This is a genomic window from Neorhizobium sp. 2083 (assembly GCF_031455615.1).
Classification (GTDB): Bacteria; Pseudomonadota; Alphaproteobacteria; order Rhizobiales; family Rhizobiaceae; genus Neorhizobium.
In genome coordinates, this window is sequence record NZ_JAVDTC010000005.1 from 169416 (window position 1) to 281214 (window position 111799).

The following is a 111799-nucleotide window of genomic DNA, read 5'->3' on the forward strand; positions in this document are numbered from 1 at the left end:
TCCTGCCGTTTGCGCGGCGCTTTACCGGAAACTTGGCAACAGCGCGGAGATCATCGGCAGCACGTCCGCGGCGCGCAGCTACGCCCAGCAGCTCGGCGAATACAATGCCGATATCCGCGAACTCAGGATCGACATGCGCCGGGCCGGCTGCGGCAACGGCAGCGTCGTCGTCCTCGGCGGCCCCAATGCCGACGTCTGCCGCCAGATGCGGGAGGCGCTGGACGGAATGGAGCAGAGCCGCGATGCGCTGACCGCCGAACGCAACAGTTCGCGGCAGATGATCCTGCCCTCGGAGGAGCGGACCACCATTCTCGCCGCCATCCGCGAACAGCGCTGCATCCCCTCCTTCGAGCCGCTGCCGCCTGTCGTGGACGACCGTCGAAAAGTGCCGGGGATCGAACTTCCGAAGGAAGAGCAGCCCTATTCCGGGATCACCAACCTGCGCACCCGCCCGCCGCAAAAGCCGCAGGCGGCCGCCGTCCAGCCGCCGGTGCTCACCCCGCCACCGGAGCGGCCATACGACCCGAACAACAAGGTGCGCACCGTCGGGCCGACCTTCCTGCCCAACGAGAGTATCGATCTCGCCCATCCGAAATCGGCCGGACCGCAGCCGCAGCAATAGTCAGCGGCTGTCCCACCGGTCCTGAAAGATCAGCTCGTCCAGGGCCAGGCGCTGGCGCCAGCCCTTGAGGGCCAGCTCCGGCTCGCTGTAAAGCTGGTCGACATAACCGAGGCAGAGCCAGGCGACGATCTCGATGCGATCCGGAATGCCGAGCAGCGCCCGCACGTCCTCGTCATGAAAAATGCTGACCCAGCCGACACCGACGCCTTCGGCCCGTGCCGCGAGCCAGAGGTTCTGCACGGCGCAGACCGTCGAATAGGCGTCCATGCGCGGATTGTGGGTGCGGCCGAGCACGACCGGTCCCGCACGATCCGGATCGCAGGTGACGCAGACCGACAGCGGCGCCTTGACGATGCCCTCGAGTTTCAGGCTGCGGTAGAGGTCGCCGCGCTCCCCGCCGAACATTTCCGCGGCCTCTTCATTGGCGCTCGAAAAGGCGGCCCGTGCCGCCGCCCGCACCGCCGGATCGCGGACAAGGATGAAATTCCACGGCTGCATGAAGCCGACCGAGGGCGCGGAATGCGCGGCGCCGAGCAGGCGCATCACCAGGTCGTCCGGCAGCGGATCGGGCAGGAACTGGTCGCGCACGTCGCGGCGCGTCTCGATCGCCCTGTAGACGGCCGCGCGTTCGACTTTCGAAAACTCACCGGCAGGCAGCAAGGCATGCGCAAAAGGGTCAGGCTGCATCGTTTATCCCCAACAATGCCGTCGCTTCCCTTCCTTCCTAGGCTGAGCCTTTCAGAAGCAAGGAGAGGTCCGAAACCTTCCGCCGTCCGCGCGGGTCGGTCTATCGTGTCAGGCCGGTCTTCTGACTTGGCTTCATCCGCTTCCTGCCGCCGCCTTCCCGGTTTCCCAGTGGCTAAAACTCCTGCGGCCGAGCGTCCACCTCACAGCGCTGGGCACGTTCCGGATCTGCCCCGGATTCCCGATTCTCCGGCTTGCCGCCGGCACCTGACAGGATCGGTTTTATGCCGGTGCGCCGGCATCGGCAAGGTCATCATGCGACAGGGAAATAGCGCACATAGGAGAATTTGTCGCCTTGCGGAGACCAGTTGGGCGAATTCATCGTGCCCTGTCCGCCGAAGAGGTCGAACAGCGTCTCGACATTGCCGCCGTCCATGTCCATCAGCCGGACGCGAACATTCAGATCGCGCGGATGGTCGAAGACATCGGCGTCGTAGGAGACGAAAACGATCTTGTCACCCTTCGGTGACGGATGCGGAAACCAGTCGCCGTAACCGCTGTCGGTGATCCGCTCGGCCGGGCCGCCTGATGCCGGAACGCGCCAGATCTGCATCACACCCGTGCGGCTGGAGTTGAAATAGATCCACTGGCCGTCCGGCGAATAATCCGGCCCGTCATTGCGGCCTTCGCCAAAAGTCAGCCGGGTTTCCTCGCCGCCTTCGATACCGATCGTATAGACGTCGAACTCGTCGCCGCGGATGCCGCAATAGGCGAAGCTTTTTCCGTCCGGCGACCAGCCGTGCCAGTAGGATGGCAGGTTCCGCGTCACCAGCCTCGGCGTAGCTCCACCTGCGGGAAGAACATAGATCGCCGACTTGCCGAACTCCGCTTTGTCGGAAATCGCGATCAGCGATCCGTCCGGCGAAATACCGTGGTCGTTGTTGCATTGCTGGGCAAAGCCCGTATCGACAAGCTGTGGACCGCCGTCACCATCCGGCGACAGCCGATAGATCAGGCCGTCGCTGTTCAGCATCAGGTATCGGCCGTCCGGCGACCAGTTCGGCGCCTCGAACAGCGCCTCCGTCTGCCAGACCACCCGGTTGTGCCGGGTGCGGATGTTGAAGATCTCGACCGAGCTGCGCAGGGCCATGATCCCCTCCTACCGGTCGCGGAAACGGTTGGTGATCGGGTAACGCCGGTCGCGGCCGAAATTCTTCTTGGTGATCTTGACGCCGGGCGCCGACTGCCGCCGCTTGTATTCGGCAAGATAAAGCAGGTGCTCGATCCGGTGCACGGTGGCGATGTCGTGGCCGCGTGCGACGATCTCTTCCGTACCCATTTCCAGCTCGACGAGGCATTCGAGAATGTCGTCGAGGACCGGATAGGGCGGCAGCGAATCCTGGTCGGTCTGGTTGGGCCTGAGTTCCGCGGAGGGCGCCTTGGAGATGATGTTCTTCGGGATCACCTCGCCGCTCGGGCCGAGAGCAGTCGGCGGCAGATGTTCGTTGCGCCAGGCGGCCAGCGCATAGACCTGCATCTTGTAGAGGTCCTTGATCGGATTGAAGCCGCCGTTCATGTCGCCGTAGAGGGTGGCGTAACCGACCGACATTTCGGACTTGTTGCCGGTCGTCACCACCATCGAGCCGAACTTGTTGGAGATCGCCATCAGGATCGTGCCGCGGGCGCGGCTCTGGAGGTTCTCCTCGGTGATGCCCTCGTCGGTGCCCTCGAACAGTTCGGCCAGCGCCGACGAGAAACCGTCCACCGGCTCGGCGATCTGCACGATGTCGTAACGGCAGCCGAGTGCTTTCGCGCAATCGGCGGCGTCCTTCAGCGAGTCTTCGGACGTATAGCGATAGGGCAGCATCACGGTGCGCACCCTCTCCTCGCCGAGCGCATCGACGGCGATCGCCGCGCAGATGGCGCTGTCGATGCCGCCGGAGAGGCCGAGCACGACCGACTTGAAGCCGTTCTTGTTGACGTAGTCGCGGAAGCCGAGCAGGCAGGCGCGATAGTCAGCCTCCTCCTTTTCCGGGATGCGCGCCATCGGCCCGCGGGCGCAGTGCCAGGTCTCGCCGATCCGTCGCCACTCGGTGACGGCGACCGCCGGCTCGAACTGGCTCATCTGGAAGGCGAGCGACTTGTCGGTGTTGAAGGCAAAGCTGGCGCCGTCGAAGACCAGTTCGTCCTGGCCGCCGAGCTGGGCCGCGTAGATCATCGGCAGGCCGGTCTCGATTACCTGTTTCAGGACGACCTGATGGCGGATATCCACCTTGCCGCGATAATAGGGCGAGCCGTTCGGCACCAGCAGGATTTCCGCGCCGCTTTCCGACAGCGTCTCGCAGACGCCGAGATCACCCCAGATGTCCTCGCAGATCGGGATGCCGAGCCGGACGCCCCGGAAATTCACCGGGCCCGGCATCTCGCCGGCGATGAAGACGCGCTTCTCGTCGAACTCGCCATAGTTCGGCAGGTCGATCTTGTCGCGCACGGCGATCACCTTGCCGCCGTCGAGCACGGCGATCGAATTGTGGCGGCCTTCCTTGCCCTGGCGGGGGAAGCCGATGATGACGCCCGGGCCGCCTTCGGCCGTATCCGCCGCGAGCTCCTCTACGGCCTTCAGGCAGGCCTTCAGGAAAGCCGGCTTCAGGACGAGGTCTTCCGGCGGATAACCGGAGAGGAAAAGCTCGGTGAAAAGAACGATATCCGCCTCTTCTCGGGCAGCATCTCTTCGGGCTTCTCGGGCCAGCGCCAGATTGCCGGCGATATCGCCGACGGTCGGGTTGAGCTGGGCGACGGCGATACGGAAAGTCTGGCTTATGTCCTGGGTCATGGTACCGATTTAGCGTCAGCCGCAGGTGGCGGCAACGTCGTTGCGAGAGTTTTTTGTCGTTCAGGAAGATGCGGGACGGTCGCCCGGATAATGCGGCACGCCGTCCTGCGGCAGGTCGTAGAAATCCGCCTTGTCGGCGCAGTAGATGTGCTCGCCCATGACGAGCCCGCTCGGCTGGTCGAAGGCGCCCGCCAGGATCGAAATGGCTTGCGCACCCTCCGCCTGCCAGAACAGTGCCGAGCCGCATTTCGAGCAGAAGCCGCGCCGCGCTTCGTCGCTGGCGCGATACCAGCTCAGCATTTCCTCGCCTTCGAGCGTCATGTTCTCGAAACGCACGCTAGTGGCCGCATAATAGAGCCCGGTCTGCCGGCGGCATTGCGAACAATGGCAGGCCGTGACCGTCCTCAGCGGCCCCACCGTCTCAAACCGGATCGCACCGCACAGGCAACGGCCGCTGTTCTTCTGATCCATGCAAACTCTCCGACGAAAGAATGGCTCAATGTCGCGACCTGCGGCCTCGGGGTCAAATCTATTCGGCTGATGGTGAGCATCAGCCAAAGCCATGCAAAAACAAAAAAGGCCGGCGTCGCCGCCAGCCTTCTTGGATCTCAACGATCTTCCACGGTTCAGCCGTTGACGACCATCCGCTTTTCATCGCGGCCGCTCTTCATCCGCTCGGCGAGCAGGAAGGCCAGTTCCAGTGCCTGGTCGGCATTGAGGCGCGGGTCGCAATGGGTATGGTAGCGGTCCTGCAGGTCGCCGGCCGTCACCGCGCGGGCGCCGCCGGTGCATTCGGTGACGTCCTTGCCGGTCATCTCGATATGGATGCCGCCCGGATGGGTGCCTTCCGCGCGATGGATCTGGAAGAAGCTCTCGACTTCCGACAGGATCCGGTCGAAGGGCCGGGTCTTGTAGTTGTTGAGCGTGATCGTGTTGCCATGCATCGGATCGCAGGACCAGACCACCTTCTTGCCTTCGCGCTCGACGGCGCGGATCAGCTTCGGCAGGTTCTCGGCGACCTTGTCGTGGCCGAAACGGCAGATCAGCGTCAGGCGGCCGGCTTCGTTGGCCGGGTTCAGCGCGTCGATCAGTTCGATCAGGTTGTCGGCCTGCAGCGACGGGCCGCATTTCAAACCGATCGGGTTCTTGATGCCGCGGAAATATTCGACATGCGCATGGTCGAGCTGGCGGGTGCGGTCGCCGATCCACAGCATGTGGCCCGAGGTCGCGTACCAGTCGCCGGATGTGGAGTCGACGCGGGTGAAAGCTTCTTCGTAACCGAGCAGCAGCGCTTCATGGCTGGTGAAGAAATCCGTCTCGCGCAGGCTCGGCTGGTTTTCCGCGGTAATGCCGATCGCCTTCATGAAATCCATGGTTTCGCTGATACGGTCGGCGAGCTTGCGGTAACGCTCGCCCTGGGGACTATCCTTGACGAAACCGAGCATCCACTTGTGGACGTTTTCCAGATTGGCATAACCGCCCATCGCGAAGGCGCGCAGAAGGTTCAGCGTCGCCGCCGACTGGCGATAGGCCATCATCTGGCGTTCCGGATCGGGAATGCGCGATTCCGGCGAGAACTCGATGCCGTTGATGATGTCGCCGCGGTAGGATGGCAGTTCGACGCCGCCCTGAACTTCGATATTCGAGGAACGGGGCTTGGCGAACTGGCCGGCGATGCGGCCGACCTTGACGACCGGAAGCTGGGCGCCATAGGTCAGGACGACGGCCATCTGCAGGAACGAGCGGAAGAAGTCGCGGATGTTGTCCGCGCCGTGCTCGACGAAGCTTTCGGCACAGTCGCCGCCCTGCAGCAGGAAGGCATTGCCTTCCGCGACGCTGGCGAGCTGCTTCTTCAGGCGGCGGGCTTCACCGGCAAAGACGAGCGGCGGGAAGGTCGCGAGCTGAGCTTCCGTCGCGGCCAGCGCGGCCTTGTCCGGAAATTCCGGGACCTGCTGGATCGGTTTTTGCCGCCAACTGCTGGGGGTCCAATTCTGTGCCATCTCACTCACCTGTCTCGGCCACGGCATCCACTGCCGGGCAAACGCCCTTAAAATCGAGGCGGCTTATAAACCTTAACAGCCGCCTTGCATAGCCGGTTTGCGCCGCCGCCTGCCCCGATCCGCCTTGAGCGGGCTGCCCCCGTTGGGGCAAAAGGCGCCCCGCTGCGGAGGCCTTCCCGGCGGCCCTCCATGCTTCCGGCGGCCGGTCGATCGCCTGCAGTACGAAATCGGCGCATGAGCGGGATTTTATTGCCGTTCTTAGCCACAATTTCACGATTTTGGGCGAGGTTTCGCCCAAGGTCTTCTTGCTGGGGAGCAGGCGATGCGTCCGATAACACGTTTCTGGAAAGATCGCCGGGGCAATTTCGGCGTCATGACTGCCTTTCTGCTGGTTCCGCTGATCGGGACCGCCGGCATGGCGCTTGATTTCGGCCACGCCCTTACCGTCAAGCAGCAACTCGTCGGCGCAGCCGATGCGGCTGCCGTCGGCGCGATCGCCGAGAAGTCCAAGGCGGTCGCCCAGGCGATGCAGCTGCAGGGCGACGGCAGCGTGTCGCTCGATCCCGCGGAGGCCCGAGGCATCTTCCTCGGCCAGATGTCCGGCGAACTTTCCACCCTACCGGTCAGCGTCGATATAGACGTGCTGAAGACCAACGGCGTGCTGACCTCGCGCGTATCGTTCAGCGCAACCCTGCCGACTGCGTTCATGACCATTCTCGGCAAGGACGACATCACCGTGTCCGGCCAGGCCACCGCGCAATACCAGACACCATCGTTCCTAGACTTCTACATGCTGCTCGACAACACGCCCTCGATGGGGGTTGGGGCGACACCTGCAGACGTGGCCAAGCTCCGGGCGGCGACGATCAATGGCCGCAACGGCAAAGACAAGGATTGCGCCTTCGCCTGTCATATCGTTTCCGAAAGCGGCGTCGAGGATACAGGCAGCTATTACAACCTCGCAAAAACTATTGGGGCGACAATCCGCATCGACGTGGTGGCAGATGCGGTTGCCGCACTTATGAGCACCGCCAAGGAGACGCAAACAGTTACCGGCCAGTTCCGTATGGCGGCGTACACGTTCGGGCAAACTGCACTGGACGCAAAACTCTTTACCGTCGCCAATCCCACGACCGACTTCGATGCTCTCAGCAAGGCAACGCAGAAGATTCAGCTGATGAGTATCCCAAGTCACGATTACCCAAACAACCAGACAGATTACAACGCGGCCCTGACCGGCATCAGCGACAAGATCAAGTCGACTGGCGGTGGTACGAGCTCTGCCGACCGACAGGCGATCGTCTTCCTGGTCGGGGATGGCGTGGGTGACGCGCAGCGCGCCAACTGCAAAGAGAAGTTGACCCATACCAAGGTGGGATCAGAACAACTGCCACGCTGCATGGAACCGATCGACGTCCAGTACTGCAACGATATCAAGCTTCGGGGCGTCAAGATCGCCGTGCTATACACGACCTATCTGCCTCTGCCGGAGAACAGTTTCTACAATAGCTGGATCGCGCCGTTTCAGCCTAAAATTCCGAACAACATGCAGGCCTGCGCCACCGAAGGCTATTACTTCGAGGTGAGCCCGACCGAAGGTATTGCTGCAGCCATGAATACCCTTTTCCGCAAGATTGTCAGCACTCCGCGCATCACCAGCTGAGGTCGCGCCGAAGCCGCGAGCGCGTCAAACGCGCTCGCCGTTCTTCACCCGGTAGCTCGGGTTGTACATGGTGACGAGTTCTTCCGCCGCCGTCGGATGAACGGCCATGGTGCGGTCGAAATCGTCCTTGGTGACGCCGGCCTTCAGCGAGATGCCGAGAAGCTGCGCCATCTCGCCGGCATCGTGGCCGAGGACGTGGGCGCCGACCACCTTGCGGCTCGCCGCATCGACGACCAGTTTCATGATCATCTTTTCGGACCGTCCCGAAAGCGTCGCCTTCATCGGCCGGAATTCGGCGCGGTAGATTTCGAGTTCCGGATAGCGCTTGGCGGCCTCCTCTTCCGACAGGCCGACGGTGCCGATCTCCGGCTGCGAGAACACGGCGGTGGCGATCAGGTCGTGGTCGGGAGCGGTCGGGTTGTTCCGGTATTCGGTTTCGATGAAGCACATCGCCTCGTGGATCGCGACCGGCGTCAGTTGTACCCGGTCGGTGACATCGCCGAGCGCATAGATATGCGGCACGCTGGTGCGCGAATATTTGTCGACGACGATGGCGCCCCTATCGTTCACCTCGACGCCCGCGCCCTCCAGGCCGAGACCGTGCGTGTTCGGATCACGGCCGAGCGCCAGCATGACCGTGTCGACGGCGAGCGTTTCGCCACACATGGTTTTCGCCACCAGACCGCCGGCCGCCGTCTTCGTCACCTCCTCGATCACGTCCGTCAGGATGATGCGGATGCCCTTTTCCACCATCGCCTTGTGCAGGCCCTGGCGCATGTCGTGGTCGAAGCGCGACAGGATTTCCTTGCCGCGATAGATCAGCGTCACATCGACGCCGAGGCCATGGAAGATGTTGGCGAATTCGACCGCGATGTAGCCGCCGCCGGCGATCAGGATTGAACGCGGCAGTTCAGGCAGATGGAAGGCCTCGTTGGAGGAGATGCAGAACTCGTGACCGGGCAGCGCGGCATGCGGGTTGGGAGCGCCGCCCGTCGCGATGACGATCTTTTCGGCGGTCACCATCTTGCCGGTCTTCACAAGCCGGATCGTATGGGCATCGACCAGTTCGGCGCGGGTCTCGAGGATTTCCGCACCGTTGTTCTCAAGGCCCTTGCGATAAAGGCCTTCGAGGCGGGCGATCTCCTTGTCCTTGGCGGCGATCAGCTTCTTCCAGTCGAACGTGCTTTCGCCGACCTCCCAGCCGTAACCTGCGGCATCCTCGAAATGCTCGTGATATTGCGAGGCATAGACGAACAGCTTCTTCGGCACGCAGCCGCGGATGACGCAGGTGCCGCCGAACCGATATTCCTCGGCGATCGCCACCCGCTTGCCGAGCGACGCGGCCACGCGCCCTGCCCTCACGCCGCCCGATCCGCCGCCAATCACGAAGAGATCATAGTCATAGGCGGTCATGGCATTCTCCTTGGAAGCAGGCGGCTGGATGTGGCTCACATATAGTGACGGAAGCCCCCAAAGGAAAAGCCCGGATTGCTCCGGGCTTCCATAAATTCAGCGGGTCGCGGATGCGATCAGGGCTTCGGCGCGGGAGCCGGAGCCGGAGCGGGCTTGGCGGCCGGAGCGGCAGGCTTGGCCGGCGCGGCTGCTGCGGGAGCGGCGGGCTTGGCGGCAGGCGCGGCAGCGGGCTTGGCCGGCGGCGCAGCGGGCTTTGCCGGTGCGGGTGCTGCCTGGGCTTCGGCGGGAGCCGGATCGACGACCGGCGGCTTGATCGGGTTTGCGTCGATGATGCCGCGCAGCTTTTCGGAGCTCTGGTTGGTCAGGTCGCGGGAAATTCCGTTTGCCCAGATTTCAGCGGCCTTGGTCAGTTCGCGGCTGACGAGCGGCTGGTTGGTCAGCAGCTTCTTGCCGGCTTCCGTGTTGAAGAAGGTGGAGATCGACTTCAGCTCGTCGACCGAGAAGCTCTTGGCGTAGATGGTCGCGGCTTCCTTTTCCAGGTCGGCGCGGCGCGGCGCAAGCACCAGCGCCTGTTCGTCGACGACGTTGGAGATCTGCCCCTGGAAGTTCGGAGAGGCCTGGATGAACTGGGCCTTCAGACGCTCTGCGAGGTTGGGCAGGATGTTGTCGTAGCGATCGGTAACATTGAGCGCCGCGATGGCATCGCGCGCAGCGGCAAGCTGGGCTTCCGAAACTTCCTGTGCGCGAGCCGATACCGTGAAGGCGCCGGAGAAGAGGATCGCCACAGCGGCGGCACGGCCGAGAACCGCGAATCTGATCATGAGTGTGTTGCTCCTAGTTATTTCGCCTCGAGCGTCCGCGCTCCAGCCTCACCGGCAATGATCGCTAAGGACGCCATGTGGATGAACAGCCCGTGTTCCACGACACCGGGAATGAAATTAAGCTCCGCCGACAGAGCGTCTGCATCAGGAATGCGGCCAAAAGATGCGTCCAGAATGTAGTGGCCACCGTCCGTCATGAAGATATCGGCGCCGGATTTGCGCAGATTCAGCGCGCCGCTCAGCCCCAGCCTGGAGGCAGCCTTTTCGATCGCGATCTGGGTCGCCGCAAGGCCGAAGGGATTGACCTCGATCGGCAGCGGATAGGCTCCGAGCATGCCGACCAGCTTGCTTTCGTCGGCAATCACGATCATGCGAGCGGAGGCCGCGGCGACGATCTTCTCGCGCAGCAATGCACCGCCGCCGCCCTTGATCAGGGTCAGGTTGGCATCGACCTCGTCGGCGCCGTCGATGGTCAGATCGAGCTCCGGAAGTTCGTCGAGCGATTTCAGCGGGATACCGAGCTCGACGCAGAGCCTTGCGGTGCGCTCCGACGTCGGTACGCCTTCGACCTTGAAGCCCCCATCAACCTTTTCGGCGAGTAGCCTGACGAATTCGTCCGCCGTCGAACCGGTGCCGATGCCAAGCCTCATGCCGTCCTCGACATAGGCCAGTGCCGCTTGCGCCGCCTTGACTTTCATTTCCCGGGCGTCCATCCGCCAAAAGCTCCCCGCTGTTTTTGCCGACCCGCTGTTTACACGCCTCTCCCGGCAAACGAAAGTCCCCTTGCAGCGGGTTTTACGAAGGGTCGCGAATCTCGCATATTTGCTTTTCACGGCAGCATTGCTTAATCCGGGACATCTCCCGAACGACGTTCACGAGGTTCCATTGACCGCTCCACTCGTCATTTTCGACCTCGACGGCACACTGATCGACACCGCACCGGATCTGATCGACAGCCTCAACCATACGATTTCGGCGGTCGACCTTGCGCCCGTCACCTTCGAGGACCTCACGCATCTTGTCGGCCAGGGCGTGCGCGTGATGATCCGCCGCGCCTTCGAACTTCGCCGGGCGCCGCTCGACGAACCGACCGCCGCAAGGCTGTTCGACCGCTACATGGAGCATTACGAGGCGCAGATGCCGGGCAGGAGCCGCCCCTATGACGGCGTCGTCGCCTGCCTGGACCGCCTGTCGGCGGCGGGAATGCGGCTCGCCGTCTGCACCAACAAGTCCGGACAGCTCGCCTTCCCGCTTCTCCAGAAGCTCGGCCTGCTCGATCGTTTCGTCGCAATGACCTGCGGCGATACGTTCGCCGTCCGCAAGCCGGATGCACGGCATATCTTCGGCACGATCGAACGGGCCGGCGGCGATCCCGCGAGGAGCGTCATGATCGGCGACAGCGTCAACGACATCCTGGCCGCGCAGAATGCGGGCATCGCCTCGGTCGCCGTGACCTTCGGTTATTCCGACGTCGCCGTCGAGACGCTCAACCCCGATCGCGTGATCAGCGGCTATGACCAGCTGACCGTGGAGATGGTGGAAACCCTGATTTCCGCCGACGTGAAGCGGGTGGCGGCAGCCAAATAAGAAGAGGGCGGCACCAGGCCGCCCTACTCCGCAATCCGAAACTCGGTCCGTCCGGAACTCAGCTCTGTGCCGCACGCACCTTGGTGGTTGCGGCAAAAGCCTTCACCGTCGCGTCGTCGCGGCCATAGACGTCGTCGAAATATTCGACCTTGCCGTCCTTGTTCGGCCAGGCGGTGAAGTACGAGACGTAGACCGGGATCTTGACCGGCACCTTGGTGGCGACGTTCTGGCCGGCGGCGATACGTCCGTTGACGTCGTCGATCGTCGTGCCGAGCACGGCGGCCGCCATCTTGCGCGGTTCCGCGAGACGGACGCAACCGTGGCTCAACGCCCGCATGTCGCGCTGGAAGAAGCTCTTCGAGGGCGTGTCATGCATGTAGATCGCGTGGCTGTTCGGGAAGAGGATCTTCAGGTCGCCGAGAGCGTTGTCGCTCGACGGCGGCTGGCGGACGGAAACCTTCTCGGTGGATCCGAACCAGTTGACGCTGCTCGACGGAACGGCCTTGCCGCCGATCGAGACCTCGTAACCCAGACGATCGAGATAGCTCGGGTCCTGGCGCAGCTTCGGCAGCATCTCGTTGATGATGATCGACTGCGGCACGCCCCAATAGGGATTGAACTCGACCGTCTCGATCTCGTCCTGGAAGAAATAGGTCTGGTTGGCCTTGCCGCCGACCACGACGCGCATCGAGAACTGTTCGGCGCCGCGATCGTGGTAATAGACCATGAAGGCCGGCTGATTGATGAAGACGTAACGCTGACCGAGATCGTCCGGCAGCCAGCGCGCCTGTTCCATGGCGACCTCGACCTTCTCGATCTTGTCCTTCGAGGTATGGCCGACCATCCTGCGCACCGTCGCATTGCCGATGACGCCGTCGGCCTTGAGGCCGACTTCGGCCTGGAAGGATTTGACCACCTCGACGAGTTCCGGCGTGTAGTCCGGGGTCTGCTGATAGGCCGCAAACGTCGCCGCGTGCTTGGTCTTCAGCGCCTCGGAGCCGGTGTGCTGGATGGCGGCGATGATGCTTGCCATATCCGGGCTGCTCTTGCCCGGCTTCAGGAGAATGTCGTTGGGCAGCGAGATGCGGGGGCCGTCGTTGGCGGCCGCGGCACGCAGCGTTGCGAGTTCGGCCTTCAGCGCCTGGAACTGGGGGCCCTGCGGCGCGAGGCCCTGCAGGTAGGCCGCGACGTCCGTGCCGGTCTGCGCGAAAGGCAGAACGAGCGAAAGCTTGACGTCCTTGCGCTTGAAATCGTGGTAACCCGACAGCTTGTTCGGATCGATGCGGCCGCGCATCATATCCTGCGCGAACACCAGCACCTTTTCCGACAGGGCCAGTTCGAACTGCATCAGGGCGCGGTCATGGCTGTCGGCGGCTGCAACCGGAGCCGGGGTCGACGCAGCCCCCGTAGCGACAGCCATAGCCGTCGCCGAAGCGTTGACCGGCGTTGCCGCATCGGTCGGCGCCGCGACGCTTGCCGTGGTCAGCGCCGGGACCGGCAGGATGTAATCGGCGGGCTCCAGGCCGTATTCGCCGGCGCGTTCGAAGAGCGCCAGGACGCCCCTCGCCTTTTCATTGACGTCGCCGCCGGAGATCCAGACGGGTTGGGCGGCCTTGGCGTAGAAGGCCTCGAGGGCGGTCGCGATTTCCGCGGGCGCCGAAACCTTGGCCTCGGCGATCAGGCGGCTGCCATCCGTCGCCGATATCGCCGCAAAACCCGCCGTCTTCACGAGGCGTTCGGCATCCGGCTTGTAGGTGTAATAACGAGGACCGGAAACTTTCGGCAGCGGCTCCGGATCGGCAAGGCTGCGCTCCGTCGGCAGGGCCGCGTTGCCGCCGACACCCGGCAGGCCGTTATCGACGCGTCTCGCCCGGTCGGCGCCGGGACCGCCCCGCAAAATGTCGAGAAGGGTTACGGCATGTGCGGGAACGGCCGCTCCGGCGAAGATCGAGATGCCCGAAACAAGCGCCAAGGCGATCGAAGTTTTCTTGTGTCTGTATTGCAATGTCGTCCCCGTCACCTGCATCCGCGTCTTAAATTCGCGGGCTCGAATATGTATCACGCCATCTAACCGATCGCGTGAGGGATGGAAAGAAACGCCCGTGTGTCCAGCCAGTTCGGGCTCCGCCAAAAAAGCATCGGTGCGCAGCCGGAAGGTTAAGAAACTATTCGTTAAATTTTTACTGACGGCCATCGACGAGCCGCGGGTGGACAGGCGGATTTTGCTGTATAATTCCGCGGCCCGTGTCATAAAAGGCACGGCGAAAGAACGCCAAAAACCCTGTTTCCCCGGCTTGCGGACGCGCCGCAATCGTATAGTAATGCCGCCGGCCGGCGCGGACGCGGTAACGCGTTGTTGATCTTCTGAAACACCGGCAGCGACCACGAGCAAAAAGAGGCAGCGAAGATGGCATCGACCCGCACCGAAACCGATACGTTTGGCCCGATCGACGTGGCAGGCGACCGTTATTGGGGCGCCCAGGCGCAGCGCTCGCTCGGCAACTTCAAGATCGGCTGGGAAAAGCAGCCGCTTCCGGTCGTGCGCGCACTCGGCATCGTCAAGCAGGCCGCTGCCCGCGCCAACATGGAACTCGCCGGTCTCGACGCCGGGCTCGGCAAGGCAATCATCGACGCCGCCCAGGAAGTCATCGACGGCAAGCTCAACGATCACTTCCCGCTCGTCGTATGGCAGACCGGTTCCGGCACCCAGTCGAACATGAACGCCAACGAGGTCATCTCCAACCGCGCGATCGAAATGCTCGGCGGCGTGATGGGCTCCAAGAAGCCCGTGCATCCGAACGACCACGTCAACATGAGCCAGTCGTCGAACGACACCTATCCGACGGCCATGCACATCGCCTGCGTCGAAACCATCGTGCGCCATCTCGTCCCCTCGCTGAAGCACCTGCACGAAGCGCTGGAAGCGAAGGTCAAGGCGTTCTCGCACATCATCAAGATCGGCCGCACCCACACGCAGGACGCCACGCCCTTGACGCTCGGCCAGGAATTCTCCGGCTATGCGGCGCAGGTCGGCTCGGCGATCGCCAATATCGAACTGACGCTGCCGGCGCTTTCCAAGCTCGCCCAGGGCGGCACAGCGGTCGGCACGGGCCTCAACGCTCCCGTCGGCTTTGCCGAAAAGGTCGCCGAGGAGATCTCCAAGATCACCGGCCTGCCCTTCGTGACCGCGCCGAACAAGTTCGAGGCGCTCGCCTCGCACGACTCAATGGTTTTCGCGCATGGCGCGATCAACGCCGCCGCGGCCGCGCTCTTCAAGATCGCCAACGACATCCGCTTCCTCGGCTCCGGCCCGCGCGCCGGCCTCGGCGAACTGTCGCTGCCGGAAAACGAGCCGGGCTCGTCGATCATGCCGGGCAAGGTCAACCCGACCCAGTCGGAGGCGCTCACCCAGGTCTGCGCCCACATCTTCGGAAATCATGCGGCGCTGACCTTCGCCGGCAGCCAGGGCCATTTCGAGCTCAACGTCTACAATCCGATGATGGCCTATAATTTCCTGCAGTCGGTGCAGCTGCTCGGCGACGCTGCCGTTTCCTTCACCGACAATTGCGTGGTCGGCATCGAGGCGCGCGAAGACAATATCAGACGCGGCGTGGAAAACTCGCTGATGCTGGTTACCGCGCTTAACACCAGACTGGGCTACGACATCTGCGCCAAGATCGCCAAGACCGCCCACAAGAACGGCACCACCCTGCGCGACGAGGCGGTCGGCGGCGGATACCTGACGAACGAGGAATTCGATCAGTATGTCCGCCCGGAAAACATGATCGGCCCCAAATAAGCATAGCTATCTGATAATATAACGGAAAAAGCCCGCCTCTCGAATGGCGGGCTTTCTCTTGAGGGCAGTCCAATTGATTAATTTCGAGAATATATCAAATTTTACAAAGTGAATATCTTTTCGGCCCTAAAGTCCGGAAACCCATTAATTTTGAGGGAAAATGGGGAAATTCAGAAATGCGAGTTAAATTTAAGAATAAGCTCTTCCGCTGGTACCCCTTAATTCTTTTCCAACATTTTTCACATACTACTTCGCTTCATAGCATACGGGTGGGATCTAGTGGGGATCGTCGATGACGACGGCAACGGCGCCGAGGGCGCAATCTAGCGATCTGATCGGCCAGATCATCTATGCGGTGCGATCGATGGGCGTCGCGCCGATCCCTCGTAACTATCAGCTTTTCTACGAAGCCTATATCGGTTCCAATCCCGATCTGACCCGCGACCTGGCGGCGCTCGGCAGCCGTGCGACGCAGGAAGAGCTGGACGCGCTTTCGCATCGCTACCTTGGAACGGGCCAGGTGGCCGTCATCGAAGACGCCCATAGCAAGCTTCTCAGCGAACTGGACGCGCTCCTGAAACTGTTGCGCCAGGAACAGAGCTCGCTCGAAAGCTACGGCCGGCTGCTTGGAGAGACCGCCCAGCGGATCAACTCCAAGAGCAATTTTTCCAACGACCTTTTGACCAGCGCGCTGATGCTCCTGAGCGAGGCGACGGGCAATACCATGGCGCATGGCGAGAAGACCGTCGGCGGCGTTGTCCAGCGCAGCCAAGAAATGGACCAGGTCCGCCGCGAACTCGACGAATACAAGCGCATTGCCAACACCGATTCGCTCACCCGCATCGCCAACCGCCGGGCCTTCGACGAGCGCCTTGCCGCGACCTACGACAATTCGGCGGTATTGCCGGTCACCGCGCTGGTGCTGGCCGATATCGACAATTTCAAGAAGATCAACGACAGCTACGGCCATCCCGTCGGCGACAAGATCCTCGCGACGGTCGCCTCGGTCATCCGCTCGAACGTTCGCAAGGACGTGTTCGTCGCCCGCTCGGGCGGCGAGGAATTCGCGATCATCGTCGAGGGCAATACGCCGGAAGAAGTGATGATCATCTGCGAGCGGGTCCGCCGGGCGCTGGAAACCCGGACCTTCCGCAATTCGCGCTCCGGCGTCGACTACGGCCCGGTCACCATTTCCCTCGGCTTCGCGATGGGCTCGCAGGCGAGCGACCCGGGCGAACTCTACGCCAACGCCGATACGGCCCTCTACACCGCCAAGAATTCCGGCCGCAACCGGTCGGTGTTCTTCGAGGACGGCATGAAGAAGGACTATGTCGGCAAGAGCTGGCTGATCTACAGGAAGTAGATTCCCCTCGGTCGCAGGCCGTGATGCCCAGGCATCACGGCAACCGCTTGCAAAAACGGCCTGTCAATACACCAGGACATTGACGTAATCGCCGCGCGGCCCCCGAAAAATCCGCACGTTGATCATGACGTTGCCGCGAACGATGGCGCTGCGGGCGCTGCGCTCGATGGTACCGCGGCTGATCATGCGCTCGACGAGCTCGCGATTGCCTGCGTCAGCGAAGAAACTGTCGCTCTGGTCGCCGCGCTGCGAGACGCCGAAGCGGTGAAAATTGGCGCGGTCCTGGCGGATGATCTGCCAGGGCTCCTGCAGGCGCGCGTTGCTGGAATTGTAGAGGTCATCCTCGCCGATGAAGGCGTTGTATTCCTCGATCAACTGGTCGGCCCGCGCCGCATGGGCGCCGAACATCGTCGCGGCCAGAATCACCGCCGCAAAGCCGGTTCCAAACTTCATGAAATCCCCCGTGCCCGTCCCCTATGGCGGGTCGACTAGATTGTTGCCCTGACCGCGACAAATGTCCATGACGACGCCGGGCGGCCGGCTGCTTCTTCAAAAATGATACGCCGTTATGACCGCGAATGGACCGGCGGTGCTACCACATGGTCCTGGCGGCGCGTTCCGGCCATTCGCGGTCGTAGGTTTCCTTGTCGAAATCGGCCTTGGTGGCCTTCAGGAGCGTGCCGGGCGTCGGCAGGTCCTTCGGATCGACGAAACGCTCCGGGTTCCAGAGCTCCGCCCGCATCAGGGCGCGGGCACACTGGAAATAGACCTCGTTGATGGCGATGACCGTGACGCTGCGCGGATGCCGGCCGTCCATCTCGAAGCTCAGCAGCAGTTCGGGTTCCACCGAAATCACGGCGCGGCCGTTGATGCGCATCGCCGTGTTGGAGCCGGGGATCAGGAACATCAGCGCCACGCGCGGGTCGCGGACGATATTGATCAGCGAATCGATGCGGTTGTTGCCGCGCCAGTCGGGCAGAAGCAGCGTCGCTTCGTCCTTTATCCGCACCGCGCCGCCGAGATCGCCGCGCGGCGAACAGTCGAGCCCTTCCGGCCCGACTGTGGCAAACGCGACGAAGGGAGACGCCTCGATCATCTGCCGGTATTCCGCGGTCAGCGTCTTCGTCACCTTGGCGATCGAGGCTTCCGACACGCCGTCATAGATCGCCTTCAACTGCTCGACGGATGTGATGATGGTCATGATTCGCCCCCGATTTCGGCGGGCCGTAACCCGCGCGGGCGACAGTATGATGACGGTTCCCGTGGATCAAGCGGCCGCGTCGCCGCCCGGCCTCTCGACTCCGGAGATCTGGCGTCCCGGGCGGTCATCTCCGGTCAGGAACGCGGCGATCGTCGCGATCACGCCGCGGTCGCTGACGATCCGGCGATGACCCAGCCCGTTGGCCCATTCGAGCCGCGCCGTTCCAAGTCCTTCGAAACGGCGGGCGTGGTCGGCTGCGACCTCCTTGTCCTCCTCGGCATGCACGACCAGCAGAGGCGTGCCAAGCCGCGCGGCGCTCGCGACCGTGTCGAAATCGTCGAGCGAGGCGCCGGCCACGTGCTCCGCCCGCCGGATCAGCTGCGCCTTGACGCGCGGCGGCAGGCCGACCATCCGCGAAAAATCGTCGAACAGCCAATGGATATGGCTCGGCGCGCCGATCACCACCAGTTTCGACGGCGAGATCGCGCCGACGGCCTTCATCACCCCGCCGGCGGCCAGCATCATGCTCGCGCCGCCGAAGGAATGTCCGATGGCTGCGTCGAAATGGCCGAAACGTCTTTCCGCCTCGACGATTGACTCGACCGCCTGGCGCATGTTGAGGCTGCGGCCGCTGGAAAGCCCGTGTCCTGGAAAATCGAGCACCACGACCTCGGCGCCGGTATCGGCAAGGCCCGCTGGCAGCGCCGCGATATAGGCGGCGCTCGAACCCCAGCCGTGCACGACCAGGTAACGCGGCCGGCCGGGCTTGCCGTCGCCGTTGAAGCGATAGGCCATCACCGTCGACGCTCCGACCGTAAACGGCATCTTCTGGGCCTTCGAGAGCCGATCCCGCCCCTCCTTCTCCATCGCCTGCGCCTTGTCGCCCCTGGGGCGGCGCGAGGGCGTCAGGCAGAAAAGCCGAAAGGCGAGCCTTGCGGCCGCGGCAGGGAAAGGCCGGCCTAAGGCGGCAAATCCGAAACGGGTGACCTTGAGTGCAAAGGGTGGCATAGTGGGAAAATCCAATAATGTTCAATCATGAACAATAAAGTACAGCAATGAACAAAAATCAATCCCTCCCCTGGGATCATCCTCGTTTTCGCAGTTGGATTGCCACGGCCCGCGCCTGCCAGCTGATGCAGACCGTGCTGACCCGCGAGCTCGCCGAACTGGACATCAAGCCGCCGCATCTCGACATCCTGATCAATCTCTACCGGTTCGAGGGGATCTCCCAGCAGGAGCTCGCCCACAAGCTGCTGGTGGGGCGCTCCAACATGAGCATGGCGCTGCCGCAGATGGAAAAGCGCGGACTGATCGAGCGGCGCGGCGACAAGAAGGACAAGCGCGTGCTTCGCCTCTACCTGACCCCGGAAGGCCGTTCGGTGACCGAAAGGGCAATGGCGATCCAGACGGCCCTGATCGAGCGGACGCTCTCCTCCGAGCCGCTGGACCAATGCATGGCGATGGCGGAGTCGATGGAGCGCCTGATCGTCACCCTGCAATCGGATATTCAAGAGGACAGCCGCGAACCGGCCTGATCCCGATCTGCTTAGCGGGTCCGTCGGGGCGGATCGCGCGAAAGGCCCTTGTCGGCGAGATCCCGCTCATAGTCGGCAAACAGTTCGGCGCCGCGCTCGCCGAGTTCCCGCAGATAAGGCCAGGTGAAGATGCCGCTGTCATGGCCGTCGTCGAAACGGATCCGCACCGCATAATTGCCGGCCGGCGTGATGGCCGCGATGCCGACATCGCGCTTGCCGGGCACGGTGACCTTCTGGCCCGGGCCATGCCCCTGCACTTCCGCGGAAGGGGAAAGCACGCGCATCGTCTCGGCCGGCAAGGGATAAGCCGTACCGTCGCTGAAGGTGACGTTCAGCGTGTGGCGGTCCTTGGAAACCCGCAGTTCCGTCGGCCAGATGTCGCTCATGCTTTTAGGCTCCCGATTGTCATGTCTATGGCGGAGGATTATGAGCTACGGCGTTTCGCCGCAAGCGGTTTCGCGTCCGGTGCTGGCCTGGCGCGACCGAGTGTCGTAGACTTGACGTGCGGGCTCGAAACCCCCACTTTCGAGGTAAGGGAGAATAGCACGTGAACAGTTTCGCAGGACCGGTCGCAGGCGCAGCGCCGATCGTCGCCGACAAGGGGCCGATGATCGATCCCTTCGGCCGCGCCGTCACCTATCTGCGCGTCTCGGTCACCGACCGGTGCGATTTCCGCTGCACCTATTGCATGGCGGAAAACATGACCTTCCTGCCGAAAAAGGACCTGCTGACGCTGGAGGAGCTCAACCGGCTCTGTTCCACCTTCATTTCCAAGGGCGTGCGCAAGATCCGCCTGACGGGCGGCGAGCCGCTGGTGCGCAAGAACATCATGTTCCTGGTGCGCGAACTCGGCCAGCACGTGAAGGCGGGCGCGCTCGACGAACTGACGCTGACCACCAACGGCTCCCAGCTCGCCAGATACGCCGACGAGCTCTTTGACAGCGGCGTGCGCCGCATCAACGTCTCGCTCGACACGCTGAACCCGGAAAAATTCAAGGCGATCACCCGCTGGGGGGATTTCCACAAGGTCATGGAAGGCATAGACGCCGCCCAAAGGGCCGGGCTGAAGATCAAGCTGAACGCCGTGGCGCTCAGGGATTTCAACGAGTTCGAGATCGCCGACATGCTGCGTTTCGCACATGGCCGCGGCATGGACATGACGGTCATCGAAACCATGCCGATGGGCGAGATCGACGAGGACCGCACCGACCAGTACCTGCCGCTCTCCAAGCTGCGCGCCGACCTCGAAGAACAGTTCACGCTGACCGACATCCCCTACAAGACCGGCGGCCCCGCCCGCTATGTCGAGGTAAAGGAAACCGGCGGCCGCCTCGGCTTCATCACGCCGATGACCCATAATTTCTGCGAGAGCTGCAACCGCGTGCGCCTGACCTGCACCGGCACGCTCTACATGTGCCTCGGCCAGAACGACGCGGCCGACCTGCGCACGGCGCTGCGCGCCTCCGAGAGCGACGACTACCTGTCGGCCGCGATCGACGAGGCGATCACCCGCAAGCCCAAGGGCCACGACTTCATCATCGACCGCACCCACAAACGCCCCGCCGTCGCCCGCCACATGAGCGTCACCGGCGGGTGATTTTCTGCGCCGAGTTGGCCTTCAGCTACTCAAGCCACCCGTTTCCTGGCGCTCAACAAAAAAGCCGGAACTCGCGTCCCGGCTTTCGAAGGCATATGACGCGGCGTCTCAGGCCGCGTTGCTGCGGCGGAGGGCCTGGCGGCGGTCGGTGGCGCCGGCGTGAAAGCTGACGTTCGGATCGCGCGTCTTGAAGCGCTCGATCTTTTCCGACAGCATTTCCACGCGCCGGCGCAGGCCGTGGATCTCGGCGTTGTTTTCCTCGACCATGGCGGCGTTGCGCTGGGTGATCAGCTCGACCTCCTGTACCGCCTTGGTGACCTCGTTGATGCCGGTCGACTGCTCGCCGGTCGCTGCCGAAATCTGGGCGACGAGCTTACGGACGTCGGTGATGTGGGTGATGATCTCGGTCAGCGCCGATCCCGTCTCCTCGACGAGATGCACGCCGTTGCTGACCTGGGTCGAGCTTGCCGAGATCAGGCCCTTGATTTCGCGGGCAGCACCGGCGCAACGCTGCGCCAACTCGCGGACTTCCTGCGCGACCACGGCAAAACCGCGACCGGCCTCGCCGGCACGGGCTGCCTCGACGCCTGCATTCAGCGCCAGCAGGTTGGTCTGGAAGGCGATTTCGTCGATGACGCCGATGATCGTCGCGATCTTTTCGGAGGAGCGGCTGATCTCGCCCATGGCATCGACAGCACGCGACACAACCTCGCCGGAGCGGACGGCGAAATCTTCGGTCTCGTTGACAGACACCGACGTCTGCTTGGCGCTTTCGGCCGTCGAGCGGACGATGTCGCTGAGATGGCGAAGGGCGCGCGAGCTTTCTTCGAGAGCTGCCGCCTGCTGTTCGGTGCGGCGGGCAAGATCGTCGGCCGAAGACGCCAGGTTGCCGGTGCCGCCGTCGATCTCCTCGGCTGTGGAACGCACGTCGGCAAGCGTGGCCCGCAGCGCCTCGACGGCCTGGTTATAGGTGCGCGCCATTTCGATGAAGTCTTCCGGCAGGTTCTCGTCCATGCTGCGTTCGAGGTCGCCCTCGGCGAGCTTGCCGAGCACTTCGTTGAGCGCGGTCAGCGCCTGGCGCTGCTCGCCGGCAATGCGTGCCCGTTCGGCCGCACGGCGCTCGGCTTCCGCCGTCGAAAGCTCGCGGGCGGCAGCGGCATCCTGTTCGAGACGGACGTTTTCGACTGCCGCATCGCGGAAGACGGTGACCGAACGGACCATGTCACCGATTTCGTCGCCGCGCTCGCGGCCCTCGATCCTGACCTCGAGATCGCCGTCGGCGAGGCGTTTCATCACTTCGGTGACGCGACGCAGCGGGCCGCGCAGCGTCTCCACCAGCATCAGGCCGCCGGCAATGGCGAGCAGCGTGCCGACCACCATGGCGACGAGCGACAGCTGGGCGGAACGCTCGCTGTCTTCCTTGCCGACCTCCTGGGCCTGGGCCACGAAATTTTTGAGGCCGGCCATGCCGGCCGTCAGCGTCTCATTGGCAGCAGTCCGGGCCTTCCTCCAGTCGGCTGCGATGGACAGAAGCCGGGCGGTATCGTCCTCGATCGACTTCAGGCGCGGCTGAAGCTGGGTTGCGAATTCACGCATGGCGGGATTTCTCGCCAGTTCCGATACTTCGGCGCTGGCATCCTTCAGCTTTGCCATGACATCGAGGACGACCTTGCGGGCCTCCTCCGTCTGCGTGGCGCGCAGCCGCTCGACATAGAGCTGCATGGCATCGATCAGCCGCAGCGCCTCGGCGCTGCGGTCGAGAAGCGTGCGCAGGCTCGCGACCTCGCCTTCGATGCTGGCGAAACGAGACGCCGCGTTGCCCGCCTTGCTGGTGACCTCCGCCTCCATTTTCGCCTGGAGCGGCTCCATGCCCGCAACGGTGTCGCGCACCGCCTTCGCCTTTTCCGCGACATCCTTGTTGCCCTTGATGGTGGCCGCAAGGGCATTGATCGCGTCGTTGATCGGCTTCAGCTGCTTGATCCCGTTCGGGGTCAGGAAGGCCTGCACCTCCTGGAACGTCTTGTCCAGGATGCCGAGATACATGTCCGCGGTGCCGATCGCGCCGTCGTCCGTACCGGTCTCCTTGACCGAATTGCGGAGTTCGCCGATCTGTTCGGCGATCGCCTTGTAGGCATAGGCTTCCAGCACCATGCTCTTGGCGAATTTTTCCTTGCCTTCGAACTGCTTGCGGACGTTGGCGACCTGGTCCGAAACCCCCGTCGCCACGGTTCGCACGTCTTCGATGCTGGAGTCGACCGCTGCCGCGTTCTCATCGCGCTTCTGCTTGATCTTCCAGAGCACGTCCGTGGCGGCGCGCATCTTGGGCGCGAGACCCGTCACCACGGCAACGCGCTCGCGGTCGCCATCGGTCACCAGCAGACCTTCAAGCGTGCGCACGCCGCTCTCCTGCTTGTCGATGGCGGCCTTCAATGCCGCGAGCGAGGTATTGTCCGGCTTGCTGTTGAACTCCTGGAGAACCGCCTGGAGGTTTTCGAAATCGCCGATATTCTCGATCGTCGCGCGCGTCACGGTCATATGGCCGTTCAGCATGCTGGCCGTATAGTAGCCGGCAAGGCCGACACCCGCGATCAGAAGCACCAGCGGGATGACGAAAAGCAGGACCTTGGTGACGATCCTGCGGCTCTGAAGAAGACGATCGATAAAAGACATTTTTCCCCCACTGCAAACCAGATGCGGCTTTCGCGTCAGCGGCATTCGCGAAACGGCAACGGCACGATTCCAGCGTCATGCGGGAATGAATGGCATTCACAATCGTCAAATTCGGTTGAGCAAGGGTTAATTCGGGACCCTTACATTTACTACATCCTGCCGCATATCACGATTTTCTCTTTCTACCCAAAAGAGTACCGCCTGCGGGCCAACCGGACTGGCGATGCGTAAGCCGTTGCTTTAAGAGAACCGGGTACCGGAGGAAACTTGGAATGGCATCGTCGGAAAATTCGCGGGGCGCGCTGTTCATGGCGCTCGCCATGGCGGCTTTCACCTGCAACGATGCGCTCGTCAAGTCGGTCACCCCGGAGCTCGGCATCGGCCAGATCATGGCGGTGCGCGGCGTCATGGCAACGGCGCTGATCTACTGCGTGGCGCGGTATATGGGCGTCACCCTCTCGCTGAAGGCGGTCATGCAGCCGCTGGTGCTGCTGCGCACCGTCTTCGAGCTTGGCGCGACGCTGACCTTTCTCTCGGCGCTGGCCCATATCGAATTCGCCGCCATCTCCTCGATCATGCAGGCATTGCCGCTTGCCGTAACGTTAGGCGCGGCTCTCTTTCTCGGCGAACCCGTCGGCTGGCGGCGCTGGACGGCGATCGGCATCGGCTTCCTCGGCGTGCTGATCATCATCCGCCCCGGTCCGGAAGGTTTTACGCCGGCGGCGCTGCTTGCCGTCGTCGCCTGCTGTTGCACGGCATGCCGCGATCTCACCACCAAGCGCATCAGGGCCGACACCCCCAGTTTGACGCTGACCCTGTTCACGTCGCTCGCCAATACGGTTCTCGGAGCGATCCTGATCGCACCGATGGGCGGCTGGCAGCCGGTCAGCACCTATGCGCTCGGGCACCTGGCGATCGCTTCGGTGCTGGTCTTTGCCGGCTACCAGGCGGTGATCCAGTCGATGCGGACAGGCGAGATCTCCTTCATCGCGCCGTTCCGCTATACCGGCCTGCTCTGGGCCCTGTTCATCGGCTTTTTCGCCTTCGGCGAACGTCCGAACGCCTATATGCTGGTCGGCGCGGCGGTCGTCATCGGCTCCGGCCTCTATGCCTTCTACCGCGAGCGCAAGCGCCAGAACGGCATCGCCGAGAAGGCAACGGCCGGCCTGACGGGCGGCCGGAGCTGACGCGCCGGACGGAAGGGCGAAAGACAGGCGTGAAAGGACAGGACGACGTGCAGCAAAGCCGATTTCTCGACAGACGAACCCCGCCCCATATTCTGACGCTCGTCGTCTGCGCCGGTCTTGCCGCCCTCTCGCTCAACGTCTTCCTGCCGTCGCTCTCCGCCATGGCGACCCATTTCGGTACCGAATACGCCGTCATGCAGCTCGCCGTCTCCGGCTACATCGCCGGCACCGCCGTGCTGCAACTGATCCTCGGCCCGCTGTCCGACCTCCTCGGCCGCCGCCGCGTGATGATCGGCAGCATCCTGATCATGCTGGCGGGCACGCTGATCTGCCTGTTCGCCGCCAATGTCACCGTCTTCATGATCGGGCGGCTGCTGCAGACGGCGGTCGTCGCCGGCTTCGTCCTGCCCCGCGCCATCATCCGCGATACCGTGCCGATGGAAAGCGCCGCCTCGATGATCGCCTACGTGACCATGGGCATGTCGCTGGTGCCGATGGTCAGCCCGACGATCGGCGGCGCGCTCAACGACTTGTTCGGCTGGGAGGCGAATTTCGCCCTGATGCTCGGGCTCGGCCTGCTGACGCTGACGCTGGTCTTTTCCGATCTCGGCGAGACCAACCGCGCGCCGGCCAGCAGCTTCACCGCGCAGTTCCGCAGCTGGCCGGACCTTTTCCGCTCGCGCCGCTTCTGGGGTTATACGTTCACCTCGACCTTCTCTTCCGGCGTCTTCTTCTCGTTCCTCGGCGGGGCGCCCTTCGTCGGCACCGCGATCTACCATCTGTCGCCGACCATGCTCGGCGTGCAGTTCTTCCTGATCGCCGCCGGCTACATGGTCGGCAACTTCATTTCGGGACGCTACACCCGTCATTTCGGCACCATGTCGATGATGATCTCCGGCAGCGTGGTCAGCCTGATCGGTGTCGCCATCACCGCCGTCTTCCTGCTCTTCGAGGCACCCTGGCCGTTTGCGTTCTTCGCACCGCTGGCGCTCACCGGCGTCGGCAACGGCCTTACCCTTCCCAGCTCCAATGCCGGCATCGTCAGCGTGCGGCCGCATCTTGCCGGCTCCGCGTCCGGCCTTGGCGGGGCGATCACCGTCGGCGGCGGTGCGGCGCTTTCGACACTTGCAGCCGCGGTGCTGAAGGAAGAAGGTGGCGCCATGCCGCTTCTCGTCGTTATGGGCGTCACCACCGTCCTCGCGCTTTTCGCCACCGCCTATGTCCGGCAGATCGACCGGCGCGAAGGTGCGATCCCGACGAAGGAAGACAGCTGATGGCTGCGCCCGTCTCCACCCGACCTCCCGGCCTGATCCTTGCCGGCGGCAAATCGAGCCGCATGGGTGCCGACAAGGCTTTTCTCACCATCGGCGGCGATACGATCCTCGCTCATGTGGTGCGGCGGCTCGGCCCTCAGGTCTCGGAGATCACCCTGAACGCGCGGGCGGAGTTTCCCAATCCGCTCGGCTTGCGCCTGCTGCCCGACCGGATCAGCGGCCAGATCGGCCCGCTCGCGGGGGTGTTCTCCGGCCTGCGCGACATGCGCGCCCGCAGCCCCGGCGCAACACATCTCCTCACGGTCCCCTCCGACAGCCCCTTTGTCCCCCTCGATCTCGTGCGTCGGCTTGAAGCGGGAGCGGACAATCCGAACGCGATCGTCATCGCCGTCTCGGACGGTCGCGATCATCCGGTATTCGGGCTCTGGCCGGTCTCGATCGCCGACGATCTGGGGAGCTGGCTCGCCGGCCCCGACAACCGCCGCATCAGGGATTTTCTCCGACGTCACCCGCTGGTGACCGTCGAGTTCGCGATGATCGGGACCCCGCACGGATTGCTAGACCCCTTTTTCAACATCAACACGCCCGAGGACCTTCAGGAGGCCCGCCGTTTCGCTCAGGAGCTTTCATGACCCCTCCCCGCGTCTTCGGCATTTCCGGCTGGAAAAATTCCGGCAAGACGGGTCTGGCGGTGCGGCTGGTGGCGGAATTCACCCGCCGCGGCTATGCGATCTCGACGATCAAGCACGCCCACCACGATTTCGACATCGACAAGGTGGGTGCCGATTCCTTCCGCCACCGCCAAGCCGGCGCCCATGAGGTGGCAATCGTTTCCGGCACCCGCTTTGCGATCATGCACGAGCTGCGCGGCGCGCCGGAACCGAGTTTCGAGGAAATCCTCTCGCGCCTTGCCCCGTGCGATCTGGTGCTGATCGAAGGCTACAAGCGTGAGCCGGTCCCGAAGATCGAAGCCCGTCGCATCGAGAGCAACAATCGCGAACCGCTCGCACCCGGCGATCCCCATATCGTCGCCATCGCCGCCGACCACCCGGTCACGGATGCCGGCATCCCGGTCTTCGACCTCGACGACACGACCGCGATCGCCGATTTCATCGCCACGGTGACCGGGCTTCCAGACACGTGAAAAAGCCGCCGGATCGCTCCGGCGGCTTGGCTTGAAGTGCCTGAAACCGCTTACCGGTTCGAGGCGACCGGTTTGACCAGCGGGGTGATGCGGCGCACGGTCACGCGGCGGTTTTCCTGTTCCGGGCCGTCGGTGCGGACCTTGAGGTAACGCTCGCCATAACCCTGGGTCGCCAGGTTTTCCGGCGGAATGTTGAACGCATCCGTCAGCACCCGGGCGACGCTTTCGGCGCGCTCGTCCGAAAGAACGAGGTTGCTGTCGTCGCTGCCGACGGCATCCGTATGGCCTTCGATCAGGAAGGTTTCGGAAGGATCCCGCTTCAGAACCTTGTTGATCGCGTCCGCGACCTTGCGCAGCGAGCTCGCCTGGTTCATCGGGATTTCGGCACTGCCGGTGGCAAAGGTGATGGTATCGAGGTCGATACGCGGCACCTTGTCCCGGATACGGGCGGAGTAGCGCACTTCGTCGAGCGAATAGACCCGTTCGACCCGCTCGACCGGCGGCTGTTCCAGGAATTCGTAATAATCCCGGTCCGGTTCGGTCGAGGTATCGATGATGTAGTCGTCGAGCGGCACGCTGAGGCGCATCGGCGGCAGATCGTCGCCCGGGTCGCGCCAGACATAGTCGCGGCCGCGGCGGTTATCCACCAGTTCCGGCGCATAATAGAGCACGTATTCCTCACCGCCCTTCACGACCCGCGAGCGCTGGACGATCTCGCCATAGCTGTTGCGGACGGTGACGATCCGGGTGCCGTCGTCACGCACGATGACCTCGCGCACCCGGCCGTCGCGAAGCTGCTCGTATTGCGGCGCCCGGCCACGGTCGTCGTAGAAACGACGGCTGTCGTCGTGACGAACCACGGTCTGGTTGTCGATCGAGATGATCACCCGTCCGCCATCCCGGTCGCGGCCTCCGTTGCGGTCACGGCTGCCGTTCAAGCCGGCCGCATCGCGGAATTCCCAGCCGCGAGGCCGTTCGAACTGCGGACGCTGGTCGAGGCGCTGGCCCCGCTCTTCCGACAGCTGGCGGAATTCCTGCTGCTGTTCGCGGGTGGCGCGGGTGCCGGCCTGGGCCTCGGCATCGGATTTCGGCGGCGCGAGCTGCTGCTGGTCGGCCTGCTGGGGAGCCGGACGGCGCGGACGCTCTCCGTCGCGTGGCGGACGGGCGGACGGCGCTTCCTTGGCGCTGTCGAGCACGGCTGCGCCATTCTGAACGGGCAGCACGACCTGTTCGCCGCTCTTGGCCGCAGCCGGATCCTTGGCAAGTTCCTTGGCGCGTTCGACCTGCTGGGGCGTGGTTGCCGTCTGGGGAGCGGTCGGCTGGGCGCCGGTCGCCTGCTGGCCCTGGGGCTGGCCGGGGAGCTGCTGACCGGAAGGCGCGACCGGAGGCTGTCCTTCGGTCGTCTGCCGGCGGGGCGCGTCACCCGGAACCGGCTGGCCGGGAACCTGCTGGCCCGGGGCGGCCTGGCCGGTTGCGGCCGGCGGCTGGTTGCGCCTGTCCTGCGCGGTGCCGGTGCCCGGAGCCTGGCCTGGAGCCTGGGCCGGAGCTTGTCCGGTTGCGGTGCCGCGAGCCGGATTTTCAGGTGCTGCACCGGGCGTCGCGGCGCGATCGGTTGCCGGCGGCTGCGAAGGCTTCGGCGTTTCGGCCTGGTTCTGTGCCGGGGCGGCGTTGCGCTCCTGCGCATTGCGGCCGGCCGGAGCCTGCGGCGCGGTTTCCGGCGTCGCGGCGCGGTTGGTCGCAGGCGGCAGCGGCTTCGGCGTTTCAGCCTGTTTCTCGGCCGGAGCGGCTTTCGGCTGCTGGGCATCGCGGCGAGCGGGAGCCTCCGGCGCGGCGTCCGGGGTGGCGGCGCGATTGGTGGCCGGCCGTTCCGGCTTCGGCGTTTCGGCCTGCTTTTCTACCGGAGCCGCCTTCGGCTGCTGCGCTTCCCTTGCGGCCGGCTGCTCGGTCTGCGGCGTGGCCTGCTCGCGCTGGCGGCGCGGCTGGGCGTCGTTTCCGCCCTGACCTTGCCCCTGGCCGGCATCCTGCTGCTGACGGCGCGGACGCTCCTGTGCGGGCGCCTCGGCGGCGGGTCGCTCGGCCTGCGGCTGGCGGGGTGCTGCTTCGCGAGGGGCTGCGTCGGGTTCCGCCGGTTTCTGACGCCGCGGCTGTTCGGCCTGGGCCGGCTGCTGGGCTTGCGGCTGCTGGGCTTGCGCCGGAGCCTGCTGTTGCTCCTCCTGCGGCTTGCGGCGGGGGCGCGGCTGTCCCTCGCCCTCCTGGGCGCCCGGAGCGCCCGGCGGGAGGATCTGTTGCTGCACCTGGATGACGCCCGGCGCCTGGCCGGCATCGATAACAGGTCTCACGGGGGCGGCACCGGCTGGCTGCAGCATCAGCGGCAGCGACACCAAAGGCGCTGCGACGCTGGCGAACAGTCTGAATTTTTGCGACATGGACATTTCCTCTTCTAGGGGTGTCATCCCTTTCATGCGCGTCCTTTATTGCCGTTTTTCGGCGGACTTGCGCGGCACCTCAACTGAATTGCACCAAAATGGTTCCGCGCAGCCTGTTGCGGCCGGCCTGAACCTCGCATGAATGTGTTGTTCATGAACTGAAAGCACCTGAACGTGCACGTAAAATGCCGTTGCAATTTTTCCCGAGCAGGTATCTAAAAATCCACTCGGGCCGTGCGGTTGCGCGCGTCCCGTCTCCCTGCGGCCGAAAAAGACCAACACCCGCAGGTTGCCAACAGAGAGGATCAACATGAACATTTCCACCCGATTCCTTGCTGCCGCCTCGATCGCCGCCCTGTCTCTGTTCGCCGGTTCGGCAATGGCCCAGGAGAAACTCGTGATCGGCACCGAAGGCGCCTATCCGCCCTTCAACAACCTCGAAGCCAACGGCCAGCTCACCGGTTTCGACATCGATATCGCCAAGGCTCTGTGCGACCAGATGAAGGTCACCTGCACCTTCGTCACCAACGACTGGGACGGCATCATCCCGGCGCTGCAGTCGAAGAAGTTCGACGCCATCGTCGCTTCCATGTCGATCACCCCCGAGCGGAAGGAACAGGTCACCTTCTCGAAGAAATATTACAACACGCCGCCGGCCATCGCCGTGCCGAAGGATTCGCCGATCAAGGATGCCTCGCCTGCATCGCTGAAGGGCAAGACGCTCGGCGCCCAGGGCTCGACGACCCATTCGAACTATGCGGAAAAGCACATGCCGGATGCCGAGCTGAAGCTCTATCCGACCGCCGACGAATACAAGCTCGACCTGTCCAATGGCCGTATTGACGGCGTGGTGGACGATATCGTCGTGCTGTCGGCATGGGTCAAGTCCGATGCCGGCAAGTGCTGCAAGATCCTCTCGGCGCTGCCGATCGACGTCGAGATCAATGGCGAAGGCGCCGGCATCGCCGTTCGCAAGGGCGAACAGGCACTCGCCGACAAGTTCACGGCGGCGATTGCCGCGATCCGCGCCAACGGCACTTACAAGAAGATCCAGGACAAGTACTTCGACTTCGACGTCTACGGCGAAAAGTAAGCGACGAGTTCGGTGCATCAATCCGGCGGAAGGCTTGCCCTTCCGCCGTTTTTCTTTTTAATGAAGCAAAGCTAAGAGCGGTCCGACAGAAGCCGCAGGGGAAAACCATCATATGAGCGGATTCTTTTCCGCCCTTTTCAGCGCACTCGATCCGCTCTGCGGTCCTGTCGGCGTTTTTTCCCTGTTCGGCTCGGGCTCGCTCGTCGCCTGCGGCGATGCGGGCTGGGGCGACGAGATTGCGTTCGGGGTGAAGATCACCATCGGCCTGGCGGTCGTCACCCTGCCCGTCGGGCTGGTGATCGGCTTCCTGATTGCGCTTGCGGCGCAGTCGGAGGAAAAGTTGCTGAGGCTCGCCGCCGGCATATACACGACGATCTTCCGCGGCCTGCCGGAGCTGCTCACTCTTTTCATCATCTATTACGGCCTGCAGATTCTCATCCAGGCTGTGCTGGCGTGGTTCGGCTATCAGGAACGCGTCGAGATCAATGCCTTCCTGGCTGGCGTCGTCGCGCTTTCGGTGGTCTTCTCCTCCTATTCGTCGGAAGTGATGCTGTCCGCCTTCCGGGCGATCCCGCGCGGCCAGTACGAGGCGGGCGACGCGCTCGGGCTCCACCGCTCGCGGACCATGATCCTGGTCGTCCTGCCGCAGCTTATCCGCATCGCGCTGCCCGGCCTCACCAATCTCTGGCTGATCCTCCTCAAGGACACGTCCTACGCATCTGCAATCGGGCTTGCGGAGATCCTGCGCCAGACCAGCATTGCGGCACGGGTCAGCAAGGAAGCCTTCTTCTTCTATTTCATCGCCTGCCTGCTCTATCTGACGCTTGCCACCATCTCGTCTGTCGGGCTTGGCTTCCTGGAGCGTTGGGCGAAACGCTCGGAGGTCCGCCGATGACGGCCGTCAGCCAGCTGATCCCGCCGCGCCCCGCGCCAGCCATCGCCAAGCGCAGGATCACCGGCGCCCGGATCGCCGCCCTGGCCGTGCTCGCGCTCTGGGCCCTGCTTGCCCTGGCGCTCGTCCTGACGGTCATCAACGGCTGGGACGAGCAGAAATTCCTGCGTTACGGTCCGCGCTACCTGCACGGCCTGTGGACGACGGTTTCCCTGGTCGTGCTGGGGATCGCCTTCGGCGCCGTCTTGTCTTTGCCGATCGCGTTCGCGCGCATGTCGAAGAGCAGCGTGCTGAACACCGTTGCTTATGCGTATGTCTATATCTTCCGCAGCACGCCGTTGCTCGCCCAGCTTTTCCTGATCTATTACGGGCTCGGCAGCTTCCGGCCGGAACTGGAATCGGTTGGCCTCTGGTGGTTCTTCCGCGAGGCCTGGTATTGCGGATTGCTCTCGTTTGTCCTCAATACCGCCGCCTATCAGGCCGAGATCCTGCGCGGCGCGATCGAGAGCGTACCGCGGGGCCAGCACGAGGGTGCAGCGGCACTCGGTCTTTCGAAATACGTCGCATTCCGCAAGGTCATCCTTCCGCAGGCGCTCATCGTGGCACTGCGTCCTTATGGCAACGAGATCATCCTGATGATCAAAGGCTCGGCCGTCGTGTCGATCGTCACCGTCTACGACCTGATGGGCGAGACGCGTTATGCCTTCTCGCGCACGTTCGACTACCAGACCTACCTCTGGGCGGCGATCTTCTACCTCGCCATCGTCGAGGCGCTGCGGCACCTGTGGGCCTTCCTCGAAGCGCGCCTGACGCGCCACCTGAAGCGTTAGCAGCACTCGCGGAAAACGGCTGCTAACGTACTGTAATTTATCACGAATGTGCTCTTAAGGCGCAATTGTAAAGCTTCGGTTAAACATGGCATGTTCTCCTATCGGCTGACGCAACGACGTCAGCTCGAAACAACAAACGGGAACTGCTGCATGTCTGAAATGGAAATGATGCTGAAAGGTTATGGTCTCACGACCGCCCAGATCTTCTACCGCCTGCCGGACCATCCGGCGCTGCTGCAAAGTTATGTCTGGCAGAACTACGACCTCGCCCCGGATTTCCCGGAGATGAACGGCTTTCTGAAATTCTGGCAGGAGAAGCTCGACGGCCCGCTGCATTCCGTTCGCTACGTTCATCGCAAGCTGATTTCGGCCACCGAGTGGCGGGCGGTCAAGGGCGAGATCATCCTGCACTGACCTTCGCCGCGACTTGAGACAAACGCTCAGACATGCACCTCGCCATGGGCGAATTCGCCTTCGTCCGGCTCGCGGTGGACGGCTGCGAAGAGGACCGCAGCATAAAGAAGGGCGACGAGCGCAATCACGCTCCATCCCGGCAGCGGCCCGAGCGCGGCATTGTGGACGGCCTCCGTCCATGAAAAGACGACATCCGCCTGCGTGTCGTTGGGCAGGAGCTTGGGCGTCGAGATCTTCAGAAGCCAGGCCATCAGCAGGATGGCGTACATCCAGACGTAGTTGCGCCGGACGCGCCGGAAAAGCGCCTCGCGATAGCTGATCAGGAAACACGGATTGCGAAGGCTGTTGGCGATCGCCTGCGCCCAATCCGGCTTGAGATCCGCCTGCGGATGGAGCGCCTGGGCGAAATAATGCCGCTCGAGCTTGCGAACCCTTGCCCGGTAGACGTCGAAGAAGCGGTAGCGCCGCGCCTCGATCAGCAGGAGCAGCGACACCAGCAACATGCCGAACACGACCACGCCATGGTGAGAGGTCGGCGTCGAGAGCGATACCGACAACAGCGCCGCCACCACGGTGATCGCCCAGTTGGTGGTCCGGTCGATGCGGTCGCGCCAGCTCGTCATCCGCCCGAGTTCGCCGCGATAGTAATGGATGATCACATTGGCTTTTTCCGCAGAGGTGATCGGCAGCGAGGGCGCCCGCCGTTCCAGGTTCTGCTCCAGCGCGTTCTGGCCCTGATCGGCTGGCATGCCGTTCCTCCCAAGGCAATGGGTTGTTTCCCTGTTCCTTCAACGAATGAACATGCGTCACGTTCCGCTGATGGACAAACGGGCGCCATCGGCTTAAAGGCGCAGCAAACGAAGGATATGGCGATGAAGAAGATCGACGAAGACGCATTGGCGGAGGCCTATAACCGCGCTTTGGCGCTGGAAAAGGCGGGCGATATCGACGCCGCGGTCAAGGCCTACGAAGAGGTGCTGGAGATCGATCCCGAGGACCACGGTGGCGCGGCCGTGCGTATTGCCGCCATGGGTCGCGGCGAGACGCCTCCCAGGGCGCCTGATGCCTATGTGGAAACCCTGTTCGACCAGCATGCCGAAAGTTTCGAGGACATTCTCGTCGAGCAGCTCGGTTATGCCGTGCCGGTCATCGTGCGCCAGCGCCTGCAGGAGCTGAAGCTCGGACCGTTCAAGCGCATGCTCGACCTCGGCTGCGGCACGGGGCTCACCGGCGGCACGCTGCGCGACATGGTCGACGACATCACCGGCATCGACATTTCCGAGAACATGGTCGAGATCGCACACGAAAAGGATCTCTACGAGACGCTTTACGTGGCCGAAGTCGAGGATTTCCTCGAAGACAATGACGACGAGCCCTTCGATCTCGTGACCGCCACCGACGTGCTGCCCTATCTCGGCGCGCTGGAGCCGCTGTTCTTCGGCGCAGCGGAAAACATGACGCCCGGCGGCCTGTTCGTCTTTTCGTCCGAAACCCTGCCCGGCGAGACCTTCGCCGGCCGCCCGTACATGGTCGGCCCGCACCAGCGTTTCGCCCATGCCGAAAGCTACGTCCGCGAACGCCTCGCCGCCACCGGCTTCGAAATCCTCGAAATCTCCGACATCAACGTGCGCATGCAGGACGGCCATCCGACGCCGGGGCATCTGGTGATTGCGAAATTGCAGAGCCATCAGTGAACATGACGAGAGACGGGAAATCGGCATCAGCCGCCTGATGGCGTGCAATGCCGATCTCCGGGTTGGACAACCGGTTCGGGAAGCGCCCCGCAGCCGCGACATCATAAGCCGTCCAAGCCATCTTCTCATTGCGGTTGATCACCGATAATTTGCGCTCCGCAACGGAGGGATTCGGATGACGCCGCAGCGCTATCTTCTTGCCCAGGCCTATAACAATGCCTGGGCAAACCACCGGCTGCTGAAAGCCTGCGCAGAGCTTTCGCCCGAAGAGCTGGATGCGACGCGGATCGGCTTCTTCCCGTCGATCATCCACACGCTCAACCATATCCTGACCGTCGACTGGCTCTATATCAGCGCGCTCGAAGGCGATTGCGTGGGTGCTGCGGCCTTCGAGCCGGAAATCCCGTTTCCCGCCTTTGCCGATCTCGATCCCGAGCAGCGTGCCGCCGACCGTCGGCTCATCGATCACTGTCGACGCCTGGACGAGAAAACCATCGCCGAGGAAATCCGCATTCCCCGCGCCGAACATGTGCAGGTGGAACGGGCCGACCGGATATTGCTGCATCTCTTCCAGCACCAGGTCCACCATCGCGGCCAGGTGCATGCGATGCTGTCCGGAACCTCCATCGCCCCGCCGCAGCTCGACGAGTTTTTCGCCGCCGACGAGGAAAAGCTGCGCGCACAGGATTTTGCCGAACTCGGCTTCACCGAAGCCATGATCTGGAGTTGACCATGCTTTATTTCGTCATCAAGGCCCTGCACATCCTTTCCGACTTCCTGCTGATCGGCGGCATGCTGATCAATGCCTTCGTCATCGGCATGGTGCCGCCGACCATCCGCACCGGCGTGATCTCGGCGCTCAGGAAATACGACCGTACCGTCACCACCGCGGCCCTCGGCGGCGCCTGGCTGTTCGGCCTCTGGCTCGCCTTCGGCTACGGCTTCTATACGTCCGGCTGGTTCGGCTTCAAATTCCTGATCGTCCTCATGCTGTCGGCGCTGCACGGCATGCAGGGCGCCTGGATGCGCCGCATGGAAGCCGATCCGCATCTCGACCCGCCGGCCTTCGTGCGTGCCGGCCTGCCGATCGTCCTCGGCTCGGTGGTCGTCATCGTCGCGCTCGCGGTCATCAAGCCGTTCTGAGCCCCGGCCCAGTCGTTGGCAATTTTCAGCGTCCGGCCAACAGAACCGCCGATCGAAATCTGCGCTTTTCGCCGAACTGCGCTTTTCCGCAGGGCCGCTTTGCTCTAATCCTCTGCCCAACAAAATCGTGGAGGTTCAGCATGGCGAAAGTGGCATTCATCGGTCTCGGGGTGATGGGTTATCCGATGGCCGGGCATCTCAAGGTCAAGGGCGGCCATGACGTGACCGTCTATAACCGCACCGCCGCCAAGGCCGGGGACTGGGCGACGAAGTTCGGCGGCAAGGCCGCCGCGACGCCGGCCGAAGCGGCCAAGGATGCCGACTTCGTGTTCGTCTGCGTCGGCAATGACGACGATCTCCGCTCGGTGACAATCACCGAAACCGGCGTTCTCGCCGGCATGAAACCGGGCGCGATCCTGATCGACAACACCACCGCCAGCGCCGAAGTCGCCCGCGAGCTCGATGCGGCGGCACGGGAAAATGGAATCGGCTTCATCGACGCTCCGGTCTCCGGCGGCCAGGCGGGCGCCGAAAACGGCGTGCTGACCGTGATGTGCGGCGGCGACGAGGCGACCTTCGAAAAGGCAAAGCCGGTGATCGACGCCTATGCCCGCATGGTCGGCCTCATGGGCCCGGCCGGCGCCGGCCAGCTCACCAAGATGATGAACCAGATCTGCATTGCCGGCCTCGTCCAGGGGCTGGCCGAATCGATCCATTTCGGCAAGCAGGCCGGCCTCGACATCGAAAAGGTCATCGAGGTGATTTCCAAGGGCGCGGCCGGTTCCTGGCAGATGGAGAACCGCTACAAGACCATGAATGCCGGCAAATACGATTTCGGCTTCGCTGTCGACTGGATGCGCAAGGATCTCGATATCGTGCTGACCGAAGCCCGCCGCAACGGCGCTAAGCTGCCGGTCACGGCACTCGTCGACCAGTTCTACGGCGACGTGCAGGCGATGGGCGGCAAGCGCTGGGACACGTCCTCGCTGCTGGCGCGGCTGGAAAAGAAATAGTCCGGCCATGATCGGCCCCTCCTCCGACGTCGCCGGGATCGTCGCGCATCTCGAAACGTTGCGCTCGGAGGAGAATATTTCCGGCATGTCCCGGTTCGGCATCGTCACCGACCGGGCGATCGGCATTTCCAATCCCGACCTGCAGAAGATCGCCCGGATCGTCAAACGCGATCACGGCCGGGCGCTGGACCTCTGGCGCACCGGCATTCGCGAGGCGCGCATGCTGGCGATCTATACCGCCGATCCCGCATCGCTGACGCCTGCCGAGGCACGCGGCTGGTCGGAGGATTTTGTCTCCTGGGAAATCGTCGACACGGCCGCCGACCTTTTTACCGAGACGCCGTTCTGGCAGCAGCTCGTCGCGGATTTCGCCGCGGACGATCGCGAATTTATCCGCCGCACCGCGTTTGCGATGATCGCCGGTGCCGCCGTGCACCGCAAGCAGGAGCCGGACGGCACGTTCATCGCCTATCTGCCAATGATCGAGGCGCAATCCGGCGACCCGCGCAATTTCGTGAAAAAGGCGGTCAACTGGGCGCTCCGCAATATCGGCAAGCGCAACCGCGCCTGCCACGCCCCTGCCCTGGCGCTCTCCGAAAAGCTCGCGGCCTCGCCGGACAAGACCGCCCGCTGGATCGGCAAGGATGCCGTCAAGGAATTGTCGGGCGAGAAGCTTCTGGCGCGGCTGAAGGCTTAGCCGGCTTTCCCCATCCGATACTGACGCGGCGTCGCGCCCGCAAACGTCCGAAACGCCTTGATGAAGGAACTCGTGCTTTCGAACCCGCAGGCAAGGCCGATTTCCGTTATCGGCTCCCGCCCGGCAAGCAGCATCTCCTTGGCCTTCACCATCCGCGCCCGATGCCGAAAATCGCGAAAACTCAAGCCGAGCTCCGCATCGAAGCGCCGTGACAACGTCCGTTCCGAAAGGCGGGCAGCCTCCGCCAGGGCACCGAAATCAAGATCCCGGTCGAGCTGCTCCAGCATCCGGTCGACGGCGACCGCCATGCCCGGCGACTGCGGTTTCGGCAGCCACGTCTCGTCTTCCTCGGCGGCCAGTTCCTCCGCAGCGGAGGCGAGTGCCCTGAAGAAGGCGTTCGCGGCTCCGTCAGCCGCATCACGCCCGGCATCCCAGCGCATGACATACAGGATCATCTGCCGCGCCAGTTCCGATAGGCCGAAGACCCGGCAGGCCGACAGCGGCGTCCCGAATTCCCCGTCGCCGAAGAGTACGGAGGACGCCGTGGCCGCCCCCTTGCTACGAACGGCAATCACCGTTCCCCGCGCGATCAGCGCCGCCCGTTGCGGCGGCAGGATCCAGCGGCGGTCGCCGATATCGAGAATGAAGGTGCCGGCTGAAGCATAGAGGAGGTAATCGGCATCGAAGGCCCGTTCGATCTCGAAAGGTTCGTCAAAGATCCGATAATAGGCATGAGAAATTGTCGCCATCGCTGCCGGACTTGTTTAAGCCGCTTGCTGTCCCCGCATCTGCTTTAGCAGTTCGGCGGTATCGAGCAACGCGGAATGGCGGACGATCTTTCCGTCCTTTAAAACGAAGGTCCGGTAGGCGCGGACCCGGATGGGATTGCCGGAAGCTTCGACGCCCTTGAAAGCCGCCTGGTGCGTGCCGTGCAATGTCAGCTCGCAGATGACGGCATCGCCTTCGGCGGTCATACGTTCGACCGTCCAGACCGCATCCGGCATGATGCGCTTCTGCACCGCCAACATGGCGCAATGTCCTTCCGCATTGGCCGGTGAATAGACGGCTTCTTCGTAATCGTCAGCGAAAAAATCCGCGAACCGTTCGGTCATGCCGCGGTTCCAGATCTCTTCTATATATCCGCCGACGATCGCCTTGTTGGTCTTGGCCTGGTCCTGCATGTCGCGCTCCATCTGTTTCGATGAAGCCCAGATACGACAAAACGGGCGGTTTCAACTCGGCCCGTCCTGCCAGAAAATGATCCCGGTCCGCCAATCGGCGGATTACTCCTCGCCGGACTTCTGGTTGTCCAGCATCATGTAGTCGAGCGGCAGTTCGGTCGTGTACTTGATCTGCTCCATCGCGAAGGCGGACGAGACGTCGCGGATCTCGATCTTGGCGATCAGGCGCTTGTAGAAGGCGTCATAGGCGCCGATATCCGGAACGACGACGCGCAGCAGGTAGTCCACGTCGCCGCTCATGCGGTAGAACTCGACCACTTCGGGGAAATCCACCACCACTTCCGAAAACCGCTTCAGCCATTCGATCGAGTGGCTGGCAGTGCGGATCGAAACGAAAACCGTGACCTTGGTGTTGACCTTGACCGGATCGAGCAGCGCCACGCGGCGGCGGATGACGCCATCCTCTTCCATCTTCTGGATGCGGCGCCAGCAAGGCGTGGTCGAGAGACCGACCTTCTTCGCGAGGTCCGCGACGGCCAGAGTGGAATCTTCCTGCAGAATACGAAGGATCTTGCGATCGAGGCGGTCCATTCAGTTCCCTTTCGAAATCATTTTTCGTTATACACGGAATTCGTGGCAGTTAACCGAAATTTGTTTCACGTATCAAGCTATCCACATGCTGTCGCAGCACCGGCAGCAAATCCGCCTCGAACCACGGATTCTTTTTGAGCCAGCCGGTATTGCGCCAGCTGGGATGCGGCAATGGCAGGATCCGTGGCCCCTGATTGGCAAGGAGATATTCGCGCCAGTTCCGGACCGTCTCCGTCATGCCTTTTCTGCGGCGGCGGCCCAGATGCCAGGCCTGCGCATAACCGCCGACGGCGAGAACAAGTTCGATCTGCGGCATCGCGGCAATCACCCGGGCGCGCCACAGCGGCGCACATTCGAGCCGCGGCGGCAGGTCGCTGCCCTTGGCGTCATAGCCCGGAAAACAGAAGCCCATCGGCACGATCGCGAACTTTTGCGGATCATAAAATTCCTCGCGGGTCACCGCCATCCAGTCGCGCAGCCGGTTTCCCGAGGCATCGTTGAACGGCAGCCCGCTTTCGTGCACCCGAAGCCCCGGCGCCTGCCCGGCGATCAGCACCCTCGCCGTCTTCGATAACACGGCGACCGGCCGCGGCTCATGCGGCAGACGGTCGCTCTCGCCCTTCGCGGGCGCGTCCCGACAGATGCGGCAAGCCGCGATCGCGCCGGCGAGCCCGCCGATATCTTCGCCATTGACGATGCCATCCATGCTCATTGCCACCCGGTCACTCGCTTCATCCAGTCGGCGAACGCCTGCACGAAACTCGTATTGTCCATCATCCCGCGGCTGGCGCGCCAGTCGCGTGGGCTTTCGAACCGGCCGGCCCACAGCCCCTGCCGTTCGCGCCGCGCCGTCTCCTGTTCCTCGGCATAGCGTCCCGAGGCGATGGCGAGGCCTTGCCTTACCAGCGCCCCGTTGATGCTCGTCGCACCCGAATGGCAGCGCACCAGAAGCCGATGATATTTGTCGCGCTCGCGGCCGAGGCACTCGACCTCGCCATTCCCGACGAGCCGTATCAGCAACCGTCTTGCCTCGTCCCCGCAGGCCCAGGGCTTGCCGCGGCCATCCTCGCAGGTCTGGTCGAGCTCCGGCGCATCCATGCCCTGCAGCCGCAACCGCTCCCCGCCCGCCGAGAGCGTATCGCCGTCGATCACATGGAACGGGCCATGCACGACGCTGTCGGCTGCCTCGTCCAGCTTGGCGGCGATCAGCACCAGAAGGATGAAGAAGGCGACGAGAAACGCGCCATCGCGAAAAATCCTGAACGTTCTGGCCACAATCCAGCCTCATTGGAAAACGGAAGCTTCAGGAAAATGGCAAACAAAACCTTTCCCGGCAGTACTCTCTTAAGGTTTTGGACATATTCTCTCAACACCCGGGGTATCAGTTCAGTGGCCATGAGTAGCGGCGTCAGCACATCGACCGACAAAAACATCGTTGATCGCTCGCGCGGCCACCGCAACAAGGCCGTTTCCAAAGCCGTTCGCGCCACGCGGGAGCGCCTGCAGTCCAGCTCCCAGGGCAACCAGATCTTCGACCGCGACATGATCGCCATGCACGTCAACACCGTGCTGCAGGGCGCATCCGTGATGCCCCTCTTCATCGTCGTGGTGACGGCGATCGGCGTCTATCTCAATCCGAATGCCAATCTCTTCGCCTGGGCACTGCTGATGCTCAGCGTCCACGCCATCAACGTGCTGCTTGCCCGCCGCGCAAGCCGCAAGGAAATCACCGCGGCCGAGGTGCAGAAATGGCGCCGCCGCCTGCTTGCCGCACAGGTCATCGTCGGCGTCGGCTGGGCCCTGTTTGCGCTGCAGAACTGCAATGCCTGCTCCGGCGACAGCTATTATTTCTACAAGGGGGCAGCGCTCCTTTTCGCGATCTCGATTACCGCGATGAGCAGCTTCATGCTGCGCCTCGGCGTGCTCTTCGGCTTCCTGCCGATGATTCTGGCGCTGCTCGCCACCGCCATCCTGACGCGGAACGTGCTCGATATCGGCATGATCGCGATCTGCGCCGTCGCGGTCGTCTTCTTCCATTATATCGCCGACCGGCTCTATCGCTCCAACCTGACGCTGATGTCCTATCAGTCGGAAAAGGACGACCTGATCGCCGAGCTGGAAGTGGCGAAATCCATGTCGGACGAGGCCCGTCGCCGGGCGGAAGAGGCAAACCTTGCCAAATCCCGCTTCCTCGCCTCGATGTCGCACGAGCTGCGCACGCCGCTCAACGCCATTCTCGGCTTTTCCGAAGTCATGAGTTCGGAGGTCCTGGGGCCGCTCGCCAACCCGACCTACAAGGAATATGCCGGCGACATCCACCGCTCCGGCCAGCATCTCCTCAACCTCATCAACGAGATCCTCGACCTGTCGCGCATCGAGGCCGGCCGCTACGATCTTGCTGAGGAATCGCTGTCGCTGCTGGAGATCGCCGAGGATTGCATCGGCATGGTGCAGCTGCGCGCCAGCGCCAAGAACATCTCGATCAGCCAGCAGTTCGAACCGCAGCTGCCGCAGGTCTGGGTGGACGAGAAATCGATGCGCCAGGTGCTCCTGAACCTGCTGTCGAACGCCGTCAAGTTCACGCCGCAGGGCGGCGAGATCACCGTCAAGGTCGGCTGGACGGCCGGCGGCGGCCAGTATGTGGCGATCAAGGACAACGGGCCGGGCATTCCGGAAGACGAAATCCCGGTCGTTCTCTCGGCCTTCGGCCAGGGCTCGATCGCCATCAAGAGCGCCGAACAGGGCACCGGGCTTGGCCTGCCGATCGTCCAGGCGATCCTTGCCAAGCACGACGGGCAGTTCATCCTGCGCTCCAAGCTGCGCGAAGGCACCGAGGCGATCGCCATCCTGCCGGCAACGCGCGTGCTGCAGAGCGTGCCGGCCGTCGCCGACGCCCAGACGGTCGCCCGCCGCCGCAAGAGCTTTGCCTGAGGCGATCGACCTCTTTTGCACCGGCCGATTTGCGTGCATACTGCCGCCATGACCAAACTTCTCGACCGCGCCATCGAAGCAGCCAGGGAACTTCCTGCCGAAATGCAGGATGAGATCGCCGAGATTCTGCTCAGGTTCATGGGTGAGGATGATGGGGACGTCTACCAGCTTACGCCTGAGGAAGAAGCCGATCTCGAAGAAGCTGATCGGGAGATCGAACGCGGGGAAGTGGTCGGCGAGGAAGAGGTTCGTACCATTCTCGCGAAATACCTTCGATGAGCGTGCGCTTTACCGCGCTTTCCTCCCGACAGATCGATAAAGCCCTATCCTATATCCGCGAGCGGTCACCATCCGGCGCGGAGAGCGTCTCGCAAAGAATTTCCGAGGCCATTGACCTGCTTGGTCATCAGCCGCGTGCAGGCCGCAAGACGACCAAACCGTCCACGCGAAGGCTTAACCTGGCGCCCTACCCTTACGTCATGCTCTATCGGGTTACCGGCGACAACGTCGTCGTGACCCGCTTCCTCCACTCGGCACGCAAAAGCCAGTAGTCACCTCACTCTTACCTGAGGCGATCGACCTCTTTTGCACCGGCCGATTTGCGTGCATATTGCCGTCATGACCAAACTTCTCGACCGCGCCATCGAAGCAGCCAGGGAACTTCCTGCCGAAATGCAGGATGAGATCGCTCGTGTCGTACTAACGCTCGTGGGCAAAGGCGAGCCGGTGCATCAGCTCACCGCCGACGAAGTAGTGAGTTTCGCCAAATCGCTGGACCAAGCCGCGCGACGCGAATTTGCACCGGCCGAGCAGGTAGCGGCCATCTGGTCGAAATACGCTCAGTGATCATACGCTTCACCCCTGAAGCCGCAGTCGAGCTGGAGGATATCCTCAGCTATGTAGCCAGTCATTCTCCGGGAGGCGCTCGCAACGTCAGCACGCGGATTCGGCAGGTTTTGGAGAACCTCTCGGAATATCCGCTGACAGGTCTTCTCACCAGCCTTGAACCGATGCGACGTGTAGCCGTAACGCCCTATCCGTATCTGATATTTTATCTGTCCGGCGACGATGAGATCATTGTCGTCGGCATCCGCCATGCGGCACGCGATCCATCTTCGATGCCGGATCAACCGGCGGGCGGTTAGCTCCACACACTCCTGACCACCACATAAAGCGCGAAAAACCCGTTGGCGCAGAGCAGGCAGAAGACCGCGAAGGAGCCGAGATCCTTGGCGTGGCGGCCGACGGTGGAGATTTCCGGCGAGATGCGGTCGACCAGTTCCTCGATCGCGGTATTCAGCGATTCGACCGCAAACAGCACCAGCATCAGGATGGCGAACACGAAATAGTCGAGCGCGCTGGCGCCGACCAGCGCGAACAGCAAGACACCGGCCGCGCCGGCGATCAGCTCGTGGCGAAAGGCCTCCTCCTGCAACAGGCGCGTCAGGCCCTGCATGGAATAGCGGAATGCGGCCACCACCCGGCGGATGCCGGTCGCCCTTTCGATATTGCTGTCGACCGGCGTCTTTTCCATTCGGGCTCAGTGGCTCTTGTTGCTGACGCCGGCCTGTTCGAAGGTCGCCATGCCGGAATGGCAGGCTGCCGCCGCCTTGACGATGCCGGCCGCAAGTGCTGCGCCCGTTCCCTCGCCGAGCCGCATGCCGAGTGCCAGAAGCGGCGTCTTGCCGAGCTGTTCGATGGCTCGCAGGTGTCCCGGCTCGCCGGAGACATGACCGATCAGGCAGTGGTCGAGCGCTGCCGGGTTGGCGGCCTTGAGGATCGAGGCGGCCGCCGTCACCACATAGCCGTCGAGCAGGACCGGGATCTTTTCGACACGGGCGGCAAGGATGGCGCCGGCGATCGCGGCAATCTCGCGGCCGCCGAGGCGGCGCAGGATTTCCAGCGGATCGTTCAGGTGGTCCTTGTGGAACTCGACCGCCGCCTTCACCGCGGCGATCTTGCGCTCCATGAATTCGCCATGCGAACCGGTGCCCGGGCCGACCCAATCCTCCGCCTCGCCACCATAAAGCGCGAGGTTGATGGCGGCGGCGATCGTCGTGTTGCCGATGCCCATTTCGCCGATGCACAGAAGATCGGTGCCGCCGGCGATCGCCTCCATGCCGAAGGCCATGGTCGCCGCGCAGTCGCGCTCGGAAAGGGCCGCCTCGCTGGTGATGTCGCCGGTCGGGTAATCGAGCGCCAGGTCGAAGATCTTCAGGCCGAGATCATGGGTGACGCAGATCTGGTTGATGGCAGCGCCGCCGGCCGCAAAGTTCTCGACCATCTGCTGGGTCACCGACGAGGGGAAAGGCGTGACCCCGTGCCGCGTCACGCCGTGATTGCCGGCGAAGATCGCCACCAGCGGCCGGTTGACGGCCGGCGCCCGGCCCGTCCAGGCGGCCAGCCAGAAGGCGATCTCCTCGAGACGTCCAAGGGCGCCCGGCGGCTTGGTGAGCTGCGCGTCGCGCTCGCGCGCCGCCACCAGCGCCCGCGGATCGGGACCCGGAAGGTTCTGCAGCAGGGCACGGAAATCGTCGAAAGGCAGGCCGCTCACGCTCATGGAAAGTCTCTCTTGTAGCTCGCTCTGGTATCGCGGCAGGAAAACTTGTCTTTCCCCGCAAATCGCGCTTCTGTGCGCAAACTCATAATCGGGTAAGCACGGAGGAACAACTGCCAAACGCGACGGATTTCATCGCCGACCTCGCCCGCTCTGTCGGGTTCCTCAGCCGCCTGCCGGTGCCGGACCGATTCTTCCGCGGCCATGACGGCACGATCTCGCGGGCGGTGCGGGCTTTTCCCCTCGCGGGACTGATCGTCGCGGCCCTCCCGGCGCTCGTTCTCGTCGTCCTGCAGTCCGGCGATCCGCTGCTGGTCAGCCTGTTGACGCTTGCCCTGCTGACGCTTCTGACCGGCGCGCTGCACGAGGACGGACTTGCCGACGCGGCGGACGGCCTTGGCGGCGGGCGGGACAAGGAGCATGCGCTTCATATCATGAAGGACAGCCGCGTCGGCGCCTACGGCATCGTAGCGCTCGTGCTGACGTTTGCCTTGCGCGCCGCAGCGCTTGCCGCGCTGTTTCGGCAAGATGCCGTCACGGCGGCGCTCGCCGTCCTTGCCGTTGCGGCCGTCAGCCGTGCCCTCATGGTGGCCCATTGGCGCGCACTGCCGTCAGCCCGAGAAGGCGGAGTGGCGGCCGGCGCCGGCTTTCCGGAAGACGGCGCCCGCAATGTCGCGCTGTTCACCGGGGCGGCCGTCGCGCTCGTCCTGCTCGTCCCCGTTCTCGGCCTGCCGAAGGTTCTGTTGGCGCTGGTCGCGGCGGCGCTCGCCGGGTTCAGCTTCACCCGGTTCGTGGCCCGCAAGCTCGGCGGCCATACGGGCGATACGATCGGCGCTACCCAACAATTGAGCGAGATCGCCATGCTCGCCACTCTTGCTCTTGCCGCGTGAAACCCCGATATACTGACGCATGATTTCGCCCTGTACCCTCGTCTGTTCGATCGACCTCAAGACCGGCTATTGCTTCGGCTGCGGACGCACCCGCGACGAGATCGCCGGCTGGATGGATTATACCGACATGGAGCGCCGCGCGCTGATGGAAGCCCTGCCCGCACGGCTCGAAACCGTCGAGCGAAAGCCGCGGCGGGAAACGCGCCGCCAGCGTCTTGCAAAGGAACGCGACACCGCATGAACGCGCTCACCGGCATTCTCATCGTACTTGGCGTCGGCCTGGCGTTCCTGATCTTCAACCACGATACCGGACAGACCTTCGGCATCGACAACGATAGTTTCGGCCGGGTCATCTACCTGCTGCCGATCGCCGGCCTGCTCGCCACGGGCATTCTCGCCGGCCGGCGCGGCCATGCCGGAGAGGTGCTGCGCAATCTCGCCATCTGGCTCTTGATCATCCTCGGGCTGGTGACCGCCTATCTTTATCGCGACGATGCCCGCAATGTCGCGGCAAGGGTGACCGCCGGTCTGCTGCCCGGCACGGCCGTGGTGATGACGACCAGCGAAGGCGGCGACGAGGTGGTGATCCACAAAACCCGGGGCAGCCATTTCCAGACCAATGTCAGCGTCGAGGGCAAGGTGCTGGCGATGCTGGTCGATACCGGCGCCAGCACCGTGGTGCTGTCCTACGACGACGCCCGCAGGGTCGGTCTCAATCCGCAAAACCTCAATTTTACGGTCACGGTGATGACCGCCAACGGCCGGGCAATGGCCGCACCGGTCAGGCTCGACGAAGTCGGCATCGGCCCGATCGTGCGCAAGAACATCCGCGCGATGGTCGCCGAAGACGGAAAGCTCGGGGAAAGCCTGCTCGGCATGAGCTTCCTCTCCACCCTCGGTTCCCTGCAGATGCAGACGGATGAGCTAAGACTGCGGGACTGACTTCAGCCGAAATCCCGCATGCCTTCGCCCATGCCACCCTTGCGGAACTGGCTCGGCGGCGTGCCGATGATGCGTTTGAAGGCGCGGCTGAAGGAAGCTTCGGCATCGTAACCGAGACGCTCGGCGACGGTCGCGACCCGCTCGCCGTCGCGCAGCCACTGCCGCGCCTGGTGCATGCGCACCCGCGCCACGTAGCGCGCCGGCGTTTCGCCGACCACGCGCAGGAACCGCTCGGCAAAACCGGATCGCGAAGCGCCCATCAGTCTTGCCAGAGACGCGACGGTCCAGTCCCGGTCCGGCTGCAGATGGATGGCGGCAAGCACGCGGCCGACTTCGGGATTGCGCACCGCCGCGATCCAGCCGGTCGTGTCGCCACAGCCGTGCTCGACCCAGGTGCGGATCAGCGTCGCGGTCAAAACATCGGCGAGCCGGGCGAGAATGCCGCCGGCACCGACCCGATCCATGTCCACCTCGCGCGCCATGGCATCGAGAAGATGCGGGATGGCCGGCTCGTTGCGGGCGAGATCGCTGGTCAGCATCGCCTCGGGCATCAGTTGCAGCAGCGGATGCAGCTTGTCGATGTTGAAGCGCATCGAGGCGGTCAGCGCCACGGTGCCGCCGCAGGCATCGGCGCATTGCACGTCGAACACGCCCTGGCAGACTTCCTTGCGCCCGAACCGGTCGAAGGGCAGCGGCGTCAGGCCCGGAACGCTTGCCAGCACATGCGCGTCGCCACGCGGAAGAAGAGCCGCATCGCCCGCCCGCAATTCCAGCCATTCGCCCGACGGCGTCTGCAGCCATGCTGAGCCCGATGAAATGAAGTGGAAACGCGCCGCCTCCTGGGCCGGAAAGGACGTCGCCCAGGGTTCCGGCAGCCGGCAGCGCCCGTATTCGACACCGTCGAGCCGCAGTCCGCGCAGCATCTCGGTGAGCGGATCGGAGAAGTCTTGGGGGATTTCTTTGGACGAACGGTCAAGCATATCGGACTTTCTAGCATGGAAAGTACAGGCTGTCACGCCTAAGTCTGGGTCAACCTTCCGGTACGGTCCTCCGTACCTCCTCCTCCCAAGACAGGAAACGATCATGACAGACAGTACTTTCGAAGAGGACGATGTCGTGCGCGATTCGTCCAGCCCGGATTCATCGGCGAAGGCCCGCTGGGATGCGGTCGTCGCGCTTACCCTCGGCGTCTTCGGGCTCGTGACGGCGGAGTTTCTGCCGGCAAGCCTTCTCACGCCGATTTCCGCCGACCTCGGCATCAGCTCCGGCGTCGCCGGCCAGACGGTGACGGTCACGGCCGTCGTCGCCGCCTTTGCCGGCCCCGGCGTCGTCATCGGCACCCGCAGCCTCGACCGCCGCTGGACGCTGTTCGGGCTGACCGCCCTTCTCATCCTCTCCTGCGCGCTCGCCGCCTTCGCCAACGGCCTGACCCTGCTCCTCGTGTCGCGCGTGCTGCTCGGCATCGGGCTTGGCGGCTTCTGGGCGATGTCGGGCGCGCTCGCCATGCGGCTCGTGCCCATGGATCACCTGCCGCGCGCCATGGCGATGATCTTCACCGGGGTTTCGGTGGCAACCGTCATGGCCGCCCCGCTCGGCGCCTATATCGGCTCCACGCTCGGCTGGCGGGCGGCCTTCGTGCTGGCGGGCGCCGTCGGCGTGCTGGCGCTCCTTTCGCAGGCGGTCACCGTACCATCGCTGCCGCCGGCCGGACATGCCGGGCTCGGCACGCTGGCGGCCGTCCTCAAGCGCCCGAAGATCCGCATCGGCCTCATCGCGACGCTGCTGATCGTCGCCGGCCACTTTGCGGGCTTCACCTATATCCGCCCCTACCTGGAAGACGTTCCCCGGCTGAACGTCGAGATGATCTCGCTCGTCCTGCTTGCCTACGGCGTCGGCGGCTTCTTCGGCAACATCGTCGGCGGCATCATCACCGAACGCAGTTCGGCGCTCGGCGTCGTGTTCGCTTCCAGCCTGATTGCCGTCTCCGCCGTGATCCTCGTCTCCATCGGAGCATCGACGACGGCCGCGGCGGTCGCCATCACGCTCTGGGGTTTTGCCTTCGGCGCCCTGCCCGTCAGCATCCAGAGCTATATCACCCGGGCCGCCCAGGATGAGGCGGAAAGCGCCGGCGCCCTGCTGCTGACGACCTTCCAGATCGCCATATCCAGCGGCGCCGTGCTCGGCGGCCTGCTGATCGACGCCCAAGGCCCGCTCGGCGTCATGACCTTCCTCGGCATCGCCTCCGTTCTCGGTGCGTCCGTGATGGTCATGCGCGGCGCACGCCAGGTCCAGCTCAGCCAGGGCTGAAGCCAAACCCGGTTATCGGCTGCGGTCAGTTGCGCAGCCGGTAACCCGTCTTGAAGATCCAGCCGAGGATCGACAGGCAGATTATGAGGAACAGGCCGATCATGGCGAGGCTGACCATCGGGTTGACGTCGGCAATCTCGTAGAAGCTCCAGCGGAAGCCGGAAACGAGATAGAGGACCGGGTTGAAATGGCTGACCGTCTGCCAGAAGGGCGGCAGCATGTTGATCGAATAGAAGCTGCCGCCGAGGAAGGTCAAAGGCGGCACGACCAGCATCGGGATGACGTTGAGCTGTTCGAAATTCTTCGCCCAGATGCCGATGATGAAGCCGAACAAGCTGAAGGTGATCGCCGTCAGCACCAGGAAAAGCACCATCATGAATGGATGGGCGATCTGGATGTCGACGAAAAACGAGGCGGTCGCAAGGATGATCAGGCCGATGATCAGCCCCTTGCTGGCGGCAGCACCGACATAACCGAGCAGGATCTCGGTCATCGCCACCGGTGCAGACAGGATCTCGTAGATGGTGCCGGTGAATTTCGGGAAATAGATGCCGATCGAGCCGTTGCTGATGCATTGCGTCAGAAGCGTCAGCATGATCAGGCCGGGCGTGATGAACGATCCGTAGGATACGCCCTCGACCGTCTGGATGCGCGAACCGATCGCGGTGCCGAAGACGATGAAATAAAGCGAGGTGGTAATGACGGGCGAAATGACGCTCTGCAGCAGGGTGCGCCGCAGCCGGGCCATCTCGAAGACATAGATCGACTTGATCGCTTCGAAGTTCATGCGTCTTCTCCCACCAGGGCCACGAAAATATCCTCGAGCGAGCTCTGTCGCGTGGAAAGATCGCGGAAATGAATGTCCTGCGCGGCAAGCGTCGACAGCAGCGATGCGATCGTGCCCTGCCCTTCCTCGCCCTGGTATTCGTGGATCAGCGCGGTGCCGTCTTCGGAAAGCGCCAGGTTGTAGGCACCGAGGCTGTCAGGCAGCGCCTTCAGCGGCTCGGACAGTTCGAGCCTGAGCTGCTTGCGGCCGAGCTTCTTCATCAGCGCCGCCTTTTCTTCGATCAAAAGCAGCTTGCCGCCGTTGATGACGCCCACCCGGTCGGCGATCTCTTCCGCCTCCTCGATATAGTGGGTGGTGAGGATGATGGTGACGCCGCTCGCGCGCAGCTTCTCGACCAGCTGCCACATCTCGCGGCGCAGGTTGACATCGACGCCGGCGGTCGGCTCGTCGAGGAAGAGGATCTGCGGCTCGTGGGCGAGCGCCTTGGCGATCATCACCCGACGCTTCATGCCGCCCGAAAGTTCGCGCAGCATGCTGTCCTTCTTGCTCCACAGCGACAGGTCCTTGAGGATGCCCTCGACCAGCGCCGGATTGGGCTTTTTGCCGTAGACGCCGCGGGAAAAGTTCACCGTGTTCCAGACCGTCTCGAACATGTCGGTCGTCAGTTCCTGCGGCACCAGCCCGATCAGCGACCGCGTCTGGCGAAAATCCCTGACGACATCCTTGCCGCCGACCAGCACCTTGCCGGTCGAAGGGTTGACGATGCCGCAGATGATCGAGATCAGGGTGGTCTTGCCGGCGCCGTTCGGACCGAGCAGCGCGAGGATCTCGCCTTCCTCGATTTCGAGATCGACGCCCTTCAGTGCCTGAAACCCGTTCTCGTAGGTCTTGGTAAGCTTGTCTATGGAAACGACTGACGCCATGGGGAATGGTCTTCTCAAGGAATCGATTTTCAGGATGCGCCGCGAATATAGGCACGCAAACCTTCGAAACCATCCCTCATGGAAGAATATTGCTGACGGTTTCGCAGGATAATCGACAGCAACGGTCGCACCGGGATGATCGTCACGACATTGCCGGCGCCGCAGTCCCGCATCGCATGCCAGGAAGGATGTCTATCCACCGCTTCTGTCATTTTTCCGTGACGTTCGTACAGCATTGTCCCACCAGGCAAGCAACGGTCCCGCTCTTTACGCCGCACGTAACCCCTCGCGCGACCGTCATGACCATCGTGTTTCAGCGCTTTTTATTTCCGCTTGCCGCATGCCTGGTGTTTTCAAGTATGAGTTCTTGAGTAACCGGAAGTCCGGCTCATCCCCGCGAGCCCCGCCTCCGCCCTTGCCGGCTCCCTGAGCCGGCTTTCTTTTTTGCAGGCGCTGCCAGCCGGGCCATCGCTCGTGAAAGCTTCGATCGGGGATGCGGCCTATGCTTCACCCAGCATTTTCCGGATGGTCGCGACCGGGAGAAACATCCGCATTGGGTTGGATGGCAAGGATTGGAACCCGTAGTCCCTGTAGAGCCTGGCTCTGCGCGCAGTGCGCTCCGGATCGCCACAATCGAGGACATCCAGCATGACGACGGCGACCCCGATACTGTCGGCGACGCGGGCAACCCGCATCAGGCAATCCACAAGCAGGTCGCCGCCGTAACCACTTCCCTTGAAGCGCTGATCGCGACCGATCATCGAAATATAGGCGGCGGGGATATAACCGTGTGCCGGGCGGGTGCGAGAGAATGTGATCGGGAGGTCCCGATAATCGACGGAGTGGCTGTTGATGGCATAGAAGCCGATGATCGTGCCGCTGCCGCGTGTCATGACATAGACACGCAGATTGTCCGCCTGGGATAGCTTGTTGGCTGTCTTCTGGATGAAGTTGTCCACCTGCGGTATGCCGCAGGAAAAAGCCGCCCGATCGTGCCTGGACGGATCGAGCGGCTCTATTGTCGGCTTCGAAACAATATCTTCGGACATTATTTGGAAACGACCGTCTCGCCGTGGCGTCTGAATGCCTCCTGCAGTTTCTGCGTCGGCGCCGGGGGATTGTCGAGGGCTTCGAAAAACGCCTTGTGGTCGGCCGGCTGCAGAAGCGTGACCTCATGCGCCGCGATCGTCGCCATGGCGGACTGGTATGCCGCATTGATCACGAAGGCAGAATCGTCCACCCCGGACAGAATCGCAGCGCGATGGATCGTCTTCTTTATCCGCTCCTTGGTGCGGAAATTCATTCGCGCATCGTTCGGCTCGTCGATTTCGCTCGTCACATCCTCGAAAACAAACATCGTCGCCTCCTGATGGCTTTCGCAAAACCTTGTACGTCAAAAAGACGTACAAATCAAGAAAAGCGACCCGGCCCACCAGATTTTCCCGATGGGAATGGCATCCTGGCGATCTCGGTTCTCGCGTGGTGTTGGGGTGAGACCCGGCATGCGTCATGGGCTTGGTGCGCATGCCGGGTCTCGTGCCGCAGTAGGGGTAGTCGGGGGGACGGACTGCGGCGTCACCACTCATGCTTCGCCGCCGCTTATGGTTCCAGTTTGGTTGCCGGATATGGTTTACGGATCTTTAATGTCCACAGGCTCGCGGGAGTTGCAGGTGCCGGCTGTATCCGAGGAAGCATGCCGGCATCGGCTGCCGCCGGGCGTCAGTCGCAGTAGCGCTTGCCGCTCCGGCGGGAACGCAGGTCGAAGTGGAAGTGGTTCCAGTGTTCTGCGTTGCTGCCCGGACCGAGGACGGTGTTGAAATACTTGCAGCTGTCGCTGCGCACCGCCTTCAGGAGGCCGCCCTCGCGCAGCGAGAACAGGCCCTTCTTGCGCACGTCGATCTCATGGCCGTCCTTGAGCACGATCTGGCCGATGTCGATGGCATTGCCCTTGGCGTGTTCGGACATCGGGTTGTAGCGCTGGTTGCTGTTGTTCATCCGCCGGCAGGAATAACCACCCATCGGCACGATCTTCTGGACGCCGGTGAGGTAACGGTAACGCGCCGAGGGAGCGAGTTCGTTCTTCACCCATTTGGCGAAGGCGAGCGTCGTCTGGCAATTGAGCGTGACGGAAGGCTTGACGTCGATATTGCCGGACAAGCCCGAGAGCTTGACCGGATAGGGCACGCTGCAGCTCGGGCCGGCGTCGATGGACGGCCGGTCTTCGAACTCGACGCCGAGACGGCGCAGTTCGGCGCGGCAGCTCACTTCCGACTGCGGCATCACCTCACGCTGCCAGGGCATGTCGCGCTGGCTCATCGGGCCGCTGTCGTTCATCGGATTGTTGGGCCGCAGCATCGCCACCTGCTGGGTGCCGGCGGCCGATCGGCTGCCGGGCGGCGCGATGCTCGGCTGACTGCCCCACGCCATGCCGCGATTGGCCATGCTGCCGTTCGAAAGGTCGCCCTGCACGCCGGCGCCCTGGCGCTTCGGCGGCACCAGTACGCGGTCGTCGTTCATCGGCTGCGAGATCGGCTGGCGGCGCGGCTGCAGCGCGCGCGGATTGTCGGTGCCGATGCCGTCGACGACGGGCTGGTTGCCGACACCTTCGGCGATATCGGAATCCTCCTCCTCGGCAAGCCCCGTCACGTCGCTCTCGTCGGGGCCGAAACCGAGCTCGGCATCGATATTGACGCCCTCCTCCGGAATGGTCATCGGCCCGGCATTGCGGGTCGTGTTGCGCCGGCCGAGAGAGGCCTGCTGCTGCATCGCCTCGTCGCTGTCGATCATCGGCAGGCGGCCCTGGCGCGCGGCGGGTGCCTGCTGCGCCATCGGTGCATTCAACGATGTATTCCGGGGCGCATCGAGGGGCGCGGACTGCACCTGGGCCGGCGCCCGCAGGTAGTGCCCGCCGTCATCGGGATAGGCCGAAGCCGAATTGCGGCCGTTCGTATTGGGATAACCGGTGCCGGCGAGGTTCGGCGTGTTCACATAGTCGACTCTCGCCTGGGAGACCGGTGCGGCGCCGGCGGGATAGGGCTGCTGCGAGAGGGGTTCGCGCGGGATGTCGCGCATCGGCTGGATCGCCCCGACCCGGCCGTTGTCGATCGACGCAGGCGGAACGAGATCCCCGGCGGAACAGGCAGCCAGCAGTGTCGGGATCATCAGCGAGCCGATCACCCGCCGAGAAAAGGAAGCATACGCCATACCAGTTGCCACTCTTCCGGTGCCGAAATGACACAGGCTCCGAGTTTAGGCAAAGTCGGTAAACGAACCTTTGAGAAATCAAGGCTCTTTCGTGACCTTTCGGTGCAATTCCAGCCCGTTTCAGGACGCCCGCCGCCCCAGAACCTCCATCCTGGCGATCCATTTCGCGCCACCGAAATTGCGGGCGTTGACCGCGCCCACCAGGGCCGCGCGAACGGGCCGGATGCCGACGAAATGCAGGATGCCCACTTTCAGCGCCTTGAGGCTGTGGCTGCCGTAAACGAGCCGGTAATACCAGGCCGGCATGCCCATGGTGATCACCACCCGCGCCGACTTGCCGCCGAGAAGGCCGCTGTTGAACGGTCCGAGCGACGTGTCATAGGCAAAGCCCGGCCGCGCCACCTGTTCGAGGAATGCCTTCAGCAGGGCGGGCATCGAGCCGAGCCAGAGCGGGTAGACGAAAACCAGGTGGTCCGCACGGCCGATCTTCAGCTGCGCGTCGACGATCGGCGGGCTCACCGTCCCGTGCTGCTGTTCCTTCTGCGAGGTCAGGAATGCCACGCCGATGCGGGCAAGCTCGATGCGCTCGACGGAATGCCCGCCTTTCCCGGCACCCCTGGCATAGGCATCCGCCAGCGCGTGACAGAGATGCGGCTCTCCGGCGTCCGGATGTCCCTGGATGATCACGATCCTCGTCATCGTCATTCTCCGTTGAAGATGCCCGAGCGTTAGAGGCAACGGAGGCGGGCCCGTTTGACCCTCGTCAATTCGACCGGCGTCAAAAGGCCGCCGGGCTTGTCGCTCCGGCGGCCTCTGGTGTTTCGGAGATGGATCCTGCGGATCAGGCAGCGCGGGCGTGGGCCCCGTAACCGGAGGCTGCGCCGCGGCCGCCGTCGCCGAGCCTGAAGGCCGAAAGCAGGCCCTGCAGGTGCAGGCTCTGTTCGGCGAGCGTCTGGCTCGCCGCGGTGGTTTCCTCGACCATCGCCGCGTTCTGCTGGGTCATCTGGTCCATGTGGTTGACCGAGGAGTTGATCTCCTGAAGCCCGGTCGCCTGTTCGCGGGCAGCCGTGGCAATCGTATCCACATGGGCGTTGACCCGCTCGACCAGCGTGGCGATCTCGACCAGCGCATCGCCGGTGGAGCGCACCAGCGCCACGCCACCTTCCACCTCGCGGGCGGAATTGCCGATCAGGGTCTTGATCTCCTTGGCGGCATTGGCGGAGCGTTGCGCCAGTTCGCGCACTTCCTGCGCGACGACCGCAAAGCCCCTGCCCGCCTCGCCGGCCCGCGCCGCCTCGACGCCGGCGTTCAGCGCCAGGAGGTTGGTCTGGAAGGCGATTTCGTCGATCACCGAGATGATCTGGTTGATGCGGTTGGAGCTCTCCTCGATCCGGCCCATGGCGTCGATCGCATTGCGGACGATCTCGCCCGAACGGCCGGCGCTGTCCTTGGTCTCGCTGACCATGGTGCGGGCCTCCACCGCCCGGTCCGACGCGGTGCGGACGGTCGCGGTGATCTCGTCGAGCGCGGCCGCGGTTTCTTCAAGAGCCGCCGCCTGCTGTTCGGTGCGCTTGGCCAGATGTCCCGTCGCGCCCGAAATGTCCGAGGCGCTGTCGCGCACCACGAGGCTGGTTTCGGAAATCGCCGCGATCGCCTGGTGCAGCGAACCGACCGCCGCGTTGAAGTCGTGGCGGAGTTTCGCATAGTCCTCGCCGAGGTCGGCGAGCGATACGGAAAGGTCGCCTGCCGCCAGCGCCTCGAGCGCCCGGCCAAGCTCGGTGATTGCCCGTCCCTGCCGCTCGGCCGCCGCCGTCATCGTCCGCTCGTTGTCGGAGCGCTCGCTGGCGATCGTGCGGGCCTGCTCGGCCTCGCGCGCCTGCAGCTGGGCGCGTTCCTCGACCGAGTCGCGCAGCACGGAAAGGGCCCGGGCCATCTCGCCGATCTCGTTGTTCTGCTCGGTGCAGGGCACGGTGACGCGCGCTTCGCCCGAGGCGATCGACTGCAGCGCCTGCTTGATCTTGCCGATCGGGCCTGTCACGGTCTTGACGACGAAGGTGGCGCCGGCGATCAGCACCAGTGCGCCGATACCGAACATCGAGGCGAAGTTGATCGCATCGCGCCGGAACATGGCGTGCAGGTCGTCGACATAGACGCCGGTGCCGACGATCCAGCCCCAGGGCGCGAAACCGGCGACGTGCGAATACTTTTCGACCGGCTGCTCGGCGCCCGGCTTCGGCCAGTAATAGTCGACGAAACCCTTGCCCGTGGGGCTTGCCTTGACGGCGTTGACGAACTCGACGAACAGGAACTTGCCGTTCGGGTCCTTGTCGTTCGACAGGTCCTTGCCGTTCAACTCCGCCTTGATCGGATGCATGATCATCCGCGGCAGCATGTCGTTGATCCAGAAATAGCCGCTGCCGTCGCCGTAGCGCATCACCGAAATGACCCCCTTGGCCTCGGTCTGGGCCTGTTCGCGGGTCATGGCGCCGGAGGCTTCCAGCGCCTGGTATTTCTTGAGCACGGTCAGCGCCACGTCGTTCATCTGGGCAAGGCCCGCCTTACGCTCCCGTTCCGACGAGGCATAACTCTGGAAGAGGCTGAAGACCATGGCGCCGCCAAGGATGACGAGCGACAACAGCACCAGACTATAAAGGCGCCAGGAAATGGCGAGACGTTGCATGGGACCCCCTTATTCGCAATTCGCCTTAAATACTAACCGGCGTTGGTTACTAGGTAGTGAAGCGCTTACGAATCGCGCCTGACGTGAATTAGCCTGATCTAAATTATTGATATAAAACGCTTTTTTCCCGGAGTTTTCTTCTCCCGCGCTTGCCGCTACTCTGGGATCGGAGGAATCGTTCCAGGACCAGAGAGACGACATGACCGAAAACGCCAAGCCAACCGGCGAACTGACCCTTAGAACGCTCGCCATGCCGGCGGACGCCAATGCTGCCGGCGATATCTTCGGCGGGTGGGTGATGGCCCAGATGGACCTGGCGAGCGGCATCCGCGCCGCCGAGCGCGCCCGGGGCCGCGTGGTCACCGCCGCTGTCAAGGAAATGGCGTTCGAACTGCCGGTCAAGATCGGCGACACGCTCAACATCTATACGGAAATCACCCGCGTCGGACGCTCGTCGATCACGCTGACGGTGGAAGCCTGGGCGCAACGGGCACGCCACCGGATGATCGAGAAGGTCACGGCCGGAACCTTTATCATGGTCGCGCTCGACGAGGACGGCCGTCCGGTGCCGGTGCCGGCCGAGGAATAGATCGAGGACGAATATGGACGCTGCGACCGCCGCCGAAACCTTCACGCATATCCGCGTTGTCATGGGCATGGTCGTCAGCCTCAGCCTGGCGCGGCTCTTGAACGGCCTCGCCGGTATCGTCCAGCATCCGCAGGCGACGCGCATCTACCCGGTCCATCTCGGCTGGGTGGCGTTCATGTTCCTGTTTCTGGTGCATTTCTGGTGGTGGGAATACCGTCTGCACGCCCTGCCGGTGATCGGCTTTGCGGCCTATCTCTTCCTGATCGCCTTCTGCGCGCTGTTCTTCTTCCTCTGCGCCCTGCTGTTTCCGACCTCGATGCAGGATTACGACGGTTACGAGCACTATTTCCTGTCCCGCCGGAAATGGTTCTTCCTCTTCCTGGCGGGCATGCTCTTAACCGACATCATCGATACAGCGCTGAAGGGGCGGGATTATTTTGCCTCGCTCGGGGTGGAATACCCGGCCCGCACGGCGATCTACTTCCTGCTCGCGGTTATCGCCGCGACGACCGCAAACCGTCGCTATCACGCCGGTTTTGTCATCTTCGCGCTGGTCTACCAGCTCTACTGGATTTTCCGCGTCTACGACTTCCTGACCTAGGGGCAACCAGCCGGCTAACCCTTCAGATAGGCCGAGCCCTTGTCGAAACCCAGTCCTGGAAAGACCTTGGCGGTGAGATCGCCGGGCTCGACGCCGAACTGCCTGTAGAGCATGGCGGCGGCCACTTCGCGCACGTCGCCGGTCGGCATCAGGTCGCGGCGATCGAGCAGCTTGTCTTCGGAAAGGCCCGGCCATTTGCCCAGAACCTTGCCGCCCGGGACCGCCCCGCCGGCGAGCACCGCAAGCCCGCCGGTTCCGTGGTCGGTGCCGTTGGTGCCGTTCTCGCGCGCCGTGCGGCCGAATTCGGTCATCGCCAGCACCACCGTCTTCTTCCACGCATCTTCGCCGAGCTCGTCCTTCAGCGTGACGATGGCGGTCGAAAGAGCTCCGACCGCCTTCCTGAACTGCCCCTGCTGGCCGACATGGGTGTCCCAGCCGTTGATCGAGAAGCTGGCGATCCGGTAATCCTCGCGCAACATGCCGCCGGCAAGCCGCGCCATGTCGGTTATGCCCGCGCCGCGCCTGCCGTCGGCGTATAGGGAGTCCGCCGACATGTCGGTCTTCTTCGCCTCCTCCATGGCTTTGGCAAAGGCCGGGTCGCCGGCATAAAGACGGTCGAGAAAGGCGATCTCGTCTTCCGCAAGCGCGAAATTGCTCTGCGACGACCAGGAATCCGCCTGGTTCGGCCCGCTCAGGATCAGTTCCATCGACGTGTTGATGTCGATCGCCTTGCGGGAACCGGAGCGCGGTATCACCGCCAGCGTGCGGTTCAGCCAGCCGGTGCGCTCACCCTTGCCGTTGCCGCCGGTCTCCAGCATGTCCTGTCCGTCGAAATGGCTGCGCTGGTCGCGATAGGGCGTCGAGACCGCATGCACGAAGGAGAGTTCGCCCGCCTGCCACAGCGGCATCAGGGCGGCGGCCGCCGGATTGAGGCCGAAGAAACCGTCGAGATCGATCAGGCCGGTATCGGGCCTCAGGCCGAGCTTCGGCCTCAGCGCGGCAAATGCGGGATCGCCATAGGGCTGGACGAGATCGAGACCGTCCATGGCACCGCGCAGGATGATCGTCACCAAGCGGTTGTCGCCGGGCATGGCGGCGAAGCTCACCGGCGTCACGATCGGCGCCGCCGCGGCGCAACAGGCGCCGGCCAGAAAACCGCGGCGGGACAACAGGAAGCCATTGTCGAAGCTCATCGTCTATCTCCTGTTGAATTCGGGGGATGCCAGCACCATCGTGATGCCGTGCACCTTGCTGGGCGCCTGGGCGATGACCCTGCCCGTCTCCGGATGGGCGGCATCGGCAAGCGCGGCCTCAAGGAAAGCCGATGGCTCCATCTTCTGCCCGAAGATGCGCGCGACCGTGCGCGCCCACGAAATCCGCTCGCTCAACTGGCTCGGGGTCAGCCATACGCTTTCCTCGTCCGGGAAACCTGCGGGGCTCGGCGGCTGCCAGACCGGCTGGCCCATGCGCTGCAGGGCGCCGAGCGTCAGGGCGTTGGCGCGCCCCGCCTTCTTCCTGGTATCCTGCCTGGCCGCCATGCCGGCCATGTCCATGGCCTTCTGGACCGGGCTCTCGTCTTCGTCGCCATCGTCCATGTCGCGCAAAAGGTTGGCGAAATTCCGCTCCGGCAGGTCGAGTGCCCGGAAGCCCGATACCATGAACTCGAACGGCCGCTTGATCTTCCGGCCGGGATCAGACCAGGCACGCGGATGCCCAAGCATGGCGCGGTAGACTTCGGTCAGGTTGCCATGGCTCTTCGTCCAGGCCGCAACCATCGCGCCGACCAGTTCCTCCGGTGCGTTGTCGGCGATGAAATGCCGGACGAGCTTGCCGCAGATATGCTGCGCCGTCTTCGGATTGGCGGCAAGGTCCTCGAGCATCAGCACGTGGTCCTGACCGTCGCCCTCGTCGTCCTGATAGGTCCGGCCGAGCAGGCTGACAGGCCCCGCCTCCGCGAACCGGGGCTCGTAGACGACCTGCATGGCGCGATTGTCCACGGACAGTCCCGTCAGGATCAGCGCCGCGGCCCGCACGTCGTCCTGGGTATAGCCGCTGCCGGCACCGAGCGTGTGGAGTTCCAGCAGTTCGCGGCCGAGGTTTTCGTTAAGTCCCCGGCCGGTCCTGCGCGCGACCGCCGAATCCGGTCCGACGCTCTTGTCCTGGTCGAGATAGATCAGCATGGCCGGATGCAGGATGGCGGCCGACAGCAGTCCGGTAAAGGAGCCGCCGATACGGGGGCGGATCGCCTGGGCCTCGTAAAGCGGCACGATCATCCGCATCGGCAGCGACTTCATCACGCTGGTGGAGAAATGGTCGACCCAGAAGCTCGCGAGACGTTCGTAGAAGCCGAGGGGCGAATGGATCGCCTGGGCAAGCCGCGCCATGGCGTCCTGGCGATAGATCCGCCGCGCCTCGCCCTGGGTAGCCTTGCGGACGTCCTCGTTCGGATTGCCGGCCCTGCGGGCCTTGGCCTCGGCGGCGAGCAGCGAGATGACGCGGGTGGCGGTGTCCAGCCGCCCGCTCAGCCCCTCGCGCGGAAAGCGGGGCCTTTCGGAAGCGCCTTGTCCGATCTGGGCCAGCAGCGCCTCGACATCGCGAGGCGGCTCTTCGCCGGGACGAAGGCCATAACCATAGCGGATGGCGGCCAGGGTCGGGTTGGGAAGAGCCATGGAACTACTCCTCGTTTCACCCGCTCAGATTCCCCAACAAATGTGGTGGAAACCAACAGGAATTGCGGCCATTTCGTGATATGGACAATTTGTAATTCGATGCCGGCGGGAAAGTTCCGGCCCATTCCAGGCCAGGCAAAAGATTTCCGATCTGCTGGCCCGCCCAAGATCAATTCGAGGGCATTCGCCTGATATTGAGGCGTCGGCGGGCGACAATTACCCCTTTGTTTAGGATAGCCCGGGCAAGTTGCAGAAAGCCGCCTGATATCAAGACTTTCTTATCGCCGCCATTGGATAGTGCGGCCATTCGTCAGCAACTCCAGCCTCGAGCGGAACGATGGAAGCCGAACTCAGATCTGGCCAGACCGACCCGGCCCTCGCACTGGACGTGAAGCGCGCACAGGCATCGGCGATTCTTGACCGCCTGACCTCGACACTTGTCGCCAATGCCGGCGTCTCGGCCTCGGCGCTGTTTGTCACGACCATCGGACGGGGCCTCACCTTCGCCGCGACGATCTGGTTCCTGACGGTCATCGGCAGCCTGTTGCTGCGCGCCTTCATGGCATCGCTCCTGAAACGCTGGGGAACCGTGGCGCATGCGCCGCAATCGGCGCTCGACGCCATGACGGTCGGCGCCCTGCTCAGCGGCCTCGCCTGGGCGACGCTTCCCTTCGCGCTGCCGGATTTCGAGGCGATCGGCAGGGATGGCGGCCTCTACCTGATGATGCTCGGCATGGCGACCGGTGCGGTGCTGATGGGCGTCGGCTACAGCCCCAGCTCACTCGCCTTCGCCCTGCCGCCGCACGCATCCGTCATGATATCGCTGGCCTCCAGCGGCGGACCGGGCGGCTGGCTGCTGGCGCTGAACGTCGTGGCGCTGACGATCATCCTGATCCGCAGCAGCCGCACCAGCGCGGCCACGTTCGCCGGCAACGTGCTCGGCAAGCTGAAGGCGACGGCGCTTGCCGACTCCCTCTCCTCCGCAAATTCGGACATTCTGCGCGCCAATTACCGGCTGGAAGTGCTCGCCAGCTGCGATCCGCTGACCAGCCTCGCCAACCGCACCGCCTTCAACACCGCCCTCAACGAGGGCATTGCCTCAGCGCGCGCCGCGGAGGAGCAACTCGCCCTGCTGATCCTCGATCTCGACCGTTTCAAGATGGTCAACGATACGCTCGGCCACAGCGCCGGCGATGCCCTGCTCGTCGAGGTCAGCGACCGGCTGCGCTCGGCCGTCGGCGGCACCGGCGTCATCGCCCGGCTCGGCGGCGACGAGTTCGCGATCATCCTCGGCGGCACCGATGCGGCCGAGATCGCCCGTAACCTTGCCCGGCGCATCCTCGAGCGCAGCCGCCAGCCGGTCATGCTGGAGGGCCAGCCGACCGTGGTCGGCACCTCGATCGGCCTTGCCCTCTTTCCGCTGCATGCGGACACGGCCGAGGACCTGTTCATCAGCGCCGACATGGCGCTCTACCGGGCCAAGGACGGCGGCCGCCGCCAGTGGCGCGAATTCGAGCCGGCCTTCCGCTCCCAGGCCGACCGCCAGAACCAGATCGAGCAGGAACTCGCCGATGCGCTGGATGCCGGCCATATCGAAGCCTGGTTCCAGCCGCAGATCGATCTCGCCTCCCGGGAGATCACCGGCTTCGAGGCCCTGGTGCGCTGGCACCATCCCTATCTCGGGCCGATCGCGCCCCCGGAAATCGTCTCGGCCGCCCAGGCCGCCAATCTCGCCGACCGGCTGACCGCGACCGTCGCCGAAGCCGCCTGCCGGCTGCTCACCCGCCTGCCCGCGCTCGGCCTGCCGCGCGCGACCGTCGCCATCAACGTCTCGCCGCGCGAATTCGACCTCTATTCGGTCACCGACGTGCTCGACCGCATCACCAGCGCCCATCGCATCGATCCGGCCCTGTTCGAGATCGAGATCACCGAGGAGGCGATCCTCGACACGCTGGTCGCCGGCGAGCAGCTGAAACGCATCGAGCGCTCCGGCTACAAGCTTGCGGTCGACGATTTCGGCGCCGGCCATTCCTCGCTCGCCTATCTGGTGGCGCTGAAGGTCGACCGGCTGAAACTCGACCGCCGCTTCATCAGCGGCGTGCATCTCAGCCGCCAGAACCAGGAGATCGTCGGCGCAATGGTCGGGCTCGGCCGGGCGCTGTCGATGGAAGTGGTGGTCGAAGGCGTCGAGAGCGAGGAGGAGGCCAATGCGCTTTGCGCCCTCGGCTGCGCGATCGCCCAGGGCTATTTCTTCAGCCGCCCGATGCCGGCCGAACGCATTCCCGGCTGGATCGAAAGCCGGCGCATGCTCGCCGAACGGCAGGTGGCCTGACACCGCCGCCCCTCTCGGCAACCAAAATCCGTTTCCCTTTTGTACTCGTTTTGTGACCTGACCCTCTTCACTTTCGCGATGACTCCCTCCATATTCGCGGCATGGCCAGATCACCGAAAAAATCTCCCGCCTCGAACCCGCACGCTCACGACGGTTTCGAGGAAGCCCCGCAATCGTCGTTCGAAGGCGCGCCGCTCTCCGGTCCCCTGGCCGGCAGCGTTTCCGACTGGGTGAAGCAGCTCGAGGCGGAGGCGGAAGCGTCCGGGGTCGAGACGCAGCGCGAGATCGCCTCCAAGGCCGGCAAACACCGCAAGAAGATCGAGATTGCGGCGCGTGAGGAGGCGATCAAGGCCGCCGCCAGGTCGGCTCCCACCACCGCGAAGAATACGACCGCCTCGAAGACGGCCCGCGGCGTGTCGATCGGCGCCTCCTCCGATCCGAAGACCCGCGCCCGCGCCGGGCTGAACCCGGTCGCCGGCCTCGACGTGTCGCTCGAGGATGCCGAAAAGATCGCGCCGAACGGCGTCACCGCCACCGTCGAGGCGCTGTCGGCGCTGATCGAGAGCGGCAATCCGCTGTTCAAGGACGGCAAGCTGTGGACGCCGCACCGCCCCGCCCGCCCGGAAAAATCCGAGGGCGGCGTGACGATCCGCATGGCGTCCGACTACCAGCCCGCCGGCGACCAGCCGACCGCGATCGCCGATCTCGTCGCCGGCATCAACGACAACGAGCGTTCCCAGGTGCTGCTCGGCGTCACCGGCTCGGGCAAGACCTTCACCATGGCCAAGGTGATCGAGGCGACCCAGCGCCCCGCCGTGATCCTCGCCCCGAACAAGACGCTGGCCGCGCAGCTCTATTCCGAGTTCAAGAACTTCTTCCCCGACAACGCGGTCGAATATTTCGTTTCCTATTACGACTATTACCAGCCGGAAGCCTATGTGCCGCGCTCCGACACCTTCATCGAGAAGGAGAGTTCGATCAACGAACAGATCGACCGGATGCGCCACTCGGCCACCCGCTCGCTGCTGGAGCGCGACGACTGCATCATCGTCGCCTCGGTCTCCTGCATCTACGGTATCGGCTCGGTCGAGACCTATACGGCGATGACCTTCCAGATGACGGTCGGCGACCGCCTCGACCAGCGCCAGCTGCTCGCCGACCTCGTCGCCCAGCAATACAAGCGCCAGGACATCAATTTCGTGCGCGGCTCGTTCCGGGTCCGCGGCGATACGATCGAGATTTTTCCGGCCCACCTTGAGGACGCGGCCTGGCGCATCTCGATGTTCGGCGACGAGATCGACGCGATCACCGAGTTCGACCCGCTCACCGGCCAGAAGACCGGCGACCTCAAGTCCGTCAAAATCTACGCCAATTCGCACTACGTCACCCCGCGCCCCACCCTCAACGGCGCCATCAAGGCGATCAAGGAGGAGCTGAAGCACCGGCTCGCCGAGCTCGAAAAGGGCGGCCGCCTGCTCGAGGCGCAGCGGCTGGAACAGCGCACCCGCTACGATATCGAAATGCTGGAGGCGACCGGCTCCTGCGCCGGCATCGAGAACTATTCGCGTTACCTCACCGGCCGCAATCCCGGCGAGCCGCCGCCGACCCTGTTCGAATACATCCCCGACAACGCCCTGTTGTTCATCGACGAAAGCCATGTCTCGGTCAGCCAGATCGGCGGCATGTATCGCGGCGACTTCCGCCGCAAGGCGACGCTTGCCGAATACGGGTTCCGCCTGCCCTCCTGCATGGACAACCGGCCGCTGCGTTTCGAGGAATGGGACGCGATGCGGCCGCTCACCGTCGCCGTTTCGGCCACCCCCGGCGCCTGGGAAATGGAACAGTCCGGCGGCGTGTTCGCCGAACAGGTGATCCGCCCGACCGGCCTGATCGACCCGCCGGTGGAAGTGCGCTCCGCCCGTTCCCAGGTCGACGACGTGCTCGGCGAGATCCGCGAGACCGCCCAGAAGGGTTATCGCACGCTGTGCACCGTGCTCACCAAGCGCATGGCGGAAGACCTCACCGAATACCTGCATGAACAGGGTGTTCGCGTGCGCTACATGCATTCGGACATCGACACGCTGGAGCGCATCGAGATCATCCGCGACCTGCGGCTGGGCGCCTTCGACGTGCTGGTCGGCATCAACCTGCTGCGCGAAGGCCTCGACATTCCCGAATGCGGCTTCGTCGCCATCCTCGATGCCGACAAGGAAGGTTTTTTGCGCTCGGAGACGTCCCTCATCCAGACCATCGGGCGTGCGGCGCGAAACGTCGATGGCAAGGTCATCCTCTATGCCGACAAGATCACCGGCTCGATGCAGCGCGCAATGGACGAGACCGCCCGCCGCCGCGAAAAGCAGATGGCCTACAATATCGAGAACGGCATCACGCCGGAATCGGTGAAGGCAAAAATCTCCGACATCCTCGACTCGGTCTACGAACGCGACCACGTGCGCGCCGACATTTCCGGCGCCGCCGGCAAGGGTTTTGCGGATGGCGGCCACCTGGTCGGCAACAATCTGCAGGCCCATCTCAACGCGCTGGAAAAATCGATGCGCGACGCCGCCGCCGACCTCGACTTCGAAAAGGCCGCCCGCCTGCGCGACGAGATCAAACGCCTCAAGGCCGCCGAACTGGCGGTTATGGACGACCCGATCGCGCGGGACGAGGCTCGCGCCGTCGAAGGCGGCAATGGCCGGGGTGGAAGCAAAGCCGGAAACGGCAAGGGTGGAACGAGCGCCCGCCGCGAGTCGATCTCCCCCCTTGAGGGGGAGATGTCCGGCAGGACAGAGGGGGGTGTCTCACCCTCCGAGGCTGCGGCTACACCCCCCTCTACCCCTGCCGGGGCATCTCCCCCTCAAGGGGGGAGATCGACTCGCGGCTCCCTCTTCGCCAAACCCGACCTCGACGACATGGGCCCGGGCACCGACACCGCGACGCCGCTGTTCCGCAAGCCGCAGCTCGACGAGATGGGCCGCGACATCGCCGAACCCTCGAAAAAATCGCTGTTCCGCAGGAACGACCTCGACGAAATGACCGTCGGCCGCACCGAAAAACCGGTCACCGGCAAGCTCCCGCCGAAACCGTCATCGCCGCCGCCGTCATCGGCAACCTCTCCGTCGTCATCCTCGGGCCCGACCCGAGGATCCACCGACGACCCCCGCCCCCTCGTGCGCGGCAAGATCGGCGCGGGAAGTTATGAGGATGGTGGGGAGCAGAAGCGGAAGGGTCGGACGAAGGGGAAAACCGGTAGGCCGGGGCGGTGAGTCATAGCACCTCTTCATCACGCCTATACGATCATCCGGCCAGATAGATCGTATGCTTCGCAATTGCAGTGGTAAAAATAGGTGAGATGCCACCGAGTTCGAGGGAAGCACAGAAAGTCAACCTCTTGGAGGCTCTGCTGGCCGCCAAATACAACCTAGATAGATTTCGCCTCCTACGTAGGGGACCCAGATCATTTTCATCTACAGTTCGGCGATCCGCATGAATTACTATAACATCATCGAACTGTAATCCAGCTACGAACTCGGGGGAACTATAGATAAAACGTTTTCCAGCGTACCTAATACCATTCAAATCCTCTCTGCTCTCAATTGAAATAAACGAACCACCGTGGCGGCCAGCATCCCTGTAAACAGAATAGAGGTTCTCATTCATACAAATTATAGATACTCTCCTGCCGCTCCCTAGAGATGCAGCACGGCCGTTGGCGTATGCGAAAGCCCACTCATACATTTTCTGATTGGTGTTAAATTCTCTTAGTTCAGGCACATCCCCATCATCAACCAAGCTCTCGCCGGTATGCCGATCCATTTGATCCAAAAACTCCACCTCGGCAAACGAAACCGCCATATCCGCGATACAGTGCGCAATCTGAGGCGTAAACCTGAACACCTCATTCAACTCAACAAGATCACTCCCATCGGCCGTCCTTCCTATCCAGCTAGAGGTCGATTTGCCGTCAGTTACGAGGTTCGAAAAGTAGTCGCGCGTTGTCTGCTTCAGATCGTAGGCCATAAACATAGGTTGACGCCCGCCGAAAACCCCAGTCTGTCGCATTAAAGGTTTGAGGGCCATCCGCTCAAGAGGAGTAAAGAGATGAAGCTCGTCGACGAAGAGAGCATCATACCCCTCTCGTTCGATCAAATTGTCCCATACGTTTGAGCTTAGGAATGATACAAAATCTGCAATGAGCTGGTCGACACTAATGACCCGCATTTCTCGAAGCTGTTCCCGATATCGGCGATGAATATCTAGTAATATCTTTCGCTCACCAGGCTTCTCAAGCGAAACCATCCATTCCGGACGAGGCGCATTTATGTAATCAATGGCCTTGCTATTCCCGGACCTAATCCCTTCAGCATCCAGAACTGCCATTATTTCATTCATAACCTCATATAGGAATCTATCCTTTGAGGAGGGCTCGTCAGTCAGCATCCGGTTAATGAAATCAGGCGACGATTCATCTGCAAACTGCGTGGCAAGTGTAAGTCGAGCCGACATAATAATGGATTCAACTAATTCTCTCTGCATAATTCGGCCGGAATACGCGTCAATGTCGATTGGGCTGACACCTCTTTGCTCCCTCTGCACGAAGTCGGACGCAATTTCGAATATAGTTGCCACTTTTGCAGACGCGAACACTGCCTTTCCCCTAGCGTCCTCTTTATCTAGTTGATGAATAAGGTCCTTAACTAGATCCGCGGTTACCTTGGAATGAGTAAGGAAAAGCATTCTAACATTTTGGCCATCAGATTCAAAAGACATAAAATCTCGGAGGAATTTCACTATAAGCGAAATTGTTTTACCTGTTCCAGCCGCCCCGCGGAGTCGAACCGACTGAGAATAATCTTTGTTTATAAATATTCTTTGGGCATTAGTTAATCTACGATCCACCCACTCCTCTAACGACCATCCGTGACCTATAACATTACTTGGTGATTCGATCTCCACCAATCCATCAAACTCTTTCTTCTTAAAATCAAGCGATTCATATTTTATAAATGCGTCAACTATACCACTATTGAACTCTTCATATGTATTTTTCTCAACTATAACACTATCAAACTCAATATTTTTACTTGTTATACTATAAACATAAATATTATTCCCCCCATTGAAGCGGTCCTCGTAAAATATTCTTGCTCCACTACCTTTTGCAGCCGTGTAAGCGAAGAAAGACCCTCGTCTCCCTCCGTCCGTATACAAACCCCATTTCACAGGCAGCGAAACATCATTCTCAAATTTGCTTATGGCTAACGTGATTATACGTTCGAATGGGTCATAACTGTTTGGCTTGGCAGTAGAGAGAGCGCATCTCGCACCGTTGATTACGATAAACCTTCCCTCCAGTTTGGAATTTCTGCAAAGAAGAAAAATCGTGTTTCCCACGGTGATAGACGCTAGACCTGAATCCGGTTCGTAAAGAGTGAAGCTTTTGAAAAAGCCTTCAGACACTGGTGACCGCGCTATTATACGAGCAGCGTTTTCCTCGATGGCAATGTTCAAATCAGGCATCTACTTTGTCCGGGTTATAAGCGTCACAAATCATAGAAATAATCTCAGATCTATCGGCTTCGAAATTTGTAGCCAAACCTATGCGGGAAAACACATTTGCGAATGCTTGTGCAACAGCGTAACGGACAGCATCGCTTAGGGATCCAGTCTTGAAGGCTTGGTAGTACTGACCTTTTTCGGGTACTCCATCTCGGCTAAGCGCCACAGAATCCACGGGAAAGGATTGAGGTAACCTCAGCATAGCCACGAAACCCAAGCCCGGAGCGCCGGGCAAATCATTGAGGAAGAAGTACTCTAGCTTCATCGATGTAAGCGATTGACGGACTTTACTATCAAATTTAATGTTTCTCATTTGGCAAATTCTCAAGAATGACTGAATAGCAGTCATATTTCCTGAAGCATACTGTTGAAGAATTTTCAAAATAGGTATCGTCCCCAAACCGATATAGCGCCGTTCCAATACATCCGGAGGCGTATCGAAAATATATGTGTGAAAGAATTCCTCGTCTATCTCATAACCAGGCAGATCACAAAATCTCTGGCATAACTTCTCTATTTCTCTTTGACATTGCTCTTGGAAATAAACGTCTTCAATATATTCTTTGACGGAAAGTATCGGGACTATAGTTAGGAATTTACCAAATTTATCGTTCCATAAGTCGCAGTCGGCGGTTAAAACAAACGCATAACTCCAGCCAGTTCGGCTTATGTCTGTGCTTGATAATATATCGCCCTGCCTAAGGTTAATGTAGTCTCTTTTCAATCGCCCCTCCTACAACCATAAACTGCATATTGAGCACCTCAGCGAACGGTGTCAACTATGTTCGTTGCGAGCACCCACTCCCCTTGCGGGTGAAATATTCACTTTTAGGAAGCTGGGAATCCATGCGCTCACCCCGGTTAAGATCCTACCCCAATTGCTGATCCCTCTATCCTTGCACCCCTCCCTCGCGTAACCATCCCCTCGCATCCAACCGGGGCCTCCTCACCCATGCGCCGACTCGCCCTCGTCTTCGCCCTGTTAGCCGCCACCGCCGCCCAAGCCCGCACCTACACCTCCCCGCAGGCGCTGATCAATTGCCTCTATGCCGAGACGTTCGATTCCGCCTATTCTTCCGAGGCGCTCAACGAGAGCCTGACGGCGAATGGCGAGGCGGTGGATTTCGATCCGATCCTGGCCGGGCAGGATGGCGTCGCCAGCAATGTCCGGCTTTCCCCGCCGATCATCCTCGGCGACATGGCCGAGCTGGAAGTGTCCTTCCGCAACGGCAACCGTTCGGCGACGCCCTATTCCACGCTGGTGCGCGAAAACGGCGGCTGGAAGGTGGACGACATCGCCGACCAGTCCGGCGACGACCCCTGGAGTGTTCGCGAGCTTCTGGGGCAGTAGCGGGCTGGGTTTTACGCGGGGGTACCACCCTCCTTTCTCCGGCCATAACTTTCCTCCGCGGCCTTTTGGCGGTCCCTTTCCTCCCTCATTCCTGTGCTTGTCACAGGAATCCAGCAGCGCCGCGTCGGCGGCGCGGAAGACTCTACTTGCCTCGACCCCACACGAAAATGTCTCTCGCCGTGCAGACGCACGGCGGATGGATCCTCGGGTCGAGCCCGAGGATGACGCCGATGGGTGGTGTGCTCCGCCCCTTCCTCCGTGATCCTCGGGCTCTCAGGTCGTCATCCTCGGGCTCGACCCGAGGATCCACCCTCCAGGCACCACCCTATCCGGGTATATTCGGCACCTCCCTCTCAGCTCCGTCAAACACTTAACCTCCACTTCATCCCCACCCTCCCAACCCATGCCTACAATCTCCCCGTTCCGTCGCGGATACACCGCAAGGCGTTGCGGCGAGGCGGGACCGGCGCCGGGTGGGAGGAAAGGACGTAAGTCCTTCCATCCGGGGTTCGCGGAAAATGGTCTCCCTCCGGCGACACGGGGAGAGGCGGAGGCAAACGGACCGGGCCTTCGTCTCTTGATGCCCGAAAGAGCGCGCCGGGCGTGCCTGTGCGGCACACAGGGTGGTCGACCGGATGGTTTCGCCGGGCTCATGGAAGTCCGTCCGTCCTTGTCCTCGCGTCTGACCCGAGAACAGGGACGGAAAGTCCGGCAGCAGGGAACCGTCCGGAAAGGCCACGGCAGAGGGACCGGAGTCGCGGATAAAAACCGCCGAACGGGGCGCTGAGAGGTGTCACTTATAACTTAACTTACGAGGCAGCTTTCAGCGCCCCGTCCGACAGAAATCATCGAGATCGCCAAGGGATCATCATGTCCGACAGAAAGCCGCCGCCCCTCGAAACCTATCTCGCCGCCCGCACCGCCGAAATGCTCGCCCTGCCCCAGATGGCCTGCCGGCGCCGCGACTGCCGCCGCCGGAATGAATGTTACTGGCATTTCAACGCGAATGGCGAGCCCTGCTGCCTGAATAACCTGAATGCCGGGCAGCGCCGGGCCTTCGACGAACTCTACGATCAGGCCCGCCGCATCCGCGATCATGGCGGCTGGAACGAACGGCTGATGTACGCGTCCCGCTATCCCATCCGCCGCGCCCTGGAAGACGCCGGCCTCGATATCGCCAACACCATGATTCACAAGAGCGACCGCAAGCGCTGGAATGCGTTTCGCAGGAAACGCGAGGCGCTGGCGCCGGAGGAGCCTGATTGAGGTGGGCGGGCGTGGGGACGGTGCAAGGGGATCGCGTATGACGCACCGCCCCCCGGCCCTTCGCTTGGGCTCAGGGCGTTCGTCACTGCAATCGATTCACTGGATCGATTGCTCGGGCTGCGCCCGACCGTTCCTGCCCGGCCACTCGCTTTGGCTCGCGGCGTTCGAAGCTCAAAACGCTCCACCGGAGCGTTTTGCCGGATGAGGCGAGGTCTTGACGGGGCCGAGTGTGACGCACCGCCCCCCGGCCCTTCGCTCGGGCTCAGGGCGTTCGAAGCTCAAAACGCTCCACTGGAGCGTTTTGCCGGCCGCAGGCCGTCGCTTCTCACCCCACAAACGCCCTTTCGATGACGAATTCGCCGGGCTTGTTGTTGGAGCCTTCGACAAGGCCCGCCTTTTCGAGCAGGTCCTTGGTGTCCTTCAGCATCGCCGAGGAGCCGCAGATCATGCCGCGGTCGACGGCCGGGTCGAGCGCCGGGACGCCGAGGTCGGAAAACAGCTTGCCGTTCTCGATCAGGTCGGTGATGCGGCCCTTGTGGGAAAATTCCTCGCGGGTCACGGTCGGGTAGTGCTTCAGCTTGTCCCCGACCAGGTCCGCCAGGAATTCGTGGTTCCTGATCTCCTCCATGAGGTCGAAGCCGTATTTCAGCTCGGCGACGTCGCGGCAGGTATGCGTCAGGATGACTTCCTCGAACTTTTCGTAGGTCTCGGGGTCGCGGATCAGGCTGGCGAAGGGGGCGATGCCGGTGCCGGTCGAGAACATGTAGAGCCGCTTGCCGGGCGTCAGCGCGTCGAGCACCAGCGTGCCGGTCGGCTTCTTGCGCATCAGCACCGTGTCACCGGGCTTGATCGCCTGCAGATGCGAGGTCAGCGGGCCGTCCGGCACCTTGATCGAGAAAAATTCCAGCTCCTCGTCCCAGGCGGGGCTGGCGATCGAATAGGCGCGGTAGACCGGCTTGTCGCCGACCATCAGGCCGATCATCGCGAACTCGCCGGAGCGGAAGCGGAAACCGGCCGGCCGGGTCATGCGGAAGCGGAATAGGCGGTCGGTGTAATGCTCGACGGCAAGCACCGTCTCGGCATAAACGCCGTCCGGAATCTTTGCCGCCGCCGGGGCCGCCGCCTGGTTCTCAGCCACTACGAAGTCGTCGGTCTTTGCTGGAGCGTTCATACCTGCCCGTCTTTCCGTCCTAAGAAGTCTCTTCGTCTCGTCGTTTTTCGCAAAAGCGAAATATACCATATGGCCCCGCATTTGAAGGCATCCGCGTGTCTTTGTCGCAGAGCTTCAGGAAAAATATGTGCGGGAAACTCACCTTTGTCCGGTCTTCCCGGGGCCTCAGGCGGTCACTGTCCGGCGGCGCCAGCTATAACCCTCGCCCTTTTCGGCGTGGCGGGCCGTCGGCTGGTAGTGTTCGGCGATGCCCGGCAGCCGGCCCTCTTCGAGCCGTTTCAGCGCCGTGGCGTTCTTCACCGAAAAGCTGTCGATGCCACAACGCAGCATCAGCGGCACCTGGTCGATCAGCACGTCGCCGACCGCGCGCAGCTCGTTCCTGTAGCCGAGCCGGTCACGCAACAGCGAGGCATGCGAAAAGGCGCGGCCGTCGTTGAAGGCCGGGAAATCCACCGCGACGATCTCGATGCGGTAGAGATAGGGTTCCAGCTTGCGCACGTCGTCGGCCGGGCGGATCAGCACGCCGAGGCCGACATCGTTGCTTTCCTCGGCCCGGGCGATCATCTCGTCGAGCGGCAGCAGCACCTTCTGGTCCTCGGTCGCCTTCACTTCCTCGGTCTCGATCACCCAGGGGTCGTTCTCGACGAAGCCGGTTTCTCTCCAGATACGGGTCATTTACGCAGCCTCCGCCTTGGCATCGCCGTAGAGCGCTTCCTTGAAAGGCTGTGGCCCGACGCGGCGATAGGCCTCGAGAAAGGTTTCCTCCTTCGACGTACGAAGGCCGAGATAGGTATCGACGATAGTTTCCACCGCGTCGGTCACCTTGTTCGGCTCGAAGCCGCGGCCGATGATTTCGCCGATCGAGGTATTTTCATCCCCGGAGCCTCCAAGCGTGATCTGATAGAGCTCGGCGCCCTTCTTCTCGACGCCAAGGAGACCGATATGGCCGACATGGTGGTGGCCGCAGGCATTGATGCATCCGGAAATCTTGATCTTCAGCTCGCCGATTTCCGCCTGCCGCTCGGCCGCGCCGAACCGGGAGGAGATTTCCTGCGCCAGCGGGATCGAACGGGCGTTCGCCAGCGCGCAATAGTCGAGCCCGGGACAGGCAATGATGTCGGTGATCAGGCCGGCATTGGCGGTCGCCAGGTTCTGCGCCACCAGCGCCCGGTAAAGCGGCTCAAGATCGGCCAGCGCCACATGCGGCAGGATGACGTTCTGCTCGTGGCTGATGCGGATCTCGTCGAAGGCGAACTCTTCCGCCAGGTCGGCGATCGCGTCCATCTGCACCTCGGAGGCGTCGCCCGGAATGCCGCCGATCGGCTTCAGGGAAATGGTCACCATGCCATAGTCGGGATGTTTGTGCGGCTTGACGTTCTGGTCCACCCAGCGGGCGAAGGCCTCGTCCTGCTTCTTCCAGCCGGCAAGCTGCGGCCAGCCTTCGGCGCGGTCGGCCAAAGCCGGCGGCGCGAAATAGGCGGCGATCGCCTGGATGTCGGCGTCCGGCAGCTTCAGCTCGCTGCCCTGAAGGTGGGAGAATTCCTCCTCCACCTGGCGGGCCAGTTCCTCGGCGCCGGTCTCGTGGACAAGGATCTTGATGCGCGCCTTGTACTTGTTGTCGCGGCGGCCATGCAGGTTATAAACGCGCATGATCGCGGTCGTGTAGGACAGCAGGTCCTCCTCGGGAAGAAAGTCCTTGATCTTCTTGGCGATCATCGGCGTGCGCCCCTGCCCGCCGCCGACATAGACGGCAAAACCGATCTCGCCTTCCTCGTTCTTCTTCAGGTGCAGGCCGATGTCGTGCACCTGGATCGCGGCACGGTCGCGCTCGGCGCCGGTGACGGCGATCTTGAATTTGCGCGGCAGGAACGAGAATTCCGGGTGGACGGAGGACCACTGGCGCAGGATTTCGGCGTAAGGCCGCGGATCGGCGACCTCGTCGGCGGCAGCGCCGGCAAAGTGGTCGGCGGTGACATTGCGGATGCAGTTGCCCGAGGTCTGCAGCGCGTGCATCTCGACGCTTGCGAGCTCGGCCAGGATATCCGGCGTGTCGGAAAGTTTCGGCCAGTTGTACTGGATGTTCTGGCGGGTGGTGAAATGGCCGTAACCGCGGTCGTACTTGCGGGCGATGTGGGCGAGCATGCGCATCTGCTTGCCGTTCAGCGTTCCATAGGGGATCGCGACGCGCAGCATGTAGGCGTGCAGCTGGAGGTAGACGCCGTTCATCAGGCGCAGCGGCTTGAAGGCGTCCTCGGCCAGTTCACCGGCGAGGCGGCGGCCGACCTGATCGCGGAACTGCTCCACGCGGCTCGAAACAAAAGCGTGGTCGAATTCGTCGTAACGGTACATGACTTCCCCGAACTTTCGGTATCAGACTGCGATAAAAGCCGGATCGGCGGCGCGATATCCGGCAGCATATTCCATGGTCGGGCCCTGGGCACGGATCCGTTCGCGAAGGCGCAGCGGCCAGAGCTTTCCGTCCTGCTCCTCCACCTCGACGACGGCCACGTCAACCACCCGGTTCTCGGCAAAATCGCGCTTGCCGATCGCCTCCAGCGAGGCGACGGCCTCGGCATGGCGGGCGACGATCGCGTCCTGCAGGCCTTCCACCCAATGGCCATTCGCGTCGAGCCAGACGGCGATGCCGTCGGACAGGCGGTTGGCGGTCAGAACCTTGTCGGTCATCTTTTACAGTCCCACTTCCTCGCGAACCAGAACCTTTCCGGCGGAAAGCGGTTCGGACTTCCTGAAATTCGCACCGGCGACGGCTTCGCCGATGATTACCATGACCGGGCCGGACAGATCGTCGCGCGCTTCCAGATCCGGCAGTTCCCGCAGAACGCCGTGGAAAAGCCGGCGGTCGGCGCGGCTGGCATTTTCGATCACCGCGACCGTGGTTTCCGGCGCAAGGCCGGCGTCCATCAACCGTCCGGCGACCGAGGCCGCAACCGTGCGCCCCATATAGACGGCGATCGTCGCGCCGGAAATGGCAAGGCTTGCCCAGTCGGGCAGGACGTCGCCGGTCAGGTCGTGGCCGGTGGTGAAGATCAGCGACGAGGCGACGCCGCGCAGCGTCAGCGGCAAGTCGAAATCGGCGGCGGCGGCAAAGGCCGACGTGATGCCGGGCACGATCTCGTAACTGACGCCGGCTTCGCGGAGCGCGGCCATTTCCTCGCCCGCGCGGCCATAAACAAGCGGATCGCCGGACTTCAGCCGCACGACGCGCTTTCCTTCGCGGCCGAGCCTGACGAGCAACCTGTTGATTTCTTCTTGAGATTTCGAATGGCAGTTCTTGCGCTTGCCGACCGACAGGCGCTCGGCATCGCGGCGGCCCATGTCGACGATCGCCTGCGGCACCAGCGCGTCGTAGACGATCGCATCGGCTTCCATCAGCACGCGCTGGGCCCGCAGCGTCAACAGGTCCTCGGCGCCCGGACCGGCGCCGACCAGCCAGATATAGCCCTGGGCGCGGCCGGGGGTGGACAGAAGTGCATTGGCGGAACGGCGGGCCGCGGCCATGTCGTTGGCATCGACGGCGCTCGCGACATCCGCGGAGAAAAAGCGGCGCCAGAAGATGCGGCGCGATACACCGCGCGGCACCAGGCGTTCGGCGGCATCGCGATACTCGGCGGCAAGGCGGGCCAGCACGCCGAGCGAGGGCGACAGCATCCGGTCGATGCGGGCGCGGATCATCTGGGCGAGGACCGGGCCCGCCCCTTCGGTGCCGATGGCGATGGCGACCGGCGCGCGGTTGACGAGGGCCGGCGTGTAGAAATCGCAGAAATCAGGCTGGTCGACCGCATTGGCGGGGATTTTTCTGGCGCGGGCGGCGGTGACGATCGCCCGGTCCAGCGCGGCATCGCCGGTCGCGGCGAACACCATGACGGCGCCGCCGATCCGCTCTCCAATCCGGTCCGTCGAGAAATCCGACTGCACGGTCTCGATGCCTTCGGAGGCCAGCCAGGCGGCATAGTCCTTTTCCGGTGCGGAGACGCAGGCGACAATATCCGCCTCGGTGTTGCGCAACAGGCGGGCCTTGGCATAGGCTTCGTCGCCATTGCCGAACACGACAACGCTCCGTCCGCTGACGCGGAAGAAGGCCGGGAAGACCGACAGGCGTTGTTGGCTTGGGGACATGCGGTTATCCTGAATCATATAACAGCAATATCCACAATAAGGCGCCGGAATTGAAGGAATGGATATGCGAAGTGGGTTGCGACCGGGTATTTCTGTTTTACGATCAACCGGTTCTTGAGCAAAAGCCACCGCGGACGATATTTCTCCAGTATTTCAGTAGACTAAGATGTTTTGTTCCGATCGACCCGTTCCGCGCCATAAACTGCCTAGACACATCACGATAAAGAGTTCCCATGACAATCGCCGCCCGCCTTCTCGACGTCATCGAAAACGACATTCTGCCCCTCACGAAACAGGGCGTTGCCGCCGGCAACAAGGTTTTCGGCGCGGCGATCCTCAAAAAATCCGACCTGTCGCTGGTGATTGCCGAGACCAATAACGAGCTCGAGAATCCGCTTTGGCATGGCGAAGTGCACACGCTGAAGCGCTTTTACGAAACTACGCGAGAACTTGCGACCAAGGATTTGATTTTCCTTTCGACTCATGAACCGTGCACGATGTGCATGTCGGCGATCACCTGGGCGGGGTTCGACAATTTCTACTATTTTTTCAGCCACGAGGACTCGCGCGACGCCTTCGCCATTCCGCATGACCTGAAGATCCTGAAAGAGGTGTTCGGGCTCGAGCCCGGCGGTTATCGGCGCAACAACGCCTTCTGGCATTCCTATGCGATTGCCGATCTGGTCGGCAGCGAAGACGAGACGCTCCGCACCGACCTCCAGACCCAAACAGCCCGCATCAAGGCCCGTTATGACGGGCTTTCCGGCGTCTACCAGTCGGGCAAGGACAAGAACGACATTCCGCTCGCCTGATATTCCGGCATTGAAGGACAAAGACAGATGGAAGCATCGAAGGATATTTCGCGGCTGATCGAAATCATGGCGGCGCTCAGGACACCGGTTACCGGCTGCCCCTGGGACCTCGAGCAGAATTTTTCGACTATCAAGCCCTACACGATCGAGGAAGCCTATGAGGTGGGCGACGCGATCGAGCGCAACGACATGGACGACCTCTGCGAGGAGCTGGGCGATCTCTTGCTGCAGGTCGTGTTTCATGCCCGCATGGCCGAGGAAGCCGGAGAATTCGCATTTGGCGACGTGGTGCAGGCAATCACCAGAAAGATGATCCGCCGGCACCCGCATGTGTTTGCCGTTTCGGACGCCGCGACGCCGGATGCGGTGAAGCTGCAATGGGACGACATCAAGACGGAAGAGAAGCGCGAGCGGGCCGAACGGCGGGCGCGGCGCGGCATTACCGAAGACTTCAAGCTCGGATATCTCGGCAGCGTGCATCGCGCCCAGCCGGCTTTGACCGAAGCGCTGAAGCTGCAGCAGCGGGCGGCCAAGGTCGGTTTCGACTGGTCGGAGGCCGAGCCCATCCTCGACAAGATCGAGGAAGAGGTGGGCGAACTGCGCGAGGCGCTGCGCGACGGAAACCACGCCAAGATCTCGGACGAACTCGGCGACCTGATCTTCGCGCTGGTCAATATCGGCCGTCACGTGAAGGCCGATCCGGAAGAGGCGCTGCGCGGCACCAACACGAAATTCAGGCGACGATTCAACTACATCGAGACATCGCTTGAAAAGTCGAGTCAGACGCTGGAAGAGGCAACCCTGGAGCGCATGGAGGAGCTCTGGCAGGCGGCAAAGGCGATCGAGCGGCAGATCGGCTGACAATCCGGGCCGAGGAGCCGCCCGGCGCGACGGAGAATGAGGTCGCGAACTGCATGGCTTGACGCCGCACCACCTGCCGCCCGGCGGACGGTGGCACGGCTAAGCGCTCCCTATGCCAGCGGGTTCAGTGAGCGGTTCATCGCCACTATGTCGGCATGGGTGGCATTGGGTCCAAGCGCTCCCATCTTTTCGAGCAGCTGGTCGCGCTTGGCAGGCGCTTCGCCCTTGACTGCGGCAGCCAGTGCCTTGCGCATGGTGGCCGCGTCGTAATCGCACCAATAACCCGGTGTGGAGGGCTGTTGCCGCCACGACTCCGTCAGCGGCCCGCCATCGACCGGATCGAAGCCAACCTCGTTCACGATGCCCATGACAAGCTGCTTGGCCGCGGCATCGTCTCCGGCAACGGCCACGGCCAGCCTCCCCGGCGTACCTTCGGGCTGACCCAGCTGCGTCAGGGACCGGGCGAGGATGTTGTTGAACGCCTTGATGACGGGACGGCCGAGCTGCCTGGAAACCCACACGCTCTCGACTTCGCCCGCGTCAAGCTCGGCGATCTGCGGGTCGCGCATGCCCGGATAGTAGTTGGCGGTATCCACCACGGGAACGCCCGCCGGCACATCCTGGAAAAGGTCCCTGGGCAGCTTCGCGATGGCCGGGGGCGGAATGGACATGATGACCAGATCCGCGCCGGAGACGGCTGCGCGCGTGTCGGCCGCGGTGGCTCCGATTTCCTCCGCGAACGGCCGCACGGCCTCAGCCCCCTTCGAGTTCGCCACCCTCACCTCGTGCCCGGCCGCTGCGAGCTTGCGGGCCAGCGTGCCGCCGATATTGCCGATGCCGATAATGCCGATTTTCATCCTGTTACTCCTGTTGTTCTGCTCCCCAAAGTAATGGATACTGCGACAGCAATAAGAACAGACGAAAAAGTGGGTTACCCACCAAAAGGTAAGTATGGCGCAGGAACGGGACTGGAAGTGCGGCGATCCGCATCAGCATCTTATCTGGGCGGAAGCGACCACCGACGCCCTGAGGGTGCTGGAAGGCAAATGGAAGATCGTCATCATCTGCCAGCTGTTCGGGGCAAAGGACGCGCTGCGTTTTTCGGAACTCGAGAGGCGTGTCGAGGGCGTCAACCAGAAGATGCTCATCCAGCAGCTCAAGGAGCTGGAGAAGGACGGCATCGTGACGCGAACCGTTTATCCGCAGGTCCCGCCGAAGGTGGAATACGCGCTGACCGAGATGGGCAAGGCTCTGGGGCCCTCGATGGCGGAACTCATCGACTGGGCCTACAAGCGCCGGGATTGGATGGCTGAACAAGCCGCGACGTGAGCATCATCAGGCGATCCCCATGTCTCCAAGGCCGCGGCTTTTCGCAAAACCGGCCTAGACCGCGCGGCCGGCGGCGGCGACCTTCCCTGCCCGGTTCTGGAAGAGGCGGTTGAGCGCCCTTCGGGCCGGCTTTTCCACGAGATAGAAACTGGCGAGGGCGGTCGCGAGGGCGGCCAGAAGCAGCAAAGGGGTCGGCGCCGCCCCTTCGCGGTAGAGCTTGTAGAAGGGCTGCTGCCACAGATAAAGCGAGAAGGACCACAGGCCCGCATAGGTGAGGACCTTCGCGGACAGGACCTTGCGGAAGATCGGGGCCGCGCTGTCGATCGTGGTGATCGACAGCGCCAGCATGGCGGTCGACAGGCCGAACGAGAGAAACTGAGACGGCGCGCCCTTGGCCACGACAGCGATCAACAGCGCCAGCGGAGATATCCACCACGGCGCCCGGCGATTGCGCAGCAGCAGCCAAAGGCCGCCGGCCAAAAATATCCCGGCCACGGAGACGTCGCTGCGCCAGTGGGTATAGAGGACGCTGGCGCCGAGTTCCGTGCGAATGATGCCGTTCAGCATCGCCGCAGCGCCGAGCGCGATGACGAGGGCGGCGACCGGAAACAGTCTGCGCCGGGACAGGAATGCGATGCCGGCCAGAAGAATATAGGCATGCTCCTCGACGCAGAGCGACCACAGGTGATCGAGCAGCGCCACCGGATGCGTGTAGACCATGGCGTAGTTGATCGTGAACGTCAGCGCCAGCAAGGCGGCGACCGGACCGTGAGAAATCTCGCTGCCCTGGAAAGCAAGGGTGGTAATGACCACGAAGACGAACAGCGCCGGATAGATGCGCGAAAAACGCCGGAAAAAGAAGGTCGGCAATTCCGCCCGCCTGACGAACAGGATTTCTGCCATCAGCCGGCCGGACAGGACGAAGAACAGGTCCACGCCGAACGTGCTGACCCCGGGCTTGAAATCATCCAGCCAGAAGTGGCCGACGATCACGAAGATGACCGCCATGCCCCGCCATCCGTCCAGATAGTCGAGGTGCTTTCCGGTCTCTTCGTGCGGCGGGCTCTGTAGCATCGGACACCATCGTTGCCGGCCGGGAATGACAATGGGGGATCCGCGGCCGTTTTCGTCGGCCATGTTGCAACGCAAAAACCGGGCAACATCATGACGCGGCTCGCCGTCGCCCAAACAGGCGGCGGGGTGCCGTTAGCGTTCCCAGTCTTCCTTGGCGGCCTTCGGGCCGTTGCCGAGCTTGCGTTCGAACTCGGCCGCCTCGGCCTCGGACATGCGGACGTCGAGCGTGACGGAGCCGTCCTCGTTGTCCTCGCGGCCATCGACGATGGCGTTGCTATAGACCCAGGAGAGGATGGAAAGCTGGTCGGCCGGGATGATGATCGAGGTTTCGGTGAGCACGCCGGAAAGACGCTTCGAAATCTCGTCCATCAGGGCATCGACGCCCTCGCCCGAAATCGCCGAGACGGCCATGACGTTCTCGCGGCCGGCGGCGCGTTCGGCAATCGCCTCGTGGGCCTCCGGGTCGAGCCGGTCGATCTTGTTCCAGACCTCGATGATCCGCTTGGCGGCTTCCTTCTCGTCGATGCCGAGATCGGCAAGGATGCGCATCACGTCGCCGGCCTGGGCGGCGTTGTCCGGATCGGACATGTCGCGCACATGCAGGACGAGATCGGCTTCCAGCACCTCTTCCAGCGTGGCGCGGAAGGCGGCGACCAGATGGGTCGGCAGGTCGGAGATGAAACCGACCGTATCGGAAAGGATCACCGTGCGGCCGTGCGGCAGCTTCATGCGGCGCAGGGTCGGGTCGAGGGTGGCGAACAGCATGTCCTCGGCGAGCACGCCGGCACCGGTGATGCGGTTGAACAGCGTCGACTTGCCGGCATTGGTGTAGCCGACCAGCGCCACGATCGGATGCGGCACCTTGCGGCGCTTGGCGCGGTGGAGCTGGCGGGTGCGCACGACCTGCTCGAGCTCGCGCTCCAGCTTGACGATGCGTTCCTGCAAGAGCCGGCGGTCGGCTTCGATCTGGGTTTCACCAGGGCCGCCCATGAAGCCGGCGCCGCCGCGCTGGCGCTCAAGGTGGGTCCAGCTGCGGACCAGGCGGCCCTTCTGGTAGTTGAGATGCGCCAGATCGACCTGCAGCGTGCCTTCCTTGGTGGAGGCGCGGCGGCCGAAGATTTCGAGGATCAGGCCGGTGCGGTCGATGACCTTGGCCTGCCATTCCTTCTCCAGATTGCGCTGCTGCACCGGCGTCAGCGGATGATCGACGATGACGAGGCCGGCATCGTGCTCGTCGAGCAGCGCCTTGATCTCCTCGATCTTGCCGGTGCCCATCAGGGTGGCCGGGCGCGGCTGGCTGACCGGCACGATCAGCCCCTGGACGATCTCAAGGTCGATCGCCTTGGCAAGGCCGATCGCCTCTTCGAGTCGAGCCTCGTTGGAGCGCTGGGGTGCAGGCGCCGGGCTCGAGTCGCCCTGCCCGGCTTTCGGCCTGACCTGCTTGAGGACCGGCACGATGACGAGCGCCCGCATGTCGTCCCGGCGCTTTTCAGCCTCCGGGACCAGGGATTCGTTGGAAGTATCGCGATTTGAAATCTGTTCTGTCCTGTTAGGCGGCGTTCTCTTCGGTTTCGAACATCTGCATGGGCTGGCCCGGCATGATGGTCGAGATCGCGTGCTTATACACGAGTTGAGAATGGCCGTCACGGCGAAGCAGGACGCAGAAGTTGTCGAACGATGTCACGACACCTGTCAGCTTCACCCCGTTGATCAGGAAGATCGTCAGGGAAATCTTCTGCTTGCGAACAGTATTGAGAAATAAATCCTGCAGGTTCTGAGAACGTTCCGCCATAGCGCCGCTTCTTTCTTTTTTGCCGGCCGATAGCCGGAATCATGATCAAGCTTGATAAGAGCGACAGGGAAGCGCCCCGTGCTTCCCTTCCCCCGATGTTTGACTATCAAATCGCCGTCTTTTCCGCAACGTCGAAAAAGGCGTCGCGGATACTTGACGACACGGTTCCGGGATGGCCGTTGGCGACGGGCTTTCCGTCGATTTCGACGATCGGCACGCAGATCCCGGTGGCGGAGGTGAAAAACACCTCGCGGGCAGCCAGCATATCTTCCGTCCTGAACTCGCGCTCGACGGCCTTGAGGCCGAGCTTTCCGGCGACATCGATGAGCGTCGTGCGGGTGATTCCCTTGAGGATGCCGTGTTCGGCCGGTCGGGTCACCAGTTCGCCGTCCGGCGTGACGATCCAGACGTTGGAGGACGCGCCTTCCATGACGATGCCGTTGCGGTCGATGAAGATGGCGTCCTGGGCGCCTGCCTCCTTCGCCTGCTGCTTGGCGAGCACGTTCGGCAGCAGGCCGACCGTCTTGATGTCGACGCGGTCCCAGCGATTCTCCGGCAGAGTGATGACCTTGATGCCGCTTGCATATTTCCGTGCCGCGACCGACGGGTCGGTGCTCTTGGCCGTGATGGTGATGGTCGGCGGCGTGCCCTCGGCCGGGAAGTAGTGGTCGCGGCGGGCGGCGCCGCGGGTAACCTGCATGTAGAAGATGCCGTTCCTGACCCGGTTGCGGCGGAGCACTTCGCGGATGACGAAGGTCAGCGCCGCCCGGCTCATCGGCGAGGCCATCCTCAATTCGCTCAGCGAGCGGTCGAGCCGGTTCAGGTGGCGCGTCAGGTCGACGATCATGCCGTGGCGGATTTCGCAGACTTCGTAGACGCCGTCGGCGAACTGGAAACCGCGATCCTCCACATGCACCGCGGCTTCGGAATGGCGAACATATTGTCCGTTCACATAGGCAATTCTCGACATCGGATGTCCCTGCTCTTTTCGAAAATCGGGTCAGAAATACTGGATGGAAACGCGGAAAAGCTGCTCCACATGGCGTACGGCTTCGGCGGCTGCAAACAGCACCACACGGTCTCGCGCCTTGATCTTCGTATCGCCGTTCGGGCGGATCACCGCCTCGCCGCGGTAGATGGCGCCTATGCGCACGCCGTCGGGCAGGTCGAGTTCGCGGAACGGCCGGCCGACCAGCGGCGAGGTTTCGAGCGCCTCCGCCTCGATGACCTCGGCGGCGCCGTTCTCGACCGCATAAACCGAGCGGATGCGGCCCTTGCGGACATGCTGCAGCACGCGCGAGATCGTCACCGCGCGCGGATTGATCTGCGCGTCGATGCCGAGCGCATCGGTGACCTGATGGAAGGAAGTGGAGTTGATCAGCACCAGGTTCGACTTGCAGCCCAGCGATTTGGCGAGCACCGCGCTGAGGATATTGATCTGGTCGTTGTTGGTGAGGGTGATCATCAGGTCGGTATCCTGGATATCGGCCTGGGTCAGGATATTCTGGTCGAGCGCCGAGCCGTGCAGCACGATGGTGTTGCGCAGCTTTTCAGAAACGGCAAGCGCCTTTTCCCGGTCGCTCTCGATGATCTTCAGCCGCGTTCTCGGCTGGTGTTCCTCGATGGTGCGGGCGACGTAATAACCGATATTGCCGCCGCCGGCGATGATGATGCGGCGCGCCTCCTGCTCCTCGTGGCCGAACAGGCCGAGCGTGCGGCGGATGTGCTCGCGCTGGCAGATGACATAGGCGAGATCGCCGACCTCGAGCTCGTCGGCGGAGCGGGCGACCGTCAGGACGCCATTGCGGACGATGCCGACCACGGTCGCCATCAGGTCCGGGAAGAGATCCGAGAGCTGGTGGAGAGGCGTGGCGACGACCGGGCAATCCTCCATGCATTCGATCGCCACCATGGCGATGTGATCATCGGCGAATTTGACGATGTCGGTGGCGCCGGGAAAGGAGATGCGCCGCAGCACCATCTTGCCGACCTCGATCTCCGGGGAGATCGTCACGTCGATCGACATGTGCTGACGGCTGAAGAGATCCGCATATTCCGGCTTCAGGTAGCTCTGGGCGCGGATGCGGGCGATCTTGGTCGGCACCGAGAAGAGCGCATGCGCGACCTCGCAGGCGACGATGTTGACCTCGTCGTAGAGCGTCACCGCGATGATCATGTCGGCGTCTTCGGCGCCGGCCTTTTCCAGCATGTCCGGATGGGCGCCGTGGCCGACATAGCCCTTGACGTCGAGGGTCTCGGTGATGGCGGCGATCAGCGCGGCGGAGGTATCGATGACCGAGACGTCATTGTCCTCCTGCGACAGCCGTTCGGCGATGCCGTAGCCCACCTGCCCCGCGCCGCATATGATCACCTTCATGGATTAAACACCGAGCGACTTGAGCTTGCGGTGCAGGGCCGAGCGTTCCATGCCGACGAATTCCGCGGTGCGGGAAATATTGCCGCCGAACCGGTTGATCTGGGCGATCAGGTAGTCGCGCTCGAACATTTCGCGGGCTTCGCGCAGCGGCAGCGTCATGATGTGGTAGTCGCCCTTGGCCGACACCTTGGGCAGCATGTCGCCGAGGTCGGTCGGCAGCATGTCGGCTGAAATCGGCGAATCCGGGCCGTCGGAGCGGGCAAGGATCATCAGCCGCTCGATATTGTTGCGCAGCTGGCGGATGTTTCCGGGCCAATCATGGGCCTGGAGAACGGCCATGGCGTCCTCACCGATCCGGCGCGGACGGATGCCGGCCTGTTCCGAAATCTGGCGCATGAACATGTCGACCAGGAAGGGAATGTCCTCGCGGCGTTCGGCAAGTGCCGGCACCTTGACCGGCACGACGGCCAGGCGGTGATAGAGGTCCTCGCGGAACGAACCGTCGGCGATCAGGCTTTCGAGATTGTAGGCGGTGGACGAGATGATGCGGACATCGACCTTGACGCGCTTGGAGCCGCCGACGCGCTCGAACTGCTGGTCGACCAGCACGCGAAGGATCTTGTTCTGCGTCTCGCGCGGCATTTCGCCGACTTCGTCGAGATAGAGGATGCCGCGATGCGCCTCCTCCAGCGCGCCGATCTTGCGGGCCTGGCCGGGGCCGCCTTCGGTGCCGAACAGCGCGATCTCCATTCGGTCGGGTGTGATCGTCGCAGCGTTCAGCGCCACGAAGGGACCGGCGGCACGCGACGAGCGCTTGTGGATCATACGGGCGACGAGTTCCTTGCCCGAGCCCGAGGGGCCGAGGATCATCACGCGGCTGTTGGTAGGTGCCACCTTCTCGATCGTCTGGCGCAGCTGCGAGACGGCGACCGAGGTGCCGACCAGTTCGGCCGCGTCGCCGGTGCGTTTCTTGAGCTCCGTCACCTCGCGCTTGAGCTTGGAGTTTTCGAGCGCCCGCTCGGCGATCAGAATCAGCCGGTCGGCCTTGAACGGCTTTTCGATGAAATCGAAGGCGCCGCGCTTGATCGCCGATACCGCCGTCTCGACATTGCCGTGGCCGGAGATCATCACGACGGGCAGATCGGGATGCCGGCTCTTGACTTCGTCGAGCAGCGCCAGGCCGTCGAGCCTGGAGCCCTGCATCCAGATATCCAGGAAGACCAGTCGCGGCACGCGGTCCGAGATCGCGGCAAGCGCGCTGTCGCTGTCGTGGGCCGTGCGGGTTTCGTGTCCCTCGTCGGACAGAATTCCAGACACGATATCGCGGATATCCGCCTCGTCATCTACGACCAGAATATCAGACGCCATAAGCCAATTCCTTGTTATTATCCGTTCCCGGCACCGCCACCCGCTCCAGATGCGGCAGCAGCACCCTGATCATGGCGCCCTTGCCATGATCGAAATCGGCGGGAGCATCGTGCAGCTCGAGCTGCCCGCCGTGTTCTTCGATGATCTTCTTGACGATGGCGAGCCCCAGACCCGTGCCCTTCTCGCGCATGGTCATGTAGGGCTCCAGAATGCGGTGCCGGTTTTCGCTCGGCAGGCCGCTGCCATTGTCGATGATATCCACCACATAGGTGTCGCTCGCCGCATCGTAGACCGAGCGTACCTTGACCTTGCGGCCGTCGCGTTCCTGATCGCTCGCCACCGCCTCGATCGCCTCGACGGCGTTCTTGATCAGATTGCCGAACGCCTGGCCGAGCATGCGTGCATCGAACATGCCCTTCAGCGGCTCGTCGCCGAGCTCGCGGATGAAATCCACATGGGTCGTGCCCATCTCGCGCAGAAAGATCGCGTCGCGCAGGATGTCGCGCAGATCTGCCTCTTCCTTGGCGGGTTTCGGCATGCGGGCGAAAGAGGAGAACTCGTCGACCATGCGGCCGATATCGCCGACCTGGCGCACGATCGTATCGGTGCACTGATCGAAGACCGCGCGGTCGTCCTCGGCGATCTGCTTGCCGTAACGGCGCTTGAGGCGCTCGGCGGACAGCTGGATCGGGGTGAGCGGGTTCTTGATCTCGTGGGCGATGCGGCGCGCCACATCCGCCCAGGCGGTCGAACGCTGGGCGATGACGAGATCGGTAATGTCGTCGAGCGTCACCACGTAGCTGTCGTGGGCGGTACGCTGTTCCTCGCGGGTGACCTGAACCGACAGCGTCCGCTCCTTGCCGCCGCGCATCAGGTTCACCTGCTTGCGGAACTCGCCGCGGGCCCTGCTGCGCGCCTCGGTCAGGACGAGGTCGATCTCCGGTGCGACATCCTCCAGCTTCTCGCCGATCAGCTTTTCGGCGGGAACGCCGAGGAAATGTTCCGCCGACGGATTGACGATGGTGATGCGGCGATCCTCCTCGACGCCGATGACGGCGGCGGTGACGCCCGACAGCACCGCCTCGATGAAGCGGCGGCGGTCATCCACCTCGTCCTTGGCTTCGAGGATCTCGTCGCGCTGGCTCCGGATTTCTGAAATCATCTTGTTGAAGGTGCGCGACAGGCTGCCGACATCGCCATCTGCGGCACGCACCGGCACCACGACGTTGAGGTTGCCGGTCGCCACGCTGTCGGCGGCGCTGATCAACAGCCGGATCGGCCGGACGATGCGGTCGGCGACCGCGATCGCGGTCCAGATCGCCGCGAGCAGCACGATCAGGGCGAAACCGAGATAGAGGACGGCAAAGGCGATCTGCAGCGAGGTTCGGCCGGCCTCCATCGCCTGGTATTCGGCGGTATTCTCCTCCATCAGCCGCATGGCCGAGATGACCTTCGGATCGACGGCGCGGATCGTATAGAGATAGGAGCCCGGGATGGCGTCGAGCTTGATCACGGCGCCGACGAGATTGGTGACACCCGGCGGGATCAGCGTCGGCTGGCCGGCGGCCGCCGTCTTCAGCGCATCCGCCGGGATCGCCGGCAGCGGTTTTTCGGTCTTGATGTCGGCCTGAACGATCGCCTGGCCGTCCTCGCGCACCAGGAAGGCGCCGAGCATGCCGCGGCCGCGCGCCTGGCGGGTCATCAGTTCCACGAAGCCGGTGCGGTCGAGATAGAACATCGGCCGGTTGCGTTCGAGGTCGTTCGACATCGACACCGTCTGGCCCTGGAGGTAGCTGGCATTCTCGAGCATGTAGGCGCGGGCGACATCCTGGGACGACTGCACGATCGACTGGGTGCGCAGCGAGAACCAGCGGTCGAGGCCGACATTCAGCGTCAGGCTGGCGAAGATCGCCACCAGCACCGCCGGCGTGATCGCCACGATCGAAAACAGGACGACGATGCGGACATGCAGCCGGGCGGCCGCGCGGCCACGGTTGCGGGCCCTGACCAGCCGGACGATCTCGCGGCCGATCAGATACATCAGGCCGAGGATGAACAGCGAATTGAGCGCCGCCGAAGCGATCACCACATTGGTGGTCGGGGCGATCGGTGTCAGGCCGAGCAGGATGAAAAGCGTCACCGACGCGCAGATCAAAGCTCCGCCGGCAAGCAGAAGGCCGGGGAGCGCAAACGACGCGCGCCGATCCTGCACTGACACCGCTGGCTCGTCATCGGCCATCGGCGCTGTTACGCCTTCCGTCATCGAATCCACTCCGATCCCCAAACCCTCGCGGGAGATCATTCCAACCCGGTCAGACCGAGCGAAGCGACAGCCACTTTCCCAGAAAAGGGCCGGTCGACCCCCTCGACGGCCGCCACTCCGTCGAGCATTCACCAAACCCTGCGTGACCTTTAAGCAACGCATTGTGGCGAAAATGCAACGATGAGCGGAAGGTGTCAAGAAGCCCGGAACAAACTATCGTGTCAGTTGCCACGCGAACTGCGATAGACCGAGACCCCCAGTTCGCGGATCTTCTTGCGCAGGGTGTTGCGGTTGAGGCCGAGGAGATCGGCCGCCTTGATCTGGTTGCCGCGGGTGGCCGTCAGCGCCGCAAGGATCAGCGGATATTCCAGCTCCGTCAGGACGCGATCGTAGAGGCCGGGCGGCGGCAGGTTGTCGCCGAAGCTCGCGAAATAGGTGCGCATGTTTTCTTCCACCGCCTGCGCGATGGTGAGCGAACCGTTGCGCGTGCCCATCTTGTCGATCGGGCTGTCGGGAACGTCGGAGCGCAGTTCGGCATCGATGATCTCGCGGCTGATGACATCCTGCGGATAAAGCGCCATCAGGCGGCGGACGAGGTTTTCCAGCTCGCGCACGTTGCCCGGCCAGGCATAGGCTTTCATCAGGTCGAGCGCCTCGTTGTCGAAACGCTTGCCGTCGAGCCCTTCCTTTTCGGCCATCTGCATGAAATGGCGCACGAGGTCGGGAATGTCCTCGGCGCGGTCGCGCAGCGGCGGCAGGCGCAGCGGCACGACGTTGAGGCGATAATAGAGGTCCTCTCGGAAAAGACCCTGGTTGATCAGGTGCTTGAGATCCTTGTTGGTGGCTGCGACGATGCGCACATCGGTGCGTATGGGCGTGCGGCCGCCGACGGTCGTGTATTCGCCCTGCTGCAGGACGCGCAGCAGGCGCGTCTGGGCGTCCATCGGCATGTCGCCGATCTCGTCGAGGAACAGCGTGCCGCCTTCTGCCTGCTCGAAACGGCCGGTGGAGCGGTTCTGGGCGCCGGTGAAGGCGCCCTTCTCGTGGCCGAACAGTTCCGATTCGATCAGGTCGCGCGGGATGGCGGCCATGTTGATCGCCACGAACGGGCCGTTGCGGCGCTTGCCGTAGTCATGCAGCGCGCGGGCGACCAGCTCTTTGCCGGTGCCGGACTCGCCGGTGATCATCAGCGTCAGGTCGGTCTGCATCAGGCGCGCCAGCACGCGGTAGATTTCCTGCATGGCGGCGGAGCGGCCGACCAGCGGCATGCCGTCCTGCATGTCGTCGTCAAGGCGGGCCGGCTTGCGCTTCGGTTCGGCCAGCGCCCGGCCGATGATGGCGATCAGTTCGGTAAGGTCGAACGGCTTCGGCAGGTAGTCGTAGGCGCCCTTTTCCGAGGCCTTGATGGCGGTCATGAAGGTGTTCTGGGCGCTCATGACCAGAACCGGCAATTCCGGCCTTGCCTTCTTGATGCGCGGCAGGAGGTCGAAGGCGTTCTCGTCGGGCATGATCACGTCGGTGACGACGAGGTCGCCCTCGCCGGCCGCGATCCAGCGCCACAGGGTGGCGGCATTGGAGGTGATACGCACTTCGTAGCCAGCCCTGGTCAAGGCCTGGTTCAGAACGGTGCGGATGGCCGCGTCGTCGTCGGCGACAAGGATCGTGGCAGTCATTTTACGTTTCCTGTGGAGTTCAAGGCGCGGCCGTCCATGGCCTCTTCCTTGTGCATGGGCATCAGAACGCGGAAGATCGTGCGGCGCGCCTGGCTGTCGCATTCGACGATGCCGCCATGGCCGCCGATGATCTTGGCGACCAGGGCCAAGCCCAGGCCGGAGCCGTTCGTCTTGGTGGTGATGAAGGGGTCGAAGAGATGCGGCACGAGATCGGTCGGGACGCCTGGCCCGTTGTCGATGACGCAGAATTCGAGCGGCAGGGAAATCTTGTCGCGCGTGCCGGCGACCGAAAGCTTGATCCCCGGGCGATAGGCGGTGGTCAGCATGATCTCGCCATCCTGCTGGTCGCCGACGGCTTCGGCCGCATTCTTGATGAGGTTCAAAAAGACCTGCACGAGCTGGTCGCGGTTGGCGAAGACCGGCGGCAGCGACGGGTCGTACATTTCGGAAATCTTGATGTTGCGGGCAAAACCGGCCTTGGCGACCGCCTTCACGTGATCGAGCACCGAATGGATGTTGAGCGGCACCCGGTCGACCGGCCGTTCGTCGGAAAATACCTCCATGCGATCGACCAGCGAGACGATGCGGTCGGTCTCGTCGCAGATCAGCTGTGTCAGCGCCCGGTCATCGTCGGGCACCACGGTTTCCAGAAGCTGGGCGGCGCCGCGGATGCCGGACAGCGGGTTCTTGATCTCATGCGCCAGCATCGAGGCAAGGCCGGTGACCGACCGGGCGGCAGCGCGGTGGGTGAGCTGGCGGTCGATCTTGTCGGCCATCGACCGTTCCTGGAAAACGACGACGACCGAACCCGGCTCGCTGACGACAGGCGCGACATAAAGATCGACCAGCTTGTCCTGGCCGAGACGCGGCGACGACAGGTCGACGCGGTATTCGTTGACCGGAGCCCGGCGCTCGCGCACCTGATCGATCAAGGCGAGCAGCGGGCTGCCGAAGGGAATGAAGGTCGAGATCTTGTTCTTGGCGAGATGGGGAGCGCTAGCGCCGAAGAAGGCCTCCGCCTCCCAGTTGGCGAATGCGACCTTGCCCGCACCATCCACCAGGATCACCGGGTTCTGTACCGAGTTGAGGACGGCCATGGCAAGCGTATTGCCGATCGCCGCATCCTGCGCCTGGGACTTGCTCATGCGGCCTCCTTCTGCGCGGCGACGGGCTTTTGGGCATCGGCAGATTGGCCGCCGAGCGCTGCAATCATCCGGCGCGAGACATCGGCCGGGTCTTTCGAAATCATGATGGCGGCCTTGTCTTCGACCGGCAGGTCGGCCGCGTAGCGGTCGAGATACCAGCCGAGCTGTTTTCGCGCATGGCGGAGGCCGGCCTCGCGGCCGTAAAGCTCCAGCATGGCTTCATAGTGTTCGACGACCAGAGCGGGTATCTCGGCCGGCGACGGCGCGGCATGACCGGCAAGCCAGCCGATATGCCAGGGCCTGCCTTGCGCGCCGCGGCCGACCATGACCGCGTCGGCGCCGGACCGTGCGAGAATGTCCTGGGCGTCCTCGGGCGATTCGACGTCGCCGTTGGCGATCAGCGGAATGGAGATCGCGTCGCGCACCGCGCGGATCGCATCCCAGTCCGCCCTGCCCTCGTAGAATTGCATGCGGGTGCGGCCGTGGATGGTCACCAGCCGGATGCCGGCCTGTTCGGCGCGGCGGGCGATCTCAGGCGCGTTGATGGAGTTTTCGTCCCAGCCGAGCCGCATCTTCAGGGTCACCGGAACGGAGACGGCATTAACGGTCGCCTCGATCATCGACAGGGCGTGATCGGGATCGCGCATCAGCGCGGAACCGGAATAACCGCCCGTCACCTTCTTGGCCGGGCATCCCATGTTGATATCGATGATGTCGGCGCCGTTATCGGCGGCGATCTTCGCGGCCAAGGCCATGGGAGCCGCCTCGCGGCCTGCGAGCTGGACCATATGCGGCGAGATGCCGGCGCCTTTCAGCCGCGCCCATGATTCGCCGCGGTTCAGAATGAGTTCGCCGCTGGCGACCATTTCCGTCACGACCAGCCCGGCGCCATAACGCCAGGCGAGCTGTCGGAACGGCAGATCGGTGACGCCGGACATCGGCGCCAGGACGACGCGATTACGAATGGCGACAGGCCCGATCTGGAAAGGCTTGGCAAGATCCTGAGAATTCAAATGATGATCTTTCGGGCACACGAGATTATTGCACTATTTTTATTCAGGTCTCGGGCGTTTGCCAAGAGCGATTCCTGAACTGCGTTATTTTTGAGCGGCATGCTGGAATTCAGGCTTTTGGTCCTATAGTTCTGCGCCTGTCAATCCACAACGAGTTACGGGTCGGGGACGACAAATCCATGACAATCGGTTCCAGGACAATCGGTATCGTCATCGTCGCCGCAGGCCGCGGGGAGCGGGCCGGCTCGGCCGAGGAAGGCCCCAAGCAGTATCGCCGGATCGGGTCCAAACCGGTGATCGCCCATACGCTCGAACGGTTTCTGACCTGGTCCCGAAGCGGCCCCATCGTGGTCGTCATCCACCCGGACGACGAGGCGCTGTTTGCGGCGGCGACCGCGGGCGTCAGGGGTGCTGCCGGCGTGATCACCACATTCGGCGGAGAGACGCGGCAGCGGTCGGTCTATGAGGGTTTGCGCGCCCTTTCCGGCACCGAGGCCACCCATGTGATGATCCATGACGCGGCGCGGCCCTTCGTCGACCACGGCGTGCTCGACCGGGTGGCGCGGGCGCTCGACGAGGGGCAGGATGGCGTGCTGCCGGCCATTCCCGTCAGCGACACGCTGAAGCGGGGCGGTTCCGATGGGCTGGTGCACGAGACGGTGCCGCGCGCAGGGCTTTATGCCGCACAGACGCCGCAGAGCTTCCTTCTCTCGGAAATCCGCACCGCGCACGAAAAGGCTGCGGCGCTGCGTCGCGAGGATTTCACCGACGACGCCTCCATCGCCGAATGGGCCGGACTGCCGGTCACACTGGTTGAGGGATCGGTCGACAATATCAAACTCACCGTGAAGCGGGATCTCGCCATGGCCGACGAAAAACTCTCGCAGAACCGGTCCCCGGCCGCCCTTCCGGACGTGCGGACCGGCAACGGCTACGACGTGCATCAGCTGGAGCCCGGCGACGGGGTGACGCTGTGCGGCGTGTTCATTCCCCACGACCAGAAGCTCAGCGGCCATTCGGACGCCGACGTCGCGCTGCACGCCCTGACGGATGCGCTGCTCGCCACCTGCGGCGCCGGCGATATCGGCGACCATTTTCCGCCATCCGACATGCAATGGCGCGGTGCGCCGTCGAAAATCTTCCTCGACCATGCGGCGAAGGTCGTGCGCGAACATGGCGGCACGATCATGAATGCCGATATATCGCTGATCGCCGAAGCGCCGAAGATCGCACCTCACCGGCAGGCGATGCGGGAGAACCTCTCCGAGATCCTCGGCATTTCGCTCGATCGCTGCTCGGTGAAGGCGACCACCAACGAGAAGATCGGCTTCATCGGCCGCCGCGAGGGGATCGCCGCGATCGCCACGGCGACCGTCGTTTTTCGCGGAGACGCTGCATGAGCCTGTTTCCGGCCGATATCGTGGAGCAGGCACAGCGGATCATCACGGATTTCACCGCGCGCGGGCTGATGGTCGCGACCGCCGAATCCTGCACCGGCGGGCTGATCGCAGGCGCATTGACGGAAATCTCCGGCTCGTCGGCCGTCGTCGACCGGGGTTTCGTCACCTATACGAACAAGGCGAAGATGGACATGCTCGGCGTGACCGACGCCACGCTCGCGACGCATGGCGCGGTGTCGAAGGAAACGGCGCTACAGATGGTGCATGGCGCGCTTTTTCGCTCGCAGGCGGCCATGGCGGTCGCGGTGACCGGCATCGCCGGCCCCGGTGGCGGTTCGGTCGACAAGCCGGTCGGGCTGGTGCATCTGGCCGCGAAAAGCCGATCGGGAAAAATCCTGCACCGGGAAATGCGCTATGGCGACATCGGCCGCACCGAGGTGCGGCTGGCGACCGTGCGTACCGCGCTCGCGATGCTGGCCGAGGCGGCGGACCGGGACGATATTCAGGCGTAGATCTTGTCCGCCCTTGCCTCGAAGGCTTCGGCGAACATGCGGAAGGCGCGGTCGAACATCGAGCCCATCAGGGCGCCGAGGATCATGCTCTTGAACTCGTAGTCGATGAAGAAATGCACCGTGCAGGCGTTCGGCGAACCCTCCCCCGCCGGCTCGAAGCTCCAGCGGTTGTTGAGGTATTTGAACGGCCCCTCGATATATTTGACGTCGATGATCCGCTCGGCGGGATTGAGCAGGACCTGGGTGGTGAAGGTCTCGCGGATCGCCTTGTAGCCGACGGTCATATCGGCCACGAGCAGCATCTTGCCGTCGCGCTCCTTGGTGGAACGCACGGTCAGCGCCTCGCAGAGCGGCAGGAATTGCGGATATTTTTCGACATCGGCAACGAGCGCGTACATCTTTTCGGCGCTGTGCTTGACGGGACGGCGGATTTCGAACTTGGGCATAGTCCGCAGTTAAGCGCGGGATCCGAGAAGATCAAGAAGATCGCGCATCTGCGCCCTCGATTTCAACATCAGAACCGGCTTGCCTGCCGCATGCGCCGCCAGCCCGGCAAGCACGCGCGGGCCATAGACCTTTTCCCAGGTCCAGACGAAGCGGATGAAATCGAGATCGATCTTTTCCGGGCAGCCGGGCGCCATTTCCGGGCGGGTGCCGCCCCTGTTGGTGATCCAGCGGCTGAGAATGCCCCAGATGCACAGCCAGCGCGGCATGCGCACCCAGATGACGAGATCGCTGCGCGGCACGCGAATGTCGAACGTCGAGGTATTGGTGCCGTCCATGATCCAGCGTTCGCCGGCACTGAACGCGACGAGAAGTCGATTCTGTTCCGGCTTCCCGCGCTGCACCCAGCCGGGCAGCCAGAGCACGTCGCGATCGATCGAGACGTAAGTCAATCCGAAGCGGCGGGCGATCCTCTGTGACAGCGTCGATTTGCCGCCGCCGGAACAGCCGATGACGAGGATGCGATCCGCTTGGCGGACCTTTTCCGCGGCTTCGGCAATTTCTATGTAACGGATCGCATTCGGGCCAGATTCCATATCCATTATGATCTCCCGGGAATCAGGATCGCAGTATCGTGACCGGCGGTAGCCGCCGATGATGACAGGAGGATTTCAATGTCGGGCAGACGGCGTTATAGAGATCGCCGGATGCCATTGTAACAAGCCGCCGACAGGGCCTTCGGATTGACCGGTTCAACCGCCGGTCATTTGTTGATGTCAGATGGCATTCAGATTAATAAGATTTAATGTAGGATTCATTCGGTTGTATGGTCTATTGCCGCCCATGGTGGGACAATGGCATTATTCAACCGATAGCAGACCGGGCGCACCCGAAAGAAGCATCCATGGACGATTTCTCGCAGATGATAAAGCTGCTCGAATCCGCAAAGCAGCTCGCAGACATGAACCAGCTTCCCATGCTGGTCTATCTTATTGAAATGGCGAAGAGTGAAGCGCGCGGACACCGTTTCACGCTGCGCGAACGCCGGCGTGGCCAGGACAAGCACGAAAAGATCCAGGCAGCCGAATGAGGCTTGAAGCAGGCTCGCCGCCCTATTCGGCGGCGGCCAGGACTTTCTTCTCGCGTGCAGCCCTGAGGCGAGCGAAATCGTCTCCGGCGTGATGCGAAGACCGGGTCAGCGGGCTCGAAGACACCATCAGAAAACCCTTGGTATAGGCAACCGTCTCGTAGGACTTGAACTCCTCGGGCGTGACGAAGCTCTCTACTTTATGGTGCTTGCGGGTCGGCTGCAGGTACTGGCCGATGGTCAGGAAATCGACGTCGGCGGTGCGCAGGTCGTCCATCAGCTGCAGCACTTCGTTGCGCTCCTCGCCGAGCCCCACCATGATGCCCGACTTGGTGAACATGGTCGGATCCAGCTCCTTCACCCGCTGTAGCAGCCGGATGGAGTGGAAATAACGGGCGCCGGGGCGCACCGTCAGATAGTTGCCGGGGACGGTTTCCATATTGTGGTTGAAGACATCCGGCTTGGCGGCGACGACACGCTCCAGCGCGCCTGGCTTCTTCAGGAAGTCCGGGGTGAGGATTTCGATCGTCGTCGTCGGAGACGCGGCGCGGATCGCCCAGATCACCTTCTCGAAATGCTCGGCGCCGCCGTCCGCCAGGTCATCGCGGTCGACGGAGGTGATGACGACATGGGACAGGCCCATCTGCTTGACGGCCTTGGCGACGTTTTCCGGCTCTTCCATGTCGAGCGCGTTCGGCTTGCCGGTCGCGACGTTGCAGAAGGCGCAGGCGCGGGTGCAGATCTCGCCCATGATCATGAACGTGGCGTGCTTCTTGTCCCAGCACTCGCCGATATTGGGGCAGCCCGCTTCCTCGCAGACCGTCACCAGCTTGTTTTCCTTCACGATCGAGCGGGTTTCCTGGTAGCCCTTGGAGACCGGCGCACGGACGCGGATCCATTCGGGCTTGCGCATCACTTCCTGGTCGGGCCGGTGGGCCTTTTCCGGGTGACGCACGCGCTTTTCATCGCCGGATGCGATCGTGTCGAGAATGGTGACCATAGATACCTGCTTTCAACCGCTTGGAACGCGGGTTTCGTCAACGCCTGACGAGCTTGGCAACAAATAGCAAAATGCAGGAGCCGATGAAACCTGCAACCAGGTAACCCAGCCATCCGTCTGCAACATGGATGTTGAGCCTGTTGAAGATGCCGTTGGCGAGTACCGCGCCGACTATGCCGATCACGATATTCATGAAAATGCCGAAGCGGACATCCATCAGCTTGCCCGCCAGCCAACCCGCCAGGCCGCCGATGATGATCGCCGCAATCCAACCTACACCCATGAGAACCCCCGTTAAAACCAAGTTCGAAAGATATGGGCGACCACTCGCCCGTTCGCAATATTGGCGGACAGGCCGGCCCCACCTAAATCGTTATCCTCGGGTCATCCTCGGGTTAAACCCGAGGACGAGGATAACGGCGGATGGGGCACGTCCCCATCCATCCCAAACGCAGGCAGCGAGCAATGCAGAGCCGAGCCTGTTACGCATTCAACGCCCGGCCGTAGGCATCCAGCACGCTTTCCTTCATCGTTTCGGAAATGGTCGGATGCGGGAAGATCGTGTGCATCAGCTCCTCTTCGGTCGTCTCCAGGTTCATGGCGACGACGAAGCCCTGGATGAGTTCGGTGACTTCCGCACCGACCATGTGGGCGCCGATGAGTTCACCGGTCTTCTTGTCGAAGATGGTCTTGACTAGGCCCTGGTCTTCGCCGAGCGCGATCGCCTTGCCGTTGGCCACGAACGGGAAGCGGCCGACGCGGATGTCGCGGCCCTGTTCCTTCGCCTTGGCTTCGGTGAGGCCGACGGAAGCGACCTGCGGGTTGCAATAGGTGCAGCCCGGGATCTTGTTCTTCTCCATCGGGTGAACGTTCGGCAGGCCGGCGATCTTTTCGACGCAGATGACCGCCTCGTGTTCGGCCTTGTGGGCGAGCAGCGGCGGGCCGGCGACATCGCCGATCGCGTAGAGGCCGGGCACGTTGGTCTTGCCGTAGCCGTCGATGACGATGAAGCCGCGGTCTGTCTTGACGCCAACGGCCTCGAGGCCGATGCCTTCGATATTGGCCTGGACGCCGACGGCCGAAATCATCCGGTCGGCGGTGATCTCCTGGGTCTTGCCGTCCTTGAGTTCGATCGTCGCGGTGACCGAGTTGGCCCCCTTCACCACCTTGGCGACCTTGGCCTCAAGCAGGATCTTCATGCCCTGGCGCTCGAACTGCTTCTTGGCGAGGGCGGAGATTTCCGCATCCTCGACCGGCATGACCTGGCTCATGATCTCGACGACGGTGACCTCGACGCCCATGGTGCGGTAGAAGCTCGCAAACTCGATGCCGATGGCGCCCGAGCCCATGACCAGCAGCGATTTGGGCATTTCTTCCGGCTTCATCGCCTCGAAATAGGTCCAGATCAGCTTGCCGTCCGGCTCGATGCCCGGAAGCGCGCGCGGACGGGCGCCGGTCGCGATGATGATGTGCTTGGCGGTATAGGTGCCCTCGCCGAGCGTGTTCTTCGGGATCGGGCCCTGCGGCTGGACAACCGGCTTGGTCGACTTGCCGACAACGATCTCACCGGGTTTGGTGATCTTGGCTTCACCCCAGATGATGTCGACCTTGTTCTTCTTGAACAGGAAACCGACGCCGTTGTTCATGCGCTGCGCGATGCCGCGCGAGCGGTCGACGATCGCCTTGACGTCCGGCTTGATCGTGCCTTCCAGCGTCAGGCCGTAATCCTTGGCGTGGGTGGCGGTATGCATGACGTCGGCCGAGCGCAGCAGCGCCTTGGTCGGGATGCAGCCCCAGTTGGAGCAGATGCCGGCGAGATGCTCGCGCTCGACGACGGCGACTTTCAGCCCGAGCTGGGATGCCCGGATGGCGGCGATATAACCGCCCGGACCGGAACCGATAACGATGACGTCGTAAGCATTGGCCATAGGCGCTTCACTCCTTGGTTTTGAGCGGGCACGGAGTGACCGCAAGCCCTGCCCTGTTTCTTCGGGAGCGAAGCGCCGGCTTCCGGTGTCAGACGTCGGTCTCTTCAACGACCGGTTCCACCCGCGTCAGCATCCCGTATATCTCGTCCTTCAGGGCCAGCCGCCGCTTGCGCAGCTCGACCATGCGAATATCGTCGCATGGTTGCATTCCGGTCTCGGCCTTGTGGACCTCGTGGTTCACATCCTCGTATTCACTGCAGATCCGGTGAAAATGCCCGTCCGTTTCGCGCAGGTAGCGCATCTGGACGAGATATTCCGGAAACTCTTCCGCAAGATGGTGTGGCGTGCTCGACATTTCTATCAACTCCATGCTGATGACATGGAGAGGTAGACCCCACCCCTTCCCGCTACTCCTTGACCCTCGTCAACCGTCCCATACTCATCACAGCCCCAGCATCATCCGGACGATCGGCTCGAGGCCGCGTCCAATGGCACGGGTATTTTCTGCATCCAGATGCACGCCGTCGATAGGCGTCGTTTTCGCGACCGAACCCGCATCGAAAAAACCACAGCCGGTTTCGTCGGCGAGATCCCGGTAGAGCGACGCGAGCATCGACGATTCTTCTATGCCACCCCGAAACAGCGCGCCGGTCATCGGATTGGCGGTTTCGCAAAGGGTCGGCGGCGACACGATGAGAATTTCCGGCGCCTCGCATTCCCGGCCCCAGTCGTGGAAGCGCACCAGGCTCACCAGCTTCTTCACGCCCTGCCGGGCGCCCATCGCCGTGCCATGGATGATCGGCTTCAGGTCGTTGGTGCCGAGCATGACGATCACCAGTTCGAGCGGACCATGGCTATGAAGGACGGTCGGCAACAACGTCGCGCCGTTGCGGTCACAATCGGCGAGATTGTCGTCATAGGCCGTGGTACGGCCGCCGAGACCCTCGGCGACCACGTTGACCGCGGGACCGAGCGCTGCCTGCAGCACGCTCGGCCACCGATCTTGGAAGGCATGGCGGCCGCCGGTCGCGGCATCCGTGCCCCAGGTCAGTGAATCGCCATAGCAGAGAACGGTTTTCATGAACGCACCTCCGACACCCACACCCGTCCGCGGACGCGGACACCCTCCCCGCAAGGGGGAGGGAAAGACCGGACTACACCAGCATCGCCATCGGGTTTTCGATGTAGCGCTTGAAGGCGGACGCGAGTTCCGCTCCGAGCGCGCCGTCGATGACGCGGTGGTCGAAGGCGAAGGTTGCGGTCATCACCGTGCCCACTTCGATCTTGCCGCCGCGGACGACCGGCTTTTCGACGCCGGCGCCGATCGAGACGATCGAGGCCTGCGGCAGGTTGATGATCGAGGTGAAGTTGGAGACGCCGAACATGCCGAGGTTGGACACGGATGTCGTGCCGCCCTGGTATTCTTCCGGCTTCAGCTTCTTGTCGCGGGCGCGCTTGGCAAGATCCTTCACCTCGTTGGAGATGACGGACAACGTCTTGGTCTCGGCCTTGCGGACGATCGGGGTGATCAGGCCGTCCGGGATCGATACGGCAACGCCGACATCCGCATTCTTGTGCAGCACGCGGGCCGTCGAGGTCCAGGAGGCGTTGGCCATCGGGACATCGCGCAGAGCCAGCGCCATCGCCTTGATGATGAAGTCGTTGACGGAAAGCTTGAAGGTCGGCACTTCGCCCTTCTCCGTCTTCTTCACCGGCGCCGATGCATTGATCTCGCCGCGCAGCTTCAGCAGTGCGTCGATCTCGCAATCCATCGAGATGAAGTAGGACGGGACCGTCTGGCTCGACTCGGTGAGGCGCGAGGCGATCGTCTTGCGCATGCCGTCATGCGGCAGAAGCTCGTAGGAGCCCTCGGGGAAGAGCTTGAGGGTAGCTTCATCAGACGGACCCTTGGCGAGGGCCGGGGCCGGAGCCGCGGCAGCAGCCTGAGGCGCTGCGGCCGGAGCAACCTTGGCACCACCGGAAGCGACGGCCTTTTCGATATCCGCCTTGACGACGCGGCCATGCGGGCCTGAGCCAGCAACGGCGGAAAGATCGAGACCCGCTTCCTTTGCGAGGCGACGGGCAAGCGGTGACGAGAAGGTCTTGGCGCCGCCCGAGGCTGCCGGGGCAGCATTTCCGACAAAGCCGCCGGACGCCGGGGCAACGGGTGCCGCAGCCGGTTCGGAGGCTTTGGACGCCGGAGCGGCTTCCGCCTTCGGCGCAGGTGCAGCCTCCGCCTTCGGGGCCGGAGCGGCGGCGGCGGCAGACACATCCTCGCCATCGGCGGCGAGGATGGCGATCAGGGCGTTGACCTTGACGGCTTCGGTGCCGGCGGGGACGACGAGCTTGGCGACGGTGCCTTCATCGACGGCTTCCACTTCCATGGTCGCCTTGTCGGTCTCGATCTCGGCGATCACGTCGCCGGACTTGACCTTGTCGCCTTCCTTGACGAGCCACTTGGAAAGATTGCCCTCTTCCATGGTCGGAGACAGGGCAGGCATGGTGATGTTGATCGGCATCGAGACACCCTCCCCTTATTTGTAGCAGACGGTTTTGACGGCCTGGACGACTTCGCCGACATTCGGCAGAGCCAGCTTTTCGAGGTTGGCCGCGTAAGGCATGGGCACGTCCTTGCCGGCGATCGTGAGCACCGGCGCATCGAGATAATCGAAAGCCTGCTGCATGACGCGGGTGGCGATTTCGGCGCCGACCGAGTTCTGCGGATAACCTTCCTCGACGGTGACGAGGCGGCCGGTCTTCTTGACCGATTCGATGACGGTCGGAAGGTCCATCGGGCGCAGCGTGCGAAGATCGATCAGTTCGACGTCGATGCCTTCCTTTTCCAGTTCGGCAACGGCCTTGGTCGCATAGGTCATGCCGATGCCGAAGGAAACGACGGTAGCGTCCTTGCCCTTGCGGTGGATGCGCGCCTTGCCGATCGGCAGGACGAAATCGTCGAGCTTCGGAACCTCGAAGGACTGGCCGTAGAGGATTTCGTTTTCCAGGAAGACGACCGGGTTCGGATCTCGAATGGCGGCCTTCAGCAGGCCCTTGGCGTCGGCGGCCGTATACGGCATGACGACCTTGAGGCCCGGGATCTGGCTGTACCAGGAGGCATAATCCTGGCTGTGCTGGGCGCCGACGCGGGCAGCGGCCCCGTTCGGGCCGCGGAACACGATCGGCGCGCCCATCTGGCCGCCGGACATGTAGAGCGTCTTGGCGGCAGAGTTGATGATCTGGTCGATCGCCTGCATGGCGAAGTTGAAGGTCATGAACTCGACGATCGGCTTCAGGCCCGCCATGGCGGCACCGACGCCGACGCCGGCAAAGCCGTGTTCGGTAATCGGGGTATCGACGACGCGGCGGGGGCCGAATTCCTGCAGCAGACCTTGCGTGATCTTGTAGGCGCCCTGGTATTCGGCGACTTCCTCGCCCATGACGAAGACGTCCTCGTCGCGGCGCATTTCCTCGGCCATGGCGTCGCGGAGCGCTTCGCGAACCGTGGTCATCACCATTTCGGTGCCGGCCGGAATATCCGGATCGGCAGCGGTCTCGACCTTCGGCTGAGCCGGCACGGGAGCGGAAGCGGCGCTTGCAGCGGGCGCTTCTGCCGCCGCCGGAGCGGCAGTCTTCGGAGCCTCGGCAGGGGCGGCGGAACCGATCGCATCGGCGCTTTCGCCATCGGCCAGAAGCACGGCGATCTTGGTGTTGACCTTGACGTTTTCGGTGCCGGCTTCGACCAGAAGCTTGCCGATCACGCCCTCATCGACGGCTTCCACTTCCATGGTCGCCTTGTCGGTCTCGATTTCGGCGATCACGTCGCCGGAGGTGACCTTGTCACCTTCTTTTTTCAGCCACTTGCTGAGCGTGCCTTCCTCCATGGTCGGAGAAAGCGCGGGCATCAGGATATCGATTGGCATGGGTTCCCTCCCGCGATCAGAGCAGAATGTCGGTGTAGAGCTCGGACGCATCCGGCTCCGGATCGGCCTGGGCGAAATCGGCGCTATCCGAAACGACGTCGCGGATATCCTTGTCGATCGCCTTCAGCTCGTCCTCGGTGGCCCAGCCCTTTTCGAGAAGGCGCAGGCGCACCTGCTCGATCGGGTCGTGCTCGGAGCGCATCTTCTGCACTTCGTCCTTGGAGCGATATTTCGCCGGGTCGGACATGGAGTGGCCGCGATAACGGTAGGTGAGCATTTCGAGGATGATCGGGCCCTTGCCGGAGCGGCAATGCTCGAGCGCCTCGTCGGCGGCGGCCTTCACGGCGCGAACGTCCATGCCATCGACCTGGACGCCTGGAATGCCGAAGCCGGAACCGCGCAGCGAGTAGTTCGACTGCGCCGTGGCGCGGGCCGTCGAGGTGCCCATCGCATAACGGTTGTTTTCGACGATATAGACGATCGGCAGCTTCCAGAGAGCAGCCATGTTGAAGCTCTCGTAGACCTGGCCCTGGTTGGCCGCGCCGTCACCGAAATAGGCGACGGAGACGCTGTCGTTGTTGCGGTAGCGGTTGGCGAAGGCCAGGCCGGTTCCGAGCGAAACCTGGGCGCCGACGATGCCGTGGCCGCCGTAGAAATGCTTTTCCTTGGAGAACATGTGCATCGAGCCGCCCTTCCCCCTGGAATAGCCGCCCCTGCGCCCCGTCAGCTCCGCCATGACGCCGCGCGCGCTCATGCCGGTTGCCAGCATGTGCCCGTGGTCGCGATAGGCGGTGATGACCTGATCACCCTCCTGCTGCGCCATCTGCATGCCGACGACGACCGCTTCCTGGCCGATATAGAGGTGACAGAAACCACCGATGAAGCCCATGCCGTAAAGCTGGCCGGCCTTTTCCTCGAAACGGCGGATCAGCAGCATTTCACGGTAGGCGTGAAGATCCTGGTCCTTGCCGAAATCCGGGGTGTTCTTGCCCGTGAACTCCTTTGCGGAGGCTTTCGAGGCTGATTTGATTGCAGACTTTGCCGCTGGTTTACGGCCGGATACAGACGCGGTTTTGGTCGGCGCCATTCATCCCTCCCTTTGAGTTCTGCGTTGAGAGCGAGAATACGCCCTGACAATGTGTCGCCAGATTCCCACTCTGGTTTCGGGGAATACCATAGGCAAGAAAAGCTGCCCCAGCAATGCCATAAACGCATGGCTCACATTCCGTGTAACACGATGAAAAGGTTACAGAAATGTGAAATTAACCGGATTTCGGTTAATTCAGAAGTAGTTGTTGAAGATGACGATTTCGTCGCCGCGCGAGACATTCAGCTGATAACGGGCGATCTCGTCGAGCATGTCCTTGTCGAGCGAACCGTCGCTCATCAGCTGAACCTGCCGCTCCAGCGTTTCGCGCTTGGCGGTGAGCTTTGCGAGTTCCTCCGCCCGCGCCTGCCGCTGACGCTCGAATTCCTCCGTGGCGATCAGACCGAGATCGCCGTGGATGGAATGATAGCCGAAGTAGGAGAGAAACGCGACTGTTATGGCGGGAAGGACAAAACGGCCAAATTTTCTTTTCTTATGATGCTTTGTCCACATGCCGCTCTAACGCCTTGCCACGCTTACGGGATCTCAAATCGATCCGAAACAGAGCATCAAATTCGCAGAACTTGCTTAAGCAATCGTTGACCAGAATCGAGTCCGAAAAAAGCCCGCGTCTTTCGGCGCGGGCTTTGGAATTATGGTGCAATGATTTTGCCGGCCCTTCGCTTGAGCTCAGGGCGTACGTCCTTCGAAACGATTCACTGGATCGTTTCGTTGGCTTCGCCAAACAGCCCTTAACCCTTCAGGATGCCGCGGCCGGCATAAGCGGCCTGCGGGCCGAGCATTTCCTCGATGCGGATCAGCTGGTTGTACTTGGCGAGCCGGTCGGAACGCGACAGCGAACCGGTCTTGATCTGCCCGCAATTGGTGGCGACCGCGAGATCGGCGATCGTCGAATCCTCGGTTTCGCCCGATCGGTGCGACATGACGGCCGTGTAGGCGGCCTTGTGGGCGGTCTCGACGGCATCGAGCGTTTCCGACAGCGAACCGATCTGGTTGACCTTGACGAGGATGGAGTTGGCGACGCCCATCTTGATGCCGTCGCGCAGGCGAGCCGAGTTGGTGACGAACAGATCGTCGCCGACGAGCTGGCACTTGGCGCCGATCTTGTCGGTCAGGTACTTCCAGCCGGCCCAGTCGTCTTCGGCCATGCCGTCCTCGATCGAGATGATCGGGTACTTGGCGGCGAGTTCGGCGAGGTAATCGGCCATGGCTTCCGGCTCGAGCGTGCGGCCCTCGCCTTCCATCTCGTACTTGCCGTTCTTGAAGAATTCGGTCGAGGCGCAGTCGAGCGCGAGGCATACGTCGTCGCCCGGCTTGTAACCGGCCTTTTCGACCGACTTCATGATGAAGTTGAGGGCTTCCGGCGCGCTCTTGAGGCCCGGCGCGAAACCGCCTTCGTCTCCGACATTAGTGTTGTGGCCCTGGGCTGCCAGTTCCTTCTTGAGGACATGGAAGATTTCCGAACCCATGCGCACGGCGTCCTTCAGCGTTTCGGCGCCGACCGGCATGATCATAAATTCCTGGAAATCGATCGGGTTGTCGGCATGGGCGCCCCCGTTGATGATGTTCATCATCGGAACCGGCAGAACATGGGCGTTCGGGCCGCCAACATAACGGTAGAGCGGCAGGCCGGAGGTTTCGGCCGCGGCCTTGGCGACGGCGAGCGAGACGCCGAGGATGGCATTGGCGCCGAGACGCGACTTGTTCGGCGTGCCGTCGAGGGCGATCATCGTCTTGTCGATATGGATCTGGCTTTCGGCGTCGAAGCCACCGATCGCGTCGAAGATCTCGGTATTGACCGCTTCGACCGCCTTTTCGACGCCCTTGCCGTGATAACGCTTGCCGCCGTCACGCAGCTCGACGGCTTCGTGCGCGCCGGTGGAGGCGCCCGACGGAACGGCCGCGCGGCCCATCGTGCCGTCTTCCAGATAGACATCCACCTCGACGGTCGGATTGCCGCGGCTGTCGAGGATTTCGCGGGCGATGATATCGGTGATGGCGGTCAAGGGTCTCTCCCTGGGTTTGGACGTCGGTTTCAGGCGTCATGAGGTCACTGAAAATGTCTCATAATCAATGACACGAAAATTACAATCGAGGCGGTTTTCCCGCCTTTTCGGTCGGGCTCAGGCGGCCTTGGCGACGGCGTCGAGCGCGAGCAGCTTTTCAAGAAGCCGCGGCATGTCCTTCAGATAAACCATGTTGGGGCCGTCGCAGGGAGCGTTGTCGGGATCCTGGTGGGTCTCGATGAAAACCCCGGCGACGCCGACCGCGACTGCCGCACGGGCCAGCGTCTCGACGAACTGGCGCTCGCCGCCCGAGGTCGTGCCCTGGCCGCCAGGCTGCTGCACGGAATGGGTGGCATCGAAGATGACCGGCGCGCCCATGGCCGCCATGATCGGTAGCGAGCGCATGTCGGAGACGAGCGTGTTGTAACCGAAGGAGGCACCGCGCTCGCAGAGCAGGATGTTCGGATTTCCGCTCTGGTTCAGCTTGCCGAGAACATTCTTCATGTCCCAGGGCGCCAGAAACTGGCCCTTTTTGACGTTGATGACTCGACCGGTCCTGGCGGCGGCGACAAGGAGGTCCGTCTGGCGGGACAGGAAGGCCGGGATCTGCAGGACATCGACGACTTCGGCAACCAGAGCGCATTGCTCTTCCGAATGGATATCGGTCAGCACCGGAATGCCGAGTTCCTTCTTGAGGTCGGCGAAGACTTCCAGGCCCTTTTCCAGGCCGAGGCCGCGCTTGCTCGACAGTGACGAGCGGTTCGCCTTGTCGAAGGAGGTCTTGTAGACGAGCCCCATGCCGAGCTTGTTGCAAAGCTCCTTGAGGGTGCCGGCGACCATGAAGGCATGATCGCGGCTTTCCATCTCGCAGGCGCCGGCGATCAGCGACAGTTTTGCGTCCTGCGCGAAAACCACCTTGCCGTCTCCTTCGCCGACGGAGACGCTGGGATTTGCGGTAACGTCCATGAACCTATTCCTCGAAGCCGAACAAAACACCCTGGCCGGGTGCCGCCGAGACGAGAACGCGGCCCTCCCGGCGGACGAATGCGACGTCATTAGCAGCAAGGGTGATCTCTGTCACGGCAAGATCGGCCGTCTTGAAGATGATCGCCCGGCCGCGCAGCCCTTCGGCGCCGGGCATAGACGGAAGCGCAAATTCCGCCTGGAGTTCCTGATCATCAAGGATGCGGATGCGGGCATTGGCCGCGGCAAGCTCGAGCGGTGCCGCCTCCGGCGCTGCCTTCGTCAGCAGCACCTGTTCGACAAGCGGGGCGAAATCGGACGGCACCGAGGCCGACAGGATGATTTCGCTGAGGCCCGTGACCGTATTGGCGTGCCGCTCCAGTTCGCCGCGATTGGCGGGCAGCGGATTGATGCGCTGGCAGGAAAACAGCAGGAAATCGGGTGCACGGTCATCGCCGGCAAACGCCAGCCGAAAGCTCGCTTCCGTTTCCGAACCGTCAGGCAGCGTCATGCCGCGCGAAAACTCCAGCACCTCGCCTGCCGAAATGCCGCGCATCTTGAAACGCGCATGATCGGCCATCGCGTCGCGGGTGGCGACCACGAGCGCGGAAAAACCCTGCCGGTTGCGGGCATTGCGGAAAGCGAGATCGCGGGCCGTGAAGACATTGCCGCGCTTTGCCGCGACACCCGCATGGCGCCGGTTGGCAAGCGCCAGCGGCTCCAGGTAGGTCCCATCGGAGAAGAACACGCAAGCATTGGCCGTGCCGAAAGGATGAAAAGCGTCCGGCGCAACTGTAAAACCAAGCTCCGTGAGCCGGGAGCGCGCAGCGGTAAGTTCCGCCACCGGCAGCACGAGATGATCGATCGGTCTTGCGTTCACGCGAGGGCCCCCAGAATTGGAATCGCAAAGCTACTTTGGCAGCAGGCTCGCGCCGCGCAAGTGGTGTGAGACCAGATATCTGGCACGCATCTATGAAGAAAAAATCATCATACTTCACAGAAATTTAGGGACTTGCAGAACACATATGGAACATATAGTGTCCGTTCTGGATTTGTTTCCGACTCTCAGGGTGCCAAAAGATGCTCACGCGCAAACAACAGGAATTGCTTCTGTTCATTCACGAACGCATGAAGGAATCCGGCGTCCCGCCGTCATTCGACGAAATGAAGGATGCTCTGGACCTTGCTTCCAAGTCCGGCATCCACCGGCTGATCACGGCGCTCGAGGAACGCGGCTTCATCCGCCGCCTGCCCAACCGGGCGCGCGCACTCGAGGTCATCAAACTGCCGGAAGCCTATTCGCCGAGCATGCAGCCGCGACGCGGCTTCTCGCCGAGCGTCATCGAAGGCAGCCTTGGCAAGCCGCAGCCGGTCGCCGCCCCTCCGAAACCTGTCGCCAACGACGATGTGTCGAACGCCACGACCGTTCCGGTCATGGGCCGCATCGCCGCCGGCGTGCCAATCTCGGCGATCCAGAACAACACCCATGATATCGCGGTGCCGGCCGAGATGCTCGGCTCCGGCGAACATTATGCGCTTGAGGTCAAGGGCGATTCGATGATCGAGGCCGGCATTCTCGACGGCGACACGGTGATCATCCGCAACGGCAATACCGCCAATCCCGGCGACATCATCGTCGCGCTGGTCGACGACGAGGAAGCGACGCTGAAGCGTTTTCGCCGCCGCGGCGCCTCGATCGCGCTGGAAGCCGCCAATCCCGCCTATGAGACCCGCATTTTCGGGCCGGACCGGGTGAAGATCCAGGGCAAGCTCGTCGGCCTCATCCGCCGGTATCACTGATCAGCTGCCTGACTGGCTCCGGCAGGGACCGGTCGAAACGCTGGCTTCGCCAATCATAGTGGCGGTGCCTGCTCCAGGGACGGTCCTCGCCCGCCATGGCCGCCCGAACCTGCCAGCGCCGATAGTCGGTAGCGCCGTTGAGGGAAATCTCCAGCGCGCCGGTTTTTCGGAGCGTGCTGCCATTGATCATCAGCGCTCCGGACCGGCATCGGTCGAAGCGGGCACTCGGGGCAATGACGAGACTGGCGACGTCGCAGGCGGCCCCGGCATATCGGCCGTCTTCGACGGCAATGACAATCCCCTCGCCGGTGCTTGCAGCGCACCAGGCCTTGGATTCGCAGGTGAAGCGGCCGGGAGGCGCTTGTTTCATCCGCGACTTCGCCGCTTCGATCTGCTGCGTGGTCAGTTCGCGGCGCTCCTTGTTTTTTGCGCCGTTGGACTTGTCGTCGTTTTTTGCCCTGGTGGACTTGTCGTCCGGCGGCTTGTCCTTGGAGCGGGACATTTCCGGCTTTGCCGGATCGCCAATAAGAAGCGCCCTCTTCCATTGATCGTAGATGAAGTCGGGCGGGCGCGTGCGGTTGGTGGCAACCGTCTCCCCGTTCAGAAGCGCCACCAGCGTTCCGTCCTCCGAGACCAGCATATCCGGCAGGGGCGCCGATCGCTCGTGCCACGAGAGCAGCAGGGAAGCGATCATCAGCGGCAGGCCGATCACTCTCAACCTCGTTCTCAAAAGCGTCAGCAGCAGGAATCCCACCGTCGAGACCGTCAGAAACCAGGGATGCTGGCGGCCGATGCCGACATCGCCCCCCCAGGCCGCCACATGTCTGGCGATCGCGATCACCGCTTCCAGACCAAGGCCCATGAGCTTCATGAAGGGAGCGTCGAGGCCGAAAGGCATCAGTAGCATGCCGGCGAGCCCGGCCGGCATGACCACGAAGGAAATGATCGGCATGGCGGCAAGGTTGGCGGCAAGGCCGTAGGTGGCGATGCGGTGAAAATGCTCGACCGAGAAAAGCGCCGTCGAGATGCCGCCGATCAGCGATGTCGCGAAAATGCCGGCCACGAAATTCCAGGATGCCAGCGCAGGCTTCACCACAGGGTGACGAAACGGCAGAGGCTCCGGATCGCGGCCTTCGGCCCGAAGTTTCCAGAGGGCGAAGCCGGCGACCAGGGCGACGGTGGCGGCAAACGACATCTGGAAGCTTGGGCCCAATATTTCCGAGGGCGACATGGCGATGATGACGAGCGCGGACAGGGCGACATTGCGCAGGCTGATCGATGGCCGGTCGAAGAGGACGGCGACCAGCATGATCGCCATCATGATATAGGCCCGTTCGGCCGAAACGCCGAAACCGGAGATCAGATAGTAGGCGGTCACCATCATCAGGGCGCCGAAGGCGGCGAATTTCTTGACCGGATACGTCTGCGCGAATCCCGTGAAGACCGAAAGCACGGTGCGGACGCCAACGAAGAAAATGCCGGCGGCGAGCGCCATGTTGAGCCCTGAAATGGCGACGATATGGGCAAGCCCAGAGAGCCGCAGCGCTTCCGTCGTCTCTTTGGAAATCGCCCTGCGTTCGTCGGTCACGATTGCAGCGGCAAAGGCGCCCGGATCGCCGGGCACAGTCGCGCGAATACGGGTGGCGATCGTGCTGCGCAGATCGAAAAGCCGGCTTTCGATGTCCGCGATCCAGTTCCCGGCCGAGAGTAACGCGGCCTGTTTTTTCGGCGCCGCATAGAAAAATCCGACTCCGCCGATGCCATCGAAATAGGAAGAGAAAGCGAAGTCGTTGAGGGCGGGCAGAGCCGGCCCGGATGGCGGCGAGATGCGCGCGCGGCCGGTGATCGTGTCGCCGATCTGCGCCGGTTCATGACGGGCCCTTGCCAGCAGCGATACCCGTTCCGGCGGACGCCTGATCTGCGGATTGGCGGTGCGCTCGATGCGGACCATATAACGCCAGCGCCCCTGGCTGTCGATCTCCCTGCGCTCGACGACCCCTGCAAGCTCGGTCGTCACCGGCCCGTCCAGGATGACGGTAGCCCGACGCCAGGTCTCGAATTGCGCCAGCATCATCCCGCCCAGGAAAAGAGCGAGACCAAGCGGCAATAGACGCTTCGGGCCGGGCCGATGCCGCAACACGATAGCGCCCAGGGTGCAGACGCAAAAAAGCAGGAAAAATGGCCAGAAAGCCGGGGTCTCCGGCAGCACGAACCAGCAGGTGGCCCCCGCCCCGACGAGCACGGGCAGAAAGAGGAAGCCATGTCCATAGTCCGTCTCCTCCTGCAGCATGACCGGCAGGCGGCGCAGCAGCCGAGCGAGGCGGTCGCCCGAGCGGCGAAAGGTCCTGTCTTGCGTCCGGACCACGGGCAGATGTTCGACGGCCGGAAAAAGCCTGGACAGATCCCGGAGCTTGGCCGAGTCGGGCGGGCTTCGGTGCAGGCGGGAATCCGGCGGCCGGGATGTCAGTCTCCCTGCCTCGGCACGCGTCGGAAATGCATCTTCCTCCTGCATGAAACGCTCTGTCCGCCCACCCGCCAAACACGCGGCAATGCAACCTGCGCGTTTCCTCCGCCGCCGTCAACTGGCGGTTAAACATCGGGAATTTCACAGGTCGAACAAGGCCTGCACCAGAAAGTTGGACATCCAAGCAAAAGCCGTTGCCCAATAATTTTTCGCGCTGCACAAAATGCCGTCACGACAGCTTGGCATCAGCTTTCGGATCATATAGCTAAACGGTGGACGCTTAATTCTTGTGGCGCTTTTAGGGCGCCATGCCGCCAAAAGGTTGGAGGATCAGCATGACGGATACAAGCGCAAATCTGGTAATCGGTGACAAGAAAGTCGACCTGCCGGTCAAGTCCGGCACTATCGGTCCTGACGTGGTCGATATCGGCGCTCTCTACAAGCACACCGGCACCTTCACCTACGACCCCGGCTTCACCTCGACGGCATCTTGCGAATCCAAGATCACCTATATCGACGGTGACGCGGGCATCCTGCTGCATCGCGGCTATCCGATCGAACAGCTCGCCGAGCATGGCGACTTCCTGGAGACCTGCTACCTGCTGCTTTACGGGGAACTGCCGACCGCTGCCCAGAAGAAGGATTTCGACTATCGCGTGACCCATCACACGATGGTGCATGAGCAGATGAGCCGCTTCTTCACCGGCTTCCGCCGCGACGCGCATCCGATGGCCGTCATGTGCGGCTGCGTCGGCGCGCTGTCTGCCTTCTATCACGACTCGACCGACATCACCGATCCGCACCAGCGCATGGTCGCTTCGCTGCGCATGATCGCCAAGATGCCGACGCTTGCCGCGATGGCCTACAAGTACCATATCGGCCAGCCCTTCGTTTATCCGCAGAACAACCTGGACTATGCGTCCAACTTCCTGCGCATGTGCTTTGCCGTTCCTTGCGAGGAATACGTGGTCAACCCGGTGCTCGCACGCGCCATGGACCGTATCTTCATCCTGCATGCCGATCATGAGCAGAACGCATCGACCTCGACGGTCCGCCTCGCCGGTTCCTCGGGCGCCAACCCGTTCGCCTGCATCGCTGCCGGCATTGCCTGCCTCTGGGGCCCGGCGCATGGCGGCGCCAACGAAGCGGCGCTCAACATGCTGATGGAAATCGGCACGGTCGACAAGATCCCGGAAT

The 111799-nt window shown here is 63.0% G+C and carries 111 protein-coding genes and 1 riboswitch (2 of these 112 only partly in view); of the genes, 43 read left to right on the plus strand and 68 right to left on the minus strand.

The features are described from left to right. Window positions 1–622, plus strand: the 3' portion of a protein-coding gene (locus J2X76_RS20075) for a hypothetical protein (RefSeq protein WP_162736613.1). The gene continues 71 nt to the left of window position 1, outside the view; only the last 622 of its 693 coding nucleotides appear in the window; its start codon lies beyond the left edge, outside the window; the stop codon is at window positions 620–622. On the opposite strand, the gene bluB is transcribed toward J2X76_RS20075, so the two are convergent. The 5 genes from bluB to J2X76_RS20100 all read right to left on the minus strand — a co-directional run bounded on the left by bluB (window position 623) and on the right by J2X76_RS20100 (window position 6139). After that, a complete protein-coding gene (bluB, locus tag J2X76_RS20080) occupies window positions 623–1309 on the minus strand; it encodes a 5,6-dimethylbenzimidazole synthase (protein WP_310219056.1) in 687 nt (228 codons plus the stop codon). Window positions 1310–1402: 93 nt separating this feature from the next. Next, window positions 1403–1592, minus strand: a riboswitch (cobalamin riboswitch). Between the two features lie 27 nt (window positions 1593–1619). Next, on the minus strand, window positions 1620–2450 hold the full coding sequence (locus J2X76_RS20085; protein WP_310219374.1) for a TolB family protein: 831 nt from the start codon (window positions 2448–2450) through the stop codon (window positions 1620–1622). 15 nt (window positions 2451–2465) lie between these two features. Continuing rightward, entirely contained in the window at window positions 2466–4139 is a 1674-nt protein-coding gene (locus J2X76_RS20090; RefSeq protein WP_310219057.1) for an NAD+ synthase, read from the minus strand. Between the two features lie 60 nt (window positions 4140–4199). Continuing rightward, window positions 4200–4610 carry a GFA family protein gene (locus J2X76_RS20095; protein ID WP_310219058.1) on the minus strand — a complete coding sequence of 137 codons (411 nt, stop codon included), beginning with the start codon at window positions 4608–4610 and terminating at the stop codon, window positions 4200–4202. A 155-nt stretch (window positions 4611–4765) separates the two neighbouring features. Continuing rightward, window positions 4766–6139: a class II 3-deoxy-7-phosphoheptulonate synthase gene (locus J2X76_RS20100; RefSeq protein WP_113285820.1), complete on the minus strand. Its 1374-nt coding sequence runs from the start codon at window positions 6137–6139 to the stop codon at window positions 4766–4768. Between the two features lie 322 nt (window positions 6140–6461). Between J2X76_RS20100 and J2X76_RS20105 the strand changes: the two genes are divergently transcribed. Then, complete coding sequence (locus tag J2X76_RS20105) at window positions 6462–7802, plus strand: pilus assembly protein (protein ID WP_310219059.1); 1341 nt, start codon at window positions 6462–6464, stop codon at window positions 7800–7802. Between the two features lie 24 nt (window positions 7803–7826). Here the strand turns inward: J2X76_RS20105 and gor are convergent, their stop codons facing one another. From gor to rpiA, 3 genes are all read right to left on the minus strand, one after another. After that, entirely contained in the window at window positions 7827–9215 is a 1389-nt protein-coding gene (gene gor, locus J2X76_RS20110; RefSeq protein WP_310219060.1) for a glutathione-disulfide reductase, read from the minus strand. A gap of 116 nt (window positions 9216–9331) precedes the next feature. After that, window positions 9332–10036 (minus strand): DUF2059 domain-containing protein, encoded by a 705-nt coding sequence (locus J2X76_RS20115; RefSeq protein ID WP_113285816.1) that lies wholly within the window; start codon window positions 10034–10036, stop codon window positions 9332–9334. Window positions 10037–10053: 17 nt separating this feature from the next. Further along, window positions 10054–10749, minus strand: a complete 696-nt coding sequence (gene rpiA, locus J2X76_RS20120) for a ribose-5-phosphate isomerase RpiA (protein WP_113285815.1) — start codon at window positions 10747–10749, stop codon at window positions 10054–10056. A gap of 172 nt (window positions 10750–10921) precedes the next feature. Here rpiA and J2X76_RS20125 point away from each other — a divergent pair, with 172 nt between their 5' ends. After that, a complete protein-coding gene (locus J2X76_RS20125; protein ID WP_310219061.1) occupies window positions 10922–11623 on the plus strand; it encodes an HAD family hydrolase in 702 nt (233 codons plus the stop codon). Window positions 11624–11681: 58 nt separating this feature from the next. Here the strand turns inward: J2X76_RS20125 and J2X76_RS20130 are convergent, their stop codons facing one another. Beyond that, window positions 11682–13649, minus strand: coding sequence for a murein L,D-transpeptidase (locus J2X76_RS20130; RefSeq protein ID WP_405030072.1), 1968 nt, complete (start codon window positions 13647–13649; stop codon window positions 11682–11684). A gap of 381 nt (window positions 13650–14030) precedes the next feature. Here J2X76_RS20130 and fumC point away from each other — a divergent pair, with 381 nt between their 5' ends. Together fumC and J2X76_RS20140 are read left to right on the plus strand one after the other, a co-directional pair. Further along, window positions 14031–15422, plus strand: coding sequence for a class II fumarate hydratase (fumC, locus tag J2X76_RS20135; RefSeq protein ID WP_310219064.1), 1392 nt, complete (start codon window positions 14031–14033; stop codon window positions 15420–15422). 292 nt (window positions 15423–15714) lie between these two features. Then, window positions 15715–16785 carry a GGDEF domain-containing protein gene (locus tag J2X76_RS20140; protein ID WP_113129551.1) on the plus strand — a complete coding sequence of 357 codons (1071 nt, stop codon included), beginning with the start codon at window positions 15715–15717 and terminating at the stop codon, window positions 16783–16785. A 63-nt stretch (window positions 16786–16848) separates the two neighbouring features. Here the strand turns inward: J2X76_RS20140 and J2X76_RS20145 are convergent, their stop codons facing one another. The 3 genes from J2X76_RS20145 to J2X76_RS20155 all read right to left on the minus strand — a co-directional run bounded on the left by J2X76_RS20145 (window position 16849) and on the right by J2X76_RS20155 (window position 18994). After that, complete coding sequence (locus J2X76_RS20145; protein ID WP_113129550.1) at window positions 16849–17238, minus strand: hypothetical protein; 390 nt, start codon at window positions 17236–17238, stop codon at window positions 16849–16851. A gap of 139 nt (window positions 17239–17377) precedes the next feature. Continuing rightward, on the minus strand, window positions 17378–17986 hold the full coding sequence (locus J2X76_RS20150) for a pyridoxamine 5'-phosphate oxidase family protein (protein WP_310219066.1): 609 nt from the start codon (window positions 17984–17986) through the stop codon (window positions 17378–17380). 66 nt (window positions 17987–18052) lie between these two features. After that, window positions 18053–18994, minus strand: coding sequence for an alpha/beta hydrolase (locus tag J2X76_RS20155; protein WP_310219068.1), 942 nt, complete (start codon window positions 18992–18994; stop codon window positions 18053–18055). A gap of 47 nt (window positions 18995–19041) precedes the next feature. On the opposite strand from J2X76_RS20155, the gene J2X76_RS20160 reads away from it, so the two are divergent. Next, window positions 19042–19521, plus strand: coding sequence for a MarR family winged helix-turn-helix transcriptional regulator (locus J2X76_RS20160; protein WP_113129547.1), 480 nt, complete (start codon window positions 19042–19044; stop codon window positions 19519–19521). A gap of 11 nt (window positions 19522–19532) precedes the next feature. Here J2X76_RS20160 and J2X76_RS20165 read toward each other — a convergent pair whose 3' ends face one another. Then, on the minus strand, window positions 19533–19907 hold the full coding sequence (locus J2X76_RS20165) for a gamma-butyrobetaine hydroxylase-like domain-containing protein (protein WP_113285809.1): 375 nt from the start codon (window positions 19905–19907) through the stop codon (window positions 19533–19535). A 221-nt stretch (window positions 19908–20128) separates the two neighbouring features. On the opposite strand from J2X76_RS20165, the gene moaA reads away from it, so the two are divergent. Continuing rightward, a complete protein-coding gene (gene moaA, locus J2X76_RS20170) occupies window positions 20129–21118 on the plus strand; it encodes a GTP 3',8-cyclase MoaA (RefSeq protein WP_310219376.1) in 990 nt (329 codons plus the stop codon). Window positions 21119–21226: 108 nt separating this feature from the next. Here the strand turns inward: moaA and J2X76_RS20175 are convergent, their stop codons facing one another. Beyond that, on the minus strand, window positions 21227–23788 hold the full coding sequence (locus J2X76_RS20175; RefSeq protein ID WP_310219071.1) for a methyl-accepting chemotaxis protein: 2562 nt from the start codon (window positions 23786–23788) through the stop codon (window positions 21227–21229). 272 nt (window positions 23789–24060) lie between these two features. Between J2X76_RS20175 and J2X76_RS20180 the strand changes: the two genes are divergently transcribed. From J2X76_RS20180 to mobB, 4 genes are read left to right on the plus strand one after another with little or no spacing between them, the layout of a single operon-like run. Next, a complete protein-coding gene (locus tag J2X76_RS20180) occupies window positions 24061–24975 on the plus strand; it encodes a DMT family transporter (RefSeq protein ID WP_310219073.1) in 915 nt (304 codons plus the stop codon). A gap of 47 nt (window positions 24976–25022) precedes the next feature. Next, window positions 25023–26249, plus strand: coding sequence for a multidrug effflux MFS transporter (locus J2X76_RS20185; protein WP_310219378.1), 1227 nt, complete (start codon window positions 25023–25025; stop codon window positions 26247–26249). Beyond that, complete coding sequence (gene mobA, locus J2X76_RS20190; RefSeq protein ID WP_310219074.1) at window positions 26249–26881, plus strand: molybdenum cofactor guanylyltransferase MobA; 633 nt, start codon at window positions 26249–26251, stop codon at window positions 26879–26881. Before J2X76_RS20185 ends, mobA begins: the two co-directional genes overlap by 1 nt. Further along, a complete protein-coding gene (gene mobB / locus J2X76_RS20195) occupies window positions 26878–27393 on the plus strand; it encodes a molybdopterin-guanine dinucleotide biosynthesis protein B (RefSeq protein ID WP_310219075.1) in 516 nt (171 codons plus the stop codon). Before mobA ends, mobB begins: the two co-directional genes overlap by 4 nt. Window positions 27394–27443: 50 nt before the next feature. Here the strand turns inward: mobB and J2X76_RS20200 are convergent, their stop codons facing one another. Beyond that, on the minus strand, window positions 27444–29819 hold the full coding sequence (locus tag J2X76_RS20200) for an OmpA family protein (protein ID WP_310219076.1): 2376 nt from the start codon (window positions 29817–29819) through the stop codon (window positions 27444–27446). A gap of 45 nt (window positions 29820–29864) precedes the next feature. After that, window positions 29865–30137, minus strand: a complete 273-nt coding sequence (locus J2X76_RS20205) for a hypothetical protein (RefSeq protein WP_162732340.1) — start codon at window positions 30135–30137, stop codon at window positions 29865–29867. Between J2X76_RS20205 and J2X76_RS20210 the strand changes: the two genes are divergently transcribed. The 4 genes from J2X76_RS20210 to J2X76_RS20225 all read left to right on the plus strand — a co-directional run bounded on the left by J2X76_RS20210 (window position 30130) and on the right by J2X76_RS20225 (window position 33048). Further along, on the plus strand, window positions 30130–30912 hold the full coding sequence (locus J2X76_RS20210) for an ABC transporter substrate-binding protein (protein WP_113129537.1): 783 nt from the start codon (window positions 30130–30132) through the stop codon (window positions 30910–30912). The two genes, J2X76_RS20205 and J2X76_RS20210, sit on opposite strands and share 8 nt — an antisense overlap. Window positions 30913–31024: 112 nt before the next feature. Then, window positions 31025–31807 carry an ABC transporter permease gene (locus J2X76_RS20215; RefSeq protein ID WP_113129536.1) on the plus strand — a complete coding sequence of 261 codons (783 nt, stop codon included), beginning with the start codon at window positions 31025–31027 and terminating at the stop codon, window positions 31805–31807. Next, complete coding sequence (locus J2X76_RS20220) at window positions 31804–32634, plus strand: ABC transporter permease (RefSeq protein ID WP_310219078.1); 831 nt, start codon at window positions 31804–31806, stop codon at window positions 32632–32634. Before J2X76_RS20215 ends, J2X76_RS20220 begins: the two co-directional genes overlap by 4 nt. 150 nt (window positions 32635–32784) lie before the next feature. Beyond that, window positions 32785–33048: an usg protein gene (locus J2X76_RS20225; protein ID WP_113129534.1), complete on the plus strand. Its 264-nt coding sequence runs from the start codon at window positions 32785–32787 to the stop codon at window positions 33046–33048. Window positions 33049–33074: 26 nt separating this feature from the next. On the opposite strand, the gene J2X76_RS20230 is transcribed toward J2X76_RS20225, so the two are convergent. Continuing rightward, entirely contained in the window at window positions 33075–33797 is a 723-nt protein-coding gene (locus tag J2X76_RS20230; protein WP_113285972.1) for a DUF2270 domain-containing protein, read from the minus strand. Window positions 33798–33914: 117 nt separating this feature from the next. Between J2X76_RS20230 and J2X76_RS20235 the strand changes: the two genes are divergently transcribed. The 5 genes from J2X76_RS20235 (at window position 33915) to J2X76_RS20255 (ending at window position 37595) form a co-directional block, all read left to right on the plus strand. Then, window positions 33915–34742 (plus strand): class I SAM-dependent methyltransferase, encoded by an 828-nt coding sequence (locus tag J2X76_RS20235; protein WP_113129532.1) that lies wholly within the window; start codon window positions 33915–33917, stop codon window positions 34740–34742. Window positions 34743–34917: 175 nt separating this feature from the next. Further along, on the plus strand, window positions 34918–35472 hold the full coding sequence (locus tag J2X76_RS20240; RefSeq protein WP_310219080.1) for a DinB family protein: 555 nt from the start codon (window positions 34918–34920) through the stop codon (window positions 35470–35472). 2 nt (window positions 35473–35474) lie between these two features. Then, a complete protein-coding gene (locus J2X76_RS20245; RefSeq protein WP_046630484.1) occupies window positions 35475–35885 on the plus strand; it encodes a CopD family protein in 411 nt (136 codons plus the stop codon). Between the two features lie 140 nt (window positions 35886–36025). Beyond that, window positions 36026–36898: an NAD(P)-dependent oxidoreductase gene (locus J2X76_RS20250; protein ID WP_310219082.1), complete on the plus strand. Its 873-nt coding sequence runs from the start codon at window positions 36026–36028 to the stop codon at window positions 36896–36898. A 7-nt stretch (window positions 36899–36905) separates the two neighbouring features. After that, window positions 36906–37595, plus strand: a complete 690-nt coding sequence (locus J2X76_RS20255; protein ID WP_310219083.1) for a DNA alkylation repair protein — start codon at window positions 36906–36908, stop codon at window positions 37593–37595. On the opposite strand, the gene J2X76_RS20260 is transcribed toward J2X76_RS20255, so the two are convergent. The 5 genes from J2X76_RS20260 to J2X76_RS20280 form a co-directional block, all read right to left on the minus strand. Beyond that, window positions 37592–38344: an AraC family transcriptional regulator gene (locus tag J2X76_RS20260; protein ID WP_310219084.1), complete on the minus strand. Its 753-nt coding sequence runs from the start codon at window positions 38342–38344 to the stop codon at window positions 37592–37594. The genes J2X76_RS20255 and J2X76_RS20260 overlap by 4 nt on opposite strands. A 15-nt stretch (window positions 38345–38359) precedes the next feature. Further along, window positions 38360–38776 (minus strand): ester cyclase, encoded by a 417-nt coding sequence (locus tag J2X76_RS20265; protein ID WP_310219087.1) that lies wholly within the window; start codon window positions 38774–38776, stop codon window positions 38360–38362. A 102-nt stretch (window positions 38777–38878) separates the two neighbouring features. Beyond that, the gene (locus J2X76_RS20270) at window positions 38879–39367 is read right to left on the minus strand and encodes an Lrp/AsnC family transcriptional regulator (RefSeq protein ID WP_113129526.1); all 489 of its coding nucleotides are present in this window, start codon (window positions 39365–39367) and stop codon (window positions 38879–38881) included. 49 nt (window positions 39368–39416) lie between these two features. After that, complete coding sequence (locus tag J2X76_RS20275; RefSeq protein ID WP_405030069.1) at window positions 39417–40073, minus strand: uracil-DNA glycosylase family protein; 657 nt, start codon at window positions 40071–40073, stop codon at window positions 39417–39419. Window positions 40074–40075: 2 nt separating this feature from the next. Beyond that, entirely contained in the window at window positions 40076–40642 is a 567-nt protein-coding gene (locus J2X76_RS20280) for a thermonuclease family protein (RefSeq protein ID WP_310219089.1), read from the minus strand. A gap of 120 nt (window positions 40643–40762) precedes the next feature. Between J2X76_RS20280 and J2X76_RS20285 the strand changes: the two genes are divergently transcribed. From J2X76_RS20285 to J2X76_RS20305, 5 genes are all read left to right on the plus strand, one after another. Then, a complete protein-coding gene (locus tag J2X76_RS20285; protein WP_113129523.1) occupies window positions 40763–42298 on the plus strand; it encodes a HAMP domain-containing sensor histidine kinase in 1536 nt (511 codons plus the stop codon). Window positions 42299–42346: 48 nt separating this feature from the next. Next, on the plus strand, window positions 42347–42577 hold the full coding sequence (locus J2X76_RS20290; protein WP_310219092.1) for a hypothetical protein: 231 nt from the start codon (window positions 42347–42349) through the stop codon (window positions 42575–42577). Continuing rightward, window positions 42574–42849 carry a type II toxin-antitoxin system RelE/ParE family toxin gene (locus J2X76_RS20295; protein WP_310219094.1) on the plus strand — a complete coding sequence of 92 codons (276 nt, stop codon included), beginning with the start codon at window positions 42574–42576 and terminating at the stop codon, window positions 42847–42849. The genes J2X76_RS20290 and J2X76_RS20295 overlap by 4 nt, the downstream gene beginning before the upstream one ends. Before the next feature lie 67 nt (window positions 42850–42916). Then, entirely contained in the window at window positions 42917–43144 is a 228-nt protein-coding gene (locus J2X76_RS20300) for a hypothetical protein (RefSeq protein WP_310219095.1), read from the plus strand. Next, window positions 43141–43443 (plus strand): type II toxin-antitoxin system RelE/ParE family toxin, encoded by a 303-nt coding sequence (locus tag J2X76_RS20305; protein WP_310219096.1) that lies wholly within the window; start codon window positions 43141–43143, stop codon window positions 43441–43443. Before J2X76_RS20300 ends, J2X76_RS20305 begins: the two co-directional genes overlap by 4 nt. Here the strand turns inward: J2X76_RS20305 and J2X76_RS20310 are convergent. Together J2X76_RS20310 and cobT are read right to left on the minus strand one after the other, a co-directional pair. Further along, window positions 43440–43832 carry a diacylglycerol kinase gene (locus J2X76_RS20310; protein WP_310219097.1) on the minus strand — a complete coding sequence of 131 codons (393 nt, stop codon included), beginning with the start codon at window positions 43830–43832 and terminating at the stop codon, window positions 43440–43442. The two genes, J2X76_RS20305 and J2X76_RS20310, sit on opposite strands and share 4 nt — an antisense overlap. 6 nt (window positions 43833–43838) lie before the next feature. Next, complete coding sequence (gene cobT / locus J2X76_RS20315; protein ID WP_113129519.1) at window positions 43839–44858, minus strand: nicotinate-nucleotide--dimethylbenzimidazole phosphoribosyltransferase; 1020 nt, start codon at window positions 44856–44858, stop codon at window positions 43839–43841. 110 nt (window positions 44859–44968) lie between these two features. Between cobT and J2X76_RS20320 the strand changes: the two genes are divergently transcribed. Genes J2X76_RS20320 through J2X76_RS20330 form a run of 3 tightly spaced genes read left to right on the plus strand, consistent with a single transcriptional unit; the run spans window position 44969 to window position 46687 of the window. Further along, window positions 44969–45745 carry an adenosylcobinamide-GDP ribazoletransferase gene (locus tag J2X76_RS20320; RefSeq protein WP_310219379.1) on the plus strand — a complete coding sequence of 259 codons (777 nt, stop codon included), beginning with the start codon at window positions 44969–44971 and terminating at the stop codon, window positions 45743–45745. A gap of 19 nt (window positions 45746–45764) precedes the next feature. Next, window positions 45765–45986, plus strand: a complete 222-nt coding sequence (locus J2X76_RS20325; RefSeq protein ID WP_310219099.1) for a DUF1289 domain-containing protein — start codon at window positions 45765–45767, stop codon at window positions 45984–45986. Continuing rightward, window positions 45983–46687, plus strand: a complete 705-nt coding sequence (locus tag J2X76_RS20330; protein ID WP_310219100.1) for a TIGR02281 family clan AA aspartic protease — start codon at window positions 45983–45985, stop codon at window positions 46685–46687. Before J2X76_RS20325 ends, J2X76_RS20330 begins: the two co-directional genes overlap by 4 nt. 2 nt (window positions 46688–46689) lie before the next feature. Here J2X76_RS20330 and J2X76_RS20335 read toward each other — a convergent pair whose 3' ends face one another. Continuing rightward, the gene (locus J2X76_RS20335; RefSeq protein WP_310219101.1) at window positions 46690–47667 is read right to left on the minus strand and encodes an AraC family transcriptional regulator; all 978 of its coding nucleotides are present in this window, start codon (window positions 47665–47667) and stop codon (window positions 46690–46692) included. Window positions 47668–47770: 103 nt separating this feature from the next. Between J2X76_RS20335 and J2X76_RS20340 the strand changes: the two genes are divergently transcribed. Then, window positions 47771–48994 (plus strand): MFS transporter, encoded by a 1224-nt coding sequence (locus J2X76_RS20340; protein WP_310219103.1) that lies wholly within the window; start codon window positions 47771–47773, stop codon window positions 48992–48994. A gap of 25 nt (window positions 48995–49019) precedes the next feature. On the opposite strand, the gene J2X76_RS20345 is transcribed toward J2X76_RS20340, so the two are convergent. From J2X76_RS20345 to J2X76_RS20380, 8 genes are all read right to left on the minus strand, one after another. Continuing rightward, window positions 49020–49781 (minus strand): ABC transporter permease, encoded by a 762-nt coding sequence (locus tag J2X76_RS20345; protein WP_310219106.1) that lies wholly within the window; start codon window positions 49779–49781, stop codon window positions 49020–49022. Next, entirely contained in the window at window positions 49778–50704 is a 927-nt protein-coding gene (locus J2X76_RS20350) for an ABC transporter ATP-binding protein (protein WP_310219108.1), read from the minus strand. The genes J2X76_RS20345 and J2X76_RS20350 overlap by 4 nt, the downstream gene beginning before the upstream one ends. 29 nt (window positions 50705–50733) lie before the next feature. Beyond that, window positions 50734–50940 carry a hypothetical protein gene (locus tag J2X76_RS20355; RefSeq protein ID WP_310219109.1) on the minus strand — a complete coding sequence of 69 codons (207 nt, stop codon included), beginning with the start codon at window positions 50938–50940 and terminating at the stop codon, window positions 50734–50736. A 264-nt stretch (window positions 50941–51204) separates the two neighbouring features. Then, the gene (locus J2X76_RS20360) at window positions 51205–51753 is read right to left on the minus strand and encodes a GNAT family N-acetyltransferase (RefSeq protein WP_310219110.1); all 549 of its coding nucleotides are present in this window, start codon (window positions 51751–51753) and stop codon (window positions 51205–51207) included. After that, window positions 51753–52061 carry a DUF1778 domain-containing protein gene (locus tag J2X76_RS20365; RefSeq protein ID WP_113129510.1) on the minus strand — a complete coding sequence of 103 codons (309 nt, stop codon included), beginning with the start codon at window positions 52059–52061 and terminating at the stop codon, window positions 51753–51755. The genes J2X76_RS20360 and J2X76_RS20365 overlap by 1 nt, the downstream gene beginning before the upstream one ends. A 362-nt stretch (window positions 52062–52423) precedes the next feature. After that, window positions 52424–53908 (minus strand): extensin family protein, encoded by a 1485-nt coding sequence (locus J2X76_RS20370; RefSeq protein WP_310219111.1) that lies wholly within the window; start codon window positions 53906–53908, stop codon window positions 52424–52426. 120 nt (window positions 53909–54028) lie between these two features. Further along, window positions 54029–54607 (minus strand): NAD(P)H-dependent oxidoreductase, encoded by a 579-nt coding sequence (locus J2X76_RS20375; RefSeq protein ID WP_310219112.1) that lies wholly within the window; start codon window positions 54605–54607, stop codon window positions 54029–54031. Between the two features lie 142 nt (window positions 54608–54749). Then, window positions 54750–56588 (minus strand): methyl-accepting chemotaxis protein, encoded by a 1839-nt coding sequence (locus tag J2X76_RS20380; protein WP_310219114.1) that lies wholly within the window; start codon window positions 56586–56588, stop codon window positions 54750–54752. Window positions 56589–56787: 199 nt separating this feature from the next. Here J2X76_RS20380 and J2X76_RS20385 point away from each other — a divergent pair, with 199 nt between their 5' ends. Continuing rightward, complete coding sequence (locus J2X76_RS20385; RefSeq protein ID WP_024164254.1) at window positions 56788–57177, plus strand: acyl-CoA thioesterase; 390 nt, start codon at window positions 56788–56790, stop codon at window positions 57175–57177. Window positions 57178–57190: 13 nt separating this feature from the next. Then, window positions 57191–57778, plus strand: coding sequence for a hypothetical protein (locus J2X76_RS20390; protein ID WP_310219115.1), 588 nt, complete (start codon window positions 57191–57193; stop codon window positions 57776–57778). 14 nt (window positions 57779–57792) lie between these two features. On the opposite strand, the gene J2X76_RS20395 is transcribed toward J2X76_RS20390, so the two are convergent. Next, complete coding sequence (locus J2X76_RS20395; protein WP_310219117.1) at window positions 57793–58971, minus strand: DUF1501 domain-containing protein; 1179 nt, start codon at window positions 58969–58971, stop codon at window positions 57793–57795. 3 nt (window positions 58972–58974) lie between these two features. Further along, window positions 58975–60447, minus strand: a complete 1473-nt coding sequence (locus J2X76_RS20400) for a DUF1800 family protein (RefSeq protein ID WP_113129504.1) — start codon at window positions 60445–60447, stop codon at window positions 58975–58977. A gap of 337 nt (window positions 60448–60784) precedes the next feature. On the opposite strand from J2X76_RS20400, the gene J2X76_RS20405 reads away from it, so the two are divergent. Together J2X76_RS20405 and uvrB are read left to right on the plus strand one after the other, a co-directional pair. Further along, on the plus strand, window positions 60785–62779 hold the full coding sequence (locus J2X76_RS20405) for an EAL domain-containing protein (protein ID WP_310219119.1): 1995 nt from the start codon (window positions 60785–60787) through the stop codon (window positions 62777–62779). Between the two features lie 101 nt (window positions 62780–62880). Then, on the plus strand, window positions 62881–66045 hold the full coding sequence (gene uvrB / locus J2X76_RS20410; RefSeq protein ID WP_310219121.1) for an excinuclease ABC subunit UvrB: 3165 nt from the start codon (window positions 62881–62883) through the stop codon (window positions 66043–66045). A 31-nt stretch (window positions 66046–66076) separates the two neighbouring features. Here the strand turns inward: uvrB and J2X76_RS20415 are convergent, their stop codons facing one another. Both J2X76_RS20415 and J2X76_RS20420 read right to left on the minus strand, forming a co-directional pair. After that, window positions 66077–68299 (minus strand): UvrD-helicase domain-containing protein, encoded by a 2223-nt coding sequence (locus J2X76_RS20415; RefSeq protein ID WP_310219122.1) that lies wholly within the window; start codon window positions 68297–68299, stop codon window positions 66077–66079. Beyond that, window positions 68292–69062, minus strand: a complete 771-nt coding sequence (locus J2X76_RS20420; protein WP_310219123.1) for a hypothetical protein — start codon at window positions 69060–69062, stop codon at window positions 68292–68294. The genes J2X76_RS20415 and J2X76_RS20420 overlap by 8 nt, the downstream gene beginning before the upstream one ends. Before the next feature lie 228 nt (window positions 69063–69290). Between J2X76_RS20420 and J2X76_RS20425 the strand changes: the two genes are divergently transcribed. Both J2X76_RS20425 and J2X76_RS20430 read left to right on the plus strand, forming a co-directional pair. Next, complete coding sequence (locus tag J2X76_RS20425) at window positions 69291–69689, plus strand: DUF3828 domain-containing protein (protein ID WP_310219124.1); 399 nt, start codon at window positions 69291–69293, stop codon at window positions 69687–69689. 870 nt (window positions 69690–70559) lie between these two features. Then, complete coding sequence (locus tag J2X76_RS20430) at window positions 70560–70955, plus strand: hypothetical protein (protein ID WP_310219126.1); 396 nt, start codon at window positions 70560–70562, stop codon at window positions 70953–70955. A gap of 325 nt (window positions 70956–71280) precedes the next feature. On the opposite strand, the gene J2X76_RS20435 is transcribed toward J2X76_RS20430, so the two are convergent. The 5 genes from J2X76_RS20435 to cysG form a co-directional block, all read right to left on the minus strand. Continuing rightward, on the minus strand, window positions 71281–72126 hold the full coding sequence (locus tag J2X76_RS20435; protein ID WP_310219128.1) for a ferredoxin--NADP reductase: 846 nt from the start codon (window positions 72124–72126) through the stop codon (window positions 71281–71283). 165 nt (window positions 72127–72291) lie between these two features. Continuing rightward, entirely contained in the window at window positions 72292–72801 is a 510-nt protein-coding gene (locus J2X76_RS20440) for a DUF934 domain-containing protein (RefSeq protein ID WP_310219129.1), read from the minus strand. Beyond that, complete coding sequence (locus tag J2X76_RS20445; RefSeq protein WP_310219130.1) at window positions 72802–74475, minus strand: nitrite/sulfite reductase; 1674 nt, start codon at window positions 74473–74475, stop codon at window positions 72802–72804. It lies immediately after the preceding gene. 21 nt (window positions 74476–74496) lie between these two features. Beyond that, window positions 74497–74811: a DUF2849 domain-containing protein gene (locus J2X76_RS20450; protein ID WP_310219131.1), complete on the minus strand. Its 315-nt coding sequence runs from the start codon at window positions 74809–74811 to the stop codon at window positions 74497–74499. Window positions 74812–74814: 3 nt separating this feature from the next. Beyond that, window positions 74815–76263, minus strand: coding sequence for a siroheme synthase CysG (gene cysG / locus J2X76_RS20455; RefSeq protein ID WP_310219132.1), 1449 nt, complete (start codon window positions 76261–76263; stop codon window positions 74815–74817). 233 nt (window positions 76264–76496) lie between these two features. On the opposite strand from cysG, the gene J2X76_RS20460 reads away from it, so the two are divergent. Together J2X76_RS20460 and mazG are read left to right on the plus strand one after the other, a co-directional pair. Next, the gene (locus tag J2X76_RS20460; protein ID WP_310219133.1) at window positions 76497–77075 is read left to right on the plus strand and encodes a nucleoside deaminase; all 579 of its coding nucleotides are present in this window, start codon (window positions 76497–76499) and stop codon (window positions 77073–77075) included. A 27-nt stretch (window positions 77076–77102) separates the two neighbouring features. Further along, a complete protein-coding gene (mazG, locus tag J2X76_RS20465; protein ID WP_113128986.1) occupies window positions 77103–77936 on the plus strand; it encodes a nucleoside triphosphate pyrophosphohydrolase in 834 nt (277 codons plus the stop codon). 110 nt (window positions 77937–78046) lie between these two features. Here mazG and J2X76_RS20470 read toward each other — a convergent pair whose 3' ends face one another. Then, on the minus strand, window positions 78047–78832 hold the full coding sequence (locus J2X76_RS20470; RefSeq protein ID WP_310219381.1) for an NAD(P)-binding domain-containing protein: 786 nt from the start codon (window positions 78830–78832) through the stop codon (window positions 78047–78049). 55 nt (window positions 78833–78887) lie between these two features. Between J2X76_RS20470 and J2X76_RS20475 the strand changes: the two genes are divergently transcribed. Continuing rightward, on the plus strand, window positions 78888–79265 hold the full coding sequence (locus J2X76_RS20475; RefSeq protein ID WP_113128984.1) for a helix-turn-helix domain-containing protein: 378 nt from the start codon (window positions 78888–78890) through the stop codon (window positions 79263–79265). A 54-nt stretch (window positions 79266–79319) separates the two neighbouring features. Here the strand turns inward: J2X76_RS20475 and J2X76_RS20480 are convergent, their stop codons facing one another. From J2X76_RS20480 to dusB, 10 genes are all read right to left on the minus strand, one after another. After that, window positions 79320–80339 (minus strand): acyltransferase, encoded by a 1020-nt coding sequence (locus J2X76_RS20480; RefSeq protein WP_310219137.1) that lies wholly within the window; start codon window positions 80337–80339, stop codon window positions 79320–79322. Between the two features lie 132 nt (window positions 80340–80471). Then, complete coding sequence (gene hflX / locus J2X76_RS20485; protein ID WP_310219138.1) at window positions 80472–81812, minus strand: GTPase HflX; 1341 nt, start codon at window positions 81810–81812, stop codon at window positions 80472–80474. 76 nt (window positions 81813–81888) lie between these two features. Beyond that, window positions 81889–82131 carry an RNA chaperone Hfq gene (gene hfq, locus J2X76_RS20490; protein WP_007757453.1) on the minus strand — a complete coding sequence of 81 codons (243 nt, stop codon included), beginning with the start codon at window positions 82129–82131 and terminating at the stop codon, window positions 81889–81891. Window positions 82132–82237: 106 nt separating this feature from the next. Then, window positions 82238–83101, minus strand: a complete 864-nt coding sequence (locus J2X76_RS20495) for a D-amino-acid transaminase (protein WP_310219144.1) — start codon at window positions 83099–83101, stop codon at window positions 82238–82240. 30 nt (window positions 83102–83131) lie between these two features. Next, entirely contained in the window at window positions 83132–84508 is a 1377-nt protein-coding gene (gene trkA / locus J2X76_RS20500; protein ID WP_310219146.1) for a Trk system potassium transporter TrkA, read from the minus strand. Window positions 84509–84511: 3 nt separating this feature from the next. Then, entirely contained in the window at window positions 84512–85876 is a 1365-nt protein-coding gene (locus J2X76_RS20505) for a sigma-54 dependent transcriptional regulator (protein WP_310219148.1), read from the minus strand. Continuing rightward, window positions 85866–88139: a PAS domain-containing sensor histidine kinase gene (locus tag J2X76_RS20510; protein ID WP_113129021.1), complete on the minus strand. Its 2274-nt coding sequence runs from the start codon at window positions 88137–88139 to the stop codon at window positions 85866–85868. Before J2X76_RS20510 ends, J2X76_RS20505 begins: the two co-directional genes overlap by 11 nt. A gap of 221 nt (window positions 88140–88360) precedes the next feature. Further along, window positions 88361–89812, minus strand: a complete 1452-nt coding sequence (gene ntrC, locus J2X76_RS20515) for a nitrogen regulation protein NR(I) (RefSeq protein ID WP_113128978.1) — start codon at window positions 89810–89812, stop codon at window positions 88361–88363. After that, complete coding sequence (locus J2X76_RS20520; protein WP_113128977.1) at window positions 89809–90957, minus strand: nitrogen regulation protein NR(II); 1149 nt, start codon at window positions 90955–90957, stop codon at window positions 89809–89811. Before J2X76_RS20520 ends, ntrC begins: the two co-directional genes overlap by 4 nt. After that, on the minus strand, window positions 90954–91991 hold the full coding sequence (gene dusB / locus J2X76_RS20525; RefSeq protein WP_162736546.1) for a tRNA dihydrouridine synthase DusB: 1038 nt from the start codon (window positions 91989–91991) through the stop codon (window positions 90954–90956). Before dusB ends, J2X76_RS20520 begins: the two co-directional genes overlap by 4 nt. Window positions 91992–92149: 158 nt before the next feature. Between dusB and J2X76_RS20530 the strand changes: the two genes are divergently transcribed. Both J2X76_RS20530 and J2X76_RS20535 read left to right on the plus strand, forming a co-directional pair. Next, the gene (locus tag J2X76_RS20530) at window positions 92150–93370 is read left to right on the plus strand and encodes a bifunctional 2-C-methyl-D-erythritol 4-phosphate cytidylyltransferase/2-C-methyl-D-erythritol 2,4-cyclodiphosphate synthase (RefSeq protein WP_113283913.1); all 1221 of its coding nucleotides are present in this window, start codon (window positions 92150–92152) and stop codon (window positions 93368–93370) included. Further along, window positions 93367–93882, plus strand: coding sequence for a CinA family protein (locus tag J2X76_RS20535; protein ID WP_310219154.1), 516 nt, complete (start codon window positions 93367–93369; stop codon window positions 93880–93882). The genes J2X76_RS20530 and J2X76_RS20535 overlap by 4 nt, the downstream gene beginning before the upstream one ends. On the opposite strand, the gene J2X76_RS20540 is transcribed toward J2X76_RS20535, so the two are convergent. Further along, a complete protein-coding gene (locus tag J2X76_RS20540) occupies window positions 93873–94328 on the minus strand; it encodes a type II toxin-antitoxin system RatA family toxin (protein ID WP_310219156.1) in 456 nt (151 codons plus the stop codon). The two genes, J2X76_RS20535 and J2X76_RS20540, sit on opposite strands and share 10 nt — an antisense overlap. A gap of 9 nt (window positions 94329–94337) precedes the next feature. Continuing rightward, window positions 94338–94928: an AAA family ATPase gene (locus tag J2X76_RS20545; RefSeq protein ID WP_405030070.1), complete on the minus strand. Its 591-nt coding sequence runs from the start codon at window positions 94926–94928 to the stop codon at window positions 94338–94340. 302 nt (window positions 94929–95230) lie between these two features. On the opposite strand from J2X76_RS20545, the gene J2X76_RS20550 reads away from it, so the two are divergent. Beyond that, window positions 95231–95416: a hypothetical protein gene (locus J2X76_RS20550; RefSeq protein WP_113128971.1), complete on the plus strand. Its 186-nt coding sequence runs from the start codon at window positions 95231–95233 to the stop codon at window positions 95414–95416. 22 nt (window positions 95417–95438) lie between these two features. Here J2X76_RS20550 and lipA read toward each other — a convergent pair whose 3' ends face one another. From lipA to J2X76_RS20610, 12 genes are all read right to left on the minus strand, one after another. Next, window positions 95439–96413 carry a lipoyl synthase gene (gene lipA, locus J2X76_RS20555; RefSeq protein ID WP_113128970.1) on the minus strand — a complete coding sequence of 325 codons (975 nt, stop codon included), beginning with the start codon at window positions 96411–96413 and terminating at the stop codon, window positions 95439–95441. A 37-nt stretch (window positions 96414–96450) separates the two neighbouring features. Continuing rightward, window positions 96451–96696 carry a GlsB/YeaQ/YmgE family stress response membrane protein gene (locus J2X76_RS20560; RefSeq protein ID WP_113128969.1) on the minus strand — a complete coding sequence of 82 codons (246 nt, stop codon included), beginning with the start codon at window positions 96694–96696 and terminating at the stop codon, window positions 96451–96453. Window positions 96697–96895: 199 nt separating this feature from the next. After that, window positions 96896–98341, minus strand: a complete 1446-nt coding sequence (gene lpdA, locus J2X76_RS20565; RefSeq protein WP_113283917.1) for a dihydrolipoyl dehydrogenase — start codon at window positions 98339–98341, stop codon at window positions 96896–96898. A gap of 88 nt (window positions 98342–98429) precedes the next feature. Next, window positions 98430–98696, minus strand: coding sequence for a YdcH family protein (locus J2X76_RS20570; RefSeq protein ID WP_113128967.1), 267 nt, complete (start codon window positions 98694–98696; stop codon window positions 98430–98432). A gap of 87 nt (window positions 98697–98783) precedes the next feature. Then, window positions 98784–99422, minus strand: coding sequence for an SGNH/GDSL hydrolase family protein (locus tag J2X76_RS20575; protein ID WP_310219160.1), 639 nt, complete (start codon window positions 99420–99422; stop codon window positions 98784–98786). A gap of 73 nt (window positions 99423–99495) precedes the next feature. Continuing rightward, a complete protein-coding gene (locus tag J2X76_RS20580; protein WP_310219161.1) occupies window positions 99496–100860 on the minus strand; it encodes a pyruvate dehydrogenase complex dihydrolipoamide acetyltransferase in 1365 nt (454 codons plus the stop codon). A 15-nt stretch (window positions 100861–100875) separates the two neighbouring features. Further along, on the minus strand, window positions 100876–102261 hold the full coding sequence (locus J2X76_RS20585) for a pyruvate dehydrogenase complex E1 component subunit beta (protein ID WP_113283920.1): 1386 nt from the start codon (window positions 102259–102261) through the stop codon (window positions 100876–100878). Window positions 102262–102277: 16 nt separating this feature from the next. Beyond that, window positions 102278–103348 carry a pyruvate dehydrogenase (acetyl-transferring) E1 component subunit alpha gene (gene pdhA, locus J2X76_RS20590; protein ID WP_113128963.1) on the minus strand — a complete coding sequence of 357 codons (1071 nt, stop codon included), beginning with the start codon at window positions 103346–103348 and terminating at the stop codon, window positions 102278–102280. A gap of 195 nt (window positions 103349–103543) precedes the next feature. Beyond that, window positions 103544–103861, minus strand: coding sequence for a septum formation initiator family protein (locus tag J2X76_RS20595; RefSeq protein WP_113128962.1), 318 nt, complete (start codon window positions 103859–103861; stop codon window positions 103544–103546). A 239-nt stretch (window positions 103862–104100) separates the two neighbouring features. Next, the gene (gene eno / locus J2X76_RS20600; RefSeq protein WP_310219163.1) at window positions 104101–105375 is read right to left on the minus strand and encodes a phosphopyruvate hydratase; all 1275 of its coding nucleotides are present in this window, start codon (window positions 105373–105375) and stop codon (window positions 104101–104103) included. 117 nt (window positions 105376–105492) lie between these two features. Next, window positions 105493–106341, minus strand: coding sequence for a 3-deoxy-8-phosphooctulonate synthase (gene kdsA / locus J2X76_RS20605; protein WP_310219165.1), 849 nt, complete (start codon window positions 106339–106341; stop codon window positions 105493–105495). Window positions 106342–106345: 4 nt separating this feature from the next. Beyond that, the gene (locus J2X76_RS20610; protein ID WP_310219167.1) at window positions 106346–107218 is read right to left on the minus strand and encodes a VOC family protein; all 873 of its coding nucleotides are present in this window, start codon (window positions 107216–107218) and stop codon (window positions 106346–106348) included. Window positions 107219–107418: 200 nt separating this feature from the next. Here J2X76_RS20610 and lexA point away from each other — a divergent pair, with 200 nt between their 5' ends. After that, the gene (lexA, locus tag J2X76_RS20615) at window positions 107419–108138 is read left to right on the plus strand and encodes a transcriptional repressor LexA (RefSeq protein ID WP_113128958.1); all 720 of its coding nucleotides are present in this window, start codon (window positions 107419–107421) and stop codon (window positions 108136–108138) included. On the opposite strand, the gene J2X76_RS20620 is transcribed toward lexA, so the two are convergent. Continuing rightward, complete coding sequence (locus tag J2X76_RS20620; RefSeq protein WP_310219169.1) at window positions 108119–110650, minus strand: ComEC/Rec2 family competence protein; 2532 nt, start codon at window positions 110648–110650, stop codon at window positions 108119–108121. The two genes, lexA and J2X76_RS20620, sit on opposite strands and share 20 nt — an antisense overlap. Window positions 110651–110937: 287 nt before the next feature. Here J2X76_RS20620 and gltA point away from each other — a divergent pair, with 287 nt between their 5' ends. Further along, on the plus strand, window positions 110938–111799 hold the 5' portion of the coding sequence (gene gltA / locus J2X76_RS20625; RefSeq protein WP_113128956.1) for a citrate synthase. 428 nt of this gene lie beyond the right edge of the window; only the first 862 of its 1290 coding nucleotides appear in the window; it begins with the start codon at window positions 110938–110940; its stop codon lies off the right edge, out of view.

Bases quoted from the DNA above. Each gene is read 5' to 3' on its own strand.
- J2X76_RS20620 (WP_310219169.1), bottom strand. From the start codon at position 110,650: ATGCAGGAGGAAGATGCATTTCCGACGCGTGCCGAGGCAGGGAGACTG.
- J2X76_RS20440 (WP_310219129.1), bottom strand. From the start codon at position 72,801: ATGACCCGTATCTGGAGAGAAACCGGCTTCGTCGAGAACGACCCCTGG.
- J2X76_RS20365 (WP_113129510.1), bottom strand. From the start codon at position 52,061: ATGTTTGTTTTCGAGGATGTGACGAGCGAAATCGACGAGCCGAACGAT.
- mobB (WP_310219075.1), top strand. From the start codon at position 26,878: ATGACCCCTCCCCGCGTCTTCGGCATTTCCGGCTGGAAAAATTCCGGC.
- ntrC (WP_113128978.1), bottom strand. From the start codon at position 89,812: ATGACTGCCACGATCCTTGTCGCCGACGACGACGCGGCCATCCGCACC.
- J2X76_RS20370 (WP_310219111.1), bottom strand. From the start codon at position 53,908: ATGGCGTATGCTTCCTTTTCTCGGCGGGTGATCGGCTCGCTGATGATC.
- J2X76_RS20595 (WP_113128962.1), bottom strand. From the start codon at position 103,861: ATGTGGACAAAGCATCATAAGAAAAGAAAATTTGGCCGTTTTGTCCTT.
- J2X76_RS20270 (WP_113129526.1), bottom strand. From the start codon at position 39,367: ATGGACCGCCTCGATCGCAAGATCCTTCGTATTCTGCAGGAAGATTCC.
- J2X76_RS20200 (WP_310219076.1), bottom strand. From the start codon at position 29,819: ATGTCGCAAAAATTCAGACTGTTCGCCAGCGTCGCAGCGCCTTTGGTG.
- J2X76_RS20310 (WP_310219097.1), bottom strand. From the start codon at position 43,832: ATGGAAAAGACGCCGGTCGACAGCAATATCGAAAGGGCGACCGGCATC.
- trkA (WP_310219146.1), bottom strand. From the start codon at position 84,508: ATGAAGGTGATCATATGCGGCGCGGGGCAGGTGGGCTACGGCATCGCC.
- J2X76_RS20265 (WP_310219087.1), bottom strand. From the start codon at position 38,776: ATGCAGGACCAGGCCAAGACCAACAAGGCGATCGTCGGCGGATATATA.
- lexA (WP_113128958.1), top strand. From the start codon at position 107,419: ATGCTCACGCGCAAACAACAGGAATTGCTTCTGTTCATTCACGAACGC.
- lipA (WP_113128970.1), bottom strand. From the start codon at position 96,413: ATGGTCACCATTCTCGACACGATCGCATCCGGCGATGAAAAGCGCGTG.
- J2X76_RS20390 (WP_310219115.1), top strand. From the start codon at position 57,191: ATGGACGCTGCGACCGCCGCCGAAACCTTCACGCATATCCGCGTTGTC.
- J2X76_RS20300 (WP_310219095.1), top strand. From the start codon at position 42,917: ATGACCAAACTTCTCGACCGCGCCATCGAAGCAGCCAGGGAACTTCCT.
- moaA (WP_310219376.1), top strand. From the start codon at position 20,129: ATGATCGATCCCTTCGGCCGCGCCGTCACCTATCTGCGCGTCTCGGTC.
- J2X76_RS20445 (WP_310219130.1), bottom strand. From the start codon at position 74,475: ATGTACCGTTACGACGAATTCGACCACGCTTTTGTTTCGAGCCGCGTG.
- J2X76_RS20105 (WP_310219059.1), top strand. From the start codon at position 6,462: ATGCGTCCGATAACACGTTTCTGGAAAGATCGCCGGGGCAATTTCGGC.
- J2X76_RS20090 (WP_310219057.1), bottom strand. From the start codon at position 4,139: ATGACCCAGGACATAAGCCAGACTTTCCGTATCGCCGTCGCCCAGCTC.
- J2X76_RS20095 (WP_310219058.1), bottom strand. From the start codon at position 4,610: ATGGATCAGAAGAACAGCGGCCGTTGCCTGTGCGGTGCGATCCGGTTT.
- J2X76_RS20550 (WP_113128971.1), top strand. From the start codon at position 95,231: ATGGACGATTTCTCGCAGATGATAAAGCTGCTCGAATCCGCAAAGCAG.
- J2X76_RS20350 (WP_310219108.1), bottom strand. From the start codon at position 50,704: ATGGCGTCAGTCGTTTCCATAGACAAGCTTACCAAGACCTACGAGAAC.
- J2X76_RS20530 (WP_113283913.1), top strand. From the start codon at position 92,150: ATGACAATCGGTTCCAGGACAATCGGTATCGTCATCGTCGCCGCAGGC.
- J2X76_RS20140 (WP_113129551.1), top strand. From the start codon at position 15,715: ATGACGACGGCAACGGCGCCGAGGGCGCAATCTAGCGATCTGATCGGC.
- fumC (WP_310219064.1), top strand. From the start codon at position 14,031: ATGGCATCGACCCGCACCGAAACCGATACGTTTGGCCCGATCGACGTG.
- J2X76_RS20145 (WP_113129550.1), bottom strand. From the start codon at position 17,238: ATGAAGTTTGGAACCGGCTTTGCGGCGGTGATTCTGGCCGCGACGATG.
- J2X76_RS20475 (WP_113128984.1), top strand. From the start codon at position 78,888: ATGGCGCAGGAACGGGACTGGAAGTGCGGCGATCCGCATCAGCATCTT.
- J2X76_RS20245 (WP_046630484.1), top strand. From the start codon at position 35,475: ATGCTTTATTTCGTCATCAAGGCCCTGCACATCCTTTCCGACTTCCTG.
- J2X76_RS20510 (WP_113129021.1), bottom strand. From the start codon at position 88,139: ATGACGGAAGGCGTAACAGCGCCGATGGCCGATGACGAGCCAGCGGTG.
- mazG (WP_113128986.1), top strand. From the start codon at position 77,103: ATGGAAGCATCGAAGGATATTTCGCGGCTGATCGAAATCATGGCGGCG.
- J2X76_RS20400 (WP_113129504.1), bottom strand. From the start codon at position 60,447: ATGGCTCTTCCCAACCCGACCCTGGCCGCCATCCGCTATGGTTATGGC.
- J2X76_RS20560 (WP_113128969.1), bottom strand. From the start codon at position 96,696: ATGGGTGTAGGTTGGATTGCGGCGATCATCATCGGCGGCCTGGCGGGT.
- J2X76_RS20385 (WP_024164254.1), top strand. From the start codon at position 56,788: ATGACCGAAAACGCCAAGCCAACCGGCGAACTGACCCTTAGAACGCTC.
- J2X76_RS20180 (WP_310219073.1), top strand. From the start codon at position 24,061: ATGGCATCGTCGGAAAATTCGCGGGGCGCGCTGTTCATGGCGCTCGCC.
- J2X76_RS20290 (WP_310219092.1), top strand. From the start codon at position 42,347: ATGACCAAACTTCTCGACCGCGCCATCGAAGCAGCCAGGGAACTTCCT.
- J2X76_RS20160 (WP_113129547.1), top strand. From the start codon at position 19,042: ATGAACAAAAATCAATCCCTCCCCTGGGATCATCCTCGTTTTCGCAGT.
- J2X76_RS20380 (WP_310219114.1), bottom strand. From the start codon at position 56,588: ATGCAACGTCTCGCCATTTCCTGGCGCCTTTATAGTCTGGTGCTGTTG.
- J2X76_RS20495 (WP_310219144.1), bottom strand. From the start codon at position 83,101: ATGTCGAGAATTGCCTATGTGAACGGACAATATGTTCGCCATTCCGAA.
- J2X76_RS20415 (WP_310219122.1), bottom strand. From the start codon at position 68,299: ATGCCTGATTTGAACATTGCCATCGAGGAAAACGCTGCTCGTATAATA.
- J2X76_RS20480 (WP_310219137.1), bottom strand. From the start codon at position 80,339: ATGCTACAGAGCCCGCCGCACGAAGAGACCGGAAAGCACCTCGACTAT.
- J2X76_RS20395 (WP_310219117.1), bottom strand. From the start codon at position 58,971: ATGAGCTTCGACAATGGCTTCCTGTTGTCCCGCCGCGGTTTTCTGGCC.
- J2X76_RS20175 (WP_310219071.1), bottom strand. From the start codon at position 23,788: ATGTCTTTTATCGATCGTCTTCTTCAGAGCCGCAGGATCGTCACCAAG.
- J2X76_RS20435 (WP_310219128.1), bottom strand. From the start codon at position 72,126: ATGAACGCTCCAGCAAAGACCGACGACTTCGTAGTGGCTGAGAACCAG.
- J2X76_RS20520 (WP_113128977.1), bottom strand. From the start codon at position 90,957: ATGAGCAAGTCCCAGGCGCAGGATGCGGCGATCGGCAATACGCTTGCC.
- J2X76_RS20115 (WP_113285816.1), bottom strand. From the start codon at position 10,036: ATGATCAGATTCGCGGTTCTCGGCCGTGCCGCCGCTGTGGCGATCCTC.
- J2X76_RS20330 (WP_310219100.1), top strand. From the start codon at position 45,983: ATGAACGCGCTCACCGGCATTCTCATCGTACTTGGCGTCGGCCTGGCG.
- pdhA (WP_113128963.1), bottom strand. From the start codon at position 103,348: ATGGCGCCGACCAAAACCGCGTCTGTATCCGGCCGTAAACCAGCGGCA.
- J2X76_RS20360 (WP_310219110.1), bottom strand. From the start codon at position 51,753: ATGTCCGAAGATATTGTTTCGAAGCCGACAATAGAGCCGCTCGATCCG.
- uvrB (WP_310219121.1), top strand. From the start codon at position 62,881: ATGGCCAGATCACCGAAAAAATCTCCCGCCTCGAACCCGCACGCTCAC.
- J2X76_RS20545 (WP_405030070.1), bottom strand. From the start codon at position 94,928: ATGGATATGGAATCTGGCCCGAATGCGATCCGTTACATAGAAATTGCC.
- J2X76_RS20405 (WP_310219119.1), top strand. From the start codon at position 60,785: ATGGAAGCCGAACTCAGATCTGGCCAGACCGACCCGGCCCTCGCACTG.
- J2X76_RS20505 (WP_310219148.1), bottom strand. From the start codon at position 85,876: ATGGCGTCTGATATTCTGGTCGTAGATGACGAGGCGGATATCCGCGAT.
- J2X76_RS20575 (WP_310219160.1), bottom strand. From the start codon at position 99,422: ATGAAAACCGTTCTCTGCTATGGCGATTCACTGACCTGGGGCACGGAT.
- J2X76_RS20100 (WP_113285820.1), bottom strand. From the start codon at position 6,139: ATGGCACAGAATTGGACCCCCAGCAGTTGGCGGCAAAAACCGATCCAG.
- J2X76_RS20230 (WP_113285972.1), bottom strand. From the start codon at position 33,797: ATGCCAGCCGATCAGGGCCAGAACGCGCTGGAGCAGAACCTGGAACGG.
- J2X76_RS20150 (WP_310219066.1), bottom strand. From the start codon at position 17,986: ATGACCATCATCACATCCGTCGAGCAGTTGAAGGCGATCTATGACGGC.
- J2X76_RS20225 (WP_113129534.1), top strand. From the start codon at position 32,785: ATGTCTGAAATGGAAATGATGCTGAAAGGTTATGGTCTCACGACCGCC.
- J2X76_RS20585 (WP_113283920.1), bottom strand. From the start codon at position 102,261: ATGCCAATCGATATCCTGATGCCCGCGCTTTCTCCGACCATGGAGGAA.
- J2X76_RS20275 (WP_405030069.1), bottom strand. From the start codon at position 40,073: ATGGATGGCATCGTCAATGGCGAAGATATCGGCGGGCTCGCCGGCGCG.
- gor (WP_310219060.1), bottom strand. From the start codon at position 9,215: ATGACCGCCTATGACTATGATCTCTTCGTGATTGGCGGCGGATCGGGC.
- J2X76_RS20450 (WP_310219131.1), bottom strand. From the start codon at position 74,811: ATGACCGACAAGGTTCTGACCGCCAACCGCCTGTCCGACGGCATCGCC.
- J2X76_RS20240 (WP_310219080.1), top strand. From the start codon at position 34,918: ATGACGCCGCAGCGCTATCTTCTTGCCCAGGCCTATAACAATGCCTGG.
- bluB (WP_310219056.1), bottom strand. From the start codon at position 1,309: ATGCAGCCTGACCCTTTTGCGCATGCCTTGCTGCCTGCCGGTGAGTTT.
- J2X76_RS20285 (WP_113129523.1), top strand. From the start codon at position 40,763: ATGAGTAGCGGCGTCAGCACATCGACCGACAAAAACATCGTTGATCGC.
- J2X76_RS20295 (WP_310219094.1), top strand. From the start codon at position 42,574: ATGAGCGTGCGCTTTACCGCGCTTTCCTCCCGACAGATCGATAAAGCC.
- J2X76_RS20205 (WP_162732340.1), bottom strand. From the start codon at position 30,137: ATGTTCATGTTGATCCTCTCTGTTGGCAACCTGCGGGTGTTGGTCTTT.
- J2X76_RS20250 (WP_310219082.1), top strand. From the start codon at position 36,026: ATGGCGAAAGTGGCATTCATCGGTCTCGGGGTGATGGGTTATCCGATG.
- J2X76_RS20430 (WP_310219126.1), top strand. From the start codon at position 70,560: ATGTCCGACAGAAAGCCGCCGCCCCTCGAAACCTATCTCGCCGCCCGC.
- J2X76_RS20165 (WP_113285809.1), bottom strand. From the start codon at position 19,907: ATGAGCGACATCTGGCCGACGGAACTGCGGGTTTCCAAGGACCGCCAC.
- J2X76_RS20540 (WP_310219156.1), bottom strand. From the start codon at position 94,328: ATGCCCAAGTTCGAAATCCGCCGTCCCGTCAAGCACAGCGCCGAAAAG.
- J2X76_RS20425 (WP_310219124.1), top strand. From the start codon at position 69,291: ATGCGCCGACTCGCCCTCGTCTTCGCCCTGTTAGCCGCCACCGCCGCC.
- J2X76_RS20345 (WP_310219106.1), bottom strand. From the start codon at position 49,781: ATGAACTTCGAAGCGATCAAGTCGATCTATGTCTTCGAGATGGCCCGG.
- J2X76_RS20255 (WP_310219083.1), top strand. From the start codon at position 36,906: ATGATCGGCCCCTCCTCCGACGTCGCCGGGATCGTCGCGCATCTCGAA.
- J2X76_RS20130 (WP_405030072.1), bottom strand. From the start codon at position 13,649: ATGCAGGTGACGGGGACGACATTGCAATACAGACACAAGAAAACTTCG.
- J2X76_RS20570 (WP_113128967.1), bottom strand. From the start codon at position 98,696: ATGTCGAGCACGCCACACCATCTTGCGGAAGAGTTTCCGGAATATCTC.
- mobA (WP_310219074.1), top strand. From the start codon at position 26,249: ATGGCTGCGCCCGTCTCCACCCGACCTCCCGGCCTGATCCTTGCCGGC.
- hfq (WP_007757453.1), bottom strand. From the start codon at position 82,131: ATGGCGGAACGTTCTCAGAACCTGCAGGATTTATTTCTCAATACTGTT.
- J2X76_RS20355 (WP_310219109.1), bottom strand. From the start codon at position 50,940: ATGCTGTACGAACGTCACGGAAAAATGACAGAAGCGGTGGATAGACAT.
- J2X76_RS20460 (WP_310219133.1), top strand. From the start codon at position 76,497: ATGACAATCGCCGCCCGCCTTCTCGACGTCATCGAAAACGACATTCTG.
- kdsA (WP_310219165.1), bottom strand. From the start codon at position 106,341: ATGGACGTTACCGCAAATCCCAGCGTCTCCGTCGGCGAAGGAGACGGC.
- lpdA (WP_113283917.1), bottom strand. From the start codon at position 98,341: ATGGCCAATGCTTACGACGTCATCGTTATCGGTTCCGGTCCGGGCGGT.
- J2X76_RS20215 (WP_113129536.1), top strand. From the start codon at position 31,025: ATGAGCGGATTCTTTTCCGCCCTTTTCAGCGCACTCGATCCGCTCTGC.
- J2X76_RS20535 (WP_310219154.1), top strand. From the start codon at position 93,367: ATGAGCCTGTTTCCGGCCGATATCGTGGAGCAGGCACAGCGGATCATC.
- J2X76_RS20340 (WP_310219103.1), top strand. From the start codon at position 47,771: ATGACAGACAGTACTTTCGAAGAGGACGATGTCGTGCGCGATTCGTCC.
- rpiA (WP_113285815.1), bottom strand. From the start codon at position 10,749: ATGGACGCCCGGGAAATGAAAGTCAAGGCGGCGCAAGCGGCACTGGCC.
- J2X76_RS20580 (WP_310219161.1), bottom strand. From the start codon at position 100,860: ATGCCGATCAACATCACCATGCCTGCCCTGTCTCCGACCATGGAAGAG.
- J2X76_RS20375 (WP_310219112.1), bottom strand. From the start codon at position 54,607: ATGACGAGGATCGTGATCATCCAGGGACATCCGGACGCCGGAGAGCCG.
- J2X76_RS20220 (WP_310219078.1), top strand. From the start codon at position 31,804: ATGACGGCCGTCAGCCAGCTGATCCCGCCGCGCCCCGCGCCAGCCATC.
- J2X76_RS20235 (WP_113129532.1), top strand. From the start codon at position 33,915: ATGGCGATGAAGAAGATCGACGAAGACGCATTGGCGGAGGCCTATAAC.
- J2X76_RS20260 (WP_310219084.1), bottom strand. From the start codon at position 38,344: ATGGCGACAATTTCTCATGCCTATTATCGGATCTTTGACGAACCTTTC.
- cobT (WP_113129519.1), bottom strand. From the start codon at position 44,858: ATGAGCGTGAGCGGCCTGCCTTTCGACGATTTCCGTGCCCTGCTGCAG.
- J2X76_RS20335 (WP_310219101.1), bottom strand. From the start codon at position 47,667: ATGCTTGACCGTTCGTCCAAAGAAATCCCCCAAGACTTCTCCGATCCG.
- J2X76_RS20210 (WP_113129537.1), top strand. From the start codon at position 30,130: ATGAACATTTCCACCCGATTCCTTGCTGCCGCCTCGATCGCCGCCCTG.
- J2X76_RS20155 (WP_310219068.1), bottom strand. From the start codon at position 18,994: ATGCCACCCTTTGCACTCAAGGTCACCCGTTTCGGATTTGCCGCCTTA.
- cysG (WP_310219132.1), bottom strand. From the start codon at position 76,263: ATGTCCCCAAGCCAACAACGCCTGTCGGTCTTCCCGGCCTTCTTCCGC.
- hflX (WP_310219138.1), bottom strand. From the start codon at position 81,812: ATGCGGGCGCTCGTCATCGTGCCGGTCCTCAAGCAGGTCAGGCCGAAA.
- J2X76_RS20325 (WP_310219099.1), top strand. From the start codon at position 45,765: ATGATTTCGCCCTGTACCCTCGTCTGTTCGATCGACCTCAAGACCGGC.